Annotated in this window: 88 protein-coding genes and 1 pseudogene; 14 read left to right on the forward strand and 75 right to left on the reverse strand. The window is 63.9% G+C overall.

Annotation, left to right across the window (positions count from 1 at the left end; genetic code table 11):
* Positions 1-79 precede the first annotated feature (79 nt).
* Positions 80-226, reverse strand: a complete 147-nt coding sequence (locus tag FB600_RS33040) for a hypothetical protein (protein WP_186831695.1) — start codon at positions 224-226, stop codon at positions 80-82.
* Positions 227-267: 41 nt separating this feature from the next.
* Positions 268-768 carry a hypothetical protein gene (locus FB600_RS33045; protein WP_145758051.1) on the reverse strand — a complete coding sequence of 167 codons (501 nt, stop codon included), beginning with the start codon at positions 766-768 and terminating at the stop codon, positions 268-270.
* Positions 769-841: 73 nt separating this feature from the next.
* On the opposite strand from FB600_RS33045, the gene FB600_RS33050 reads away from it, so the two are divergent.
* The 3 genes and pseudogenes from FB600_RS33050 (at position 842) to FB600_RS33055 (ending at position 3,481) form a co-directional block, all read left to right on the forward strand.
* A protein-coding gene (locus tag FB600_RS33050) for a transposase (RefSeq protein WP_244102838.1) occupies positions 842-1,983 on the forward strand; the annotation gives its coding sequence in 2 pieces (ribosomal slippage) (positions 842-1,196 and positions 1,196-1,983; 1,143 coding nt in all).
* Positions 1,984-2,337: 354 nt separating this feature from the next.
* Positions 2,338-2,433 (forward strand): annotated as a pseudogene (locus FB600_RS37950) (phage integrase family protein); the annotation flags it as partial.
* Positions 2,434-2,671: 238 nt separating this feature from the next.
* Entirely contained in the window at positions 2,672-3,481 is an 810-nt protein-coding gene (locus tag FB600_RS33055; protein ID WP_244102837.1) for a site-specific integrase, read from the forward strand.
* A gap of 1,064 nt (positions 3,482-4,545) precedes the next feature.
* Here the strand turns inward: FB600_RS33055 and FB600_RS33060 are convergent.
* From FB600_RS33060 to FB600_RS33120, 13 genes are all read right to left on the reverse strand, one after another.
* Entirely contained in the window at positions 4,546-4,836 is a 291-nt protein-coding gene (locus FB600_RS33060) for an H-NS family nucleoid-associated regulatory protein (protein WP_145758049.1), read from the reverse strand.
* Between the two features lie 215 nt (positions 4,837-5,051).
* Positions 5,052-5,531: a MarR family transcriptional regulator gene (locus FB600_RS33065; RefSeq protein ID WP_145758048.1), complete on the reverse strand. Its 480-nt coding sequence runs from the start codon at positions 5,529-5,531 to the stop codon at positions 5,052-5,054.
* Positions 5,532-5,621: 90 nt separating this feature from the next.
* Complete coding sequence (locus FB600_RS33070; protein WP_145758047.1) at positions 5,622-7,457, reverse strand: site-specific integrase; 1,836 nt, start codon at positions 7,455-7,457, stop codon at positions 5,622-5,624.
* Positions 7,458-7,459: 2 nt separating this feature from the next.
* Positions 7,460-7,801 (reverse strand): hypothetical protein, encoded by a 342-nt coding sequence (locus tag FB600_RS33075; protein ID WP_145758046.1) that lies wholly within the window; start codon positions 7,799-7,801, stop codon positions 7,460-7,462.
* A 74-nt stretch (positions 7,802-7,875) separates the two neighbouring features.
* The gene (locus FB600_RS33080) at positions 7,876-8,802 is read right to left on the reverse strand and encodes an abortive infection family protein (protein WP_080757352.1); all 927 of its coding nucleotides are present in this window, start codon (positions 8,800-8,802) and stop codon (positions 7,876-7,878) included.
* 960 nt (positions 8,803-9,762) lie between these two features.
* A complete protein-coding gene (locus FB600_RS33085) occupies positions 9,763-10,296 on the reverse strand; it encodes an RES family NAD+ phosphorylase (RefSeq protein ID WP_105819138.1) in 534 nt (177 codons plus the stop codon).
* Positions 10,293-10,718, reverse strand: a complete 426-nt coding sequence (locus tag FB600_RS33090) for a DUF2384 domain-containing protein (RefSeq protein WP_105829743.1) — start codon at positions 10,716-10,718, stop codon at positions 10,293-10,295. Before FB600_RS33090 ends, FB600_RS33085 begins: the two co-directional genes overlap by 4 nt.
* Before the next feature lie 85 nt (positions 10,719-10,803).
* The gene (locus FB600_RS33095; protein ID WP_105829742.1) at positions 10,804-11,040 is read right to left on the reverse strand and encodes a hypothetical protein; all 237 of its coding nucleotides are present in this window, start codon (positions 11,038-11,040) and stop codon (positions 10,804-10,806) included.
* A gap of 1,092 nt (positions 11,041-12,132) precedes the next feature.
* The gene (locus FB600_RS33100) at positions 12,133-12,384 is read right to left on the reverse strand and encodes a hypothetical protein (RefSeq protein ID WP_105829741.1); all 252 of its coding nucleotides are present in this window, start codon (positions 12,382-12,384) and stop codon (positions 12,133-12,135) included.
* A gap of 19 nt (positions 12,385-12,403) precedes the next feature.
* Entirely contained in the window at positions 12,404-12,739 is a 336-nt protein-coding gene (locus FB600_RS33105; protein WP_315898367.1) for a type II toxin-antitoxin system RelE/ParE family toxin, read from the reverse strand.
* A complete protein-coding gene (locus FB600_RS33110) occupies positions 12,693-12,938 on the reverse strand; it encodes a type II toxin-antitoxin system ParD family antitoxin (protein ID WP_036030950.1) in 246 nt (81 codons plus the stop codon). Before FB600_RS33110 ends, FB600_RS33105 begins: the two co-directional genes overlap by 47 nt.
* 990 nt (positions 12,939-13,928) lie before the next feature.
* On the reverse strand, positions 13,929-14,360 hold the full coding sequence (locus tag FB600_RS33115; RefSeq protein WP_105829738.1) for a TA system VapC family ribonuclease toxin: 432 nt from the start codon (positions 14,358-14,360) through the stop codon (positions 13,929-13,931).
* Complete coding sequence (locus FB600_RS33120; RefSeq protein WP_080959587.1) at positions 14,360-14,590, reverse strand: CopG family transcriptional regulator; 231 nt, start codon at positions 14,588-14,590, stop codon at positions 14,360-14,362. Before FB600_RS33120 ends, FB600_RS33115 begins: the two co-directional genes overlap by 1 nt.
* Positions 14,591-15,823: 1,233 nt before the next feature.
* Here FB600_RS33120 and parA point away from each other — a divergent pair.
* The 3 genes from parA (at position 15,824) to FB600_RS33135 (ending at position 19,444) form a co-directional block, all read left to right on the forward strand.
* A complete protein-coding gene (gene parA / locus FB600_RS33125; RefSeq protein WP_036052663.1) occupies positions 15,824-16,510 on the forward strand; it encodes a ParA family partition ATPase in 687 nt (228 codons plus the stop codon).
* The gene (locus FB600_RS33130; RefSeq protein WP_164720694.1) at positions 16,510-17,574 is read left to right on the forward strand and encodes a ParB/RepB/Spo0J family partition protein; all 1,065 of its coding nucleotides are present in this window, start codon (positions 16,510-16,512) and stop codon (positions 17,572-17,574) included. The genes parA and FB600_RS33130 overlap by 1 nt, the downstream gene beginning before the upstream one ends.
* A 1,036-nt stretch (positions 17,575-18,610) precedes the next feature.
* Complete coding sequence (locus tag FB600_RS33135; RefSeq protein ID WP_013691736.1) at positions 18,611-19,444, forward strand: replication initiation protein; 834 nt, start codon at positions 18,611-18,613, stop codon at positions 19,442-19,444.
* A 1,024-nt stretch (positions 19,445-20,468) separates the two neighbouring features.
* Here FB600_RS33135 and FB600_RS33140 read toward each other — a convergent pair.
* The 14 genes from FB600_RS33140 to FB600_RS33205 all read right to left on the reverse strand — a co-directional run bounded on the left by FB600_RS33140 (position 20,469) and on the right by FB600_RS33205 (position 34,417).
* Positions 20,469-21,362 (reverse strand): Crp/Fnr family transcriptional regulator, encoded by an 894-nt coding sequence (locus tag FB600_RS33140; RefSeq protein ID WP_105829736.1) that lies wholly within the window; start codon positions 21,360-21,362, stop codon positions 20,469-20,471.
* A 409-nt stretch (positions 21,363-21,771) separates the two neighbouring features.
* Positions 21,772-23,115: a DUF1173 domain-containing protein gene (locus tag FB600_RS33145; protein ID WP_105829735.1), complete on the reverse strand. Its 1,344-nt coding sequence runs from the start codon at positions 23,113-23,115 to the stop codon at positions 21,772-21,774.
* A 14-nt stretch (positions 23,116-23,129) separates the two neighbouring features.
* Positions 23,130-23,342: a hypothetical protein gene (locus FB600_RS33150; RefSeq protein ID WP_126243005.1), complete on the reverse strand. Its 213-nt coding sequence runs from the start codon at positions 23,340-23,342 to the stop codon at positions 23,130-23,132.
* Between the two features lie 35 nt (positions 23,343-23,377).
* Positions 23,378-24,046, reverse strand: a complete 669-nt coding sequence (locus tag FB600_RS33155) for a hypothetical protein (RefSeq protein WP_105829733.1) — start codon at positions 24,044-24,046, stop codon at positions 23,378-23,380.
* A gap of 14 nt (positions 24,047-24,060) precedes the next feature.
* The gene (locus tag FB600_RS33160) at positions 24,061-28,836 is read right to left on the reverse strand and encodes a beta strand repeat-containing protein (RefSeq protein WP_105829732.1); all 4,776 of its coding nucleotides are present in this window, start codon (positions 28,834-28,836) and stop codon (positions 24,061-24,063) included.
* Positions 28,837-28,878: 42 nt separating this feature from the next.
* Entirely contained in the window at positions 28,879-29,235 is a 357-nt protein-coding gene (locus FB600_RS33165) for a hypothetical protein (protein ID WP_063771315.1), read from the reverse strand.
* Positions 29,232-29,705 carry a protein-disulfide reductase DsbD N-terminal domain-containing protein gene (locus FB600_RS33170; RefSeq protein WP_105829731.1) on the reverse strand — a complete coding sequence of 158 codons (474 nt, stop codon included), beginning with the start codon at positions 29,703-29,705 and terminating at the stop codon, positions 29,232-29,234. Before FB600_RS33170 ends, FB600_RS33165 begins: the two co-directional genes overlap by 4 nt.
* Positions 29,702-30,124: a hypothetical protein gene (locus tag FB600_RS33175; RefSeq protein ID WP_105819125.1), complete on the reverse strand. Its 423-nt coding sequence runs from the start codon at positions 30,122-30,124 to the stop codon at positions 29,702-29,704. Before FB600_RS33175 ends, FB600_RS33170 begins: the two co-directional genes overlap by 4 nt.
* A 64-nt stretch (positions 30,125-30,188) precedes the next feature.
* A complete protein-coding gene (locus FB600_RS33180) occupies positions 30,189-30,497 on the reverse strand; it encodes a hypothetical protein (RefSeq protein ID WP_105819124.1) in 309 nt (102 codons plus the stop codon).
* A 110-nt stretch (positions 30,498-30,607) separates the two neighbouring features.
* Positions 30,608-31,006: an outer membrane protein assembly factor BamE gene (gene bamE, locus FB600_RS33185; RefSeq protein WP_052142817.1), complete on the reverse strand. Its 399-nt coding sequence runs from the start codon at positions 31,004-31,006 to the stop codon at positions 30,608-30,610.
* A gap of 53 nt (positions 31,007-31,059) precedes the next feature.
* Entirely contained in the window at positions 31,060-31,476 is a 417-nt protein-coding gene (locus FB600_RS33190; RefSeq protein ID WP_105819123.1) for a hypothetical protein, read from the reverse strand.
* An 8-nt stretch (positions 31,477-31,484) separates the two neighbouring features.
* Positions 31,485-33,482 (reverse strand): zeta toxin family protein, encoded by a 1,998-nt coding sequence (locus tag FB600_RS33195; protein WP_105819122.1) that lies wholly within the window; start codon positions 33,480-33,482, stop codon positions 31,485-31,487.
* A 14-nt stretch (positions 33,483-33,496) separates the two neighbouring features.
* Positions 33,497-33,745, reverse strand: coding sequence for a hypothetical protein (locus tag FB600_RS33200; protein ID WP_105819121.1), 249 nt, complete (start codon positions 33,743-33,745; stop codon positions 33,497-33,499).
* 45 nt (positions 33,746-33,790) lie between these two features.
* Entirely contained in the window at positions 33,791-34,417 is a 627-nt protein-coding gene (locus FB600_RS33205; RefSeq protein ID WP_105829729.1) for a phospholipase D family protein, read from the reverse strand.
* Positions 34,418-34,683: 266 nt separating this feature from the next.
* Here FB600_RS33205 and FB600_RS33210 point away from each other — a divergent pair, with 266 nt between their 5' ends.
* Entirely contained in the window at positions 34,684-35,073 is a 390-nt protein-coding gene (locus FB600_RS33210; protein WP_105829728.1) for a hypothetical protein, read from the forward strand.
* A 40-nt stretch (positions 35,074-35,113) separates the two neighbouring features.
* Here FB600_RS33210 and FB600_RS33215 read toward each other — a convergent pair whose 3' ends face one another.
* From FB600_RS33215 to FB600_RS33360, 29 genes are all read right to left on the reverse strand, one after another.
* Positions 35,114-39,031, reverse strand: a complete 3,918-nt coding sequence (locus FB600_RS33215) for a conjugal transfer protein TraG N-terminal domain-containing protein (RefSeq protein WP_226285239.1) — start codon at positions 39,029-39,031, stop codon at positions 35,114-35,116.
* 2 nt (positions 39,032-39,033) lie between these two features.
* Positions 39,034-40,479, reverse strand: a complete 1,446-nt coding sequence (locus tag FB600_RS33220) for a conjugal transfer protein TraH (RefSeq protein WP_105829726.1) — start codon at positions 40,477-40,479, stop codon at positions 39,034-39,036.
* Positions 40,479-41,288 carry a conjugal transfer protein TraF gene (locus FB600_RS33225; protein ID WP_105829725.1) on the reverse strand — a complete coding sequence of 270 codons (810 nt, stop codon included), beginning with the start codon at positions 41,286-41,288 and terminating at the stop codon, positions 40,479-40,481. Before FB600_RS33225 ends, FB600_RS33220 begins: the two co-directional genes overlap by 1 nt.
* Entirely contained in the window at positions 41,285-41,695 is a 411-nt protein-coding gene (locus FB600_RS33230; protein WP_105829724.1) for a hypothetical protein, read from the reverse strand. The genes FB600_RS33225 and FB600_RS33230 overlap by 4 nt, the downstream gene beginning before the upstream one ends.
* On the reverse strand, positions 41,692-42,999 hold the full coding sequence (locus FB600_RS33235; protein WP_226285240.1) for a conjugal transfer protein TraN: 1,308 nt from the start codon (positions 42,997-42,999) through the stop codon (positions 41,692-41,694). The genes FB600_RS33230 and FB600_RS33235 overlap by 4 nt, the downstream gene beginning before the upstream one ends.
* Positions 42,966-44,252 carry a hypothetical protein gene (locus FB600_RS33240; RefSeq protein ID WP_105829722.1) on the reverse strand — a complete coding sequence of 429 codons (1,287 nt, stop codon included), beginning with the start codon at positions 44,250-44,252 and terminating at the stop codon, positions 42,966-42,968. Before FB600_RS33240 ends, FB600_RS33235 begins: the two co-directional genes overlap by 34 nt.
* On the reverse strand, positions 44,252-45,040 hold the full coding sequence (trbC, locus tag FB600_RS33245; protein ID WP_105829721.1) for a type-F conjugative transfer system pilin assembly protein TrbC: 789 nt from the start codon (positions 45,038-45,040) through the stop codon (positions 44,252-44,254). Before trbC ends, FB600_RS33240 begins: the two co-directional genes overlap by 1 nt.
* Positions 45,037-46,068, reverse strand: coding sequence for a conjugal transfer pilus assembly protein TraU (traU, locus tag FB600_RS33250; protein ID WP_105829720.1), 1,032 nt, complete (start codon positions 46,066-46,068; stop codon positions 45,037-45,039). Before traU ends, trbC begins: the two co-directional genes overlap by 4 nt.
* The gene (locus FB600_RS33255; protein ID WP_124084063.1) at positions 46,065-46,424 is read right to left on the reverse strand and encodes a hypothetical protein; all 360 of its coding nucleotides are present in this window, start codon (positions 46,422-46,424) and stop codon (positions 46,065-46,067) included. Before FB600_RS33255 ends, traU begins: the two co-directional genes overlap by 4 nt.
* 20 nt (positions 46,425-46,444) lie before the next feature.
* Entirely contained in the window at positions 46,445-47,089 is a 645-nt protein-coding gene (traW, locus tag FB600_RS33260; RefSeq protein ID WP_036052618.1) for a type-F conjugative transfer system protein TraW, read from the reverse strand.
* Positions 47,076-47,585, reverse strand: a complete 510-nt coding sequence (locus FB600_RS33265; RefSeq protein ID WP_098183346.1) for a S26 family signal peptidase — start codon at positions 47,583-47,585, stop codon at positions 47,076-47,078. The genes traW and FB600_RS33265 overlap by 14 nt, the downstream gene beginning before the upstream one ends.
* Positions 47,582-47,950, reverse strand: coding sequence for a TrbI F-type domain-containing protein (locus tag FB600_RS33270; protein ID WP_105829718.1), 369 nt, complete (start codon positions 47,948-47,950; stop codon positions 47,582-47,584). Before FB600_RS33270 ends, FB600_RS33265 begins: the two co-directional genes overlap by 4 nt.
* Before the next feature lie 2 nt (positions 47,951-47,952).
* Positions 47,953-50,550, reverse strand: coding sequence for a type IV secretion system protein TraC (gene traC / locus FB600_RS33275; protein ID WP_105829798.1), 2,598 nt, complete (start codon positions 50,548-50,550; stop codon positions 47,953-47,955).
* Between the two features lie 14 nt (positions 50,551-50,564).
* Positions 50,565-51,242: a type IV conjugative transfer system lipoprotein TraV gene (gene traV / locus FB600_RS33280; RefSeq protein ID WP_105829717.1), complete on the reverse strand. Its 678-nt coding sequence runs from the start codon at positions 51,240-51,242 to the stop codon at positions 50,565-50,567.
* A 2-nt stretch (positions 51,243-51,244) separates the two neighbouring features.
* Complete coding sequence (locus tag FB600_RS33285) at positions 51,245-52,138, reverse strand: DsbC family protein (RefSeq protein WP_105829716.1); 894 nt, start codon at positions 52,136-52,138, stop codon at positions 51,245-51,247.
* Between the two features lie 178 nt (positions 52,139-52,316).
* Positions 52,317-53,330, reverse strand: coding sequence for a hypothetical protein (locus FB600_RS33290; RefSeq protein ID WP_105829715.1), 1,014 nt, complete (start codon positions 53,328-53,330; stop codon positions 52,317-52,319).
* Positions 53,323-54,648: a TrbI/VirB10 family protein gene (locus FB600_RS33295; RefSeq protein WP_105829797.1), complete on the reverse strand. Its 1,326-nt coding sequence runs from the start codon at positions 54,646-54,648 to the stop codon at positions 53,323-53,325. Before FB600_RS33295 ends, FB600_RS33290 begins: the two co-directional genes overlap by 8 nt.
* Positions 54,641-55,393, reverse strand: coding sequence for a type-F conjugative transfer system secretin TraK (locus tag FB600_RS33300; protein WP_105829714.1), 753 nt, complete (start codon positions 55,391-55,393; stop codon positions 54,641-54,643). Before FB600_RS33300 ends, FB600_RS33295 begins: the two co-directional genes overlap by 8 nt.
* Positions 55,390-56,001, reverse strand: a complete 612-nt coding sequence (locus FB600_RS33305; protein WP_105829713.1) for a type IV conjugative transfer system protein TraE — start codon at positions 55,999-56,001, stop codon at positions 55,390-55,392. The genes FB600_RS33300 and FB600_RS33305 overlap by 4 nt, the downstream gene beginning before the upstream one ends.
* A 4-nt stretch (positions 56,002-56,005) precedes the next feature.
* A complete protein-coding gene (gene traL, locus FB600_RS33310) occupies positions 56,006-56,293 on the reverse strand; it encodes a type IV conjugative transfer system protein TraL (RefSeq protein WP_105829712.1) in 288 nt (95 codons plus the stop codon).
* A gap of 12 nt (positions 56,294-56,305) precedes the next feature.
* Positions 56,306-56,704, reverse strand: a complete 399-nt coding sequence (locus FB600_RS33315) for a hypothetical protein (RefSeq protein WP_105829711.1) — start codon at positions 56,702-56,704, stop codon at positions 56,306-56,308.
* Positions 56,705-57,285: 581 nt separating this feature from the next.
* A complete protein-coding gene (locus FB600_RS33325; protein WP_244104350.1) occupies positions 57,286-57,810 on the reverse strand; it encodes a lytic transglycosylase domain-containing protein in 525 nt (174 codons plus the stop codon).
* A gap of 423 nt (positions 57,811-58,233) precedes the next feature.
* Positions 58,234-58,524 (reverse strand): hypothetical protein, encoded by a 291-nt coding sequence (locus tag FB600_RS33330; protein WP_145758045.1) that lies wholly within the window; start codon positions 58,522-58,524, stop codon positions 58,234-58,236.
* Between the two features lie 487 nt (positions 58,525-59,011).
* Entirely contained in the window at positions 59,012-59,467 is a 456-nt protein-coding gene (locus FB600_RS33335; protein WP_105829708.1) for a hypothetical protein, read from the reverse strand.
* Positions 59,468-59,541: 74 nt separating this feature from the next.
* Positions 59,542-60,420 (reverse strand): LysR substrate-binding domain-containing protein, encoded by an 879-nt coding sequence (locus FB600_RS33340; RefSeq protein WP_105829707.1) that lies wholly within the window; start codon positions 60,418-60,420, stop codon positions 59,542-59,544.
* A 47-nt stretch (positions 60,421-60,467) separates the two neighbouring features.
* On the reverse strand, positions 60,468-61,595 hold the full coding sequence (locus tag FB600_RS33345; protein WP_105829706.1) for a M20 family metallopeptidase: 1,128 nt from the start codon (positions 61,593-61,595) through the stop codon (positions 60,468-60,470).
* Between the two features lie 3 nt (positions 61,596-61,598).
* Positions 61,599-62,369, reverse strand: coding sequence for an aspartate/glutamate racemase family protein (locus tag FB600_RS33350; protein ID WP_105829705.1), 771 nt, complete (start codon positions 62,367-62,369; stop codon positions 61,599-61,601).
* Positions 62,370-62,422: 53 nt separating this feature from the next.
* Positions 62,423-63,940, reverse strand: coding sequence for an amino acid ABC transporter permease/ATP-binding protein (locus FB600_RS33355; protein ID WP_105829704.1), 1,518 nt, complete (start codon positions 63,938-63,940; stop codon positions 62,423-62,425).
* A gap of 106 nt (positions 63,941-64,046) precedes the next feature.
* Positions 64,047-64,844 carry a transporter substrate-binding domain-containing protein gene (locus tag FB600_RS33360; RefSeq protein WP_105829703.1) on the reverse strand — a complete coding sequence of 266 codons (798 nt, stop codon included), beginning with the start codon at positions 64,842-64,844 and terminating at the stop codon, positions 64,047-64,049.
* A gap of 591 nt (positions 64,845-65,435) precedes the next feature.
* Here FB600_RS33360 and FB600_RS33365 point away from each other — a divergent pair.
* The 5 genes from FB600_RS33365 (at position 65,436) to FB600_RS33390 (ending at position 72,456) form a co-directional block, all read left to right on the forward strand.
* Positions 65,436-67,943, forward strand: a complete 2,508-nt coding sequence (locus tag FB600_RS33365) for a type VI secretion system Vgr family protein (RefSeq protein WP_105829702.1) — start codon at positions 65,436-65,438, stop codon at positions 67,941-67,943.
* A 52-nt stretch (positions 67,944-67,995) separates the two neighbouring features.
* Positions 67,996-70,854 carry a glycosyl hydrolase 108 family protein gene (locus tag FB600_RS33370; RefSeq protein ID WP_105829701.1) on the forward strand — a complete coding sequence of 953 codons (2,859 nt, stop codon included), beginning with the start codon at positions 67,996-67,998 and terminating at the stop codon, positions 70,852-70,854.
* Complete coding sequence (locus FB600_RS33375) at positions 70,851-71,513, forward strand: hypothetical protein (RefSeq protein ID WP_105829700.1); 663 nt, start codon at positions 70,851-70,853, stop codon at positions 71,511-71,513. Before FB600_RS33370 ends, FB600_RS33375 begins: the two co-directional genes overlap by 4 nt.
* 12 nt (positions 71,514-71,525) lie before the next feature.
* Positions 71,526-71,777 carry a PAAR domain-containing protein gene (locus FB600_RS33380; protein WP_103691615.1) on the forward strand — a complete coding sequence of 84 codons (252 nt, stop codon included), beginning with the start codon at positions 71,526-71,528 and terminating at the stop codon, positions 71,775-71,777.
* Positions 71,778-72,072: 295 nt separating this feature from the next.
* Positions 72,073-72,456, forward strand: a complete 384-nt coding sequence (locus FB600_RS33390) for a DUF2750 domain-containing protein (RefSeq protein WP_105829699.1) — start codon at positions 72,073-72,075, stop codon at positions 72,454-72,456.
* Positions 72,457-72,507: 51 nt separating this feature from the next.
* Here the strand turns inward: FB600_RS33390 and mobF are convergent, their stop codons facing one another.
* Genes mobF through FB600_RS33405 form a run of 3 tightly spaced genes read right to left on the reverse strand, consistent with a single transcriptional unit; the run spans position 72,508 to position 77,983 of the window.
* Complete coding sequence (mobF, locus tag FB600_RS33395) at positions 72,508-75,402, reverse strand: MobF family relaxase (RefSeq protein WP_105829698.1); 2,895 nt, start codon at positions 75,400-75,402, stop codon at positions 72,508-72,510.
* Between the two features lie 6 nt (positions 75,403-75,408).
* Positions 75,409-77,574 (reverse strand): type IV secretion system DNA-binding domain-containing protein, encoded by a 2,166-nt coding sequence (locus tag FB600_RS33400; protein WP_105829697.1) that lies wholly within the window; start codon positions 77,572-77,574, stop codon positions 75,409-75,411.
* Entirely contained in the window at positions 77,567-77,983 is a 417-nt protein-coding gene (locus tag FB600_RS33405; protein ID WP_105829696.1) for a hypothetical protein, read from the reverse strand. The genes FB600_RS33400 and FB600_RS33405 overlap by 8 nt, the downstream gene beginning before the upstream one ends.
* 1,239 nt (positions 77,984-79,222) lie before the next feature.
* Here FB600_RS33405 and FB600_RS33410 point away from each other — a divergent pair.
* Positions 79,223-80,038: a hypothetical protein gene (locus FB600_RS33410; protein ID WP_145758044.1), complete on the forward strand. Its 816-nt coding sequence runs from the start codon at positions 79,223-79,225 to the stop codon at positions 80,036-80,038.
* Positions 80,039-80,182: 144 nt separating this feature from the next.
* Complete coding sequence (locus FB600_RS33415; protein ID WP_105829694.1) at positions 80,183-80,485, forward strand: hypothetical protein; 303 nt, start codon at positions 80,183-80,185, stop codon at positions 80,483-80,485.
* A 155-nt stretch (positions 80,486-80,640) separates the two neighbouring features.
* Here the strand turns inward: FB600_RS33415 and FB600_RS33420 are convergent, their stop codons facing one another.
* The 14 genes from FB600_RS33420 to FB600_RS33475 form a co-directional block, all read right to left on the reverse strand.
* Complete coding sequence (locus FB600_RS33420; protein ID WP_098183375.1) at positions 80,641-80,856, reverse strand: DUF3717 domain-containing protein; 216 nt, start codon at positions 80,854-80,856, stop codon at positions 80,641-80,643.
* 41 nt (positions 80,857-80,897) lie between these two features.
* Entirely contained in the window at positions 80,898-81,392 is a 495-nt protein-coding gene (locus tag FB600_RS33425) for a hypothetical protein (RefSeq protein WP_145758043.1), read from the reverse strand.
* Between the two features lie 31 nt (positions 81,393-81,423).
* Entirely contained in the window at positions 81,424-81,810 is a 387-nt protein-coding gene (locus tag FB600_RS33430) for a hypothetical protein (protein WP_105829692.1), read from the reverse strand.
* A 42-nt stretch (positions 81,811-81,852) separates the two neighbouring features.
* Positions 81,853-82,131, reverse strand: a complete 279-nt coding sequence (locus FB600_RS33435) for a hypothetical protein (protein ID WP_105829691.1) — start codon at positions 82,129-82,131, stop codon at positions 81,853-81,855.
* A gap of 58 nt (positions 82,132-82,189) precedes the next feature.
* Positions 82,190-82,462: a hypothetical protein gene (locus tag FB600_RS33440; protein WP_105829690.1), complete on the reverse strand. Its 273-nt coding sequence runs from the start codon at positions 82,460-82,462 to the stop codon at positions 82,190-82,192.
* A gap of 14 nt (positions 82,463-82,476) precedes the next feature.
* Complete coding sequence (locus FB600_RS33445; protein ID WP_226285242.1) at positions 82,477-82,767, reverse strand: hypothetical protein; 291 nt, start codon at positions 82,765-82,767, stop codon at positions 82,477-82,479.
* Between the two features lie 717 nt (positions 82,768-83,484).
* Complete coding sequence (locus FB600_RS33450; RefSeq protein ID WP_105829688.1) at positions 83,485-85,647, reverse strand: ParB/RepB/Spo0J family partition protein; 2,163 nt, start codon at positions 85,645-85,647, stop codon at positions 83,485-83,487.
* A 541-nt stretch (positions 85,648-86,188) separates the two neighbouring features.
* Positions 86,189-86,383 carry a DUF6900 domain-containing protein gene (locus tag FB600_RS33455; protein WP_105829687.1) on the reverse strand — a complete coding sequence of 65 codons (195 nt, stop codon included), beginning with the start codon at positions 86,381-86,383 and terminating at the stop codon, positions 86,189-86,191.
* 2 nt (positions 86,384-86,385) lie between these two features.
* Positions 86,386-86,553, reverse strand: a complete 168-nt coding sequence (locus FB600_RS37405) for a hypothetical protein (RefSeq protein WP_155301561.1) — start codon at positions 86,551-86,553, stop codon at positions 86,386-86,388.
* Between the two features lie 106 nt (positions 86,554-86,659).
* Positions 86,660-86,824: a DUF6900 domain-containing protein gene (locus tag FB600_RS37410; protein WP_181162973.1), complete on the reverse strand. Its 165-nt coding sequence runs from the start codon at positions 86,822-86,824 to the stop codon at positions 86,660-86,662.
* 54 nt (positions 86,825-86,878) lie between these two features.
* Entirely contained in the window at positions 86,879-87,385 is a 507-nt protein-coding gene (locus FB600_RS33460) for a hypothetical protein (protein ID WP_105829686.1), read from the reverse strand.
* Between the two features lie 24 nt (positions 87,386-87,409).
* Positions 87,410-88,066 (reverse strand): DNA methyltransferase, encoded by a 657-nt coding sequence (locus FB600_RS33465; protein ID WP_105829685.1) that lies wholly within the window; start codon positions 88,064-88,066, stop codon positions 87,410-87,412.
* Positions 88,067-88,692: 626 nt separating this feature from the next.
* Entirely contained in the window at positions 88,693-88,995 is a 303-nt protein-coding gene (locus FB600_RS33470; protein WP_105829684.1) for a hypothetical protein, read from the reverse strand.
* Positions 88,996-89,111: 116 nt separating this feature from the next.
* Positions 89,112-89,768, reverse strand: coding sequence for an LPD29 domain-containing protein (locus FB600_RS33475; RefSeq protein WP_105829683.1), 657 nt, complete (start codon positions 89,766-89,768; stop codon positions 89,112-89,114).
* Positions 89,769-90,073 lie beyond the last annotated feature (305 nt).

The raw sequence follows: 90,073 nt of genomic DNA on the forward strand, positions 1-90,073 counted from the left end.
GTAGCTGTCGGCGCCTCGCATGCGGTCTTCGCGTCTCGGGATCAGGGTGGCTATATCGTGACGAATCGGTCGAGGTATTTCAACGGCCTGCTAGGATTGCGCCGGCCGGCATGAATTCTAGGAACACGGCCGCCCCTTGCTGGCCCTCGATCGGCGACATATCCGTAAGCTCGACATAGGCGATGCCTGCTCCATAGCCGAGACCGGCACCGAGCACGACGCCCATCGCCGCAAACGCGAGGATAGCGAGTATGGACCGCAGGCTCGTCATTGTGCCGGACTTGCCGCAGGGTAGCGCCTGTTTGTCAGGCAGGCGTTCAACCAGGCCGGCTCGTCATTCATCATCGAGATCATCGCCTCGGCATCCAGTTGAGGCAGGGACCGATCGTAGGTTACGGGGCTCTTCGCATCGGGATGGAGGTTCCAACCGGCCTTCGCGCCCGGAGGATCGTCGTCATCGTAGCAACTATCGTTGTCATTGCAGGTCGCGGCGAGCTTCGGCGTCCCGTCGACGATGTCCGCCTCGCTCCTGGACGCGTAAGTGCGGTACGTCGCCCAGTCGAGCCCCTGGCCGCAGATGCGATCCTTGCTCTGGAGAAACCGCGTCGCATAGCATTGATAGTTGAGGCTGCCGTCCGGGTTTTCTGACGGAACGAACTCGCACGACGTTTCGAAGCCTGAAAACGGGCCGCCCGTGAAGCGGGAGGCATACCGTCTCTGCTTCAATGCACTCCCGATCAGATAGGCCTGCCCGGAACCATCCTTCATGCTGCCCGTTGGACCGGCCCCCGCTAAAACCGGATACGGGGTAACGCTTAAATTATGAGGTAGTCTTCTGCCTATGTTTAAGCCCAACCACAACTTAGAACCGGTCGAAGTTCTGACCCAGCCGGAGCAACGCCGCAGGCGTTCTGTCGAGGAGAAGCTCGCGATAGTGCGCGAGACGTTCGAGCCCGGCGCGACGGTTTCCGGTGTTGCTCGTCGCCATCAGGTGAATGCAAACCAAGTCTTCGCCTGGCGCAAGCTCTATCAGGATGGAAGCCTGTCGGCCGTCAGTGCTGGCGAACAGGTGGTGCCGGCATCGGACCTTGCCGAAGCGATGAAGCAGATTCGCGAGCTTCAGCGGCTGTTGGGCAAAAAAACGATGGAAGTGGAAATTCTCCGCGAAGCCGTGGAGTACGGTCGAGCAAAAAAATTGATTGCGCGCTCACCATTGCTGCCGGGGGACGACCGTTGAAGACGGTCTGTGATGTCCTGGGTGTGTCGCGCGCGAATCTCGCGGTCAAGTCGAAGCGTCCTGCCGAGTGGGTCGACCGGCGCAAGACGCCAGTTCTGGATGACATGCCGCTCGTCACCGAACTGCGAGAGCTGGTTGCCGACCTGCCCACGTACGGCTACCGGCGCGCATGGGCGCTGCTGAGGCGAAGCCGGGACGCGCTGGGCCAACCTCGCGTCAATGCAAAGCGGGTGTACCGCGTCATGCGTCGCCACGGGCTGCTGCTCGAACGCCGAGCTCGTCACGTCCCCTCGACGCGTCGGCACGATGGCAAGGTCGCGGTGGACAGAAGCAACGTGAGCTGGGCTGCGACCACGGGCGGCTACACCGGCGACATGGTGCGCGACGTGATGCTTCAGGCGGTCGAAAACCGTTTCGCCGGTGCGTTGAAGGCTGACAGCGAAATCGAGTGGCTGAGCGACAACGGTTCCTGCTACATTGCCGACGAGACGCTAACGTTCTCGCGGGAAATCGGCCTGAAGCCGGTCACGACACCCGTCAGAAGTCCGCAGAGCAATGGGATGGCCGAGAGCTTCGTCAAAACGATGAAGCGTGATTACGTTTCGTGGATGCCCAAGCCCGACGCCCGAACGGCGCTGCAGAACCTGGCCATTGCGTTCGACCACTACAACGAGTCGCATCCGCACAGCGCCTTGAAATACCGCTCGCCGCGCGAGTTTCGCCAGCGAGCAAATTCTCCAACCTAAGCGTGACCGCGTGTCCGGTTATGCAGGGGCAAGTCCATACGCTCGCCCCCCCCCCCAGTGGACGGATATAACAATTCAGTCACAATTTATCCTTTCGTTTACCTAACATCAATCTTGCGGGGTCCCGCTTTTGAGCCTCGTGCCTACCGAAAGGTATTTGCTGGTGGCCCGAGCATCGGTCCACCAGCTTTTTTTCATATCCATTGCTTTGGTAGGTAAGCCGACCTGGGTGGCCAACGGTTCGAGCATGCACGACTGAGAAAGCAGTCGGTAGCGTTCGCCCAGGTGCTATTTCGACGTCGACTTCGAGCGCTAGCGTCGCGAAGAGGTGATGCAGTACATCTACAGATCCATATGCTCGGCGAGCTCATCGCGTTCTGCAACGCCCACGGCGGCAGCTGGTGGCGGGCCGTGCCGCGGATCGGCGCCGGCCGCGCGCGGCACCTGGTGGCCTGGCTGCGTCGGCACGCCCCGACGATCGGGCTGACGGCGGACGCCAACGTCGACGCGCGCGACCCGCTCGAGGCGCCCGCTGGCCAGCTGATCGAGGTCGGCCGCGCCGGCACGCTGGCGCCGCTCGAGCGCACGGCCCGTGCCGCACCCGCTCCCGGGCGCGGCCGGCACCCCGGCGGCCACCAGCCGCGCGGCGCTGTTTCCGTACATCGCGGCGCCCCACGACCTGGTCGCCGTGCGCGCCTACCTGTACCAGTACCGCTACCAGCCCAAGACCCTGCGCGCCTATACCAAGGAGCTCGAGCGCTTCTTGCCCTCGGCCGGGACGGTGCGACGCGTGCCGCTCAGCGGCGTGCTGGTGGATGACTGCGAGGCCTACAAGGACTTTCTGCAGACGCCGGCGGCCGACTTCGTCGGCGCCCGGGCGCCGCGCCACTCGCCGCGCTGGCGCCCGTTCGCCAACGGCCAACTGAGCGGCGCTACGCCGTGCGCGCGCTGCGCGCCGCGTTCGCCTGGCTGGTGCAGGTGCGCTATCTCGCCGGCAACCCGTGGACGGCCGTCACGAATCCGCTCGTGGACACGCGGGAGCGCGGCCTGCAGGTCGAACGCACTCTGGCGTCGAATTCGGGGTCACGCCACGCGCCAGGCGCACCAGATGCACGACGGCGCCACTGGCCTCGCCGCGGCGCAATGGCGGGTCGCGCTCGCGGCGATGTTGCTGATGGCCGAATCCGGGCTGCGCCGCGAGGAGCTGGCCGGCGCCGAGCGCGCGGCGCTGAGAATCTCGCCCCATGCCCTACCCGGCCAGCCCGTCTGGCAGACGACGATCGTGGGCAAGCGGCGCGAGGAACGCACCGTGCCGGCCCGCATGGCCCTGGCCGAGCTCTCGCCCCACACGTTTCGGCACACGTTCGGCATGCAAGCCGTGGCCAGTGAGGTCCCGCTCGATGTGGTGCAGAAGGTCCTCGGCCACGCCTCGCTGCAAACCACCTCGATCTACGTCCAGGCCGAGCAGCAGCCGATCATGCAGGAGGCGGGTCGGTAATTCGCGCGGAACGACGAGCTTATGGCTGACAAGCAAGACTGACTGGCGACAGAGCCATCCACTCGGGCAATGCGCTTTATCGGCACCATCGGCCATAAAAAAAGGGCCACCCGCGGTGGCCCACCAACGTCTCAGATTACCTGCTTACCTGCCACCTGTCAGACGGAGGCAATTCCGAGTGTAGTCCAGGGCCCCGCTCCCCTATGTCAAAGATTGCAAAGCGAACAACCGACGCAGTTCGCGCCATCACGTTCAGGCAAAAAAATCCGGACCGGGGACCGGGATTGAAAACTGGGGATGCGGACATCAACAGTGGTACCAGCGCACCGCAGCTGATGATCGTTGCCGAGAAACGGTGTCCGTGAAATGAGCAGCGGGTCTTTGTCATCTGACCATTATAGCCGCATGCATCACCAAGTTGACATTGCCGTACTTGATCGCCATGCCGACTGCACGCTGAACTATCTCGACGAGGAGCAACACGGCGCCCCATCTTTTTAGTCGCATTGTCAGAGGGGCGTATTATCGAATCGCTTCGATACCCGCTCGAATGATTTAACAGTAAATTCACACGCCGCGCCAATCGGGATTCATCATGCCGCTCGTTTCCGCCCTTACCTACGACGCACTAACGTGCCAAACCGAAAGTGTCATCTGTCAGTACATGCAACGGGCGAAGGCGGCCCCCTGCACATCACGGCAACAGATCTGCGAGGATATCGCCCTCGGCGCCTTCGTCTTATGGTCCCACCTCGCCTGCGAAGCGGCACTAGCCAGCCCCTGTTTGACCGCGCTCCGCGACTACGAGGCCGATATGACCCGGCTCGAAGCGCTGACTAGGACATCGCGTCGTTTCCCGATGACCGCGTCACCCTCGGAGTAAAGTTGATTGGAGCACGGGCCGCCGGCGGCTACCGACGGATAGCCGGATCGCGAGATATGCCAACGCTGCACATTCACGAGCCCATGTGCCCCGGCATCAAGTTGGGCGATCGGATTGCAGAGGTTAGCGTCGAGCGACCACGCGGTTGGTTTCCATCTATGGCCCCCAACCGGCAGATCGCCTACTCCTTGATCAGGAAGCGATCCCGATCTTTTGCGTTCTTGATCCACTCCGGCGGCCGACCGCGGCCAGACCATGTTGCGCCGGTCTTCGGATCAAGATACTTGGGACGAAATGGAATTTTTGCCGACGCTCCACGCTGTCGGCCGAAGATATCCCGTTCGGTCATCCCATATTCAGCCACCTTCGCACGCACCTCGTCGAGTGCGGCCTGGAATTCCTTCAGGCGCGCCGCTTCCGCTTGTTCAGCGAGGGCGTCCATTTGTGCCTTCAGCTCGTGGTACGTCGCCATCCTTTGCTCTCCTGACTGTCCAACCTACCGGCGCCCTTCTTCATCTCGGTAGGGCCACCGTTGGGTCATGCCTCGCCCAAATGGACTAGGACACCAGGCAATCATTTCAAGTTTCATCCGACGATCCGCGCATGATATTTTTCGCTCTCCTAGCGCATGCCACTGCTGGACAGTTGACTTAGATCGTCGTGACTTCGGGAGCCTCGCAACGGCATTTAAGGTAGATCGGACCTATCACGAGCGACTTCTTGCATATTGCCAAGCGCCACGTAAAGATCCCTTAATTTTTCAAGTCCGATTTGGCTCTCGATTGCCTGATACTGACACTCGATATGAGGTTGTACTCTGGCTATCAAGCTTTGGCTACGCACCGTCAGCTGAATTTTTGCGCCTCGCACACCCCAGTCCGACCGCTTTCGCGTGATCAAGCCATCTCGCTCAAGCCGCTCGAGTATGCGCGTCAGGCTGGGCTGCAAAATATAGCATCGCTTCGCGATTTTCACCGCCTCGAGCCCCTGTCCCGCCTCGCTTTCCAGCAACCACAGAATGCGCCACTGCTGCTCAGTGAGCGTGTGCTCATTAAGGATGGACCGAATGGGAGCAAGCAGTGCCTCACGCACCTCTTGAAGACGAATGATCAAGGCGTGAATATCGTTCATGCGGGCAATGTTCCATCGCTCGGTCTTCTCCGTCAAGCGACAACTCGACGATCTCGCCAACAGCGACAGTGGCTGCTCTATAACGATTATCGCCCCCCAGTCTCAACGTAATCAGACACCGCTTGACTATTTCAAGTCTCGTGCGGCGAGCCGCGCATGATACTTCGCGCTCTCCTGACGCATGCGCTGCTGTTCGGCGTTGACGTAAATCGTGGTGGTCTGCAGCGAGCCGTGGCCCAGCACCTGCTGAAGCACCTCGATCGCCATGCCGGCTGCGGCCGACTGCGTCCCGAACGTGTGCCGAAACGCGTGCGGCGAGGTGCCCGCCAGCTGCCGGCGCGCCGACTCCTCGAGATCCGGCAATTGCTCGAGCAAACGCCCGAGGGCCCGCGTCACCACCCGCCGTGCCGCGCGCGGCGTGTAGCCGGCGATGCGGGTCACCTGGCCGGTATCGGTCACCCCATATTTCTCCCGGCCGGCGGGGGTGGGCGGCACCACGGTCGGCGCCACGAGCGGCAGGCCGTCGGCCGCAGCGCCAGGCGCGTCCAGATCCAGGCCACGATCCTGCCAGTGCTCACGCAGGGCTTCCACAGTGTCCTCGGTCAGCGGCACGATGCGCTCCTTGTTGCCCTTGCCGACCAAGCGCAGCATCCAGGTCGCGGGAATCTCGTCCTCGGCCGGCCACCACTGCAGCCCGCCCCGCTCCGCCGTCACAGCCTCCTCGATCCGCAGGCCCGCGTCACCCATCAGCAGCACCAGGGCCCGGGCCACACGCCAGTCCGGCCCCTGCGGGCCGAATCCTTCGGCGCGATCGGCGAGCTCCGCACGCACGCGCGTCCACACGTCGATCGGCAGCGCCCGCTGCACTTGCAGTTTGGTTGCCCGCTTGACGGGCTTCGGGTCGGCCACGGCGACCCACGGGTTGCCGGCCAGGTAGCGCACCTTCACCAGCCAGTCGAACGCCGCGCGCAGCGTGCGTATGGCGTAGCGCTGGCTATCGAGCGACAACGGCGTCAGGGCGAATGGACGCCAGCGGCCCGAGGCACGCGAGGCCGGCGGCCCGCGAAACGCCTCCGACGGGTTCGCCAGGAACGCCTTGTAGGCCTCGCAGTCGTCGACCAGGATCGAGGACATCGGCCGGCCGCGCTCCAACACGCACCACAGCACAAAGCGCTCGAGCTCTCGCCAGTACGCGCGCTGGGTCGCGGCCTGGCCGTCATAGCGGTGCAGGTAGGCGAACACGGCGTCCAGGTCGTGGGCCGCCGAGATGTAGGGAAACGCCGGCGCGCGGTTCAGGCCCCGGGCGCCGGCCAGGTCGTGCGGTACCACCAGGCGGTGGATCGGCACCAGCTGATCCCGACGCAGCGCGACGCGCGTCTCGGGCGCGGCCAGCAGCGGATCCACGCCGTCGACGTCGGCGTCCACGGTCTGGCCGATCGTCTCGGCGTGCCGACGGAGCCAGTCCACGACCGTCCGGGCCCGGCCGACGCCGATGCGCGGCACCGAGCGCCACCACGCTCCGCCGCGGCGGTTGCAGTACGCAACGAGCTCGCCCACCGTGCGCACCTCCACCTCGGCCAGGCGCTGCGCGACCAGAGGCCGGAACCAGCGCGCGACGGTGTGATGCGCCGCCGGCGCGGCCTTGGCCCAGCTGCCGGCCGCCAGCTCGATCATCTGCAGCGACACGGGGCTCAAGCGCGGCTCGCCGTACTTGCGAATCGACGCCTGCAGGTGCTCGACCAGGACGGAGGACCCCTCGCGCAGCGCGATCGACACCAGGTCGTCGCGCATGGTGCGCAACAGGCGCTCGACGTCCAGGACCTCGTGCTCCTCCGGATCGAAGTAGAGCCGCGCGATGGTCGCGACCGGCAGCCCTTTCACGCGCGCGCGCAGCGCCGTGAATTCGGTGCGCGAGTAGGTTCGGGGCGGCGGCAGCTCGAGCTGCTGCGGGCGGTTGGCCATGGTCAGGTCTTGGTTGCTGCGCGACGGGTTAGTAGCGGGAATAGCTTGAGCCAGTCCGCATCGGACACAGCATCGATTTCCAAGATCGCGGCGTCCCGGGCGTCATCGATCGTGAACGCGGCCACCCGGGGAATGCGCCGCCCCGTCTCCACCTCGGACACGGCGTAGTCGGCGACCACTTTCAAACCGGCCCGATTCGAGGGGTGAACGGCGAAGGTCCGGCCGCGGTGCTCGAACGGCACGCCGATCACCTCACACCGCAGCCCGTTCTCGAGCACGATCTCGAACACAATACCGTCGACCCGACGGGCGAGTGTGGCGGCGACAGCAGAAGAACTTTTCATAGGTCGTTTCCTGTGGGGAGCCGGATATATCGCCGGCCGACAACGAGGTGCCCGAGCTCGATGGTCGGCATCGGTTAGCCCGCCGGCGCCGGACTCGAATCGTCCACTGCCAAGGGGCTGGCCTGGTGGCGATCCAGCAAAAACGTCGCGGCCGCCACGGTCGCCTGCTTCACGAACACGGCGTAGCCTGGATCAAGCGGCGGCAAGTGACTCGTCGCGCCGTGGGCGGTACCGAAGTGGGTGCGCAGCGCGCCGATGCCCTGGGTGATTGACTGAATCCCGCCAAGCAGCTTTTTCACATCCTCTTCGGCCTCCTTCTCTGCCGGCCAGGTCAGTGTCTCCAGGCAAGCCTTCACGAGCGGCGACATCGATTTGTCTTTTGGCAGTGCCACGCCGCGCTCGCGCAGGATCTTGGCGCACACCGCCTCGAGGAACCGGCTGCAGCGCGTGAGCGCGTCAGCCGAATCGGCCCGTGTTGCGTCCACGGCGTCTTGCCATAGACGGTGCAGGTTCTCGTCTCCGGCGGTCGTAAGGCTGTCTGCCATCTCGGCGTCGATCACACCGGACTCATCCGCAAGGAGCGCGCGAACCGAGGCCAGCGCCCCGTCGAGCCGGCCCTCGATGTCGTCCAAGCCGTGCCCCCCTATCCGGCGGATGAGCGACGTCACCACGTCCTTGGCGGTGAGTCGCTCAAGCCAATGTGGAGGGCAGTTTTCCAACAGCCAGATGCCGTCGATCCAGGCGCTGAAATCGGTTTCGCTGGCATCGCTCGCGACCACCATCAGACGGTCGTCAGTGAAGCGCAGGCAGAGGTTCAAAGGTGGATCGTCGCTCCCGGGCAGCGGTTCCACGCGGACAAACGCGCTCTGACCACTGACCGATAGATGCCCGAATTCGGTTCGCATTGCATCAACCAGCTCGCGCAAACCCGTTTGGACTTCTTCGTGCTTGGACTGGACGCGTTTGAGTTGTGCAGCTCGGGCTTTGATCAGGTCTCTCATCTCGCTCTGTGCCGGTGCTCGGCAATGTGGTGGTGTTAGTCCTGTATCCCTGGTGCCTGCCACGCCTGGCCGCGGCGTTCGGCATCCACCCTACCAGTCCGCCCCATTGATCGCGGTCCACTCGCCGCAGCAGCCGACATCGCGCTTGTGCGGCACGCTGGCGAGCGCGAGCTGCAGGCGGCTCGGCTGACCGGCGTCGAGCGCGGCGCGTGCACGACGTGCGGCGCCCGGGCGAGCCGCGCGAACCCGATCCCGACCGGGTCGAAGGGGGCGCGCAGGGTGTCGGCCGCGCGCAATTGGATGCCGGTGTACATGGTGGTCCTCGCTGCCCTTTTCGGGACGGTGGTGGGTCGGGGTCGACGCACGGCGCCGGCGCCAGACTGCCCTGCTCGATCGGCTGGCGGGCCGCCGGACGCCGCGGGGCCCGTCGACCCCAGTTCGTCAAAAATACGGGTTAACCCTATATTCGGTGAGGCGTAATCCGACCCTAGGGCATTCTAGACCATTAAATACAAGTCCGCTAATGGTGCTTAGCGGACTTGATGACGCGCCAGAAAAACCCGGCCAAGGCCGGGCTCGCTAGGCGATCAAGCGGCAGGCTCATCGCTCGTCAACGAACTCCACGGGCGGCCACTGCCCCGCTCGCGGCGCGCCAGCTGCCGCCAACGCCATGGCGGCGGGATTCCACCGCCGTTCAAACGCGATCCCCGAACGGACGTCCGCCAACACCACCCACAGGCCCAAGCCTTGTGGACTCGGGCGGAGGGCAACCCTGAACAAGATCGCTGCTTTGCTCAGGCCCAGCGGATCCCTGCTGTGCGTGAGACGAACCTGTACGGCGAGCTCCGGCTGGGCGGCCTCGAGGGCCGCTACCTCGGCCCGGACCCGCGCGAATTCCATCGCGGCATCGTATGACATAGTGTTTCCCCTGAATAGGTAGATCGCGGGTCGCCGCCGCCGTCAGGCGGTCGGCTCGCCCCAGGAAGCTTGGTTGCGTGGCAGGGCACCGGCCGGGTCGTTCACGTCCAGGCGATCGCCCTCCCCCAACTGGTCCACGAACAGCACCAGGTTCGTGCCGCCCGCAGCCTGCGTCGAGCGAAACAGGATGCCCTTGGCGCCGGCGGCGATCGCCTCGTCGCCCAGCACCCAGCTGGGCGGCTCGATCCGCGCGTTGAACCAGTCGCGGCGCCAGTCGCAGAAGAAGGATTCCCACAAAGGCGGCCAGAGATCCGCGCGAAAGCCGCTGGTGAAATCGACCACGGGCGTCGCCGTGACTCGATAGCTCACCAGCGTGCCAGGCGGTAGCAGGGGCGACAGCTGCTGGTACTCGGCCACCGCCGTGGCCACCTCGAGCGCCAGATACAGCGCGGGCGTGCCGATCCGGTTCGCCCGGCCGCCGGCCCGGGCGGCACCCACGCCACTGGTGGGCGCCACGGCCCACTTGGGCACGTGCAAGCGATAGGCGGTAATGTCCTGCAGCGGCGTGAGGATCATCCGGCGGCGCCCGCCTCGAGCGACGCCACATAGCGCACCACGTCATCGGCGCGGCCGGCCGAGACCAGGGTTTCGGCCGTCTGGTAGTCAAACACGGCCAGCGGCTCGTTGCGATACCAGAACAGCGCGCGCTGGACGTCGCCCGACAGATCCGTCGCGGCGCGGATCACGCGGATCGCCTCGCGCAGGAACTGCTGGACGCTGGCCGACTGCGGCGCGCGGGCGACGGTGTTGCGGTGGACGTGAGCCTGGTCGGCGAGCGTCTGCAGGTCGATGTTGAGGGCCGCCACGTAGCGACGGGCCGACAGCACTGGCGCAGCCATGTCCGGCTCGCGCAACGCACTCAGGAATGCATCAAAGCTTGCCGGGGCCGGGCCGTCGGCTGGCGCGGCGGGTGCTCGGGTGGCTGCGAGGGTGCTCATGATGTCGCGCTCCTTTTATGCACAAATCATGAACAGTTATAGCACAGAAAACGCCCCAACGTACCACACCTGGTAAGGATAGTTATCACCTGTGCGATTTCGTCTCCCTGCCCTGCTCCCTTCGCCGCCGACGCCGCCTGGTTGTCCCTGCCCCACCGGCCCGGCCAAGAGATCGGCCCGCCAGCTGCACCGCCGCGAACGCCACAAACAGGCCGCCGCTCGAGGCAACCAGGACGATCGCCAGCAGCGCGCCGGCGGGATGGGTACCGGCAGTTAGGATGAGGTGGTCCAGCGCGTGGATCACGAGCAGGAGGTCGTGCATGGGGGCCTGTCTATGGCGCCGACGGGGCGGCAACAGGCATAGTGTTCCCCGGCGAGCGCCGGGAATCCTCCTGCGGGTTCTTCGTGGCGGTGCTCGAGCGAGCGCTGCGGCACCCCATCTCCGCTGCCGACCGACCACGCCGACGAAGAAAAAACCCGGCCAAGGCCGGACGTCGTGTCCCCTGCTGGACGGCATGACCGCGCGACGACGCCTGCCACCGAGGTCCGGAAGGGACCGCGCGGCGAGCCCGCCTTCCTCGCCGGCCCCAAAAAAGGGCCACGCAAGGTGGCCCACCGAAGCATCGTCTCAACATGCGATCGCCCGCCATGAGGGCGATCCGCCCCCGCAGGATAAAGAGAATCGCCTGACACGGTCAGCACGGGACAAATACCGCTGGATGGGGTCAGCCCGTCCCCTCGTCGTCTACCTACGCCGTCTCCCTGCCACGCCGATACGCGCTGGCGACGTCATCTTGGGGCAGTCGATTCGGCCGCACGTCGGGCGCCGTCTTCCGCCGATCATGGACCGTGGTGTCGTCGTCCGCCAGGCCAATCTGACCGCCCAAAATGCGACGCACACCGCCCTTTCCCAGCGGCAGTCTGTCATTCACGAGACTGCAAAAAAATGGGCCACCGAAGTGGCCCAACAACATCTCAGCTTGCCTGCCTGTCCGTCAGAGAGAGGCAGCTTCCAGTGTAGACCCGGCCCCCGCTCCGCGATGTCAACAATTGCAAAGTGATCGACCGGCGACAGTCTCTATCGCGGACAAAAAAATCCCGGACGGGTACCGGGATTGAACTTCACGCGACGAGAGAGGTGGCGCGTGGAGACCCGAGTCGATTGTACATAGCCGCCTCTCCAAATCCTACGAGGCATTGTCAAAGATGGGTAACTGCGCCGCGTACTGCTCTGCCCTGCGCGCGCAACCGGGGCCTGACGGCCCGCGCGACAAGAAAAAAGCGGGCCACCACAAGGGGACCCGCTAAGGTGCTACCGTCAGTCGGAATAACGGCAGCACGCCCCACTAAAACCGTCCCTCGCGCGACGTCGCCTGAACCCGCACGCGGGCGCCCGGTATCAGTCTCCGATGGGCTAGTGGCGCGCGCCATATCCACCAAACACCCGCGCCAAGCTGCTTTGCAGGGCCACTACCGTGGGCGCCTCACCGCCCGCCATCTTCAACTGGAACCACGCCGTCGCGTGCTCGAGCGCGGCACGCTGGTGTCGCTCGGGCACGCCTGCTCCGGACAGATACTCGGCAGCGAACCTCGCCACGGCGGCGGCATCAACGAGGGCCGTCGGATGGCCCTCCGTCGGCTGAGAGATACGGTGGGTGTCGTTCATGGCAAAACTCCTTAGGCAACTACAGGGGCGGGTCAACATCCATTCCGTGGTTCAAGACGCGAATCACATCCAGCGTGGTTGCGGATTCGCGGTAAAAGACCTCGTGCGAGCCCACCCGAAGACGGCAAACCGCATCACGTGCGTCGCCTGGTCGTCCAGGCGAGGCACCGCGCGCCAACTGCTCAAGCGCCGTCACAAGCTCGCTCACGTCGCGTTCGCAGTACGCTCGTGCCCCGGACTCGAGCGCGTGGACCCAGATATTCTCTAGGTCAGCCTCGGCCAGGGGCGTGAGCCGCACCACCCGGGCCCTAACTCCCATGCTTGGCGCGCAGGCGGGCGAGGAAGGCCTGACCATCGAACGCCGTCGGCGCCCCGGAATCCTCCCCGGCGCGGAGTGCTTCCTGCAGCGCACGCAATTCCGTTTCTTGGGTCTCGAGCAGGCGCAATCCGGCCCGCACCACGTCACTGACCGAGCCGTAGCGGCCAGATGCCACCTGACTGTCCACGAACTGAGTCAAATGGTCTCCCAACGAGATCGACGTATTGCGCGGCATCATGCGGCTCCTATCCAGTTAGGTTAGATTTTATACCAACAATTGGTATTATTTGTGTCGAGCCATGCCGCGCGTGAGAAGCATAGTTATCACCTGTGCGATTTCGCGTCCCTGCCCTGCTCCCTTCGCCGCCGACGCCGCCTGGTTGTCCCTGCCCCACCGGCCCGGCCAAGAGATCGGCCCGCCAGCTGCGCCGCCGCGAACGCCACAAACAGGCCGCCGCTCGAGGCAACCAGGACGATCGCCAGCAGCGCGCCGGCGGGATGGGTACCGGCAGTTAGGATGAGGTGGTCCAGCGCGTGGATCATGAGCAGGAGGTCGTGCATGGGGGCCTGTCTATGGCGCCGACTGGGCGGCAACTGGCATAGTGTTCTCCGGCGAGCGCCGGGAATCCTCTTGTGGGTTCTTCGTGGCGGAGCTCATGCGCACCCTGTTCGGCCACGCCGTGTCGTCCAACGACCTACGCCGCCACTTCGCCACGCCCGGCCGGCGCGCGAACGCCCTGGCCGCCTGGCTCGCCCCCCCAGCTCGAGACGCTGCAGCGGGCGGCCGAGACGTTGCGCCTCGAGCTCGACGCGGCCTGGCGGGTCTTCACGCAGACCGCGGCCGATGCCGCCGGTCAGATCCGGCGTGCCGATCGACGGCCCGTTGGATCACAGCCGCACGAGAGCTGAGGCTGGCCATCGCCGATGGCGGCAGGTTCTGATATCTGAACCATCCATTCTGATATCGGAACGCCCGCGGCAATGATGGTCGGCGCGTCCGCAGGTCAGCCCACGCAGGCACAGGGCACACCTCTGTAATTCGCATTGGCACCGTCCCAGTCTATTTGCCTGCACCCAGACCGTCAGACGGGGCTTCCGGCACCTAGTCCGGCGGAGACGTGGGGGTAGCGCAAAGGCCACCGGTTCGAGGTGATCCACCACCCATCCTCCGATCGAACCAAACATCGTTGACCGGATAGCTATCTGGTAGCGAGCAACTAAACTCTTACGCGATTACCTCGAGGTGGCGCACACCGCCCTGCACGGCGTCGGCAACCAAGCGACGATCGAAGGTCGCGAGGGTACCGCCATGCCTACGTGCGAGGGCAAGAAGATAGGTGTCGGTGACCTGGTCTGTCGCGAGTAGGCGGCTTGCGTCGACGAACTCAGGATCCAGAAGGCTCAGATCGTCGGACCAGAACTGATGACCGGGATGCGCACGCAATTGCGCTACGAGCGGGGCCACTGCCGCCGGAGTCTCCAGCGTATTTGGATAGCGAGGGTTGCCGATGATGCGCAGTACACCGTTTTCTGTCATTGGACAGGTCGCCCAGGCCGTGTGCCCTACCCGTCCAAACCAACCATGTGCGGCGTCATGATGCACGTGGCCGGTATCAAGCAGCGCAATTAGTACGTTGACGTCCAACAGGTAGGCCATCAGGGCGCCTCGTCGCGCAACTGATTAACCAGTTCGAGAGTGACCGGGCGCGCGCTTCGCGCGTTCGGCAACACTGGCAAACCGTTGCGCACCGCTGGGGCAGCTGCGGCTGGCTGCAGACTGGCACGAGCGAGCGCAGACAGTACCCTTCCGATCGAGACATGTTCGCGCTCTGCGCGCGCGCGGACGACGGCGAGCACATCGTCGTCAATATCAAGGGTGGTTCGCATCAGATGCCTCCTTTGTCATCACGCATCAAACATCAATAGTATAACAGCACCGCATCAAACATCAATCATCACTGCCTCTCGGCCACGAGCGGATAATGGCGGCATTGTTCCGGCGCCGTGATCCCTCTTGTGGGTCCTTCGCGGCAGTGGCTGCTCTTCGTGTGGACGACGCTTTAACGCCTAGCCGAACCGCCGCGCTGCCGCGTTGCTCGCGCCCGGGGTGAGACACCGCGGCGGTCGAATGAAGTCGGGTGGCTCGCGTTCAATGCGGGCCGGCGCTGTCCGGGGAGCACTGTTTGACGCTCCGGACGAATGTCCGTGCACTGAGGGCTCCTGAGATTCTAAAAGAGGTATGTTGGACGTGAGATTCTGCGATCTGACTCGCCCTATCTAGGTCTACGAAGTTCCGCGACGACGGTGATCAGCGCGCTCGTAAGTAAATCCAGGGAGGTTCGCCCAATCCAACGCACGTCCCGTCGCCGAGCTCGCATCTAGACAGTCGGTGCAGGCAGGCCCGCGAGGTCGCCAACGGCCAGGATCGCCAGAAAGCAGCCGTCCTAAATGGCCTGGGCCGCGATCCACCGATCGTCGTAGTGTCGGGCCGGCAGACGTGCGGCTTTCCTGGCCGCTGCAGGCACGGCGAACGCGGCGAACTTGCATCGGATGATGTCGAGTCGGCCGGCGTCCAATCAGGCTCAGGTGCGCCGCGCGGCGGGAGCGCTCCGCCGGTTCGAGCCAGCGTGCACGTCGAACGGTCGGTCCGGGCACCCGGATCGCTTGACCGCCTCCCTGCAATGGGGACCCTGACCGCAGAGAAGCGGCCACCTCAGCCTTCGTTAAATGTTCTATTACAAGCAGTGCCAGTGGCCCGCCGGCGCCGAGGTCGACGTTGATACGTATCAACGCCGGCGTCTATGCAGCGGCTGCGGGTCGTTTTCTCCGGTGAGGCGTCACTTGTTGATACGTATCAACGCGGGCTGCACTCACGACGTCAATTCGAAGTTCGGCACCGAGCCATCCCGTGTTGATACGTATCAACCATGGCCGATTAGCCGTCGGCCCTTCGTCTGAGCATCTGCACCGTGTTGATACGTACCAACAGCAATGGCCTGGTAAGCCAACGTCGCCGCGAGTTGGTTCATCGTAGGCATTGAACCGTAAATTTTTCAGAAAATACTTCTAACTTTTTATTCCATAAAGTATAGTTACAAAAATTCCTAAAGGAGCCCGAAGATGAGTGCGTTGGTCGTTGCAATCGCAAATCAGAAGGGAGGCGTCGGAAAGTCGACGATTACGGTTAACCTTGCGAGCGATCTAGCGGAGCGTGGATACCGAGTTCTCGGGGTAGATGCCGATCCCCAAAATACTCTCTTGCAGTGGAGCGCCGCATCAGGTGACGAAGACGAAGGATTGAAATTCCCGGTCGCCAACCTCGCGGCAGCCGGCAAGATGATTCATCGGGAGATCAAGAAATACATGAGCGATTACGATTTCATCGTGGTCGACTGCCCGCCGTCTGTTGAAGACCCTAGGCCTGCGGTTGTGCTGATGATTGCCGACCTCGTGGTTATGCCCACGTCCTCGTCTCCTACGGACTTCTGGTCGAGCCGGGGGTTCATCCAGCTTATTGAGCAAGTGCAGGTAACGAACGACTCTTTGAAGGCCGTATGGTTGCTGAACAAGGCGAAGCCGAAGCGACTACTGACGCGTGCTCTATCCAAGGCGATCGCGGATACAGGAATTCCTGTCCTGGAAACAAGCTTGAGCGACAGGGAATCCTTCAAGCAAGCCGCAGCTTATGGCGTTTCCGTCGCGGCTCTCAGCGACAAAGGCGCCCGTGCAGCACGCGACGAAATTAAAAAAATTACTGACGAAATTCTTGAAGTTTTGGGCGCTGCAAGCGTCAAGGAGTCCGCATAATGAAATCGCGCCGCAGCCTTGATGCAGGCTTCACCGTCGAAGTACCCGCCAAGAAAACAGCCATCGACCGTTTCGCTGCGGTAGACGCCATGGTGGGCATTGATCGCGAAAAGAGGGAGATCGGAAACGGGGATCCTCAGGCGACGTCGCCTGAAATTGCCGCTGTACCCGTGGCCAGCTCACATCAGTACCGGAAGTGGTGCATCGAGAATAATTATGAGCCGGGGAGGGCGATCCCGTTGCCATTGGCGAAGGTAAAGTCGAGCCCCTTTAATCCTCGTCACTTCTACCGAGCCAGTTCCATCACAGCTTTGGCCCTTAACATCTCCACCCAAGGTCAACAGCAGCCCGTTCATGTGACTCCGGACTACGTCTCCGGGGATGGCTATTTCATAGTCGACGGAGGGCGCCGGACGAGGGCTCTTAGAGAATCCAAGGAAACGACGGTCCGAGCCATCGTCGTCGACGTCCCACAAGGCATCGAAAGCTACAAGCTCGGGTACGACCTAAACACACAGCACGAAACCCAAACTGTCTTCGATGATGCCGTTGTTTGGCGGCGACTATTAGACGAAGGTCACTTCCCCAGTCAGACCGCGCTCGGCGAGCAGCTTGGCGTCGACAAATCGGTTGTTACCGCGACTCTGTCTGTGGCCGAGTTACCCGAATCTCTGATCGAGGCAATGCTTGAGCATCCGAAAGTTTTCGCGATGAACATGGCGTACGCGGTGGTCAAATACTTCCGCAGCGCGGGAGAGAAGGACACTCGTATTCTCATCAGGAAGATCATCGACGAAGGATTAAGCGTCCGGAAAGTAACCGACCTGGTGAAGAAGGCAACCGAAGCCAAGGTCTCAGACGGCAACCGCCAACGATATTCAGAACGCGTCGACGTAAAAATGCACGGAAACATTAAAGTGGGCGACCTGCGTGCATACGGCGAAGACAAACTGCGGCTCGATCTTCATGGCTTGCCTCGCGAACTTCGGGACCGTATCCAGGCCCATCTTGTAGAGCTCCTCGAGCGAGAGATGCGAGAGGCCGAGGGGAAAGCAGGCAGCTAGTTTCGTTAGAAGCGCGGCAACGCGGCTACTGTCTCTCGAGGCCCGCCGCACCCCAATATGCGCGCACCTAAAAGTGACTTTTCCCGACCTAGAGGTAAGCGCGCTCTTCCGGTGACGTTTCCCGACCCACAAACGCCCAACCATGCGAAAGGTGACGGACCTCGACCTGAAGGTGACGTTTACCGACCCGAAGTGTCTACTCACATCTGCGATAACGTTCTTCCGGTGAGACCGAACGCACCGACGACGAAGATTCGACAGAGTCGCCGCTGTGAGGTCGGAATCCGTCACTTTTAGCCAGAAGCCGTGCCGGCCAGGCCCGCCTGCGCCCGTCGTGACGAACGATCCTTATCGCAGCTAGGAGCACTGGCATGCCAGAGTAAGGTCGGAAAACGTCACCTTAGACGCCAACGGAAAGACAGACCAACTATGCTTTGGAAACGCCCGGGTCGGTAAACGTCACCTTTAATCGCTCGTGCTGAGTCGGAAGACATTACGTAGGAAAGTGGCGGCGGGTCGGTAAACGTCACTTTTGAATACCCGCCCGGGTCGGAAAGCGTCACCCTTCGTCGGCTCGGCGACCCTCCAGTCGCAGTCTCCACCGCGCCTGCCTTGCCGTTGCTTTACCTTGAGCAGCTTGCGGGTCGGTAAACGTCACACTTGAGCCGTGTTCTGGAAGAAAGGCCGCTAGATGGCAACGCAACGGTATCCGACAGCGGGTTCGGGGTCTGTTGTTGACTCGCTACGTTTTCTGAAGGGGCTTTTGTAAAACAGTTTGTAGATCCTTTAGTAAACCCTTTTGTAGGCGACCTCGCCATTCGCCAGAAGCCTTGTCCCGTATGGCTCTGTGGGCAATGCTATTTCCTGAAAAGTGACGTATACCGGGCCTGCGGTGACACGTTCCGACCCCAGGTGGACATATACCGGGCCGGGCGTGACGTTAACCGACCGTTATCCACATCGGTGACTTGCTATAGCGACGCGTCACCGTATAATTGTGACGCGTCGCGCCTGACGTCACATTTTGGAGCGTTCAATGGCAAAAAAGCAGCCGGCCGATCCGGCGGTATCGATAGTCGATCTCGAGCCGATTATGATGGCCGAGTTGGACGAGCCTGCTCTCGACGGGGATGGAAAGGTTAAGGGTACCGTAGCGATGAGCCGTGCGCTGGTAAATTCCCAGCAAGGCCTGACGTTGAATGAGAAGCGTGTGATGATGGCGGCGCTTCGTTCGGTCGACAGCAAGAAATCGCCGTACTTGCACGGACAACGAAACGGTTACGTCTGCGTTCGTGTGCGAGTTGACGAGTTCGCAGCGCTTGCTGCCCTCGCGCCTCGGTCTGGAGAGAAGCAAGCAACAGCCGCGTATGAGGGATTGCGAGACGGTTGCAACAGCTTGCAGAAGCGAACGCTGACCTATATGGACGGGCCGCGGAAAGTGACGCTGAACTGGGTTTGGAAGGCGGTCTACCACGAGGGAGAGGGTTGGGCGGAAATCTCGTTTTCACCGGACTTGACACCGCATATCTTCATGCTGCAGCGCCGGTTCGTTTCGTACCAACTGGAATTTGCGCGTGGACTGCAATCGATCTACTCCTGGCGCTTGCTTGAACTCCTGATGCGCGAGCGTGATCGTGGGCGATTGTTGATCACCCTTGATGATTTTCGGAAGACACTCGAAATACCCGATACCTATCGCTTCGCGGACATCAAACGGCGAGTCATCGATATGGCGCTGTCGGAACTGAACAAAAAAGCTGACCTTGTTATCGAGTGTCGTGCAGTCAAGGTCGGGCGCGCAGTGAATTCTCTGGATTTCACCTTCGTTCAAAATCCCCAACGTTCGCTCGAGCTCGACGTCGCCGCGTGACCGGACGGTTGCCCAACAAATGTGACGGATTCCGACCCATGGCATGGCCGGACCATGTTTTGTGGTCGCTCGGCTGAACTGGCTCGTTCTTCCAACCGTGTGCTGCGCGCTGCGCATCTTCTGTCGAATGGTAGGGGCCGCATTGACTCGCCGCGTAGATAGGGACGCTGCCTGCTGATATCCGTTGGTCGCGATCTGAGCGCGTTGGCGTCGCGGCGTCAGAGCGCTTGCCATGCGAACACCGCCTCTTCCACACGTTCGAATTCTCGATAGCGCCATTCCTCGACCTGTACTTGGGCGCTCGCTTAGACCAGCGGGATCCCTGCTGCGCCGAGGCGGACTCGACGTCGCCCACGTTCGGACTTGCCGTTGATGGGCATGCCGGCATGCCGGCGTGCCGCGACGGCGTCGATATGCCGACGGGGCCCTTGCCGCGTCTCGGCTGGAGGAGGGTACAGGCCTTTTCTTGGTGGCTTGGGAGTATGGTGCGACCGGAGGGGCGTGAGATAGTGGGTGAGCGCTATGACCGTTAGTTGCATAATTACCCTTCTTTGCAAAACTTGACTGCGCTGACCTCGAGAGTCGTGTTCGGGCAAAGGGCGCGCACACGCGCGCGTTGAGGCCGATGCCGGGGTATCCGGCATCGGATGATTTACGCGCACTTAGCGGTGCGGCGGGCATAGCCCGCCGTGGCGCTTAGTGCCTGCCGCAGGGGAACGCGTGCGCCTCGATGGTGTGCACGTAGGCGGGCAAGCCCGCCCCTCTGAGGCGGAGCCTCAGCTCGATATGGGGCGGATAGAGATAGGTTCTGATTAAGTCCCGACAGCTAACCGCCACCCGTACCGACAGTTAAATGCACTTATCCACATGCGCTGACGGCCGAAGGCTCGCCGCGCGCTGGCGAGTGCGACGCGACGTGTGGAAAACGGAGGGAAGGTTCGGGCCCAGGCGTCGGCCTGGCGAGGTCGACGCGAATGCGGTTCTCGCTGGCGCGATGGGAAGGGCAACAGGGGACGCTGCGAGGTTAGGCGGGTGGGGCGACTTGGTTTCGTGCGATCCGGAAGCACCGGTCCCGGTCCCAATCGGGATGTGCGGCTTTGAGCTCGCCGGCGCGGATCATCACCGCGCGCTCGAGCTCGGCCCGACGATCGCTTTCAGAGAGTCGGCCACGCGCCGCGGCTTTCGCCTGCGCGGCCGCCAGTGTGTCGGTCAGCTGGGTGAGCAGCTGGCCAGCGCCGGCGCCTACCTTGCGCTCGCGCTTTCGTGCGGCGTCTCGCCGGCGTTGCGCACGCAGATGGGCACGCGTGCGCTCGTGGCGCAGCCACTTCCCGAGGCCGAATTGTTCGAAGAGCGCCGGCGTCACATACCGAATGGCAGCCAGGCCGCGATATCGAGGTCCATCTTCGCCGACCTGGAGCTCGCATTGCGGGCGACTCTTCACGAGCCGGGCCGTGACCAGGTCCCGCAGTGCCCGTTCTGCGCGGCGGACTGAAAGGCCCGCCTGTTCGGCCAGGTAGGGCAACGTGAAATCCACCCAGCCGCCCTGCGCCGGCACCGCGATACGCAGGGTGGAGACGTCGCAGAACTTGATCAGCGCGCGCACCAGTTGCACGCACGCGACGCGGCGCTCGCTGCGCTGCTGTCGCCGGCTGCCGTTGGCGGCGTTGAGAGACGGGAGCCAGGCCTGCGGCGTGTCGAGATAACGGCCGAGGCGCTGTTTCAGCTCGCGCAGAAGGCGCGGGCTGTTGGTGGGCGCCGGGCAGGGGATATCGGCCGGCCAGACGCGGTCGGGAAGCGGCACGCGCGAAATCGGCGCGCGCGCGTCCGCCGTCAGGCAATGAGCACCGGCAGCGGGTTGATGCGGATTCAACGGTGGAGCGGCTGTCAGCGGCAGCGCACCGGGAACCGGTTGCGTCATCGGCTTGCTCAGTTCGTCGCCGACGTGCTCCGTGTCCAGGTTGCTCGATTGGTAGCCTTGGATAGGACACGGCTTCGCATCCCGGCTGCTGCCTCGTTCACGCTCGCGCTCGCGGTTTGGCCCATCTGATTTTCTGTTTTCACTTGGCGTGTCGTTCTTCGTTTCGTTGTCACATGGATGTCGCTTGACAGCACCAACTTCCGGACTAGAATCGCCCTTGGTCTGATGTGGCGGCACCCCCTTACACCGTCGCTAACATCGCTTACGCCCCGACTTCAACTCGGGGCGTTTTTTTTGGTTTTCCTTTCAAATTTCCCTTCTTTCGTCTGACACAACATCGCGGAAGTCCTGCCTGCAGTCCAGCTGACAAATCGAACTTGCCCGCTCGGTGTCGGCGCACTAGATGCGGTCACAACCATGTGGTCGGCCAGGTGTTCTCGGTGTCCGCCGACATGTCGACAGAAGGCGGCGGCTCGTCCTCGAGAGGGGGTTCTTCTGGCATGGGCGGCATCGCCGGCGTGGCGGTCGGCCGCGCACGAACGCCTCCCTGGCGGGCCGCCTCATATGCCGTCAAGGGAAGGGCGGGCATGGTTTCGGATCCGGGTCGCCAGGTCCACGCGTCGAGCGCCGATTCGGAGATAAGGAGGTCCAGCTCAGCCTGGTAGCTCGAGGAGGCCTCCGGCGGCACGACATAGAGCGCGGTGCCACGCTCCGCGTCGGTCAGCAGCGCGGTGGCGATGGGGTGTTTTGCCGTCTGGTTGTAGCGCAGGCATTTCTGGTACCGGCGCTTGGCGAGCGTCTTGAGCAGCGCGTGATCGGAGAGCGTCTCGAACGGGATCCACGAGTCAGTCACCAGCATCATCGAGACTTCCTGCACGGTTGCGATGCCGGTGGCCGACACGCTCGCGGTGGCGATCACCATGAGGTGGATGCCTTCCGTCGCCGCCCAGATTTCGAGCTCGGCTGCGAAGACCTTCTCGATACGTTTCTTGGTCTTCTCGTCGATCATCAGGCCGAAGTCGGGCAGGTGCTTGATGACCAGCTTGAAGCCGAAGCGCGCGGTGGCGATCTCTTTGAGTTCGCCGATTACCAGCACGAAGTGCGGCTTGCCGGATTCGGAGACGGAGATCCGCGCGAGGCGCTCGGTGCGACGCTGGGCGATCAGGTCCTTCTGATCGCCCACGAACATCTCGGGGATGTACAGCAGATCCTCGAGGTTCATCTTCTTCGCGTTCTTGCCGGCAGCGGCCAGCAGCAGATACTTGCGCACCACGGACCAGTTTCGTTTGCCCGCCATGTTGGGCGACCAGCGATTCAGCTGCGCTTGCTCCCAGAGGTAGTGCAGCAGCCCGCGCAGGGTCAGCTTCTTGCCATCGGCCTTGATGCTGTCGGGCTCATTACCCGAAGGCTCCGGCATCTCGCGCGCCGGGCCCTTGGCCAGGGCGAAACCAAATTTGAGCGTGACCTGGCCCGACTCCGGATCCTCCACGATCGCCGAGCCGTCGACGTCCCCGAAGCCGCTGAGGCCCGGCGGCGTCTCGAACGAGTCGCAGCCCAGTTTGTGCTGGGTGCCGGTGCCCGGCATGCGCTTGACCTGGTAGCGACCTTCGAAGCGCGCGATGTACATCGGAACGGGTGGGACCGAGCACAGGCAAAGTGGACGCGCCTTGGCCTCGTGCGCGGCCGGCAGCTTGGCGAGGAAGCTATTGCTGTCGCCGTCGTACTCCTGGCCGTCCAATTCAAAGCGTTGCATGGTGGCGCCCCAAGTTAAGCGCTGGCCAGGAGTTTGCCCGTCCCGCGCGACGATGCGTTAGCGTTGCGCCTTGCGGGCTCGTGAACGTCGAGGCCACGCGCGCGGGCCTCGATCAGCAGCTGTACGAGCTCCTCGGCTTCGTCCGCGGAGATGTCGCCGGCGATCGCCGCCGACACGATGCTGCGTGGGGTCACAGGCTTGCCACTGCGGAAAATCTGATCGGTCATGAGATGGATCCTCGTGTTCGGATGGAGGAGGGCGATCAATCGCTGCCCGGCGGCGTATCGCCGAAGATCGTGCCGCTAGCGATGGCGGTCAGCAGCTCGCGGGCGTAGTCGATCGACGGGATGGATTCCCCGAAGTACGCGTCGACGCCATACGGGTTGGTGCACCACAGGCCTTCGCCCTCGATGTAGTCGAAGGTGTGGCCGTCGGCTTCGGCCGATTCACCGGCCGCCAGCAGTTTCACGAAGGCTTCGGGAGTCGGCAGATCCAGCGCGGCCCAATCGCCGGCGGCGATCGCGGCCTTCACCTTCGAGCGCCGCTCGTCGGCCGCGCGCTCTTGCGCCAGTTCGGCATCCACGGACACCAAGGCGTCAGCTAACTCCGCTGCATCGCTGGCTTGCTCGACCTCGGTCAACAGGACCTCGCTCTCGAAGGCGTCTTGCAGCATCGGGACGTCGGCGAACAGCCGGGGGCATTGCAGATCGTGAGCGCCGACCAGGACGAGGTCTCGCCCGAGATCCCGGGCACCGAAGCGCGCGCGTCGCAGGAGCTCGTTGCGCACGTCGGATCCCTCATCCGTGGCGCAAATCGCCGTTGCGTAGTCAACGCGGGCCTGCAGGGCGCGCGAGAAGGCGACCGGCACATCGAGGCGGCGCTGGCCGATGGCCGCGGCGATATCCCGTTGGGTCTGTTTTTTCGATTTCATGGTTTTCCCCTTGGTTACCAAACGAAGCCAGCGCCGACACCGGCGGCCACCGTGCCGCGCGAGTCGGTTGAGCCGTTGGCCTTCAGAATCCACCGGCCGGCGTAGGTCGAGATCCCAAGCGCCATCGCGGACTGGCCGCCGTAGGTGCCGCCACCGATCGCGACCATGCTTCGCCCCGGCGCCGGCGCCTGAGGCAAGCTGGCGATCGCGACGGCCGCGGCGATGCCGCCATTGGCGTCGCGCCGATCGTGGTCGAGCCGGTTGCTCAGGTTCGTGACCGAGTCGTTCAGCTGCTGGACGTTGACGGCATCGGTCGGCGCCGTGCCGGCGGACACGTTGGCCAGGACACGCGTCGTTCCGGCCGTCGCGTTGCCGATCGACACCGAGTCGTCGCGGTCGGCCACCGAGCCGGCACCCAGCGCCACGGCATTCGCGCCGGTCGCGCTTGCGTTGCTGCCGACGGCAACCGAGTCCGTGCCGGACGTGGCGGCGCCGGTGCCCAGCGCAGTACTGCGATCGCCGCTGGCGGCCGCATTGCTGCCGACGGCAGTCGCGTCGGCGCCGGTTGCGATCGAGCCGCCGCCGGTGCTGTTGAAGGCGGCGTATTTCAGGCTGCCTTGCCCGGGTTCCGGGATCGTCTGGCTGAAGCTCGAGGGCAGGATGGCGCCGAGGCGCGAGGAGAGGGCGTTGATCGCGGTGGTGTTGGCCGTGACGGCCGCGTTGGTGGCGAAGAGCTGGGCGCCGTTCACCGCGTCCGAGCTGGCCGCTGTCAGCGCGCCGACCGCTAGGTTGTGGATCGTCACCGCCGAGCCGGCACCGAGACCACCCAGGGTCACGCTGAGCTTGGTGGGGTCGTCATAGGACAGCGTGCTGCCGGCGATCGTGTTGACCGTGCCGATGACCTGGTCCAGCTGGCCAACATTGACCGCGTCGGTGGCGTTGACGCCGGCGGCCACCCCGGATATCCGCCGCGCGCCGGCGGTGCCGCTGACATCGAGCGTGGTGCCGCCCGTGGTGGCGCCGACCGTGATCCCGCTGGCGTTTTGCTGAACGAGGCCGACCGTGCCGGCCGCGAGCTGGCCCGCCAGCGAGGAAACGGTCTGGTTCGTGGCAAAGAGCTGGCGCCCGGAGACGGCATCAGTACTGCTGGCCGAAAGGGTCGCGTCGGCCACATTCGTGAGCGTGACCGGCGTGCCGGCACCCGGCGCGCCGAGCGTGATGCGCGTGCGGGACGCATCGTCGTAGGACACCGCGCCGGCGCCGACGGCCCCCACTGCGGCCGCCACGCTCTGCAGCTGCTGGAGGTTGACGCCGTCGGTGGCGTCCGTCCCGGCTGCGACGCCCTTCAGCTGGCGGGCGCCCGCCGTGCCGGCGAAGTTCACGGCCGAGCCGGCCATGCCGGCACCGACCTGGATAACGCCGGTGCCGAGGCCATCCGCTTGCTGCACCAGGCCGACCGTGCCGGCGGCCAGCTCGGACTGCAGCGCTGCCAGGCTCGTGCCATTGCCGGACAACCCGGTGGACAGCGACGATACCGCCAGTCCCGTGGCGGTCGACAGGGTCGAGACGGCCGCCGCGGTGACGCCGATCGCCTGGTTGGTGGCGTAGAGCTGGCGGCCGGCCACAGCGTCCGTACTGGTGGCCGACAGCGACGCATCCGCGACGTTGTTGAGCACGACCGGCGCGCCGGCGCCCGGTGCGCCGAGCGTGACGCGCGAATGGGACGCGTCGTCGTAGGCCACGGCGCCGGTGCCGACGGTGCCCACGGCAGCCGTGACGCTCTGCAGCTGCTGCAGATTGACGGCATCGGTGGCATCGGTGCCGGCGGCCACGCCCTTCACCTGGCGGGGGCCGCCGCTGCCGCGCAGATCCACGGCGGAACCGCCGGTGCCCGCACCGATCGTGATCAGGCCGGTGCTGGCATCCTGTTGCACGATCCCGACCGTACCGGCCGCCAGACTCGATTGCAGAGCCGCCAGCGTCGTCCCGCTGGTGGCCAGCCCCGTGGACAGCGACGTGACGGCCTGCGCGGTGCCGGTCGAGAGATTGGCGACCGCCGCCGAGGCTGCGGCCTGGCCGGTCGACAGGGAGGTGAGCGCAGCAGCGCTGCCGGTGGACAGGCTGCCGAGCGCCATCGTGGTGCTGGCCAGCCCGTTGGTGAGCGAAGCGACCGACTGGTCGGTGGACGTCGACAACGACGCGATCGCGCTGCCGACTGCCGTGGTGGCTTGCTCGGCCGCGTACAGCTGCCGGCCGGCCACGGCGTCCGTGCTGGTGGCCGACACGGCGGCATCGGCCACGTTGGTGAGCGTCACCGGCGTGCCGGCGCCGATCAGCCCGAGCGTCACCCGCGTGTGGGAGGCGTCATCGTAGGCAACGGCGCTCGAGCCGACCGCGCCGGTCTGCGCCGCCACGCTCTGCAGCTGCTGGAGGTTGACGGCGTCGGTGGCGTCGCTGCCGGCGGCCACGCCCTTCACCTGACGCGCGCCGGCGGTGCCGGCGACGTTGAGGACCGTGCCTGCGGTATCCGCACCGATCGTGATCGCACCTGCGCTGGCGCCGCTGGCTTGCTGCACCAGGCCGATCGTGCCGGCGTTCAAGCCGGCCCGAAGCGCCGATATCGTCGTGCCGTCGCTGGCCAGGCCCGTCGACAGCGACGTGATCGACTGTGCCGTGCCGGTGGACAAGCTGGCCAGCGCCGTGTTGGCGCCGGAGAGACCGGTCGACAGCGAGGACTCGGATTGAGCCGCCGAGGTGGACAGCGACGTGAGCCCGTTTGCCATGCCAGTCGACAAGCTCGATATGCCAGCGGCGTTCGCCGTCACGCCCGTCGACAGCGACGTGACGATCTGCTCGGTGCTCGTGGACAGCGTGGCAACCGCCTGCGCGGAGCTCGTCGAGAGCGACGAGAGATTTGCCGCCGTGCTGGTCGACAAGCTGGCCAGAGCGGTGTCGGTGCCGGCGAGACCGGTAGAGAGGGAGGCCGCCGATTGGGCCGCCGAGGTAGACAGCGAAATGAATCCATCTGCCATGCCCGACGACAAGCTGGCGATGCCCGCCGTGTTGCCGGCCACGCCGGTCGACAACGATGCAACGGCGCTCCCGGTGCTGGTGGAGAGCCCGGCGATCGCGCTGGCCGTGCCGGTGGAAAGGCTGTTGAGCGCTGCATGGGTGCTGTCCAGGCCTGTCGACAGCGAGGCGATCGATTGCGTCGCCGCCGTCGACAGGCTGACGAGGCCGGTGGACAGGCTGGTGATGCCCGACGCATTGCCGGCCACGCCCGTTGACAGTGATCCGATCGATAGATCTGTGGCGGTCGATAGCGAGGTGAAGCCGTTCGCCACGCCAGTCGACAAGCTCGCAACGCTGGCGCCGTTGGCAGCAATGCCGGTCGACAGCGACGTGACCGATTGCGCGGTGCTCGTGGACAGGCTTGTCGCCGCCTGGGCGCTCGACGTCGACAGAGATGACAACCCCGCCGCAACACTGGCCGACAGGCTCCCGATCGCCGACGTGCTGCCCACCAACCCCGTCGACAGCGACGAAACCGATTGCTCGGTGCTGGTGGACAGGTTCGCGACCGCCTGAGCATTCGACGTCGACAGCGAGGCGAAGCTGGAAGCCGTACCGGTCGAGAGGCTCGCGATGGCCGAGGTGCTGCCGGCCAGGCCCGTGGAGAGCGACGCCATGCCACTGCCCACGCCAGTCGAGAGGCTCGCGATACTCGAGACATTCCCCGCCACGCCAGACGAGAGCGATGCGAGCGAGCTGCCAGTGCTGGAAGACAGGCTGGAAAGCGCGGTGCCCGTGTCGGCCAGGCCGGTCGACAGCGAAGCCAGCGATTGTGCCGAGGTGGTGGAGAGCGAGGCGAGACCGGTGGACAGGCTGGTGATGCCGGTCGCGTTGTCCGCCACGCCGGTCGCGAGCGACGTCTGGGACTGGCTGCTCGAGGTCGACAGACTGCCCAGCACCTGTCCGACCTGGTAGAGCTCGGAGCCGTTGACCGCGTCCGTACTCGTTGCGGTCACCGAGCCAGCCGCGACGTTGGTGATCTGGCGGGGGGAGCGGGACTGCCCGAAGCTGACCACGCCGTTCGACGTGGTGCCGGCGACGGCATAGTCTTGGCCAGCGATATTGATGCTGCTGAGCGGATGCGCGGACCCTGTCACGGAGCCCGCGCCAATGGCCACGTCGCGAGGATTCGTCGCGATCGAGGACGTGCCGATCGCCAGGCCTTGCTGAGCCAGCGCGGCCGACGAGGATCCGAGGGCCACCGCATTGGTGCCCGTTGCGGTGGCCTTGAACCCCAGCGCCACTGCGCCACCCTGCGTCGTGCCGGGCGAATTCGCGAGCGCATTCAACCCGATGGCGAGGTTCGCTTGGCTGGTGCTGCCACTCGAATCGATGCCAGCCGTCGTGCCGTTACCGATCGCGATGTTGCTCTGGTCGGCGGCCGTCACGCTGTAGCCGATCGCCGTGGCATACGAGCCCGCCACTGCCGTGTTCCCGATGGCCACTGCGTTCAGTTGCGCGATGGACGACGTCCCGAGCGCCATCGAGTCATCGCCCGCGGCTGTCGAGCTGTAGCCGATGGTCACCGCGCGCAGGCCGAGCGACGAGACTGCCGTGCCTTCGGCAATCGAATAATCGCCCGACGCGACGGCGCCATTGCCGTTTTGGATCGCACCGGCACCTTGCGATTGCGCAGGCGCCTGTCCGGATACCGATGCGAGCGCGGCGGCGATCGCGATCGATATCCCGGTGCGTTTGGGTCTTTTCCTCACTTTCATTACAATCCCCGCTTAACATCGAGATCCCGGATTACGGGACGTTTACGCCTGCGCTTGCGCAGGACCTGGAGCCCTCTGTTCCTGTCTTCCGCCAAGATTCCGGGAACAGAGGGGTGTCTTTTCAGGTGCTTCAGCGTCGGCCTGGCCGAGCCGGCTGCGGCGCATATCGAGCACCGCGCTCTCGTAGGCCGCGCGCAGCATCGGGATATCCGCGATCAAATTCGGGCACTCATAGCTGTCCTGTGCGGCATGCGCTCGCCCGAGCGCAATCGCGTGCTGCCTGGCGGCCGCGAGATGGGTGAACCACGCAGGCGAGCCGATGTCGGTCGTGCAAACGGCATAGGCGTACTGCACCCGGGCCTCGAGCGCTCGCGCGAAGGGCGACAGAACCGGGCTCATCGGCTGGCCTCCGACTGGCCAAACAGCGCCGCTGCAATCACCGGAAAGGTCCGTTGCATGGGCGGGTAGCAGATCTGGTTGACTGCGCAGCCTTGGTAGCTCACGGTCAGGCCGAACATGTCATGAGCGTTCACCGGCACGCGCAGCGTGACCGCGTGCTCAAAGACTTCCACCGGCCGGCCTGCGGCGGGGTCCGGCACGACCTTCCCAGCGCGGTGCTGGATGGCACCGAGCCGCGCCTGGCCGTCGTCGCTCGTGACGCGGAAGCGATCGCCATACAGCCGGTAGCCGTCGGCGATCGCGAAGTGCAAGACAACGACGCCCGGCTCTTCGGTCATCCGAACGCGGAACGCCTGATCCGGCGAGAGAAACGCCTGCGCCTGGGTGGCGGCCGCACCCATGCAGCTCAGGACACAAGCAAGCGCGCTCGCTGCGAAAAGCCGGCGCAGGGATCGACGGGTGGCGCTCATCGCGCACCTCGCATCAATTTCGATTCGATCCACATCACCCCACGCAGGACTGGCAGCGCGGCAAAACCCCACAGATAGATCGTGCTGCCGCCGAGCATCGTGTCGGCCGACATATCGAAGATGACGTCCGGCAGCGCCTCAAACGTTGATCCAGGGTGGATCTCGCTGAACGTCAAGGCCAACCCGAGCGCGCCGAGCAGGCAGAGGCAAAGACCGAAGTCGCGCAGATAGCGCTGAGCGCGGCGCAAGGCGCTCCACGAACCGCGCTGGGTGCAGCGCAGACGAAGCGCCGGCGCGAAGAATGTGGCGGCGACAAGCAATCCAGCCACCACGGGCTCGATACCGTCGAGGAAGCTTTGTTGGTCGACAGCGGTGACCGGAACGCCTGCCGAGGTGCCGAGTGCCAGCACCGCGAGCATGGCGATCACGTGGCGACGTTGCACCGGCCGTCGATGGGGGCGGACGCGCATAGGGGACGTTCCGTTAGTCGCGGTTTGCATGGGGGGAGGGCGCCTGCGGACCGGACGCGTGGAAGATCACATCGGGATGGCCGATCACGTAACGCAAAGCGTCTTGGCTGCCGGCTGCTGCAGCTTTCAACATGAGGTCGACACCAACGGCCGCTGGCGCGCCGTGTGCGGGCAAGACAGCGCCGGATGCGTTATCGCGCTCCGCAGGCTGCCGGCGCGCGACGGCCGGATCCGGATTGACGAGGATCAGCGTGTCCTTGGGCCACACGATCGGGGCCGCGGCCTGCCGTCGCGCCATCGACGATGCTTGTTGTCGACTCATCCTAATTGCCTCAGTTGTGAACTGTTTCTGTCAAAAAAGGCCAGCCGGGCCACCCGGCTGGCGTCAAAGGGAAGTGCGAATGGAGACGCACACTTCCGAGCGAAACTGGCTTACTGGCCGATGCCTCCCTTGGCCACGTCGGTGGTCTCGGCGAAGGTGTATTTCTTGACGACGCCGCTGTCATCGAACAGCACCGTCAGGGTTTTCTTGCGCACGTCTGCGCCGTGCGCGAAGGCGCCGACGATCGGCACGAAGTTGATGGCGTGCGGCGTGGCGTGGGCGAGTTCATACGTCCAGATCTCGAAACCGGAATCGGTGAAGGTCGTCTTGTTCGGCGAGCCGAATGCGTCCTGGACGTCCTGCTTCGTGCTCTTGCCTTGCGTGATCTGGCTCTGCACGCTCGTCTGCGTCGCCGATTCGAGATGCTCGTTGCCCGTGGTGGCGCAGCCCGTCAGCAGCGCGGCGGCGGACAGGGTGGCGATCAGCAGTGCGTGTTGGGTCAGCTTCATGGTCTACCTCGTGTTGTAGTGAAAAGGGGAAAACAAGGTGTCGTGTCGTCGGGCTAATACAGGCGACCGCCGCGCTCGGCCTCGCAGACTGCGCGGTACCAGTCGTCCATGTGATGCCTCACCTGCAGTTCGACGTAGCTGATGTAGGGCCGGCACCAGACATAAAGGAGCGAGACAACCGTGCCGGTGAGGGCGTACATCGCGAGCCAGTCGCGCGGCACAAAGGCGATCGGCCGATCCAGGTCGAACCCGCCGGCGACCAATTGCGCCCACAGAAAGAGTGACGGCGCCCACGCCAGCCAGCAGAGTGCGACCCACTGAGCGACGTAGCGGACGGCCCAGCTCGCCTCGATGCGCAGCAGCCTTGGGCTCGTCCACATCTGCAGCCGCACCTGTCGGCGCTCATCGAGATAGAGGCGCGTGAAGTGCGGTACGGCGCGAACGCGCCTTGCTCGCGTGAAGGGGTACATGGGCTCTCCTATCGCTCGAGCGAGTGCTGGTGATCCTGGACGCGCTCCGCCTGCTCCAGGTGCTGCTCGTGGTCCTTGACCTGGTGCAGGGCGCTGTCCGGGGAGTAGTGGATCGCCACCTGCTCGCCCACCTCGATGTCGCGCGACAGTCGCTCACGCGGATAGACGATCCCGACCGTCTGGCCGATCTTCACGAGCGAGTGGTGGGACGAGTTGGCTAGGACCTCGCCGCGGTAGTGGCGCTCCAGTTCCTGCGCATCACGCAGGATCAGGTTGTGCCGATCGCCGGCCAGACCGATCGCGCGGCGCGACACGTCATCCGGCACGTCGCCCTCGGGAAGCTGGCCGCGGTGGATCTGCTCCGACAGGTTCGCGCGCTGGATCTCGGAGCTCGGCACCGTAGCGAGTTCGGTTTGCGTCTCGAGGTGGTGGTAGGCCGCATCCAGTTCGGGGAAGAGGGCGAGCGCCTGGTCACGGCCGAGCGTGTCGAAGGCCCTGCCGCGTTCGGCGTCACGCGCGTGGTCCACGGTCCGCCGGCGCGGGTCGCGGGCGGTATCGACACCGCCATCCGGCTCCGGCGCTTTCTCGGCCTTGGCTGGCGCGGCCTGGCGGCTCAGCTCCTGGCCGCGCGCCTCACGCATCGGCTCGATACCACCGGGATCGAGGACCACCACGCGACCGTTGATCACGCCCAGGTTGTCGGCGCCCTTGTCACCCCAGTGATAGCCCTGGCGCTCGAGGGCCGCTGCCATGCGGTCCGCGTCGGCGGGCGTGATACCACGCGTCTCCGCGCGTGGCATGACCTCATAGCGCAGGCTACCCGCCTCACCGCTGGCCACCGGCTGCAGCACCTCGGGGATCTTCGGCCGCTGCACCAGCTCGCCCGTGCCGAGCCGAACCACGTGTTTGTCGTCGGCGGCCAGCACCACCGACGAGGCGCCGGCGTCCAGCGGCGTGAGGTGGGTCAAACCGAGCGCACGAAGCCGCGCCTCGAGGGCGGCGAAATGGGGCGAGTTCGCAATGTCCTGAGCGACGGGATCCGGATAATGGCCGCCGAGGTTGGGTACGTTGCGGGTCATCGAGCGCAGGACCTCGCGCAGGCTCCGATCGGAAGACGGCTCGATTGCGGCCCGCGCCCGGCTGGGCGCTGTCTGTGCAATCGACTGGCGCGCCACGACCGCGTACTCTCGACGCAGGGCAACGTCGGCAATATCGGGCGAGGGTGCGCCTCGCGCGGTGCGCAGCGCGAGGATGTCGCCGAGCATCGCGGCGTGGTCAGCGATCTCCTCATGGGTCATCGGCCGACCGCGCTCGCGCGTGATCGCGTCGGCGGCCGCCGGCGGCTCGCGCCAGTCGCCCTGGTGCAGCTCGTTGCGGTAGATCTCGCGATGGTGCCGATCCACGATCCGGATCCGGTTCACCGCCTTCTCGCGCTCGAGCAGGGCGACCGTCTCGACCATCCCGGCATAGGCCTGATCGTGCTGCTGAGGATTGACCACCCGTCCGACGCCCGTGGTGGCGATCTCGCGCTCCGTGCGCATCTGGGCGCGCGCCAGCGACACGTCGCCCGGCATGGCCACGCCGCGTACCTCCAGCGTGTAGCCGCGCTCGTTGAGCCGCCGCGCGAGGTTGCGCAGGCTCTCCGGGTTGCGCATCGTGCCGTCGATCACGAGATTCCGACGCGCTTCGGACGCGGCATCGGTCAGCCGCCCCGACCAGCGGCCGGCCTCGACGTGGGTCAGGTCTGCGGCATGTTGAGGGTTCTGGCGAAGCAGCTGGCTGTACTGGGGGAGGTTCTCGCGCATGCGGTCGGCGTCGACCAGCACGGCGCCGCCGCGCGCGCCGAGCTCCGCCATCGCCTGCCGCGCGAGCGCGGTCTTGCCGGCGCCAGGCTGGCCGCCCAGGAGAATGGCGGTCGGCGCCGCCTGCTCGCGACTGCCCTCCAGCGCCTCGCGCTCCACGCGGGCGTAGGCACGTTGCATCACCAGATCCGGGATCGTGTCCATGTCGCGCTCCGGAATCAGGCGAGATCCGCGTTCAGCTGGCGGGCACGAGGGCCATAAAGCGCCAAGGCCGTGGCGATCGCCGGTGCGTCATCCGGCTGGAGCGCATCCCGCGCGGCGACCAGTGCCTTGCGCTCGGCTTCGGCCGTGGTCGCGCGCGCGACATCCGGCTCACGCTTCATCTCTTCCTGGGCGATCACCGCGACCTGGTGGGCAATCAGCTGTCCGATCGTTTGGCTGGCGACTTCGTAATCAACGTGAGGCATGGTGTTCTCCTTGAGCAAAGTGGGGGGATGAGCGGCGCATGCCGATCAACTCGCCGTATACGGCTTCGATTCGTTCCAGAGCCGCGTCCACGCGGCGCGCACGGCCGCCGCGACGATCGGGTGATGCCAGATGACGAGGACGTTCTCGGCGTTGTGATAGGCGCCGGCCTGCGTGTAGTTCATGGAGCCGGTCTGCGTGGTGTCGCTGTCGGCGACGATGAACTTGTCGTGCATGAGGGGTACGGCCAGGTCGATCCGGACCGGGATGCCCGCTGCGGCGAGCTCACCGAGCTTGGAGCCACGCCCATCGAGCTGGGACCGGTCGAGAACCACGCGCACCTGGACGCCGGCGCGGGCCCGATCGATCAGGTGGGTGACGATTCGACGGTTGGTGAGCTCGTAGGCCGCGACGTCGAGCTCCGACTGCGCGCTGTCGATGACGCGAAGCACGAGTGCCTCGGCCTGGCCGTCGGGCGAGGTGGCGAATTGCACGGACGCGCGGTCGCTCGAGGCAGACGCCTCGGAATGGCTGACACCGTCGGAGGTCCGCTTGAGGGAACCGGTCAGGTTGCCGACGGACGTCGACAAGCCGCCTAGATCGGGCAACGCGCCGTTGTGCAACAAGTAGTAGCCGCCGCCGGCGAGAGCTGCGACAACGAGAAAGCCCTTCATGCTGGCCTCCCGCCGTGCAGGTGCTGACCGGCGCTGGCGAAGGGCGCGGAACAGGCGTCGTACCCGTGGGCGGAGGCGCAGGCGCAAAGCAGCAGGGCGGGAATCGTGAGCGCTGCGAAACGCACTCGGCTCACCGCAGAAAATCTGCGAATACGCGGCATGAGCGAATTAATGCCACGCGTCATTGTGTTATGGCGGATTCGCTTGCCACTACGCCAAATGAGGCGTAACGTCAACATTAATTGCGTACGGGGACGCTTACCATCATGGACTATGTATTCAGCATTGCCTTCGCTGGCTTTTTCGCCTTGATTTACTCGGTTTTTACGTCGTTCATTGCATCGAGGAGTGGACGACCTATTTACCGGAAAATTATGTGGGGCTACTTGGCCGTGATGTTCGTCGCGGCTTCTGTCATTCTCTTCGACCAATTGCCACCGGAGTGGCTGATTTTCGGTGCAATCTTGACGAGCCCAATCGGGGTATTGGTTGAGTTTGGTATTGCTCTCATGCTTCGACACGTCACCTTGGCGAACGGGCATAGCACTGACGCTTGGAGTAACCCGAGCTTGCGCCGAGATGCACGAACCGACTACTTCACCGGCTGGTTCTGGCGTGACAATCAAAATCGAATTAATCATCGCGATTGGTATTAATAAGCGTGTGTCGGGCTGTGGGGCCGGGAGGCCCCACGTTTCATTGGTCACGGTCGTCGTCAGGTGAACCATCGCTGCCCCGGCTACCGTTCTCACGTTGGCCTGTTTCCCCAGATGCTCGAGAAGCCCCGATCGACGCCGGGAGGGCGCTTGACGACGTCGCAGGTCCTCTGCTCGCACCGTCACCCGGAGGAGACATTGCTCGACCATCCGTTGGCTGGCGCGGCGTAGGGGGCCCGATAGGCGTGGAGCCGACCTCGCTGCTCATCTGCTCATCTGTCCTACGGCGCCCCGTTTCTTTCGGCGCCGAGTCAAATCGCTCCTCACTTGCCGGCAATGGAGTTCCGTTGCGCGATACAGATGGCTTAGGCACGCCGGGCGACTCAGCATCGCGAGTACCGCTCTGCGCGTTGGGCGTCGCTACCGCATCGGCCGGCAACCCAGGCACGCCGAGAGAGCGAGCATCGGTTGAGACATTCAGTCCTCCGGGTTTCCCGGGAAACCCCGTGGATCCTGTTATGTCGCCAATGGGCAGCGGATCAGCGGCCACAGATCCAGCAAAATTGATCGGTTTCACTGCCGGCGGCTGCTTCGGCTTCGGATCACCGAGCGACGGCAAAGGTCGATCAGGTTGAATGCCCTGCCCTTGTCCGGCCGATGAGGAGACCTTGCCGGCATCCAACGTCACAATCCGAAAGTTCGCTTCCGACAGGCGCGCGGGAACGGACGAGGCACCGGGTCCGAGGCCACCCTGCAAAGCGCCCTGCGTCGGTCCGACGTTGCCGTCGCCCGGATGCAAGAATCTCTCGATCGCAGCCGACGGAGCGTCGCCGCCGCCCGGCGGTACCGCTGTTAACGCAAGGTCATTGCGCCAAGCCTCAAACGGAGCACCAACACTCGAGGTCGAAGCCCGTGCAGCCCCTGGCGTCGGTGTCTGCAAAGACGACGGTGAAAGTGGTCGACCAGGCGCCTGCTCAGGCGACATGAGTGGTTTGTTTTCGGCGGACGGATCAACGTGGTCACGCACCTGCTTGATCGGCGCAGCAGCATCGGCAGACACACGTTGCTTCATCGCATCCACGCGTTGCCGTGCATCGGAGGCGACCTCGGGCAGCGGGGTGGAAACGTCGAGGGCGCTTGTGTCAGCAGGCCCTACTGCGCCAGCGAAGCCTTGGTAGGCTGCAGCCGTGTCACTCCTTACCGAAGTCCGATCGAGTCGATTCTGACGAGCGACGTCGGCCTGACCAACCGGAAGGGCAGTTCCGTCTCGAGCCGTTGTCGGCAGCGTGGAGTTTCGCGAAACGACGTCCCGCATGGAGGCATCTTCTGACACAAGGCGGGAAAGGTCGTCAGCAGACAGCGTCATCAACTGGCTATATCGCATGCCGTTGCGCGCGGCTACCCTCTGCAAGTTCTCGGGTGTCATGAGGTTCGTCGAGGTATCGACCCGTGAAACCACTTGAGTCGAACCACGCTGCCGCACCTCAGAGCTGCGGGACAAGTCGACGGAGGCGCGGCTACCTGTGGATACCTGATCCGTCAACGACGCCGAGCGGTCTCTACGAGTGTGCTGACCCGAATCCATGCCGGTCGAGTCGGCGTGAGTCTGCGAACCTTCCGCTGAAACTTGATCGTTTTCGCTGTATCCGCCCTGCGACAGGTATTGGTCAACAAACCTCTGAGCATTCGAGTTTCGCCACGACTTTGTATAGCCGCCCTCACCGGAAATATCGAAACCAATTCTTGCGCTCGACCTCCCTTTCCCAGTGCCGCCGCCGTTCGCGTAATCTGCGGCAGTCACCTTAGATCGGTACGCGTCGCGGATTGCCTGAATCTCTTGGGGCGACTTCCCAAGAGACTCGGCCTTACGCGCGAGTTTGTCTTCCTCAGTCTGGCTGAATAGCGGCGAGTTTGTGGCGGGATTGGCTGGCCCCGGCGGGCCATTGCTTCCTGGAGCCTGGCGTCCTCCGCCTGCGTTTTGGCCGGGCGTGCCAGCAGGCAGATCTTGTCCGAACGACTTTTCAAATACTCCGCCGAGCATGCCTGAAATTTTTCCGCCCGCGGTTGTCGTTCCCTCGACAGCGTGCCCGTCATCTGCGGCATATTGCTGATCAACCGAAGTGCGGCGCTCTCCTAAGCGGCTGGTCGACCCCCGCGTTCCGGTACTGGATTCGTCCGCCACGCGCTGCGTGGTGCCGCGCTCTTGGCTGTTGGACACGCTGGACGTGCCCGAGGCGATCTGCTCCCGTCCCGAAAAGGCTGAGCTGGTCTGGTTCGACGACACGCCCGTCGACGAATCGGTGCCGAGCGAGCGCTCGAACGCTTGTTGCGAGGTGGCCGACACGCCTAGGCTGTTCTGATAGTCGGTGCGTGCGATGAGCCCGTTCGAGAAATTCGTGAAGGCGGACCCGGTGCCGGTGTCCACGTTCATCGACCCCGTGCGAGACTGGACCGTGTTGTCGAATTTGTTCGCCGAGGTCACGTTGCGCGACGCGCTGTCGATCGACGACGAGTCCATATGCACGTTGCCGATCGACTCGTTACCCTGGGCCTGCTGGCCGCCTATCTGCTGCGCGGACCCGGTCACGGCTCCGGTAAGCATCGAGAACGCGCCGTTGAGGCCCGCGCTGGCGACGTTCAAGATCCCCCAAGCAAGGACCGGCACGATGATCACCATGTAGCCCAGCAGCGCCTGCTCATCGATCAGCGTCGAACCAAACTTCGCCGCCATCCCGAACGGCACGCCATTCTGCAGCGACATCGAATGCATCACGTGGCTCAGCCGAATCATCGACAGGCCGTTGATCATCGCGAACAGCACAGGCCAGAGCGACACCCAGCCGATGGTCTTCCCGTACATGGCCAGGATCCTCTTGGCCGCGTCCCCGCCACTGACCAGGCACATAATCAAAACGAGCGGGCACACGGCATAGATCACAGCCTCGGCGTAGTTCCGCACCGTCGGCAGGGTGTCCTTGGCCAGAATGGCGACGCTGGCCAAGGACCCGTTGGTGGCCACGGCCGCCTGCGCGGAGCTCATCAACGCGTTGACCTCGGCCACCCGCGCCGGATCGTTCAGCATCGCGGGCAGCTCGGCACCGGCCTGACGCCAGACGTTGTTGAACATGGCCTGGCGCAGGGCAGACGACGCGTTCTGCGAGGATTGCAGAATGAACCCGTAGGAATCGCCGATGGCGTTGACGAACGCCGCCTTGGCTGCGCCAGGGTCCGAGATCTCCGGGTACATCTCACTGCCGTAGACCTGCTCGGCGGACTGCTCGGCATCCTGCACCCGGATCAGCAGCAGCGTGCCCGTCGCGGAGCAGGTGTCGGTCGTCGGGTTCGCCGTCAGCGTGTTGGTCGTCACATACCGCGCCGGGCTGGTCGACGTGAACACCGTATTGAACGGATCGGTACCGTTCATGATGGTCTTCGGGTCGATCGCCCCATCCTGGATGTCGTAGACCGTGCATTCCTTGAAAAACTGCATCAAATCCGCATGCAGGCCCGGATCGGTGATCTCGGCCTGGTTCACCTTCTTCAGGACGGATATTCCGAAACCGACGTCCCCCTTCTTCAAGGTGAGAGAATCCGGGACGCTGAACACGGTTTCGTAGGTTTGCGTCAGCACGCGCGAGATGGGCGTAAAGCCCTGTGCGAGCGCGGCCAGGAACACCGGCACATGGTCGACCTCGCGCGTGGGCTGTACGTTATTGACGTCCGAGATAAAGACGTTCTCCACCGGTGCCAACAGGAGCTGCGTCATCAGCATGGCGCCGGCGAACCAGCGGAAGAGTTCAGTGCCCTTGCGGCCGATGGCGACGACGGTCCAGATCACCACGCCGCACAGCAGGGTGTACCTGATGAGCCCCGTCCAGGTGCCGCTACCCATGAACGACGCGACACCCTGCATCACGTAGTACAGGGAATCGACATTGCCGTAGGTGTCGATTTCCATGTTCATTGGGTGCCCCCCGACGTCAGGGTTTGGCCGAACGCGAGCGAGCTGCGCAGCGAGGCCGAGACGTTGGCATGCACGGCACGCTCGATCGACTGAAGCTGCTCGACCAGCGCCCATGCGTTCGACGTCTGGCTGAAGGCCTGCATCACGACGCTGCGTGCCTCGGCTTCGACCGTGTCGATGTTGCCGTTGAGCTTCGTCGCCTGGTCGAGCAGGGAGGTACTCGACTTCACCGTGCTGTAACGGGCGATCGCGCGGCGCAGATCCTCGGCCGAGCCGTGGATATAGGCCTCGGCATACTTGGCCGCGATCAGAGACTGGTAGGTGCTCAGCAGCTGGTCAGCCAGGGCCGAATTGTTCAACCGCGTGCCGATCGCGATCATCTTGTAGACCGGCAGGTCGGTCATGCTGAGGAACCGAAACGTGTCGTCCGGGTTAGGGATCGCCGAGCGCGACGCGATCGCGTTGGTGATCACCTGGAGCTTCTGCTGGACGAGCGTGCGGAAGGTGGTGTAGCCGATCTCCTGCACCGAGGCGTTCAGGCACTTCGACGTCTCGTCGCAGACGTACACCTGGATCGTGCCGCCCGTGTCGGACGACGGATCGTTGCCGACGAGCTCCTGCACCGACAGGCTGCCGATGCGTGGCAGGAATACTGGGTTGACTTCGCTGCCGCCGGAATCCGACGGGTCTGGGAAAATGACGGTGCCGACGAGCGACATGAGAAATTCCCGGTCGGAGTCGCTCAGGTCGGGCAGCTGCTGCAGCGCCTGCCAGGTCACGTTGCCGTAGGGCTGCTTGGCCGCCAGGTTCGCATTCGACGCGGTGGCCGTGTTGATCGTCTGCGCAGCCTGGGCGGCGCTGTTGCCCGTGTTCGTCCAGGCGTCGGTCATGTCCGAATACAGGTTCGTGAACGGCCCGAGCGTGTCGGCCAGGTTGGTCTGCTCCTTTTTCCAAGCAACGGGCGTCACGGCATTGACGATGCCCTCGGCGGCCTGGCACGAGTCGATGTTCATGCGATTGACATCGCGCGCGATCGTCTGCAGCGATTGCATGACGTTGTCGCAGGTCGGGCAGAGGTTCTGCAGCGCCAGCTTGAATGCATAGCCCAGCGCATTGGAGCCAATGTTGCGCAGCAGGGCGACGAACTGCTCCTTGTTGATGAAGCTGAAGCCGCCGGCGAATAGGTCGATGCCGCCGCAGCCAGCACCCCAATCCGGGGCGGTAACGCTGGCGAGCTGGTAGGTCTTGTGGGGCGTGCGCATGAACACGCTGCCGCCGCTGTACATGTCCATCGTCTCGCCCTGGAGCGCGCGCGGGCTCGAGACGTTGCCCATCGCGTTGATCGAGTCGAACACCTGCTGCATCGACATCGCCTGCGCGCAAGCGGGGGCGACGATCATGATGGCGGCGACGGCTGCGGCAATCCAGCGGGTCGGTTTCATTAGAAGAGCTCCCCGGGCTTCGAGGCCGTCAGGACGAAGATGCGATCGATGATGTCTTGGAGGGACAGCGTTCCGGAACCGATCATGGCGTGGTCGCCGGTCTCTTTCGACGCGATGAAGAGCGCCGGCACCTGCTGGACGCCCCAGGTCGCAGCCTGTCCCTGGTCCGGCGTTGGGCTCGGGAATCCCGGGATGCCGCGGCCGTCGAGCGAGACTGGCAGCACGTCGATGCCGTAGCGCTGGGCGAGCAGCTGGATCGTGGGCGCCATCGCATGGCAGTACGGGCAGTCCGAGCGGAAGAAGAAAATCAAGCCATGCTTCTCAGCAAGCCCGCGCAGCTGGGCATCCTGGTCCGAGTCTCGGACCTGGTCATAGGTATGCACCGCCACGTTGTTGGTCGGGCGCTTGAGGGAGTAATCGAGGCTCGGGTTCTGCCAACGCTGCCGCTGCCAAATGTCAGCGAAAGTTGCACTCTTCTGTTGGATGTACATCGAGAGCTTCATATAGGCGCGCAGGTGCTCCGGCGACGGATCCATGGTCGCGACGTCGAGCCGGTGCTTCAACATCTCGCGCATCTCGTCGGCCGACTTGATCTTGTCAAAGTCGTCGGTGTCTTCCAGCTTCGGCGCGCTCGCCGCTGCCGGCGCCGCCGGCTTCTCGTCGTCGCAATACCAGTTGAATTTCGCCTGGCCGTCGCATTGCCAGGCGGACGGATAATCGCCCCCAGCGGCATCCGCGGCCGACGACATGATGGTCCCGACCACGATCGTGCTTACGATTGCGAGGCGGGCATATTGCAGCCGTGTCATTGCTGTACCCTCCCGTCTCTCGAGGCCGGGCCGGCGACACCGGCGCGACTCTCGTTAAGGCCGATCGGCGGCACGCCATCTCGGCAGTAATTCATCTTCAGGTCCAGCCGGCCGCTGGTTTCCCCGGCATCGGTCTGCACCCCACGGATGTCAAACAGCACATCCAGCCGCTTGCAACCGGCGCGCGGCAGGTCGCCGATCGGGCGTGCGGTGACGTAAACCGGGCCATTGGCGTGCAGCTTCTCGGTCAGCGAATGGGCAACAGGGCCGCGCAGGGCACCAAACGAGGTGCCGTGATCGATCGCGTCGACCAGCACGGCGCTGAAGTCGTCATAGCTGCTGGCGCGGGCTGTGGGTGCGGCCGCCAGCAATGCCACGGCGGCGACGTGGAAGAGAAGCCGTTTCATTGGGATACCCCCTTGCCACTGCTGATCGCCTGCTGCACGCGCTGCAGGATCGCGTCCTGGTCGACCGCCTTGGACTGAATGGAATTAACGAACTCGGTGAAGTCGATCTTCGAGAAATCGATCTGCTGCAGCTGGTCAGCGGTGAACCCGCCGCAACCGGCGAACGGGATGCCGAGCTGGGCCTTGCCCTGCTGATTGACGATCTTCGCGATCAGGGAGTTGAAGCAGCAGTAGCTCTTCTTCTCCTCGACGCACACGCCGAGCACGCGCTTGGAGCAGCCTTGGTTGTATTGGACGCACAGGTTCTGACCGCGCTTGAGGCTCAGGACCTGCTCGTCCTGGCTACAGGCAAGCCACATTTGGATCAGCTGGGCGGCAATTTCGGCAGCGAAAATCGTCGGATTGAACTCGACGAATTGAAAGCCGTTGGACAGCGAAAACGAGAACTGAAAGCCATAGACGCCGAACGTCCCTGGCTTGTCGAGCACGCTCGTGGCCCACGAGCCCATCTGGCGAAGGCCGGAATTCACCAGCGTGCTGTCGACCGTCTGGTACAACTGGTCATAGACGTACTTCGACCCGAGGGCGATACCCTGCTTGGCCGCGCTGCCGGCAACCGAAAGCCCAGCGCTGACCGCCGCGCCGGAGATTGCGTTGTTGGTGTACGCTCCGCCGCCGCCATTGCTCGTGCAGCAGCTCTTGATCTCGACGCCGCCCAGCACCTTGATCGAGCAGCTGCTGTCGTAGCCCTTGAAGATGTTGACGTTGCCAGCGCCGTCCACGCCGTAGGCACCGGCCTCTCGGCCGGTCTCGAGTCCACTCACGACCTGGCCGAGCGCCCCATCCGGGCTGCTGCTCGAGGAGAAGCAGCCGGCGCCCGGCGCGCACATCGTGTTGGTGCATTGCGTGACCGTTGTGGTGTGCGCAGGCGTATCCAGACACTGGTAGGTGTATTGCATCGTGTCGCAGCTGCCCGGCGACGCATCGTTGTACGACACGCACTGCTGGTCGACCAGGCCGCACCCTTGCTGCTGCAGCGGCGTACAGTCGTTGACGGCCGACGCCGCCTGGCATTCATACGTATCCTGGTAGTTCCAGCAATCCTGGTAGACCGAGATCCCGTTGATCACGCGGGTCGCCGCCGGCTCGACGCAGGTGGATCCCGTCAGCTGGCAGGTCGGCACCGCCTCGGCCGCCGGCGCGGCGAGCAGGGCGACGGCCAGGCCGACGCCCTGGAGAGCGCGCGCGAGGTGAGAAAGGGCGCGAGCCATCATTGCGCCGCCCGCTGCTCGAAAGAGGTGCACTGGTCGATCCAGTTCGGCGTGCAGGTTGCCGTGCAGATCTGGTTCAGCGTCAGCTGGACGCGCGCGTCGCCGCCGCCGTCGAACCCGTAGCCCCCGATCGCCGCCTGGATCTCGACGGTGTTGACGCCCTCGTGCAGGTACTGGCGTATGTCGGTGTTCGGCGAGATGGTGGACGGGTTGCCCTCGTAGTGGGTGCCAAACCGGAAGAACGCCCGATATTCGGTGAGGCCGCCGTCGGCCGTGAACGCGGTTTTATCCGAGCAGACGCTCCGAATGCCGTTGCCCGTGGGGCCGCTGTTGAATACCGCGCCGGCGAGCGGCGCCGCCAGATTGCCAGCCGAGAGGCTGCCGGGGGTGCCGTCCGAATTCGGCGGCAACTGCGCCTGGCCACACTGCAGCACGCGGCCGCCGTCCGGGGCGTCCGAATAGACCGTCACGCCATTGACGTCGACGCTGCGCAAGGTGTTGCTCGCCGTGATCTGGCTGATGACGGCCGTGCCGATCTGCCCGAGGTTCTGGACGGTGAAGCTCATCGAGCTCGAGACGGTGAAGCCGGTATACCCCGTGTTGTCGTGATAGCCGGTGTCGGCGCCGAAATTCCACAATGCGGAGTTGGACGCGAGACGCGACGCAAATCCGCCGTTGAAGCTGCCCTCGACGACGCCGCCGGCGGCGCAGCCTTGGTACGGCTCGGTACAGACCGGATCGTTGATGCGGTTGCAGGTATAGGTCTGCGTGCCCACCGCCTGCTCGCAGGTCTCCTTCTTGTAGGTGGCCGGCACGGTCGACGTCACGTTATGGCAGTCCTGGGTGCTGGTGGTCGTGCCCGGGTTATTGATCGTCCCGGTGCTGCCGGTGACGATCGGGTCGCTCGCCGTGATAGGCAGACGGTTCGGCGGCTTCTTGGCCAGATAATTCACTGCGTCGCATTCCTGCTGCCAGTAGGCGCTGGGATTGGCCGGCTGCGTCGAGCAATCGGCTTCCTTGCCCGTCCCGGCCGGGCCGAGCGCGCCCTGGCCGCCGCCATACAGCGGCGTCAACTGGTCGTCCTGGTTCGTGTAGTTCGGCACGTTCGCGCCACCGCCGGAAATGCTGCCGTGGGCGGCGTTCATGCCGGTGGTCCCGAACGACTGGCCTTCGCCGAATGCGGATGTCGTGGACGGGCCGTCCGCCAGCGCGCGGACGCCGACCGCCGCAAGAGCTGTGGCGATCGCGAGCGGCGCGAAACGGCGCAGTGTCGACGTCGTAGGCATCACTCGACGTCCCCCAGGGCGCGCAGGTAGCGGCCTGCGATACCGGCGTAAGATGGGCTGTGATCGACGATCTGGCGCAGGGCGTAGGCAGGCGTCACGTCACCCGAGATCGAGACGTAAGAAGACGGCAGGGCGCACCCGCTGCTGTCGACCTGGTTGCTAGCGTCGCCGCCTTGGGTGACCACGAAGGCCGGCACGCGGGCGACGCGATACTGGGTGAACGCCTTGGGATTCACGACGATGCCGCCGGAGGCGATGCCAAGCCGCTGCATTTCAGCCGCGGTGGCCTTCAGGGAGTCGTCCTTGAAGCCTCGCATCACCACGGTGCCGCCGGCCTGGTTCATTGTCTTGACCAGGCGAACCAGCGAGGCGGCCGGCATGGAGAAGCTGGCGAACGCCACGAACGAGTCGGTCACACGGCGCTGCGTCCGGCTCTCATAGCGCTTGGCTACCGCAAGCGGATCCGCACTCGCCGCGCCTGGCGCCGGCGTGGGCAGATTGGGGAAGGCATTGCCGTCGTGCGCCGCCTTCGCGGCCGCCTGGCCCATCTGACGGTCGCGATCGCCCTGGATGCGCCGCATCTCCGCATCGATCGTACCGGAGGCCGGGAATGCCCCTCGGAAGCGGTCGGCGCCGCTCGCGGCAGCGTCGAAGGTCGCCTGGCGCGACGCGTTGATCTGCTGCTGCTCGCGCGCGAGCGCATCGCTCGAGACGGTCTGTCCGACGGCGGGAAAGGCGCCAAGCAGGATCAGGCCCGCCGCGGCCATGGAAAGGGAAAGCCGGTTCATTGGGGCAGATCTCCGAGATTGGCGCCCATGCAGCAGTTGCGCTTGCGGAAGATCTCGTAGGCGAAGTCCTCGCCGGTGTAGGGAATCATCTTCCCGGCACCCCACAGGGCGGAGCTGCGCCCGTAAGGCTGGCAGCACTGGCCATTGATCTTGTCGGTCTGGGCGACCGGATAGAGCATCGTGTACTTGTATTGGGTCTTGTCCATCACCGGCTGCAGGTAGTAGCCGCACATGGCATCGTCGCCCGTCGTGCCCCACATCAGGCCTTCTCGATGCAGCTTTGCTGTCATGCGCTCAACCAGCAGTGAGGACGCCTGGATGGCCGACACGTGGGCCTGGACGTGGCCATTGAACGGATAGATCGAGCCGTTGCAGCCGGCGCACCAGAACAACAGGTTGCTGCCGAAGCCAAGGCTCGAGAGGACGCAGTCGCCGGCGCACGCCGCTTGTGCGATCGGGCTGCCGAACAGATACGTCTCCGGCTCGAGGAGGGCGGTCAGGTCGTCGTCGCTCCAGGTCGGATCGACCTCGGTCATGTAGGCCACGTCGAAGCTGCCGGTCTCCATGCAGGGATCGTCGAGCAGGATCTCGGTGTAGTACATGACGGGGTCGGTGTACCAGTGAACCTGGTAGAAGCTCTGCTTGGTGTCGTCCTTCTGTTCCCGCACCTCACCCTCCGGCGCGCGGATGCCCGGATCCAGTGAGATCCCGCCGAGGGACACGAAACAGTAGGGCGAGCGCGTGACGTCCACGCGCCGGATCGGCTCCCAGAAGCTGAACTTGACGCCGAACGTGCCATTGCAGAAGCAGAGGAACCCGCCCGGGTTGGTGGTGTCGTCTTGGCCTTGGCTGAGGAACGTCACGCTGCCGATGGCCATCGGAAACGCGCATTCCCAACAGATGTCGGTGATTGGATTGGCGAAGCGGCCAACGCACTGGCCGGCGTCGGCCGGCGCCGAGAAGCTGACCAGGCCCATCAACACGGCAAGCGCAAGGGACCAGCGGCGGAGCATAGCGACCGGACTCATGATCGATCGTCGCCTTGGAACGCCTGCACCAACCTCGCGAGCATGAAACACGGCGCCGCCAGGCACGCAATCGACACAGTCATAACGATCGCAAGCGCACCCGCGTTCACAAGCGAGTTAGCCGCGCCGTCGAGGCCGACAGACTTGAGAAAGTAGTACAACGCAACGAAGGGCGCCACGATAAGTACCAGCCCCAGAACGAGACAACCCAGTGCAATGGTCATTGCCACTGCGTGGTCCGTGACGCGCTGCCTGAGCGTCGTCGGCTCATGTGCCAGCGCCTCATCGTCGACGCCCTCAGTGGCGCCCCCAAGTTGCACCTTCGCGGTCAAGTCAATGTGATCGAATTCGGTCATGCTTGTTTTCTCCCTGGGGGTCATCGCAGCTGCGCTGCCGGCTCTTCCTCGAGCAGCAGCTGGTTGCCTTGCTGGCTGATCACGGCGGGCACGCGGGTGATGCCAAATCGCTGCGTGAGCCGCCCCTGCTGATCGAAAAACACCTGGCGCTTCCACGACTTCGTCAGATCGAACCAGGAGCCGCCCGTGAGAATCGGTTTGACCGCAGTTCCGTCGCGGTCGGCCAGCGCTTGAACTGCTTTCACCTGCGCCGGATCGCGACCGTCGAAAAAGACCAGGCGCTCGTGCAGCGTCACGACGTCGAGCGGGTTGATCCGCGTACCGGCAGGGACGATCACGGCGCCTTCGTCGTTCGTGATGGGCTTGGCGTAGGTCACGGTCGGATCGATCAGCCGGCTCGCGTATTCGGTGACGGTGGACAGGCCGGGCACGGCTGGCAGGTCCTTGATGTCACGCAGAGCGCGCTGGCGCGCCCGCGCCTCGATCGCGGCGAGGCCGCCGTTGGCCTGCATCTCAAGCAGGCGGTGCTTGAGCATGGCGATCGCGTCGTGCTCAGCGATCGGATAGGTCGGCCCGACCACGCCCAGGTCCTCGGCGTGAGCCCCGGCCACTGCGACCACAAACGCGACCAGGCCGAACACAATGTGGCGCTTAGAAAATTTCATAGGCCTCCCCGACAATGGCGGATTGGGGCACGGTGCCGGCGATCGCATAGCGCGAATCGAGGCTGTTAGGGTTGGGCGTGGCTACGAAGTAGTGCCCAGGCGGTATCACGCCAGGAGCGGTCGGAAACAGCGGCAGGCCCGCCAACGAAAGGGGTTTGGCGTAGCCGATATAGGTCTGATTGACCCACACCTCTCGCCCGACGACACGAACGACATCGCCAGGGACGCCTGCGACGTGCTTGATGAACGTGAGGCCAGCTGGATAGGTGGCGCCGCCATGCCAACGGAACGCGATCGTGTCGCCGACGGTCGGCTGGAATGCGCGCTTACGGATGAAGTACAGCGTCCCCGGGAGGCTCGTCGACATGTTGAACGTCAGCCCATACCAAGGCGTGAGGCTCCAGGCGATCGCGGCCGCGAGCGACAACGCGAGCATCGACCGGACGAACCGGCGATAGCGCGCGAGCCGCGTGGCGTAGGCGACGAGGACGATCACTTCGCAATCCCCCGCGACACCTGGTCGGTCAGGTCCGGCGCCGCGCCGGCCAGCACGGCGGCCTTGTTCACCACCACGCAGCCGCACTCGGCACCGAGCTGATCCAGCGCGGCCGACAGGCGCTTGGCATAGTCACCGGCATGCTGGGTCGCCTTGTTCTTCGCGTCGTCGGTCATGTGGACCGGGTCGCCGTTGTTGAAGGTCTTCAGCAGGGCTTCTTGCTCGTCGCTGATGAGCTTCTGCACGTCGACGACGACAACAGGGGCAGTTTGGTGATGGCTTGTCCAGGCCAGGCCGAGGATGCCGCCGAGCACGAGCGAAGTGCCCACGGAAATGATGCCGGTCAATACGAGGTCGTGGCGCATGATCAGTTCCGTTTGGATTCAATGAAGGCGCGAATCGCGTCCTCGGTGGACATGCCGCCGGCGCGAAGTCGCTCCATGAACTCGAAGGCAGGCCCCTTGGTCGTCGCCATGGCCAGGGTGAATTCGTCGGGAATGTGGCGAAGCAGGTGCGTGCCGCCGTTCGGATCAACGAGAACGAACTCGCTGTATCGCCCGGGCACGGGCGCCAGCGACAAGAGCATGCGTTTGAGACCGGGAGACAGATTCATCACCTCGCCGCTCGAGATCTTGTTAATCGTGTCCTTGCTCTGCATGAGGTGATACTTCCAAGCGGAATTGCCGAATGCCGCCTGCGTTGCCTTGTTCATACCGGCGTCATCGATCCCCTGCGTCGCGAAGAAGAAGCTGCCCTCGTACTTGCGAGCGCGGCGATAGCCCTCTTCCATGAAGTCGGCCGTCTCCTGGTCGTCACCGACGATTTGCCACCCCTCGTCGGTCAAGAACAACTTCGGCCGAGAGCGGTCGAAGCGATACATCTCGTTGGTCACCTGATTGGTGAAGCCGAGCAAGATCACGGTACGCAGCTGGGGATCGCTATTGAGGTGCTCGAGTTCAAGTCCGACGACTTCGTTGTCGAGGCGCACGTTGGTCTTGCCATTCACGTACCGACCGTAGACGCCGCCCTCACAAAAAGGCTCAAGGCGAACTGCAAGCTCGTAGGCAACCCGCTCAGGTAGCTCGTTCTGATCCTTCAACGCCATGAGAGCCGCGCGGACGCGCGTGGGGCTACCTTCCTGCCCATAGTCATTCCAGACCTGACGAACAGCAATGTCTAGCAGTGCGCCCTCGAATGGCTCGATCGGCGCATTAGGCGACACCATCCGCGCGATAATCGGCCGGATGAATTTGACCTCGCTGTCGATCCCGTTCTCGGCATCCAGACCCGCCGTTGAGAATGCGTTGATGACGATCCCCGAACCCGGCTTGAAGTCGATGTACTGACCGCCAGCCATGTCGATCTGCTTCTCGTAGGAGTAGCCGACATCGCAAATTCGGATGATCCCGCCGACTGACCGGTAGGCGGAGATGATGTCGTTCATCAGAACCGATTTACCGGCGCCCGACGTCCCGTCGACAAAACCGTTGTAATTGGTCGAGCTGGCATAGGGATCGACTAAGGTAGGCGTACCCCGCCGGCCGAAGAACAACAGGCTGGCTCGCCCGTCGGTGCCACCCCATTCCCCGAGTACCGGTGCCATGTCCGTCGCATTGACGGTTGTCTTGGTCGTGATCAGGCGAAATTTCTTGAGGTCGTCGCGCAGGTCGCTCGTGAGCATCATCGGCATGGCCGCGAGGAACGTCGTGAGCTGCTGCGTCAACATCGGGAACAGTTTGCTGAAGCGCTCGGACCGCCAAATGCCCTCGGCCGCTGCGACGCATCGCCCCATCTGCTTCGGCGGGGCGAAGAGCGTCAACGTGTGATACATCTCGCACATCGAGCCGCCCATCTGCAGCTGCATGTTGACGGCCTTCCAATCACGGTTCTGTAGCGCGAGCTCCGGCTGCATCTGAGCGATCTTGGATCCCGCGTTCTGCGTCGCTCGGGCACCGCGGATTGCGGCGCGCGTCTCCATGGCGGTCTGATCCACAATCATCACGCCACAGGTAATCAGATAGGGACAGGGGTATTGATGGACATCGTTGAACAGCGAGCCGATGATGTTGTTCATCTCCCAGAGTTCTTTGTGCTCCGGATACTTCTGAACCCCAAAGCTACGCACGGCGACGCGCTCGTCATCTTCGCCTGGCTCCTCGGGCGGCACGCCGAACAGCAGTTGCTTCGCGCGAACCCGTGCGTGGTGACCGAAGGCCGTGAGCTGGTCACGGATGGGTCGATCGTCGCTATACGTCTGCTCGAGGATGTCGGCACCGTTGCCGAAGAACGACTCCGGATTCAGGATCGGCCAGAGAAAGCGGATGAGATCGTTTGGCTCGGCGGTTCGGCTCGCGAGACTCGCGGCGCGCAGGGTGGCGATCACCACCTCCCGTAAGTTCTGAAACTCCTCGCGCAGCTTCACGTCGTCGAACGATCCCTTGCGCACGATCGACAACATCAGCCGCTTTTCCGTGATCGTGTAGTTCTGGCCCGGGAACAGCGGCTTGCCGAGCTTCGAGCGGACGGACGTAATGCGGCGCTTGGCCTGCTCAAGGTAGAACAGCGGCACGCGTCCGGTATTGGCATGCTGTTCGCGCAGATCGACGTAAGCGTTCAGCGTCTCTTCGACGATGGGATCAGCCAGCAGCATCCACTGAACGCCACAGCCGGCCGGGACCGAGTCGTAAAGACCGAGCAGGTTCGCCGCCAACTGCGAGTCGGCGCCAGTCTGCGGTGCGACGGCGAGCACAAACCCCACCGAGTCCGTGTTGTAGTAGAGCCCGGTCGTCTCGTCGTACTGGTCGTAGGGCAGCAGCTGGTGGAGCCCAACCGTCTCGACGAGGCGCTGCTGTGCGGCCGTCGGCGCCGGCGGGCCAAGATCATCCTCCGTGCCCAGGATGGCCTCGGCGAGTGCCGTCCGGGCGAACTTCTTCGCGTCGTCCAACCAGGTTTGCAAGGTCGTCATGGCCGGCTCCGCAATCAACGATCGGCGATGCCGGGCATCATCGCAGCACGATCGACGGCGCCGCCCGGCGTGAGGATGCCTTGCATGACGCGATCGGCATTGGACGCCGCAGAGGGCAGGGAGTCCGCGCTGGCCCCCGTGTTGGACGCCTTGCCATCGCTGCCAGCCGGCGCAGCTACCGCGATCGGCGGCATCACGGGCCGGAAAGCGGCGCGGATGCGCTCTTGGTTGTGCGCGATCGACCAGTGGCCGGAATCCACGATCAGGTAGACGTATTCCTGGTCATGGAGGTCCGCATCCGCGTCTTGCCAGGGCGCGAACCAGATCCGCATCTCGCGGGAAGCCGTGCGCACCGGCGCGCCGCTGTCGAGCGCGCGCGGGAGAATGCCCATGGGAGCGGCGCCGGCCGCGGCCAGCGTGCCGCGCGGCGCGCCCGATGTGCTGTGCCCAGCGTCGACGTCCTTCGCGTAGCTGCCGAGCGTCACATTCGTGGTCGCGCCCGAGCCAGTATGGACGCGCTGCTCCGGCAGGTTGTGGGCCATCGCGTTGGCGTAGATGCCCGACATGCTGTTGCAGAGAACGCCTTCGGGCGCCTTGCAAGCGAACGAGGAACTGGCGTCGTATCCGCTGAAACTGCATGCGGTCAACGAGAGGAGGGCGGTGGACGCCACGAAAATGGTGCGACTCATCATGGTTACTTCGCTCCCAGCCATTGGTCGATCGCCTCGGCGCTGGCCGCGCCCGGCATCACGCGCCCGTCCTCGCTCACCAGCGCCGGGGTGCCGGCGATGCCGAGGCTCGCGGCGAGCGCCTCGTTCGCGTCGATCGGGTTCGCACACGAGACCAACTTCGGCTCGGTGCGACTCGGCGCTGGGACGCCGCTAGTTGCCGCTGGCGACGCGCCTTGGTCACGCATCCAGCGCGACAGAGCGAGCGGCATCCAGGCCCGCCAGGCGCCCAGGCGGTCCTCGGCGCACCAGATGGCAATCGCATGGGCGCGCGCGCGGGGGTGAATCGACTCCAGCGGGTACATGAACCGATAGATCGTCACGTCCTTGAGCTTGGCCAGGTCGGACTCCAACACGAGGCAGTAAGGGCAGTCCGGATCGTCGAAGATGGCGAGCTTGCGGCGCCCGTTGCCGTGCACCTCGACAAACGCGTCCTGCAGCCGGTCGGCCGGGAAGTGCACCTTTTGCAGGGCTTGTTCGAGCGGGACGGTCAGGTCTTGCTGGGTCACCATGTCAAACAGGTGACCGAAGAGGAAATAGCGGCCGGTCACGTCGGTGTACGCGACCTTGTTGCCCATCACGACCTCGTAGATGCCGGCCGACGGGGTGGCGGCCACCTCACGGAACTGGGTTGCCGGATAACGCGCATGCAGCGATGCCTTGAGGGCGGCGACGCCCGGATCCAGGTTCGGATCCGCAGGATCGACCGGCATGGCCCCGGTGGCGGCCGGCGCAACGGTGCGCGCGGCCGGCGTCGAGCTCGGCGCAACGGTCGCCGACGAACCGTGTTGAGACTCGGGCAAAGCGCACGCACTGGCGAGCAGCGCGACGAGCAGCCCGGAGAGGATCACCTTGATCATGAGCCGTCCTGGAAAGAAGAAGAGGCGGAGTCGCCTGCCGCTTGTCTGAAAGCGGAAATGAGGTCGCGGGTCAGCGCCGCCTTGCCTGCGCCGACCGCACCGCCCACGAAAACGTTGCCAAACTGGCGCCTATCGCCAGGAGCCGGCGTCGGTACAGAATCCGGATGGGATGCCTGACTCATGCCTTTACCCTTGCCCGCAGGTTCATCCCCTGGTCGGACGACTGCTCACGCCAAAGTCGGTGCGACCGCGCCAGGACCGACCGGCACGCGACCATGAGCGTCCCGTTGTCGTCCCGGTGCTCGACCTCATTGGCGTCAGCCCACGCACGCACGGTCTCTAGCTCGACACCAATCTGGAACGCGGCCCGCCCGGCGGTAAGCCATTCGGTGCTGGCGGCAGAACCAGACGGCCCACACACCGCTGCCTCGGGCGCCGGGCGGGCGGGCCGAGCAGCCCGGATCACGACCTCCACCTGCTCCCAGAGCAGTGGCTTACACCGGCGTGTCAGCTCGTTAGGAAAGCCGGAGACGCGGATGGTCGACGCCGGCATCTTGATCTCGAGCTGCCCGGCAATATGGCGATCGCTGGAGACCGTGGTGAGCTCACCGGAGGCGACAGCCTGGTCGACGGCTTCCGCCACCGGAGCGATCGCCACGTTTAGGTACCAATGCATCATCGCGAGAACGCCGACGTCGAGCGGATCGCCCTTGCCAGCATGCGCGTGCAGCGCAGTCGACAGCTCGCTGGCGGGAGCGCTCCACCATCCGGCTCGGCCGGCGGCTCGGGCCATCGCCATCTTCGTCTTCATCGCTCGATTGAATCCGTCCAGCGCTGCGTCATCAAACGCAGCCGCATCGATTTCTTTCCGCGCATCGGGCTGCGGTACGCTCGGACTGTCGCTGGTCACATCGAGCAGCTGGGCGGCATGCTCGAGGAACTGCATAAAGCCCGACTGGAATGCGGCATTGCCGCCGAATCGATCCTTTGCAGTGCGCGCAAAGCCCAGGATCTGCTGGGCAACCAGAGAGCTTGCGCCGAGCCAGCCGGCGAATGCCCTGCGCATTTCAACCTGTTGATAGTCGCCGTCTTCGCCACGCACAAACGAGGCCTCTCTGTCTGCTTCGTCTGCGCACCGCTGCATCGCGGCTTCAAAAGCTGCGACCATCCTGTTCTTCGCATCGTCATTCATCGGAGTAGGCTCCATCGGTTGCACGGCGATCGTTGGCGAGGCTGTCGTTGATGTCGCTGACATCGGAGAGGGCGCCGTTGTATTCGGCCCCCTTCGTGACCGCGAACTCGACCACGCGCCCCCCGTCTGTTTCAATGACCGGGAAAAGCTTCTCAGCTGCACGGATGTAGTACTGCTTGAGGGAGTCGGCGCCACCACTAATGCCGCCGCCGATCGCGGCACGGCCAATCTGACTCGGATTGATGATCGAGGTCGCGCCCAATGCCGTCGTATTCAGCGTGCTAGCCGACTGGTTGAAGGCCTGCCCGATCCCGGACGAGATGCCGGCAAACACCGACATAGCGAGAGCGGATCCAGCCTTGGAGACGAGCCGACCGCGCACACCTTCCTTGCCGTCCTCGCCGATGACGCTGCCCTTGATCGGCATTTCGATCGTTCGACCGTTGCGGAGAATGCAATCCAAGGTTTCGCCACGCATATGGCTGCGCTCGCTGGACACGTCTCCATACACCTGGGTCAAGATCCGGCACTCGATGATGTCGAGCTTGCGGCTGTTTGGGAGATTCGCGGCATCCAGCACCTGCAGGAACACCGGCAGGGGATCGTGCTGCGCTTCGCCACCCGTCGGCGCGTCAACACCATTCAGCATGAACACGCGCACGAACGACGTAGCAGGGATGAAGGTCACGCCCTTCTTTCCCTTGTTGTTGAGGCACTCCTGCTGCGCCGCCTTAGCTTGATCCACCGGCTGCGACGAGAAGCGGGGGTCGACGCAGCCGGTGTCGCCTGCGCTCGGCGTGTCGAAATTGATGATGTCCAGCCTCGGCGGCGGCGCCACCGTGGCGGCGGCTCCGGCTTTGCCGGTCTGGCCGAACGGCGGATTCAGGATCGCGCCTTGTTTCGCCGGCGCGCCGTTCAGTGGGATAGGCTTGTCGAGCAGGGCGCGGTCGGCAGACGCGGCCGATGACGCCACTGGCGCGCTCGCGGGCGCGTTCTTCATCGCGTCGATTCGCTTCGCAAGATCGGCCTGGCCGTCCTTCAGGGCCTTCAACTGCGACAGCGCGTCGGCGTTTCCACTCTTCGCGTCCGCGATATCCCGGGTCATGACGGCCAACTGCGCCTCCGAATGGGCGCGCCATGCGTTCTTGTCGTTCTGATCTCCCAGGCTGGTGAACGGAAGCTTGACGGTCGACTGGCGGGCCGTAGGGCCGCCCTGGGTGAAGAAGAATCCGACGGCGAGCAATACGATCAGCACGCCGAACGCCACCATCGTCACAGCGCGTTGGCGCTTCTTGGTCGCCTGGTTGACGTCATTCATGGTCGCCTCGCTCGCGGACGACATAGACGATGGTGCTGGCACCTGCTGGTAGGTTGGCGTTCTCGAGCGCGATGGCCAGGACGCCAGGCGCGTACAGTTCACGCTCGTCGATGGCCATGTCGGCGTGGGACGTGTTCGACAGGGTATAGGTCTCGCCGACGAAATCGCCGTCGCTGTATTGACGCACGAGCGTCAGCACTGCTTCCTTCCACAGCGGCACGACGGTGTCGACGGAGGTATAGGAGAGCTGCGGCGCGCCCTGGCCACCGGCCATCGCCAACATCAGCAGCTTGACGCGCCGCTGGAATGCCGATGCGCGCAGTGTTTGCGTGGCGTTCGCAGCCGGCGGCTCTATCCGAACATCCTCCGCCGGGCGCGGCCCCGGCACGAGGATCAGCCGATACGTGGTGCCGGCATCATCGGTCACGAACACGGTGATCGATTCGTTCAGCGCGGTCGGGTTCGCCGGGATGAGCCACAGCTTGCCGCCGTCCTTGGTCCACGAGACAGAACCCGGCACGGCGGGCACGATCTGGGAGAACTTGCGGCCGCCCGACATCGACAGGAGGTTGTATTCGGCGGCGGAAATGGAAACCTGCTGAGGTTGGCGATCGGCGCCTTTGACCACCTGGATCGCCTGTGCGCTGCCCGCGAACCAGAGCAGCGCGGCCGCCGCTGCAAGGCGCGGGAGCGGCGAACGGGCGACGCGCCCGGCCGACCAACGTCGTTCGAAGGGCAGTTTCATGATGCGGGGGACTCCGTGGGAATCAGCGGCTCGATGCCTTGCTTGCCGCGGGGTGCTTCTCGAATGTCGAGCAGCACCAGGCGGCCGAAGAGGGTGATACCGAAATAGACCTCGAAGGTCTTTTGCTCCGAGCTCGTGCGCTTGCCGGAGATGTACGTGGTCAGGGCGCCGGTGACCTTCACCGACTTGTTGCGGAAGTCGACCTCGCCAGCACCGATCGGCTCGAACACGTCGGTTACGCCGTCGTGCTTGATCTGCAGCGCGTCAGCATCCCATTCGGTCTTGAGGGCCGCACGGCGGTCGTCGTCCACCATGGAGAGGAGGATGCGCACGTTGTTGTCGACGGTGCTGGGCGTCACGTTCTTGGCGAGCGAGAGCACATAGGTCGCCTGATCTGCCAGATACTGATCGTTGGCATATCGCGCGCCGATGACGTACGTGCCTCGCACCGCTGGCGGCATGATCACGACGCGCTGCGTGACCACCAGCCACGCGCAGGTGAGCGCCAGGACGACGCTGGCGGTACCATTGCCCAGCAACAGCTTCTTCAGGAAACGGTTCTCGGCGCGCAGGGCATCGCGGGATTGGGCGGCGTTTGTCGGATTCATCGGGTCACCCGTTCAATTCGCGAATGTCCGAAGGGGGCAGCTTCTTCAGCCCAATCACCCCCAACACCCAGTACACGACGTGTGTGGCCATGCCGGGATGCTGGCCCGAGCTGAATTTCTGCCAGCCCGCAGCCAGCGCGACGCCCACGAGTAGGCCGAGGAGGGTATAGCCGAGCACCACGCCGACAATCGTGCCGCCCAACCCGATGCCCGCGACGTCCTTGCGGAAAAACAAAAACTTCTCCGGGTCGTCGAGCCGGCTTGGAATGTAGTGACTGAGATCATCCAACATCGCCGCCCCCGTTCAGATCGTCGCGGTGTAGCTGTTGTCGATGATGCCGACGATGACGCCCGCGAGGATCCCGATGCCGGATGGCATCACGAACGCCGCGTAGTCTTTTTTGAAGATGGCTTGCGCGGTGCCCCAGAGCAGGCCGCCGAGAACGACAGTCTTGCCAGGATGGCCCTTTGCCCAGCCTTCCATCGTGGTGTCGGCTTGCGCGAATTCCGCGCCATCGGTCCCGAAGGCATAACGAGCGACCGTCAACAATGCGAACATGATCAACACGCCGAAGACGGCGTGCAGGGTGTCTCGCACGTCCTTTTTCTGCAGCACTGCCTTGACGCGTTCCTCGAGCGCCAGGAGGTTGCTCGCGATGCGAATCTCCAGCATCTCGAGCGGAGTGGTTCCAACGGTATTCATCTGGTCCTCACGCGGTTAGTAGCTGGCCTATCCGGCCAGGAGTTGTGCCCGCGCCGTTACGGGCGGCACGGGCACGGTTCGGGGGAGAGTGGTTAAAACGAACACTTCAACGTCTACTTCGTAGTCCTTACTTCTTGTAATCCTCCTTGGGCGAGTGGCGAATTTGGTCAGCTTCGAGGGTTAGCGACGCGGCAAGGGCTTGCCCTTGATCGCGCCGTCACAAGCGCCCATGCACTGCACCGAACTGGTTGCAGGGCGGACATGACGCCCATGCCGAGCCCGCGCGCGATGCGAATGCCGCGGCTTGACAGTGGGCGCCGTCGACGCCAGGAGGGGATGGCTTTCGAAGCTTGGAGTAGCGGTAATGGGGAGACTGGGGGGAACGACCGCCGCCGGTGGCGCCGCGATGTGCTTGATCGTCGGTTCGGGGCAGGTGGTTTCGGTGCAAAAGACGTAGCGCCCAGAACCCGGGTTGCCGATTTCGGTGACGCCGTAGTCGGGCAGGCGCGTCGATGCGAAGGCGGATTGGGCGATGAGACCAGCGAGGATGGCGAGGGCGGTAAGCGGGAGGCGAAGACACATCATTTCTGCCCCCGACCATCGTGGAGCGCCGCGGCGGATTGAGCGCGGTAGCCAGCGTAGGCGTGCTGCACCAGCCGAACGTATCGCGCTTGAGCGGCCGTGTTGCGCGAGCCGGGGCCTGTGTTATAGCAGCCGACAGCGGCCCACGTGGGGCCCTTGGCGCGAATGCAGTTCGCGAGGACCCACGCGCTCAGGCGCAGATTGATGCAGGGATTGAGTAGGTCGCGCTGAGTCACGCCGTAGCTGACGAGCTCGGGGAGGTGAACATCGTTGATCTGTGCAGCGCCCCAGGCACGATGTCCGTCCGCCAGACGCGGGCCGACTGCGCCCGGCTGGCCGTGCGACTCCACCCAGGTGATGGCGCGCAGCAGATCGGGATCCAGCTGATAGAGAGCGGCCGCCTCGGTGAACACGTTGCCGGTACAAACGTCGGCACTGGCCGGCGAGGCGGCGATCGTCGTGATTGCGGCGACAGCCGCCAGGGCGATGTAGCGAAACAGGCCGAATAGCGCGGCCGGACGCATCGAATAAAAAAAGTAGCGTACCTGGTCGACCCGATACGCTACGAGTCCACCTGCGGTCGAGGCACTGAGAGAGTTGCTACGCAGGCGGGGCACGAGTGAGAGAGGCTCGCACCGGAAAAGCGTTGTATCGAATAAGAGGTTTGTTTCCGAACGGAAAGGAGAGATCGAGCGCGCAACGACCCGCGTGGCGCGGAAAGCCAATATTGAAGACCGGAAATATGTGCGTGCGCCCACTGCCTGTTGGCCCGAACGACGCGTTACTCTCCGTAACGCGCTCAGGTTAAACAGGGTCGCGCCTAATTCGTCAAGCCCAGAGGATTGACGTACAATGTCTGTAGCCACGAGTGGTCTCTCTCAGCTTTAGCCAGCTATGCTGCTTGTGGTCAGATCGATTTGGGTGCGTCAACACCCAAATCGATCGATTTACTTATGCTCTTGTCGTAGAACGATGTTGTCGATTTCTACGATAAACCCCTTCTTTGCACCACAATTTTCAAGTGCAAAGAGAATCGCATCCTCGAAGTGCCGCCATGTCTTCGGGGTCGAGCGCTTCGTTTCCACGTCGACCAACTTCCCTGACTCCATCAGCAAGCTCATCTGCCAGCTTTTCAACGGACCCAGGAAGATCTTCACATCATATGCTTCGTTTGCGTCGTTCCGGCGCAGCTCCGCCACCGTGATACCCATAGCTGTTTTGGCCTTTCTTTTGGTCAAAACAGCCTTTCTCCAACGATGCGCAGATCCTCGCAAGCTCATTTTCCCAATTTTCGATTTCCGGGAAACGGGATTTCGAATTTTGATCGTACCTATACGCCGTCAGACTGTCAACAATTGTCGCTCTGCACCGGTGGTTCGGCCTCTCGTTGCACTTTCGTCACCAACACCCTGATACGTTTCGATTTCGGTAACTTTTGCCGACACACATCCGCTGATGGAGTGGTCGGAAGCTCAAACCATCCAACTCTCCGCAGAGTGTCCACGATGTTACGGCCGAGTTTAGAAATGTAAAAGTCGCCTTTTCCAACACCGATGTGAGTTTTTCTAACACCTGGCATGAACGATTGGTTTTCAAATCAAGACAGACTGGCTTATCGCAAAAAAATTGAGTTAGAAATACTTACGCACACCTAGCCTTTCCCTTCGCTCTACGCGAGGGCAGGCTTCACTGATCCTTGCAGGTAAAAAATACTGTCTCTGCCGATTAGATTTTGGACAGTTCTGAAACGCGATCTCGATACATGAGGACCTGACTCAACGAGGTCGCGGCCACCATCGCACAGGACGCGGCGAACGATCGGCTGGCTTCGTGGTCTACTATCGCAATCATGCTTTTGAAGTATTCGGTCCGGAGAGCCGATTCAACTGCAATCTGGCGCGCTGCGAAAGAATAAGTCGTCACCAAATCGAGTGCGTGTTGTACCCGCGATGAATCGCCCCCCTCGTCGCGCGCAGCTGGCAATCTCGTTTTCAGAACAGCGACGCATCTCTCTGTTTGAGATGTGGCCTCCTCTATTTGTTCGACGATAGTCTGCAGGTGGATGGAAAGCCCTACGTAATCAGGCCGAGGTGTCGACAACCAGCTCAGGATGAGTTCCTCCCGAAACAACAGATTGCCATCGACGTACCGCAATTGCGGAGTTATCGGTATCTCTTTCATGCCAATAATGTTCCTTCTGAATCTTCACTTTCTAATGGATCGATGTCTCAATTTTTTGCATGCGACACATCCACTTACTCTTCAGGATTCCTTATTGAACAAATCGTAACAAACCACTCGCCAAATGCCCTGGTTGATGTACTACTGTCTCTACCCCAAATTGCGTAGTATCCCTGATCGTCTCGATTGTAAATTTCCGAGAGAACCACTAGGTCTCCGCTCGCGATCTCCCTTCGAAACACATCAACTGGACAAAGGGCAACGCCATGTCCGGCCGTCATCGCTGACGCGAGGAAATTGAAATCCTGGTATACAGGTCCGTGCGACAATCCCTCGGGACGATAACCCGCGCACTCGAACCAGTCCTCCCACGCAGAGACAACCTCATCATGAAGCAGCACTGCTCCATTGAGCCGGTCGTCACAGCGGCTGTTTTTAAGATACGACGGGCTAGCTACTGGCTTGTTGACGCGTGAAAACACGAGGGAGAACTCGTATTCATCGGTCGGCTTAGCCTGGTGAGTGATCAACACATCGTGTCGCTCCGAGTCGAACTGATCGAACGCGCTAGCGTAGGAAATTTCAATCGAGACGTCGGGATATAGGGCTGCAAACGATGGCAGAGCGGGAATGAGCCAGCGGGTCGCTATTGATGGGATACAGGCGACAGATACAGTATTTCGATTCTGATTGGCATTGATGGCCATCGATGAAGCCGATATGGACAGCAGGGCCGGCCGTACAGCCTTGAGAAATTGTTCGCCTGCGGGCGTGAGGCGGGCTCCACGGCCGCTACGCTCGAATAAGCGCCGGCCGAACCAGCCTTCCAACTTTTTTATCTGCCCGCTTATTGCGACATGAGTAACGTGCAATTCTTCTCCCGCGCGGGAAAGGCTTTGCAGGCGAGCCGTAGCTTCGAAAGCGCGCAAGGCGTTGAGTGGTGGAAGGATCATCGTAAATTGCTCGATAGAGTATCAGGGTAGCCAATGTCTGCAGAAGATCAACCGATGTAAGCACGCGCGATGCGCTCGAAGATGCGCACCGACGTTTCGAGCTTGGATATGTCGACATACTCGTCAACTGCGCCGCTTACGCCGACTTCGCCCGGGCCAATGATGACCATCGGCAAGTCGAGAGGGGGCGCGATAACGGCGCCGTCCGAGTAATAGCCGACACCGGCCGGACCCGGTTCGCTCACGCCTTCGGCACGGCAGGCCTCGACGCATTGCGCCACGAAAGGGTGTTCGTCAGGTGTATCGACAGGCAGCTTGAGATCGAGCGCTTCGATCACGATGTGGGGACCGGCGATCGCGCGAAACGCTTCGATCACCGATTCCGGCGATTGTCCCGGCACCAGCCGCACGTCGATGTCGGCCGAAGCCTGGGCCGGGATCAGCGGCGTCGACAGGCCGCCGCGAATCGTGCCGACGTTGATGGTGGGCACACCGACATGTCGATGCGCGGGCGCCGCGAGGCGCAGGTCGTGGGCCTGGTCTAGATAGCGGGCGAGGCGAACGATGGCATTACCTCGATCGCCGCCGCGGTGCTCCGAGAATGCGTTGTGCCCGTATTCGCCGTGCGCGGTGGCGCGGATCCACAGCGCGCCTTTCTCGGTGACAAAGGCACGATTGCCAGTCGGCTCCGAAATCAGCAGCGCGCCGACGCCGGCAAAGTGGCCATCGGCAAGCAGTCGCCGCGCGCCGAGGCAATCCGAATTCTCGGCGGCGGAGAAGGTCAGCAGGAGATCCCCTTGGAGCCGCGCCGCATCACGCTGCAATTCGAGCGCGGCGATGGTCATCGCAGCCATGCCGCCCTTCATGTCGGTCGCGCCACGGCCATGGAGGCGGCCATCCCGAATCTCGCCAGCGAAGGGATCGAAGCGCCATTGTCCGGGGTCCACGCCGATCGTGTCGAAGTGCGCGGAGAAGGCGAGCGCAGGCCGTCGGCCGGCGCCGCGAATCCGCGCGACCAGGTTGGTGCGTCCCGGCGCCACTTCGTAGACATGCGGTTCGATGCCGCCGGCGCGCAGCACCTCGACAATCACGCGTGCCGCGCGTGCTTCGTTGCCGGGCGGATCGCTCGTATCCTGTGCGATCAGCGCGCGGGTCAGTTCGATAACGGGATTCATGCGTCAGTCCACATCGCACAGCAAGCGCCCGTAACCGCGAATCGGCACCTCGCGGCCGGCAAGCCGGAGCGCGTGCCAAAAGGCGGCCTGGTTGCTGACGACGACTGGCAGGCCGGTTTGCGCCTCGATCTCCTCGATTACGTTCAAGGCGCGAGTGCCGGTGCAGGAAATGAAGATGGCGTTGGCGCCGGCGAGTTGCGAGGCCTGAGCGGCCTCGACGAAGAAGTGCTCCGGGATCGAGCCGATCGCGTGATCGGTGTCGTGGTCGGCAATCCGTATCGAGCTCAGCTCGATGTCGGCCTCGGCGAGGAAACGCACGACATTACGCGTCATCTGCGCCGTGTAAGGCGTGATCAACGCGACGCGCCGCGCCTTGAGCGCGCGCAGGGCGGCCACCGTGGCCGTCGCCGGATTGGTGACGGCCACGCCCGGACGGCCGAGCCGGATGCGCTGCTCGACCTGCCGCGGCCCGATCAGCGTCGATGCCGAGGTGCATCCGAACACGATGGCGTCCAGCCGCGAATCCGGAATCAGCAGCCGAGCCGCGGCTTCCAGCCGGTCGGCCAGCGCCAGGAAGGTCCGGTCGCTGTTCGGCGTTTCCAGGTGGATGCGCGTCGAGAATACGCCGATGCCGTCGTCGGGCACCAGGCGGTGGAAGTCGCGTTCGATGACAGGGTCGGTGGACAGCACGATCAGGCCGATGCGGGCAACGGCGCCATAGGGCTCCCCGAGCGGGGTGCCGGGGGCGTGGATCACGGGTTCGATGGCATGCATGGAGAAGCCTGTTGCTCGGCGAGCCGCTGCCCGTCATGGGCGACGCAGCCTGCCTAGTGAGTGGATTCCTGCAGGAACGAGGACACGCGCGCGTTCACGTTCTGGTACAGGGCTTTCGGCGATTCGTCGGCGACCACCCGGCCGTCCTCCATGAACACGATCCGGTCCGAGATCCTGCGCGCGAAGCGCATCTCGTGCGTAATGATCAGCATCGTCATGCCGCTCTCGGCCAGGTCCTCGATGGTCCGCAGCACCTCGTTGACCAGTTCGGGATCGAGCGCCGAGGTCGGTTCGTCGAACAGCATCACGCGCGGCGTCATTGCCAGCGCCCGCGCGATTGCAACGCGTTGCTGCTGGCCGCCGGAAAGCTGGTGCGGATGCTTGCCGGCATGAGCCTGCATCCCGACCCGGCGCAGCGCGGCCATGCCCTGCGCGATCGCCATGGCGCCGCGCGCGTGGCGGTGATAGCGCAGCGCCAGCGTCACGTTCTGCAGCACGCTCAGGTGCGGGAACAGGTTGAAGCTCTGGAACAGCATGCCGATCTCGGAAATGCGCCGGCGGAAGTCCGGTGCCAGGCGGTGCCGGCCCTGGTCCACGCCGATCCATTCCCGACCGTCCAGGCGGATCGTCCCCGCGTCGATATCCTGCAGCGCGTTGATGGTGCGAGCCAGAGTGGTCTTGCCGGAGCCCGACGGGCCGATGATCGATACCACTTCGCCCTGCCTGATCCGCAGCGAGACGTCGTGCAGTACCTGCCGCTCGCCGAACCGCTTCGAGACGCCATCGATCGAGACCAGCACCGGCGTTTCGGGCGTGATCGCCCGGCGCGGCGGCATGTCGGGCCTGGCCAGGCGCGGCGGCTCGGGTTCTCCCCTCGACGTATCCTGCCGGGGCCGGCGCGTGACATCGAGCCGGCGCTCCAGCGCGGCGCTCAGGCCGTTGAACACCGTGACGATCGCCACATAGAAGGCGGCAACCACCAGCAGCGTGTCGAGCACCTTGAAATTCTGCGTATAGAGGCGCTGGCCGACCAGCAGCAGCTCGCTGAGCGAAATCACCGAAACCAAGGAAGTCAGCTTGACGATGGTGATGAATTCGTTCGCCAGGCTCGGCAGCGCGATGCGAAACGCCTGCGGCAGCACGATCAGCCGCAAGCGGCCCACGAAACCGATGCCGAGTGCACGGCCGGCTTCATGCTGTCCGTTGGGCACGCCGAGCAGGCCGCCGCGATGGATTTCCGCGATATAGGCCGACTCGTTGGCCACCAGCGCGATCAGGCCAGCATGGAATGGATCCGATAGGAAGCCGGAGGTGGCCGGCAGCAATTGCGGAAGGTTGTAGACGAAGATCAGCAGGACCAGCAGGGGCAGGCTGCGGAAGAACCAGACATAGGTGCTCGCGGCCACGCGCAGCGGCGCGAGCCGCGACTGCTTGCCGAGTGCCAGGGCCAGCCCCAGCATCAGGCTGATGCACCAGGTCAGGACCGAGAGGGTCACGACGGTGCCGGCGGCCTGCCAGAAATCGAGATTGCCGAACAGGCCCAGCACATAGTGCCAGTCGATATCGGTCATGGGGGGCTCCTGGCTCGCGTGTTCGCCAGGCTCGAGGCCTCGCGCAATCGATCGGTGTGGCGAACCAGGCGAGATCCTACTGCGCTCGGTCCGCCGCGGATCGGCCTTACTGCTCGCCGATAGCAGCCTTGAATTGCGCCTCGGTCGGCACGCCGAAGCTGTAACGCTGCACGAGCTTGTCATAGACGCCGTTGGCCTTGATCTTTGCCAGCGCCGTCTCGAGCGCGGCCTTGATTTCCGGATGCTGCTTCGAGATACCCAGCCCGAGCACCACCGGGTAGAGAATCTGCTTGGTGCTGATCCTCAGGCGGCCATGTGTCTTGTCGACCGCGATCTTGAGCACGGCCACGTCGTCCGCCTGCGCCTCGACGTTGCCGGAGACGACGGCCTGCGAGGCTTCCGCCGAGGTCGGGAATTCATGGATGTCGACGCTCTTGCCCTGGGCCGTGCAGACGTCCTTGATGGTCGAGATGTAGGCCGCGCCCTTGATAATGCCGATTCGCCTGCCGCACAGCGCGTCCGCCGATTCCGGGCTGAACTTGCTGTTGGCCAGCACCATGAAGCCGAGACCGGCAGTCGCGTAGGGAATGAAGTCGATCTGCTTCGCGCGCACCGGCGTGACGAACATGCCCGAGGCGATGACGTCGAATTTGTTGGCCTGCATGCCAAGAATCAGGCTTTCGAAACGCGTGTCGATGAACTGGACTTTGAAGTTGCCCGCTGCGGCGAGAGCATTCATCAGGTCAGGGTCAATCCCGGCGGCCTGCTTCGCGTCGTTGAAGTAGCTGTAGGGCGGCGATGTGATATCGCTACCGATGCGCAGCGTCTTGTCGGCGAGGCTCTGCGCGTGAGCCGCAGAAATGGTCAGAATGCAAATGGCAAGGGCTTTAAGCGCGGCTCTCACAGATGTCCTCTTTCACTATAGGGATAAATTGCAAGACGTGGAGACGAGCGAGCACGGGTACGATGGTTATCGTTTTCCGCTCCGACCTCACTCCAGCGGGCTCGAAATGATCGCCGATTGAAAAAAGACAAACAAGATAGAAAAACTCGATGTGATTTAGAATAACTTATTCTAAATATTTATCACCATCAAAACATAATCCAACCTCTCGAATGAGGTGATGTCGATGTAAGCGTACCTTACAGCCATGGAAGAAAGTATTACATTTCTAATTTGCTGATCTGGCGCCGCACAGATCATCCAAGCCGGCGGCTAGAAAGCCTAAAAGTTTGGCACGGAACCGTCACTGCGCTTGATGGGTTAGGCATCTTGCCCTAGCAGAGCCTCGCATCCAGTAACACAAACTACCTTTTTAGCTTTTTTGATATGATCGCTTGTCGAGTTGAGTAGCTGGGCTATTGCTTAGAGAGGAGCAACAGCCGCAAGGGCTTACACACTCAGCAGCGCCTCCTGGGCGCGACCATCAAAAATATCTGACCGGCTTTTCTCCGAGATTGCTCGTCGCCGGTCCAACAGACTCGGAGTTCCCTCATGGCTATTGAGGCCTTGGAACAGTTGCTTGGCGCCCGTTTCACCCAGTACGAGCGGCTCGTCAAACTCGACACGCCGATCGGCAATGACGCGCTCGTACCGCTGTACGTAAAGATCAGCGCGCGGCTCGGCCGAAATTTCGAGGTGGTTGTCGACGCCTTGTCGACGAGCGGGGACTCGATTCAATTCAAGACGCTGCTGATGCAGCCGGTCACGCTCTGGATTCAGCAGACTGACGGAAACTATCTGCCCATCCATGGGTACGTGCAGCGCGCTCGTCGTCTCGGTAGCGATGGCTCGGTTTCCTATTTCCAGATCCACTTCTCGTCTTGGCTGAGCTTCCTGAAGCTGAGCAGCGATCGACGCGACTGGCAAGAAGCGAGCGGCTCACAGATCCTGAGCGACGTGTTCGGCAAGCATCCCCAGGCGAATGGACAGTACAAGCTCGAGCTGCGCGCCGCGATGCGCTCGTACTCGCACCGCGTCCAGTGGGAAACCGACTGGAATTTCGTCCATCGCAGCATGGAGGAGGTCGGCGTATTCCCGCGATTCGATTTCGCGAAGGATGGGAAGTCGCACCAAGTCGTCATCATGGACGATCTGTATTTCGGCCCGTCGCTTCCCGGCGGCGATATGAAATTCAGCCACTCGAGCATGAACGAAGAGTTCGACGGCCTGACGCAGCTCGGGGAGCAGCAGGACGTACAGAGCGAGTCCCTCACGCTCGGCGCTGCCGATTACAAACGACCGAATACTGATCAGCGGGTCAGCACGCCGGCGGCTGATCTGGACGAGTTGCCCGGGCAGGGAGAGGACTATCTCTACACGGGCTCGCAAGCCTGGTCGGATAGTGGCATGGGCGAGCAACAGGCGCGCATCCGCACGGAAGAATGGGCGTCCCGCGCGAAACGCTACTTCGCCGTCGGCAGCCCGCGCTATGCCCTGCCGGGCTACTGGTTCAAGCTGACCGGTCACCCCATTCTGGACAAGCTTCCGCAGGAAGATCGCGAGTTGTCCATCATCGCCAGTGACTGGCTGATTCAGAACAATATCCCCGGCATCGACGCGTTGGCGCGGTTTCCCCGCAGCCTGCGCACCGAGGTCGAACAGGCACGCGCAGCCGGTGCTGGCGCCGCCGTCACGCACGGCGACGGTGGTGTCGGCTTTATCCAGGTCGAAATCGAGGCACAGCGCCGCCGCACACCTTTCCGTAGCCCTTTTGAGCACCCAAAGCCGGAGATGCATCTCCAGACGGCCATCGTCGTGACAGACAGCGACGAGGAGATTCTGACGGACGAGGGAAATCGGGTCCGGGTTCGGTCGACGAACAGTCGGAACGACCCGAAGATGAAATCGACGAATTGGATTCGCGCTGCCATGCCGGATGCGGGCGCGAAGCGCGGCGGCTACTTCCCGCTGCGCAAGGACGACCAGGTGCTACTGGGATTCGTGAATGGCGACTGCGACCGGCCGGTCATCATCTCGCGGTTACATGGTGGATCGACGATGCCGGTGTGGAACACGCATGGCCTGCTGTCGGGCTTCCGATCCCGGGAGTACGGCGGCGACGGTTTTAACCAGCTCGTCATGGACGATGCAACGGGCCAAAACCGCGTTCACCTCTACACGACGAGCTACAACTCCCATCTTCACCTCGGTTATCTTGTCGACCATTCGGACAACACACGCGGCGCGTTCCTCGGTAACGGCTTCGATTTGAAGTCCAATGCGTATGGCGCCGTGCGGGCGGAGCAGGGGCTCTATGTATCGACGCAGCCGGCGAGCGACCAACCACTGAACGTGACGGCCGCGACGGAACCGCTTGCCCGTGTGGAAGCCGTGTTCGAGACAGCCTCGAGCGCCAGCGAGACCAATCACGCCGAGAGCCTGCAAGCCGGGCAGAAAGCGCTGAAGTCGTTTACGGACGGGACGCAGAAGACCATTGCGGGGACAGCGAGTGGCGGCCGAACGGCCGGCGGCGGCACCGGGAACGCCAACGGCTTTTCGAGGCCGATCATGCTGCTGTCGAGCCCCGAGGGCATTGCGACGTCCACGCAGCAGTCAGTGCATCTCACGGCGACGCAACAGGTCAATGCGGCGGCCGGCGAGAACATCAATCTGGCGGCGGGAAAATCCCTGCTCGCCAGCGTGCTCGATAAGGTCAGCGTGTTCGCGCAAAATCTCGGTATCAAGATCTTTGCGGCGAAGGGACCGGTCGATATCCAGGCGCAGGGCGGCCCGCTGTCGGTCGTGGGCCTGGAGGACGTGAAGATCGAGAGCGCAAACGGTCGGTTGGTGCTGACCGCCGCGAACGAGGTATGGATTGGTGCCGGCGGCTCGTACATCAGCATCAAGGGCGGCGTCATCGAGAATGTGACGACGGGCCAGATCCTGGAAAAATGCGCCACGTGGGACAAGCCTGGCGGGGCGAGCGGGACGATCCGCGACAAGCTGCAGGCCACGCCGATTGTCGGCGACGGTGGGCGCGGTACGCCGTTCTCGGGCTGAACGTATTGCGCCGCGCCTCACAATAAGAAATGAACGAGAGATTCCGATCACCATGAGCCAACACCATTCATCCGGGCCCCATACGCCGCCTGCAAAGCCGGCGACATCGCCGTCCACACCGAGCGCGCCCGCGCCCGAACCGTACAAGCCGCTCGCCTGGGCCTTTCCCTTCACGCCCGCCGACAAGAGTGACGGGGGCGACCCGATGACCTATATGAAGGCATTGGCCGCTGCCGAGGACGGCTTCTATCCCCTCGGCGCGAATGGCATGTGGCACGGCGGCATCCATTTCGACGAGAACACTGCCAAGCACCTCAAACAAGACGAGGGAATTCGCGCGATCGCCGACGGCGAGGTAGTGGCCTACAGGCTGGACAGCAAATACCCGGAGCAGGACTACCAGGATCGCCGCCATGCCCTGTATTCCACGGGCTTCGTGTTGGTGCGGCACAAGCTGCAGCTCCCTCCGCCACCCCCGCCGAAATCCGACGCAAGCAAACAGGCCGGTGGCCAGCCGGCCGCGGCGCCTGCCTCTGCCGCGCCAGCGGCCGCCAGTAAGGCGTCTGCCGCTTCGGCTCCCGCGGCTTCGGCGCCCGCTGCTGCGCCGGCTTCCAGCCAGCCCCGGCCAGGCGAAACGCTGACTTTCTTCAGCCTCTACATGCACCTGATGGACTGGAACACCTATCAGTCTGCAGCAGCACAGGCCAAAGTTGCGCAAGTCGACGCTGCAAAGTTGAATATGGCGCCCATGCCCTACTGGGAGGGAGAGCGGTTCTATCGCGTAGGCGACAAGGCGAACGACTCCCAAGACGTTCCCAAGCCGAAAACCCCCGCCTCACCGCCGCGCGACTTGATCGGCGAATTCATCCAGAGCGACTTCAAAACGGTCCCTGAACCCGATACCCCCGCCGACGACACGGCGAACCTGCCGCCACCGGTCAAAGGTATCCGGATTCGCGAATCGCCAAACGGCAAGATCATCGGGATTTTGCCGAAAGGATCCGAATTGACGGTATCGGAAACCGACGAGGCCGCCAAAGCGAAGCCCGGCTGGGCGAAGATCAAGACCATCAAGTCGGGCACGCCGGCGGCGGCCGTGGTGGGCGGCACCCCTTCTCCACATGCGCCATATGGCTACGTCTATGCCAAGGAGTTGGACGCGGTCGTGAACCCGCAGCCGCTGGATTCGGTCGTCGTGTTGAAGCAGCCGTATCCCGTCAAGGCAGGCGAGGTCATCGGCCAACTGGGCCACTACCTGCGCTACACCGAGGCCAAGCTGCTGCCGGCGAAACCAACCCGGCCTCTTCTTCACCTGGAGGTATTCGCCGGGCCCGAACTTGAGGCGTTCATTCAGAAAAGTCGAGCCCGTGCGAAGGAGTTACCGGCCGCGAAGACATTCTTGGAGATCTCTCCGGGGGCGCGCCTAGTCACCGAGCTGGCCGAGCCGGATCAGAAGCTGCAGCCGGGCGTGAAGCTTGTCCCCCTCGACGCCAATGCCAAAGGCAAATGGGTCAAGGTGCAGCCGAAGACGGCCGCGCCGGTTCATGGCGGTCGCCACGCGAAACCCACGTACACGGATTCGGGTGCCCCGGTATGGGTCGACGGATCGCTGGCCAACACGACAACGTCCGCGATCGTTTCGGGATGGAAGGATTTCCCGCTGAGCTTCTCCAACGCGAAAAGCCCCGGTGCCGACTTCCGCGATGTGTTCCGCCGCGTAGACTTGGATAAGGCTGGCGCGGACAGCACGGTGAAGGACGACAAGGGCCGCGCGTGGTTCCTCGTGACGATCGGCGCGAAGGACGGCAGCGCGCGGCAGGGATGGGTCTGTGAACAGGATCATCCGCTCGTGCGGATGTGCGGGCCGTGGGACTGGCCGGGCTTCGAATTGATCGACAACAGCAGCATCATGCCGATCGATATGCTCAAGCGTTACATCCATGTCACCGAGCAGTACCTGGCCGACGAAAGCAAGACCGAGTTCGAGGCCAGCGCGGCGACCGTCAATGCCGGCCCGCTGATCACGAACCTCGAGAAGGCGATCGACACGGACCACGATGGGAAAATCACTGCGCTCGAGCTCAAGCACGCTCAGGAAACGCCGTGGATGGCCGAGGCGATATCGCATCTGGTGGTACGGTGCGAAAGCGAATGGGGCGGCGGTCTGGGCAAATGGGAGGCGCTGTCGCCGCTCATGAAGAAGTTGCTCTGGCTGTGGAAGACGGAGATTGAACGGATCGGCAAGCTGCAGTGGTGGGAGCAGGTGGCGAGCGTAGAGGGTTTCCCAAAGCAACCGAGCCCCTGGCATTTCCATCCAGTTGGTATAGTAGGTAACTTCGCCCAAAAAAGCGAAGAGGGTTGTGGCGATTGCGCCGCTCGTTTCAAGAAGATATCTAAAATTATTCTGAATCACGAGGGCGGAATCGTGGATCACAAAAACGACAAAGGCGGACTCACAAATAGAGGGATAGCTTGGCCGACGTGGCAGAAATATGCCAAGGAAGACCTCGGGGTTGAGCCGACCATCGAAAATCTAAAAGCGCTTACCGAGAGTCAAGCGGAAGTAATTTATTTGAAGAGATTTTGGGAACCCAAAGGATTTTGCCAATTCCATGACGACCGCATTGCTCTTATGACGTACGACTGGACGATTACATCTGGCGGCGCCGTAGCGCAAATTCAGAAAATGCTTAATTCAAAATACGGAGCCGGTGTAGGTGAAGATGGCGGCCTTGGCCCCAACACAATCAAAGCAATAAACGCGGTTCAAGATCAGGATCAGTTGCTCCAAGATATCGCGGAAATTCGCCGAAAATACTACAAGATGCTGGTCGACAATGACTCTAGCCAAGTCGTTTTTTTGAAGGGTTGGCTTGCTCGTGTTGACGATTGCCTTCAGGTGAAACTATGAATAGATTGATACGCATTTTTATTGGATTGTGCCTTCTTATTGGATCGGAGGCAGCGATTGCGCAAGCGCCTCAAAATGAGGCGAGTCCACTTATTGGCGAATGGCGGTATGTGTCTACGCAACACGAAGGCACGAAGCCTTACTCCACCTTTGTCATCAAATTACACAAATCTTCTGGCAATCAGATTGTAGGAAATTATTGCTTTATTACCGAGGAAGGGCGAAGAATTGATTGCGACCCCGAAGGGAGCAACAATTTGAATGGAACGGTATCGCCCGACGGTTTGCGTGCCACGATCAACTTCTTCTCGTTCTTTGGCGCAAAAAATGGAACCTCGGATATTTCGATAAATAAGGGAGAGTTGCACTGGAAGGTTACAAAAAATCCAGACGGTGATTTTTTTTACGGCCCTTTCGATGTTTACCTGACCAGGGATAGCAAAGCGTCCGGACTTAAGCAGGTGACCGCAAGTCGAGCGTATCTATACGCAGAGCCAGCCAGCAAAGACAAATCAAAATCCTACATAATAAAAGGGGACACTGTTGAATTATTAAAAATTTCTGACGATCTCAAGTTCTGGATGGTTAGATATACCGCGAAAGACGGGAAGAGTATAGAGCGCTGGATTGAGTGCGGGACAGTTAACGCATGTCCATAGCACGGAGCAAAGATGATCAATTTGATTCGGGTCGGCGACGACACCGACCATGGCGGCAAGGTGGAAACCGGGTCGCAAACGATGCAATTCGACGGCCGGTACGTTGCCCGCAAGGGAGACCGCGTTTCCTGTCCGCAGCACCCGGACGTGTCGCCCAATGTGATCGAGGAGGGCGACACGTCTTTCACGGATGCGGGCGTGCCAATCGCGCGGCATGGGCATCACGCGACATGCGGGTGCCGTCTATTGTCCAGCCTCGTCTAGTCGCACGCTCCCTGGGTCGGCGCGGCCCCCGCCCGGTGGCACTGTCAATCCGGTTCGATCTGCATCTGCTGGACGACCCGCTGGCGGCGCTCGCGCTGAGGTTGGCTGTTCGTCTGCTTGCGACGGGGAATCGCTCGTCGGTCCGGTTGCCAGGTAATTCGCGTAATTCCCGCGTGCCGGGAAAGGAGCTCGCGCATGGACGTGGCACTGAAGCGAAGGGCTGATATTGCTATAGACATTCTGAGTTGCAAGATGCTGATCTTCATAAGACACAGCACCAGATAGGAGGGTACTGATGGCCGCTCACCCTAAGAAGATTGAAAACGTGCTCGCGCTTGGTCCCGAGGCCAGACGTGACTACTTCGTTCGAAGGGTTGCAGACTCCGAGGTTGTCTGGGGTCTGCGCGACTCGGGATGGGCTACCGGTCAGGTCGCGGGCCACACAGTCGTTCCCTTCTGGCCAGAAGCCGAATTTGCTCTGCTGTGCGCGAAGGACGAATGGGATGGTTTCAAGCCAGAGCCCATTCCTTTGGGCGACTTCATATCTCGGTGGCTCACCGGCATGGCGCAGGATGCCCGCCTCTGCGTCATCTTTCCGACGCCTGACGGGAAGGGCGTCAACATGGACCCGGGTTCGCTCCGGCAAATGATAGACGACGAACTGAAACAGTACGAATGAGCGCCTTCGCCGGCAGAAGCGGATGTCATGTCGGGCGGCGAGGAAGCTGATTTACTCGGGCTCGATCTGCATTTGCTGGATGGCCTGCTGGCGACGCTGGCGCTGAGGTTGGCTGTTCGTCTGCTCGGATAGCTCGTGCTCGCGCAGCGTCTCCACTGCGCTGGTCTTGTCCTGATGCCGGGTCACGGCCGCGCGGGCCTTGGTGTCGTCGGTGGTGAATACCTGCAGGTCATCGACGGAGCGCGTGAGTCCAACGTAGAAGCTGCGATCGCCGAAGATCCGCCGTACAGTCATGGCGATATCGGATTGACGGCGTTCGTCCTCCGCATCCCGCTCGAGCTTGTGTGCAGGGATGTGAAGCATGGCTTGCTCGCGCGTCGCGCCCTGGCCGGCGTGGACGGTTGCGGCGTAGGCGTGATCCCAATGACGTTGCGCGTCGAAATCCCACGGGATCTCCTTGCCGTCCGCCAACCGAACGATGGCCTGGTTCTTCTCGAGGGAGACCACCGTCGCCTCGTGTCCGTTCTTCACGAGCTCGTCGCCTCGCGTAAAGCGGATGACATCGCGCGCGGCGAGCCGGCGCGTTTCCGTTTGATACACCTCGACCTTGTTGTACTTCTTGGGCTCCCACTCCATGAGCGATCCGTCGGCCTTGCGCAAGACGACGATCCCTTCGTCGGCCCGTGTCTCCACGACCGACATGTATTCGCCGCGCGCGGCGAGGATCTTCTGGTAATCGCGGCCGAAACGCACCACCATGGCCGGCTCGTAATACTGCGCCTCCTTCTGCATCGCCCGCGTCATGTCGCCGTATGAGGTCAGGATGGTCTCGGTCGATTCTTCCGAGCCGATCTCGCCCCGGTCGCGCAGCCGGTCCCGGATGGCGTCGTTGATCTTGACCCGGTCATCATTGAACGGCGTGATGATGATCGTCTGATCGCGCTTGTCTCCTCGCTCGACATACTCCCGCGCGATGATGTCGATCAGGTCGGACGGATTCTCCTCCACGGTCACCCGGCCGGCCCGCTGGAGGTACTCGAATGCCCGGTCATTGCGCGACAGGTTCAGGTCGGTGAGAGACTCACCCGGCGCCAGGTCGGCCGTACCTACCGTGATCGCCACCGCCTGCTGCAGCTCGGGATTTTTCTGGCGCTGGATCTGCGTCATCTGGGCGGTCGCCACACCTTCGTCCTGGAGCAGCTCGAACGGCTTGCCGGCCTCGATGGCCTGGAGCTGCAGCCGGTCGCCGAGGACAATGACCTTCGCATCCGCTCGCTCGGCCATCTTCAAGAGCCGTGCCATTTGCCGCTGCGCGAGGAACGAGGATTCGTCAACGAGCCAGAGCTCGGGCTCGCGCTTGAGGTCCGGGACGTACTCGCGCAGCAGCTTGAGATCGTCTTGCCGGCGTTGCTCGTGGATCTCGAACATGGTGACCGTGTCGGCCTTGACCCCGGAATCGTTCTCGAGCTGCTTGGCGGCCTGGCCGGTGGCCGCCATGCCGCGAACGAGATACCCACGCTCGTGCGCGATCTGGACGGTGCCCTTGACCATGGTGGTTTTGCCAACGCCGGCGAGACCCTGGACAGCAACAATGCGATCTTCGCTGGTCAGGGCATGCTCAATCGCGCCCCGCTGGCCACTTGTGTAGTCGAAGGTCGGATCGTTGCGCTCCAATCGAGCCGCCTCCACGGCCTGGTCGATCCGAGCCTTGACCAACTCGGCCGGCGCGATCGCCGGGGTGGTTCCCCGTTGCGCCAGGGCGGTCTCGATCGTCCACTGCTCGGTGTTGAGCATCTTCTGGGTCGTGATGTTGCCATCGGGAAGCTTCACGATCTTTCCCTGCTCGACCAGCTTGTCGTAGGCGCCGAGGATCTGCTTTGGACCGGTACGGCCAACGGCGTGCTCGAGCGCCGTCTGGACCACGTCGTGCTTGTTCAACACGATCTCGCGCTCGCCGAGGTGCGCGGCCGCAAAGCGCAAGGCGTCCACGCCGGACAGTTGCACCACGCGCGCGTCAGTCCCGGCTTCGCGTGCCTCCCGCGCCTTCGCCTCGATGCCGCCGTAGTCCAGCCCGACCGATTGGGCGCGATCGCGCCACTTTTCGGACAGGGTCGCATGGTCGACGTCGACCTTGCGCTCGCGGGTCGCCAGCACGGCCCGCTCCTTCTCGGCCGGTGTCGCGGCAGCGGGATCGATCCCATTGGCTCGCAACCAGCGATCGCGCGCGGCCGAGCGCTGGCTGAAGTGCTCGATCTGCTCCCGGGTGACGCCGACCAGCTCGAAATTCCCATTCGCGTCCGGTGCCGTGATGGCGTAGCCGCGCTTCTGCAGGCCACGGGCGAGCGAGGAGGTGTAGATCGCGCCGATCACCTTCTGCTGCACATAGAGCTCGTCGTTGGTGAGGGATCGCCACTCGCCATCGGCGCGCTGGGTGGCATTCATGACCAGGGCATGCGTATGGGTATCCGGGTCAAGGTCACGGCTCGTGTTGTGGCGGAAGAGGGCGACAACCAGGTTGCCGGTCGGCTCGGCCAAGGTCTCGCCGTCGACGGTTTTGCGAGCTTGGGCGGCAAACTCCTCGACGTACTCCAGGGCATCCTTGACGGCTTCCTCGTGGGCCAACCGAACCTCGCGATCCTCGAACACCTCGGCCGCAATGCTGACGCTCTTGGGTGCGGAAAACGTCAAATCGATCCCGGGCCGGTGCATGACCTCGGGCTCGCCGTTTTCGTCCAGCACCACCCGCCCGAGCTGCTGGCCGTTCACCTGGCCGGATAGCAGCTTGAAGAACGCGTCACGTTCCACCTGGCCGTTCAAACCGAGGGCGGCCGCCCCCTTGCCGAACCAGCCAGAATGCTCGAGCCCCTCTTTGGTCGTGTAGTAATTGTCCTTGGAGAAATAGTGGAGGGCGCCCCCGACACTGCTGACGTTGTGCATGCTCATCATGGCGGGTTACCTCAACAGGTCATCGAAGCCAAGCGACCCAGACCGACCGCGGTCGGATTGGCTATCCAGACGCGAGGCCTCGCCCTGCACCTCACCGGTATCCCCGTCGACCACCACCCCCGACGGGAGAACGATGAGGTTCGAGCTATCCGAGCCCGATCGAACCACGGAGGGTGAGCTCGTGGCCGCATCACCTGGCGTCGGTGAAGGCGTCGGCGCCGAGCTTGCCGTTGCAGGCTTGGGCGTGCCCTGGGCCGCGGACGAGGCTGGTGCTTGAACCGGCGCGGTGGGCGGGGTCGGCGCCGTCGGCTCGGACTGCGTGGCGGCCGCGGCCGGGGGCGTTGACGCCTGCTGCGCGGATGCGGTGGCCGGCGCCGTCAACGCAGACGCCGGCGCCACACCCGTCCCGGGGGCCGCGGCTGCGCCGTCGCCAGGAGGAAGCCACAAGGCGAACGATTTGCGAGGAATGTATGGCGACGCGACTTTCGCATGCGGCACGTACCCATACTTGACCCGGGCGATCGGGTAAGGACCCGGCGTCACCACATAACCCTGCATGTCAGGCAGGCGCAAGATTTCGGAAGACAGCACCAGGTCACGGAGGTTGCGTCGGGCGAAAACGCTCATGCCGTCGCGGCGCTCGTCGATGCCGAGATTGACGCTTTCCTCCTTTTCGTCAAGATCGGCTTGACCGATCGCGTTGGCCAGCGCCTTTGCGGCGTCGCCGTCGGTGACGCGCAACAGGAGCTTGGTCTGACATCCGGAGATGATGGTCCTGGCCAGATGTTCGCCGTAAATCTGGAAGAGCTGCGAGAAGTCCTGGAGGCCGATGACGAAGCAGCCGCCAAATTTTCGAATATTCGTAGCAGCGAGCTTCATGATCTCGAGCTTCTGCAGCGTCGGCAGTTCATCATAGAAGTACCACATACGCTCGCTATGGCTAGGCTCAAGCGTGAGAAGCGATCGAATGGCGATATCGCACCATAGACTGATCAGCGGCAAGATCGCGAGTTTTTGCTCCTCATTACAGGAGATAAATAGCCAGGAATCGTTTTTCGGATCCTCGTCCTGGATCCACTGGCGAATGGAAAACGGCTCACCTTCGTCATGCAAATAGCGGAAGCTGTCGAGCTGATTCTGCACGGTCATCTTCAGGCTCATACCCGTGCGCTCAGTGACGGGATCCACGTACGTTCCAGCGGCCTGCTTGATCAGGACGGCATGCAATTCTTCCAGGTTGCTGTGGGCAATGGTCTTATAGAGTGCTGCGTTAGTGCGCTTGCCGTCCTCACCCAACGCGCGGATGGTGTCCTTGACAATCATGCGACCCGCGATCGCAAAGAAGGGGTCCGGGACGTTGGGCGGGATGGGGATGAGCCCCTCCGCGATGCCGTCGTTGTGATAGTCCTCTTGGATCTCGCGCCAGACGTTCCAATTGGGACTGCGCGCGTCGAACGGGTTGAGGATGATGTCCTTGCCTTCACGGAAGTAGGTCGCCGTGAACTCTCCCGAGGTGTCATAGACGATGGCGCGCCTCCCCTGAGCCCGAACCTGGTCCATCATCGCGAAAAACTGCTGAGACTTGCCCGTGCCCTGGGCGCCCGCGATGAGGGTATTGAGGTTCTCGGCTTTTTTTCGCATCGGCACGCCGGCGATGAGATAGCGGCTCGCGTCGCCCTGCTCTCGCAATTCCTTGGTCAGCTCTTCGGCCTTGACGAGCCGCGCGCCGCGAATCTGCTTGTCGGTGAGCCGGCCGCGCCCGTACTCCATCCAGAAGATGACAGCGAAGATAAAAACGCCGACGGCGGTGAGCACGGCATAGAGCGCAGCGTTTCGGGCGTAGATGAAAAACTCGTCGGCGGCCTCCTCGGTAAAGGACAGCGCTGCGTCCGGCGAGAGATTGGTGACGTCGTCACCAAAATGGAACGAGACATCCGGATTCGCCATGGGCACGACCGTGAGAAATTCGGCCTCGACGTGCTTGATGGCGAGATAGCGAGTCTGGGCGGACGTGATCAGGTAGAGGTAGGCGCCGCCGACGAGCACGCCCACGACGATAGCGGAAATGAGCACGGCGACGATGGCGCTGGTCAAGAGCTTGGCCTGCTGCCACCACAGGATCGTGCCGCGCGAAAAAGTCGCGAGGCTGCTCGGCGCGCGTGGGTCAGACATGGGCGGCCCCCAGCAATTTCTTGGTTTCTGCCTCGGCGGCCTCCTGTGCCGCGTAATACGTTTGCTTATTTTGGTTGGAGGCAATGGCCTTGAGCACCTCTTGGCTGAAGAAGGTCGCTCGCACGATCTCGGCCGGAAGCATGAGCCCGGAACCGTTCGGCGCGCCACTGCCGTGGCTGCCGTTGATTTTTGCGGGATCCGGGAACAGGGCGAGCAGCGCCGTGAGGCGCTTTTCGAGTTGTTCGACGTTGTCCTGGATGATGCCGCGCATCAGAAGTTGGCGGCAATGCTCCGCAAGCGGCACGCCGGCCTCTTGCGCTTTTCTACGGTAAAAGTCTTCAGTTGGCTTGTCGAGTCGGATGGTCACTCGACCGGACTTTCCCTTGTTGGAACCTGCGAGGCGCGGCATATGAATCTGCTCATGTGCGTTGCTCCATTTTTCACTTCTTTCGCCCGATGCTTGACGGCAATATCCGTCAGCTATTCATATAGTTAGCAAATCTTACTATAGGCCGGACCGGTTCGGGTGTCTGCCATCAAAATTCTTGCTTGATTCATTTTGGCTGCCAACAAAAGCCTTGTCGGCTAAGGCTTCCGTCGAGCTTTGCGATTTTTGGGTGTCTGCCAATTCGCTCGCGCGTTGCTGTTCCAGGTGGGAAATCGCTCGTCATTTTCGGGCATTTCCCGTTCTCGTGTTCATTTTGGCTGCCACGTTCAAGCCTTATGCCACAACGCATCAGAGGGATTGATACATAGTTGGGTGGCAGCGCGCGATAGCATGGGTGTCTGCCAGTGTAGAGCCTTGCGCAGCAAGGCTCTACACACCCGCAACGCAGTTGCGTGGTGTGTGACCGTCTGGCCGGGGGGTGGGGCTTGCCCCACGGGTCGCCCCCCTGGACGGACGGTATCTGGATGGTGCAGACCGGCCACGTCCGGACGGAACCGTTTTTTCAGCAGGCGTAGCGATCATCATCGCAGCCAGCCGAAGTGAGATTTCGTCGCAGTTGAGGCGTTTGCCTGGTTGAAGCACAGAGGTGTTTTGCCAGCATCGCACAGTCGGAAGCACAGGGAGAAAAAGCAGCAAATGAAGGCACACGTCGATCCGTCCTCTGTGCGGCAAATGGGAAGCGAGGTGGTAGAACGCAGGCAGTGCATGTCAGGCTGAAAATTCGGAGCGCGGGCGGTGGTTATGCCACGCAGGTTTTCCACATATCCACGGGTCCGGACCGACGCTGCGATGGATCTACATCGCAAGAGCGTCGGCCGCGCGCCGTTTTCCACAACGGTGTTGGTTGTGGAAAACGGATGAAGCGCGGGGACCGGTGGATATGTGGGAAACCTGCCCCGGTGCGCGGATTTGATAGACGGCGCGACGGTGCGAGGGCGCAGCAAGGATCGAGAACGCTGTGGGAGGCGTGGCGGTGCCGAAGTCGGGGGCCGCGACGGTGGCGGCCGCCATCGGTGCTCGTGCGCAGCGCGAGCGGCGCACCTGGCCGGGTGTTCCGCGATGGGCCGGGGCGCGCCCGAAGTAGCGGGCCGGCCCATCGCGGCGACTGCGCGGGAAAATCGGTGGTGGTGTTCGAGCGCCAGCGGTGGCCAAGGCGGGCGCCGCGACGGTGGCGGTGGCCGACGTCGAGCCGCGCAATGCGTGCATTGCGCCCTGGCTGGGCGTTCCGCGCGGGGCGACGGTCGCGACGGTTCGCGGGCGGCGGCCCGCGCGGCGACGGCGTGGAAAAACCGGCGGCGGCATTCGGGCGTTGGCGGTGACCGGCCGGCGGCCGCGACGGTGGCGGCCGCCGTGCTCGAGCTGCGCAATGCGCGCATTGCGCTCTGGACGGATGTTCCGCGCGGGGCGACGGTCGCGACGGCTGGAGGGCGGCGGCCCGCGCGGCGACGGCTTGGGAAAACCGGCGGCAGTGTTCGGGCGCTGGCGGTGACCCGGTCGGTGGCCGCGACGGTGGCGGCGGGCGACCTCGAGCCGCGCAATGCATGCATTGCGCGCTGGACGGGTGGTCCGCGCGGGGCGGCGGCCGCGACGGCTCGCGGGCGGCGGCCCGCGCGGCGACGGCATGGGAAGACCGGCGGCGGTGTTTGGGCGCCGCCGGTGGCCAGCCCGGGCGCCGCGACGGTGGCGGCGGCCGACGTCGAGCTGCGCAATGCATGCATTGCGCTCTGGCTGTGCGGTCCGCGCGGGGCGTCGGTCGCGACGGCTGGAGGGCGACGGCCCGCGCGGCGACGGCGTGGGAAAACCGGCGGCGGTGTTCGGGCGCTGGCGGTGACCCGGTCGGCGGCCGCGACGGCGGCGGTCGCCGTGCTCGAGCGGCGCAATGCGCGCATTGCGCCCTGGCTGGGCGTTCCGCGCGGGGCGGCGGTCGCGGCAGTTCGCGGGCGGCAGTTCGCGGGCGGCGGCTCGCGCGGCGAGGGCGCGGGAAAACCGGTGGCGGCCTTCGGGCGCTGGCGATAGCGACGGGCCGTGCGGCGACGGCGGCGCAAGGCCAGCGGTCGAGACAGTGGCGAGCGCACCGCCCGAGTCGTGCCTCACGCTGCGCAGGCGAATTCCGCTACACTGCGCGGCAAGGGGGAGGGGCAAGATGGAGTGACAGACGCCATGACGGCAGATGCAGGAAAGACGGCGCGTGCGCCGAAGTCGTTGGACGAGGAAATCGAGAGAGCGGCGGCGAGGCTGAAGCGGCTTCAGGAGCAGAAACGCACGAAGGAGCGCCAGGAGGTGGAGCGCAACGAGCGCGCGATCGTCGAGCTACTGAAGGCGGAAAAGCTCAACGTGGTGCCGGCCGAAAAATGGAAAGCGGGCTTGGCCGGGATTCGTCGCGCGCTGGGCGTTGCGGCGTCCGTGCCGGACAATCCGCAGGCGCCGGCGGCACCGGCCGGCGGGCCAGCAGCCGAGGCGTAGAGAGGCCAGATGGTTCTGGCGTAGGGGCAATCTGGTGTCACGGGCCTTTGCGTGACACGGGATTGCCCCGATTCGTTCGCGCAGGGCGCGAACTGGACAATTCCCGCGCGCTCGACAATCCGGCGGGCCGCCGATTCGGCCGCCCGCCATCCGGTTCAGGCAGACCGCCCGTCAAGCGCGGCGCGTTGTTCGTCCGTCAGGGCCGCCAGGGCGATCTGGGCCTGTCGATTCATGATCATCCATGCATAGGGCTCGGCCAGGATCCGCGCCTCGCGGCACAGTCTCGCGTCGCCATCGGTGCTCGGACGACGTGCGCGCCACGCGTTGATCGCGGTCTCGACCTGCTCGATAGTGATTGCACTTGCTTCCATCTGCGTCGCTCCTCGGTGTGCGCCAATTGTCGGCGTGTCGGTTAGGCTTGGACCAAATACCAATCGCGCAGCATCGCCTCTGCGTCGGCGATCGCCTCGGCCGGCGTCGCCCACGCGTGCTGCGAACGCATCGAGGGCTCGCCATGCCAATATGTCACGTAGAGCGAGGAAAAATAGCCCGCTTCGGTCCGCACGACACTCAAATGCACCTCGGAATAGCCTCGGTTGGTCGGACGCCACTCTGACCAGACCTGAAGGCCCGCGCCAACGAAATCGAATCCGTCCTGCCACTGGCTCGCCAGTTCCGGCTCATCCGCCAGTTGGAACGACATCGGATTGTGCTCCAGCCGCGCGAGCCGGCCGCTTCTGAATGCCTGCATGCGCGCATCTCGGCGCATGCAAAGAGCGCGGTCATCATCGCCCGCGACAAGCGCGAGGCGGGATTCCGCCAACTGGACGCGTGCATCGAGCGCGACGTCGTAGCTGCTCCGACAAATTTCCGTTGTTTCCATCATGCCTCCGGTTTCGCCCGGCATCGCCGGGTGTCGTTCATTTTCGGGATGGGGATTACCAGTCGGTCGTTTCGTTCATCCAGACCGCCCATGCGATGCCGAGCGCGGCGGCGATCGCCGCCGCCGGGTGATCGAGACCGAACGGCAACGCGACAAACAACAGCGCGGGCGTGAACGCGGCGAGGGCGGCGGTCGCTTTCTTCAGGCCGACGAGAGCAGGCTGCTTGTGCCGATTCGGCGCGATGCATTCCACGGCCAGGAGGGCCGCCGCGATGCCGGCGAAGAATGCGGCCGCGAAGTCGGGCCTGTCGAGGCGTGCCCAAACGTAGAAAGCGAGCGTCGCGAAAATCCCGGCGATGAGGGGAAAACGAACAAGCACGGTTTTGACGGCGCGCTGCGCGTGCCGGCGTGCGAACGTGCGGCGATTCGTGGCGGTGGTCATGGCGTAGTCTCGAAAGTGGTGATGGGCGGTGAGCGACAGCACTCAGTCGTGGAGTGGGCAAGGGTCGCCCGTGCCGTCGTTGCAGCAGTCGCAACACGCGATCTCGTCATCGATCTCAGCGGCTTTCGCGCCGAGCATCCAGGCTTCACGGAGCATGGGTTCGTCTGCAAACATGACAGGCAGCGTTTCGCCGGCCTGTTCGTCGTGCCAGCCTTGCGCCTGGGCATCCATGAGGACGAAAAACAGGTCCTCCCTCGTGAGGTCGGTGATCAGCGCCAGCTTGGCCATGACGAACGCGACACGGATATCGAGACCTCGCATTTCATCTTCTCCTAGTGGTGTTCGAACATGCGCCGGGTCGCGGCCCGGCGCGGATGGGTTACAGGTGCCCGAGGCCGATCGCTTCGCGGAACGCGCGTTTCGCCTTGGCCTCGCCATACACCTCACCTTGGCGATAGGCTCGTTCGTAAATCCCGATCGCTTGGTTAATCTGGTCGACAGTGGTATCGCGCGGCAGCATGAAAGCGAGGTCGTGATCGTCGTCGTCGTGCCATACCGCGACCATGGGAATAGCCGAGCCGTTCAGGCTCAGCGTGGCGCAAAACCCGGCTGTAACGCCCGCGATTTCGATGTCATCTGCGTGGTTCGACATTGCGTGTTCTCCTGTTAGAGCCAGACCGGTGCCCATGCGCCGGACGGTTGACGAAAGAGGGTGATGCGCTTGGAGGCGCCGTCGATGACGGCCTCCAAGCGAACGGCGCGGGCGTCGTCGTCCGGACGCGCCCAGCGATGCAGCACGCGAATCGGCGCGTCGGCCGCGCAGCCAAGCCAATGCGCGGCCGTCGCGCGCAGCCGATTAGCCGGTTGACGGATGCCTGCCAGGCGGTGAGCCTCGGGGGGTGCGGGGGGAACGCCCGCGTGTGTGTGGGTGATTCGGTCGGGGGTGGTTGCGCTCACGGTTTCGTCCTTTTGTGTCGGGTTGTGGATCTGCCATTGGGAGCCGCCTCGACGCGGGTTTAGCGCGCGCCGGCACGGGCGCAAGGGCGCGCCCGCAGGCCGCATGCGGAGCGCAGGCGAAGCCGAGCACCGAACGGGCGAGGACGTGGGCGAAGCGCAGCGCAGCCTTTACCCTTGCGCCCGTGCCGGCGTGCGCTATGCGTCGAAAAGGGGCGGCTCCCGATGGCAGATCCACGCGCTTAACCCGGCGCAAAAGGATGGAGCGCAACCACACGCTTTCCCCGGCCGAAGCACCCACACCGCGCGGGGCGCATCTGCCCCGCGCGCCCTCGGCCGGCATAGCCGGCCGCTAGACCAGCAGTTCGCCCGCGCGCAGCGGGCGCGTACCCCACGAGCAAGCGAAGCGCGCAGCGCCGGGACGGCGCGGAGGCGTCAGGGATAGAAGCCCGCCAGGGGCGAGACTCGCGCAGCGAGGCTCGACGCGAAGCGCGAGAGCCCGGCCCGGAGCGAAGCGCAGGGAGACGTCCAGGCCTGCGAGGCAGAGGACACACCACGGCGCGAGACCACGCCATGCCACGGCTGGAGCGGTGAGCGTTTGCAGGAGAACAACGGGGAGAAAGGGGAGGACATACGGGAGCCGATGGACCGCAAGGCCCGCAAGGGCGAGCCGGGAGGATTCCGCCGGCGGGCCGAGCGCCGCCGGCGGAGGTGGACGGATCAGTCGCGCGGGGGCATGCCTTCGCCTTCGGCCACGATGGCGTCGTCGTAAGCCGTGTCCTGGTCCGCGTGCGGCTGCTCGTCGGTCACCTCGGAGCGGTCCTGGTCCTGGTCCTGGTCGCCGTCGTCATCCCGGTCGGGCGACGCGCCAGCGAGTCGCCAGAGGGTCTTCGGACGCGTTTCCGCAAGTGAGAAATGCTCGGGAAGCCAGCGGGTGGCGCTCACGAGGCGTTCGGCTTCGGCGGCGGCTTCCGCCTTCTTCAGCTTCAGCAGGCGCATGCCTTCGGCCGGGGAGACGGCGGCGGTCACCACCTCGGCGATGCGCGCCTTCGGCACATGGTCGAAGTAGCTGGCGCGGGTCGCCTTCCAGTCGTCGGCGAGATCCAGGTTCAGGGCCGAAGTCAGCGCATTGACGCAGTGCGCGTCCTCGTCGCCGGTGATGCTATCGACGCTGGCGCCAACGTATTGCGCGAGGATCAGCAGCAGCCGCTCGTCGGTCTGATCAACGCACCACGCGAGCAACGCGTCGGTATCGTGCGGCAGGAGGCCGGCCCATGCGGCGCGCTGCTCGTTGGCGAGGCGATAGGTCAAGTCGTCGGCCAGTTCGGGCGCATTGCGCTCGATCTCGCCCGTATGGTTGTGCAACTGAATATCGATGGCACTACCGCCAGAACCGGGGCCGTAATCCGTGATGAGGAAGCGGTGGACGAGCGCCGCGAGCGCGACGTGCGGATTGCGGGCCAGCGCCATGCCGGCGGAGGCGGTGCGCCGAGCGTTGAGGCGCAGGGTGAGGGCGCGGGAATGCCGCCCCTTGGCGTCGGGTGCGTCCGGCGAGGCCGGCGCGCCGGAACCCGTGTGCGGACGTTGCGGCGCGCTGCCGTCGTCCGTACCGTCGCCATCGGTCGATTCACCCTCGCCGCGCGGCGCGGGGTCACCTCGGCGGGTCCAGCCGCGCAGGATTTCGAGCGTGCCGTCGTGATCGATGGTGACGATCGCGCCAGCGCCGGCCATTTGAAGCGGGGTGTACACAGCGAGCGAATCTTCGATCGCGGCATGGCGGACGCCCAGGGCCGTCGCTTCTTGCTCCAAGCGCTCATACGTCTCGTCGTCGGTGTCGTCGGCCTGCTGCTCCACCTCGATCGCGTCAAGGCGCGCCTGGATCGCCTCCATTTCCTGGCGCTGCTCGGCCGACGGCTCGACTACGGTCGGCACGACACGCAGAAACGAGGCTTGCGCGGTGTAGTCGAGCACGGGAATCACCTCGACCCAATCCCAGCCGTCCGCCTGGACCTTCGCGGCGATCGCCGCAAGCTGCTCGGCGGCGACGCGCTCCATCAGGGCTTGATCGGTGTACCAAGCGGCGCCCTCGTGCGAGAACAGGTCGCGGCGCACGAACCCGCCGGCCGCCTCGTAGGCGTCCATGCCGACGAACCGCGCGACGCGATTACTGCGGAAGTCCCGTTCGCCCGCGACAAGCTTGCGGCGGAGCGTCTGTGCGTCACGGTCGTAAGGTTTCGCTTCGAACCAGACGCGTTCCTGTTGGTCGTGACTATCGGAAAGCGTCAACGCCATCATCTGGTCGAGTCGAATCTTGTCCTCGCGAAACAGGTCCACCAGCTTGGGCGAGACACGCGCAAGCTTGAGGCGTTGGAGCACAAGCATTTCGCGAGTGCCGTAGATCTGCGCGATTTCGGCGATGGTACGGCCGGCGTCGACCTGCGCACGATAGGCATCGAACTGGTCAGCGGGATGCATCGGCTCGCGCATCTCGTTTTCGGTGGCGCTGAACAACACGGCATCCTCGGCGGTGATGACAAGGCAGCGGACGGGGTAGTCGGCCGGAAGGTCGCCGCGCTCGGCCAGCAAGGCAAGCGCGCGGCGGCGGCGCTCGCCGGCGGCAACGCCAAAGGTCTGCGCGCGCTTCGCGCCGACTTTCATCGGATGCACGACGAGGTTTTGCAATAAGCCGCCCGTGTGCCAAATGTTGTCGGCCAGCGCCTCGATGCCCGTGGGCTGCTTGCGACGGACGTTGAAAGGCGACGCCACGATGCGCTTGAGCGGGATGAGACGGAAGTCGTCTGCCTGTTGGTGGGCCTCGGGGGGTGCGGGGGGAACGCCCGCGTCGTGGGCGAGTGCCGGGATTTCGGTGATCACTGCGTTCATGGATCCTCCTTGCTGTGGTGGAAAAATCGCTGCCTTACGGAGCCGCCTCGACGCATGAGAGCGCCAGCGGGAAGGCAACGCAGGGGCGCGAACCAGGCCGCATGCGGCGCGCAGGCGAAGCCGAGCACCGAACGGGCGCAGGGCGCGGCGTAGCGAACCCTTGCGCTGCCGGCACGCAGCGCTATGCGTCGGGATGAGGCGGTCCGAAGGCTGCGCCACCACGGCGCGGAGGATGGAAGGTAGGGAGGCGGGTCCGAAGCCCGGTGCTCGCCGGCTCGGGCCGGTGACGGCCCGAGCCCCCTCCGCGCGGCAGGCCGCGCGGCTGGCGGGGGCGGCCAGCGCCGGGGCGGGCCGCGCGAGCGGCCAGTCCCCAGGAGCGAACGGACTGGGACACCGGCCGCCGGCGAGCGGCTTGCGTGACAGGCGAGGCCTGGCGCGCAAGGTGCGGCCAGGCGGCACGGCTGGATAATCAGTTGGGCGGCGAACGACCGCGAGCCGCGGGGACCAGGCGCCGGCACTGGTCAGCGTCGGCGCCCGCACTTCAGCTCAGCAAGACACCAGGGCGGCGGGCGTGTTCGACGCCGGCGTCGAATGCGGCAATCAATGCGTCCCGGAGACACCAGACGGCGCAATCGTGGAAGTCCAGGGAATCCGCGCGCCGCGTCTCCAGCGTATCGATTCCGAGCTTCTCGAACGCGATGCGTTCGAGCAGCGCCTCGAATTCGTCTTTCGTCATGGTCAATTCCTCCGAACGTCTTGGCCGAGGTCGAACGCCTCGCGCAGTGCGTGAAGCAGTTCGCCGATCGTCAACCTCAGTTCGTCATCGTCATTCGTACCGGATAGTCGGCTGGCGAAATGCGCGTCGACGACCGCGCACAGTAGATGCTTGATGTAAAAGCGGTTCATGGGTGTCCCGGGTGTGGGAGGCCGGCCGGGTCAACGGCCGGCCTCCGCGTGATTGGGGATATAGAGGGCCCGCACTGCCGCGCCAGCGGCCGCGGGCATAGTTGGGTTACTTCACGGACCGGCCACAGTCGAACGCTTCGCGTAATGCGTATCGCAGTGATGCCACCTCGACCTCAATGTCCGCGTCCGCGTTCCAGACCGCTTCGATTTCCTCGCCGAACGCGCGTTGTGCGATCGTTTTCAACAGCGCCTCGATCTGATACTCGAGCATGGTTGCCCTCCAAGTTCGTGGGGCCGGCCGCGGCAGGCGGCCGGCCGCGTTCAATCAGGAAAGCTGCACGGCGCCGTTGTTTGCGGCGAGGCTGAAGGCGAAAAACCAGTTGCGGTAGAGCTCCGCGAACAGGTGATCGTGCTCCGCATCGACGGCACCGATGAATAGTTGGAAGTCGTCGGCCAGCTTGGCGCTGGTCTTCGGTCCGATCGTTCCGGACGTGATCGAGAAATCGATCAGCTCTTTGAACGGGCCCCCGCTCATGGCAATCGCGCCGTTCGTGTGGTTGACTCGGCTCGCGCCGATCGAGATTGCAGGGTATTCGGCAATCTCGGCCAGGCGCTCCCGGAAAATATCGTGCATGACGTAGGTACCTGAGCTGAATTCGAATGCGTTGTGATATCGGTAGATGCGGTCCAGATTCAAGCCATCGGCGCGATGCGGGTATCGTGGCGCGGCCGCGAACCGGACACTGCACATGTCGAGCGGGTCGCCTTGCTGGTCGACGCGTGGGTCGTCGAGCTGGACGAGCCCAGCGTAGGCCGAAACGATGAGGTGCATGGTGGTCTTCCTCGGACTGGGGAGTTAGGCGGCCGCCGCGAGCGCGGCGCCGGCGACGGGTGCCGACAGGCGGGTTTTCGCCGCGGCGAAATAGGTCTCGTCAAGCTCGATGCCGATATAGCGCCGGCCGAGCTCGCGGGCGGCCACGCACGTCGAGCCGGACCCGGCGAACGGATCGAGGATCGTGTCGCCCGGCTTGCTAAACGAGCTGATGAGGGTTCGCAGGGCCGAAACGGGCTTCTCTGTGGGGTGATGCTTGTTGCCGCTGTATTCGAACCGCTGAACGTCGCCGATGGGGTGTTCCGGGGCCGCGGGGCGGCCCTTCGCCAGCACGTAGGCGGATTCGTGCTGGTACTTCACCAGGCCGGCTTTCGATGCGTAGGTCTTGGTAAAGACGATGTGGCCGCAGACACGAAAGCCGGCCGACTTCCACGCGTGAAAGAACCGGTCCACTTTGTTCCAGCCGTAGAAGCTGACGCAGACCGTGTTACGCTTGAGCACGCGGTAAATTTCGACGAATGCGGGGTCGAGCCATTCGTCATTGCTGTCGTTGGCGATCGAGCGGCCGGAGCGGTCCCGAAAGTTGACCAGGTAGGGCGGATCCGTCAGGCAGAGGTCCACGGATTCGCGGGCGAGTTGGGGCAGGGCGACAAGGCAGTCGCCGTTGTACAAAAGGCTCACAGTTGGCTCCTGAAGTTGAGGGCAGGGCAGCCGGAGCGCTTCCGTTTGCGCACCGTGCTACCTGGAGCCAGCGCTCGCTCGCCCGAGGACGGCGGGCAAGCGACCGTGGAATACCGGAGTGCGCGTAGCGCGCGAGGATATGCCGCGAAAGCGCTTGAAGAGGCCGGAGCCGTGCGACGCTCGTCGCGCACGGCGTCCGGGCTCGGTCCCCCGGACACGGGCGGGCGATCGTGGGATCCAGGTTGAGAGGTCTGAGGCCTGTCTCGTCAGGGCGACGAGGTCGCGGGACGCGCGCGCGACGTGGCCAGTGTTGCGTCCGGACATGAGCGCCGACGAGTCGGGCGCGTGTCGCCGGCGGCGACGCCGGCGGCGACGCCGCCCGATCGGACGGCGCGATCGCGATTAGATGCGCGCTCGGCACGAGCGCGCCCGGCGCCGGCATGGCCGGCCGCCGCGCGCCTGCTGCAACAGGAGGGAGATGCGAGCGGGCCAGACGGCCAGCGGGCCGGCACCAGGTCGGACGTCACCTCGAGGACGAGCTTGGCATGGATGTGGAGCGCGGGCCGCGCCGAGCGCACGTTGATACAGGGAGGCCCGGCCCGCTGCTCAGGGGAAGCACCTGGTTCTCATCCAGCGGCATCGCCATCCTGTCGTAGGATCTGAAAATCCTCGCCGCACATCTCGTTTGCCCAGGCAACACAGTCCTCGATGCTCATCTCTGCGGTGACATACGTAAACAGGCCCGGGTCCGCGTCGGGTGCCTCGGCGATCGCGCGCGCGAGCTCGACAAAGTCTCGAAGCCGCTCGCCTTCGAATATGCGCCGAGCCTTCGCCTCGTTGTCGCCATCGGTATCGGTTGCCATGATCCAGTGCTTCACCTCACCACCGACCACCGCGCGACACTTGATGATGTCGATTCTTGTCAGCATGGCTGTCCACTCCAGTTAAATTCCGTTGATCCAGGTACCGCACGCCCACCGCGCCGCGCCAGCATCAGCGGGCGGGCGCTAGCGTCAGGGCCGGCCGGCCCTGGGTCTCGGGCACTTCAATGCACATCACGGCGCACGAACAGACCCGCTGCCGTCGGCGAACGCGGGAAGCCGACGACGTCAGTCGAGTTGGCCAGGAGCGTGTCAACGTCGCACTGCAGGCACGCCCCGATCCGTTCGGCGCCCATCCGGTGGATGCCTTCCAGCTCGACGCCCCGCAGCGCGCCAGCGCGATATGCCTCGACCGTCAGCAACGTCCGATAGTCGGGCGACAGGCGGTCGCGATACCGCGCCTCGAGGAGGGTGATCGCGGCCTCGATCGCCTCATCGCTGTAACCGCGAGTGATCGAGATCCGGTCGGCCGCCAGCTGGACGGTCTGGCTCCCCTTCGGCGTGAGCACGAAGTGTTCGATCGAACCGTGCCGGCCGCTCGCTGCGGCGCGGCGCGTCTGCAGCGGATGGACGAAGCGGGCGACCTGGTCGGCTCGGGGGCCGTCGGTCCAGGCGACGTCGAGCAGCGTCGCGCCGTTGGCGGTTTGGATGGACACGGCGAAGGCCGTTGCGGGAAAGGCCTCGCGCAGGATCTTCTGCACCAGCTGCGCGGTGTCGATCAACGTCATGACGGTCACCAGCGCGAGGTTCGTTTGAACGGCTGTCGCGGCGGGTTCTTTCTCGGTGCGGCGGGTCGATGCGGATGCGGTGCGGGTCAACATGGGATCTCCGGGAGGTGAGAGAAGGCGAGCGGGGCGCCGGCCGGGCCGGCGCTTGTTGCTTACTTCTTGTGTCCCTGCATGGCGTCCGCGAGGATCCAGAGCGCGCGGTTGAGTCGGATGTCCTGATCGATGCCGTTGATCGGACGAGTCCTCACGTGGCGACCGTTCTTCGACCGTCCGCGCAGGCCGCCTCGTACCAGCGACTCCTGCACTTATGTGGACAACATGCTTATGTGGAGCAGCCTCCGTAGTCGAGCCGCGATGAGCGGCCTGAGCGGTTGCCACTCCACATAAATGTCACAACC

It is taken from the genome of Burkholderia sp. SJZ089, from assembly GCF_007828315.1.
Classification (GTDB): domain Bacteria; phylum Pseudomonadota; class Gammaproteobacteria; order Burkholderiales; family Burkholderiaceae; genus Burkholderia; species Burkholderia gladioli.

Coding starts and splice junctions, on each gene's coding strand:
- FB600_RS33040 (WP_186831695.1), bottom strand. CDS start 226: ATGGGCGTCGTGCTCGGTGCCGGTCTCGGCTATGGAGCAGGCATCGCC.
- FB600_RS33045 (WP_145758051.1), bottom strand. CDS start 768: ATGAAGGATGGTTCCGGGCAGGCCTATCTGATCGGGAGTGCATTGAAG.
- FB600_RS33060 (WP_145758049.1), bottom strand. CDS start 4,836: ATGGCGACGTACCACGAGCTGAAGGCACAAATGGACGCCCTCGCTGAA.
- FB600_RS33070 (WP_145758047.1), bottom strand. CDS start 7,457: ATGGCCAACCGCCCGCAGCAGCTCGAGCTGCCGCCGCCCCGAACCTAC.
- FB600_RS33075 (WP_145758046.1), bottom strand. CDS start 7,801: ATGAAAAGTTCTTCTGCTGTCGCCGCCACACTCGCCCGTCGGGTCGAC.
- FB600_RS33080 (WP_080757352.1), bottom strand. CDS start 8,802: ATGAGAGACCTGATCAAAGCCCGAGCTGCACAACTCAAACGCGTCCAG.
- FB600_RS33085 (WP_105819138.1), bottom strand. CDS start 10,296: ATGATCCTCACGCCGCTGCAGGACATTACCGCCTATCGCTTGCACGTG.
- FB600_RS33090 (WP_105829743.1), bottom strand. CDS start 10,718: ATGAGCACCCTCGCAGCCACCCGAGCACCCGCCGCGCCAGCCGACGGC.
- FB600_RS33095 (WP_105829742.1), bottom strand. CDS start 11,040: ATGCACGACCTCCTGCTCGTGATCCACGCGCTGGACCACCTCATCCTA.
- FB600_RS33100 (WP_105829741.1), bottom strand. CDS start 12,384: ATGAACGACACCCACCGTATCTCTCAGCCGACGGAGGGCCATCCGACG.
- FB600_RS33105 (WP_315898367.1), bottom strand. CDS start 12,739: ATGGTCAGGCCTTCCTCGCCCGCCTGCGCGCCAAGCATGGGAGTTAGG.
- FB600_RS33110 (WP_036030950.1), bottom strand. CDS start 12,938: ATGCCGCGCAATACGTCGATCTCGTTGGGAGACCATTTGACTCAGTTC.
- FB600_RS33115 (WP_105829738.1), bottom strand. CDS start 14,360: ATGGCCTACCTGTTGGACGTCAACGTACTAATTGCGCTGCTTGATACC.
- FB600_RS33120 (WP_080959587.1), bottom strand. CDS start 14,590: ATGCGAACCACCCTTGATATTGACGACGATGTGCTCGCCGTCGTCCGC.
- parA (WP_036052663.1), top strand. CDS start 15,824: ATGAGTGCGTTGGTCGTTGCAATCGCAAATCAGAAGGGAGGCGTCGGA.
- FB600_RS33130 (WP_164720694.1), top strand. CDS start 16,510: ATGAAATCGCGCCGCAGCCTTGATGCAGGCTTCACCGTCGAAGTACCC.
- FB600_RS33135 (WP_013691736.1), top strand. CDS start 18,611: ATGGCAAAAAAGCAGCCGGCCGATCCGGCGGTATCGATAGTCGATCTC.
- FB600_RS33140 (WP_105829736.1), bottom strand. CDS start 21,362: ATGACGCAACCGGTTCCCGGTGCGCTGCCGCTGACAGCCGCTCCACCG.
- FB600_RS33145 (WP_105829735.1), bottom strand. CDS start 23,115: ATGCAACGCTTTGAATTGGACGGCCAGGAGTACGACGGCGACAGCAAT.
- FB600_RS33150 (WP_126243005.1), bottom strand. CDS start 23,342: ATGACCGATCAGATTTTCCGCAGTGGCAAGCCTGTGACCCCACGCAGC.
- FB600_RS33155 (WP_105829733.1), bottom strand. CDS start 24,046: ATGAAATCGAAAAAACAGACCCAACGGGATATCGCCGCGGCCATCGGC.
- FB600_RS33160 (WP_105829732.1), bottom strand. CDS start 28,836: ATGAAAGTGAGGAAAAGACCCAAACGCACCGGGATATCGATCGCGATC.
- FB600_RS33165 (WP_063771315.1), bottom strand. CDS start 29,235: ATGAGCCCGGTTCTGTCGCCCTTCGCGCGAGCGCTCGAGGCCCGGGTG.
- FB600_RS33170 (WP_105829731.1), bottom strand. CDS start 29,705: ATGAGCGCCACCCGTCGATCCCTGCGCCGGCTTTTCGCAGCGAGCGCG.
- FB600_RS33175 (WP_105819125.1), bottom strand. CDS start 30,124: ATGCTCGCGGTGCTGGCACTCGGCACCTCGGCAGGCGTTCCGGTCACC.
- FB600_RS33180 (WP_105819124.1), bottom strand. CDS start 30,497: ATGAGTCGACAACAAGCATCGTCGATGGCGCGACGGCAGGCCGCGGCC.
- bamE (WP_052142817.1), bottom strand. CDS start 31,006: ATGAAGCTGACCCAACACGCACTGCTGATCGCCACCCTGTCCGCCGCC.
- FB600_RS33190 (WP_105819123.1), bottom strand. CDS start 31,476: ATGTACCCCTTCACGCGAGCAAGGCGCGTTCGCGCCGTACCGCACTTC.
- FB600_RS33195 (WP_105819122.1), bottom strand. CDS start 33,482: ATGGACACGATCCCGGATCTGGTGATGCAACGTGCCTACGCCCGCGTG.
- FB600_RS33200 (WP_105819121.1), bottom strand. CDS start 33,745: ATGCCTCACGTTGATTACGAAGTCGCCAGCCAAACGATCGGACAGCTG.
- FB600_RS33205 (WP_105829729.1), bottom strand. CDS start 34,417: ATGAAGGGCTTTCTCGTTGTCGCAGCTCTCGCCGGCGGCGGCTACTAC.
- FB600_RS33210 (WP_105829728.1), top strand. CDS start 34,684: ATGGACTATGTATTCAGCATTGCCTTCGCTGGCTTTTTCGCCTTGATT.
- FB600_RS33215 (WP_226285239.1), bottom strand. CDS start 39,031: ATGGAAATCGACACCTACGGCAATGTCGATTCCCTGTACTACGTGATG.
- FB600_RS33220 (WP_105829726.1), bottom strand. CDS start 40,479: ATGAAACCGACCCGCTGGATTGCCGCAGCCGTCGCCGCCATCATGATC.
- FB600_RS33225 (WP_105829725.1), bottom strand. CDS start 41,288: ATGACACGGCTGCAATATGCCCGCCTCGCAATCGTAAGCACGATCGTG.
- FB600_RS33230 (WP_105829724.1), bottom strand. CDS start 41,695: ATGAAACGGCTTCTCTTCCACGTCGCCGCCGTGGCATTGCTGGCGGCC.
- FB600_RS33240 (WP_105829722.1), bottom strand. CDS start 44,252: ATGCCTACGACGTCGACACTGCGCCGTTTCGCGCCGCTCGCGATCGCC.
- trbC (WP_105829721.1), bottom strand. CDS start 45,040: ATGAACCGGCTTTCCCTTTCCATGGCCGCGGCGGGCCTGATCCTGCTT.
- traU (WP_105829720.1), bottom strand. CDS start 46,068: ATGAGTCCGGTCGCTATGCTCCGCCGCTGGTCCCTTGCGCTTGCCGTG.
- FB600_RS33255 (WP_124084063.1), bottom strand. CDS start 46,424: ATGACCGAATTCGATCACATTGACTTGACCGCGAAGGTGCAACTTGGG.
- traW (WP_036052618.1), bottom strand. CDS start 47,089: ATGAAATTTTCTAAGCGCCACATTGTGTTCGGCCTGGTCGCGTTTGTG.
- FB600_RS33270 (WP_105829718.1), bottom strand. CDS start 47,950: ATGCGCCACGACCTCGTATTGACCGGCATCATTTCCGTGGGCACTTCG.
- traC (WP_105829798.1), bottom strand. CDS start 50,550: ATGACGACCTTGCAAACCTGGTTGGACGACGCGAAGAAGTTCGCCCGG.
- traV (WP_105829717.1), bottom strand. CDS start 51,242: ATGATGAGTCGCACCATTTTCGTGGCGTCCACCGCCCTCCTCTCGTTG.
- FB600_RS33285 (WP_105829716.1), bottom strand. CDS start 52,138: ATGATCAAGGTGATCCTCTCCGGGCTGCTCGTCGCGCTGCTCGCCAGT.
- FB600_RS33290 (WP_105829715.1), bottom strand. CDS start 53,330: ATGAATGACGATGCGAAGAACAGGATGGTCGCAGCTTTTGAAGCCGCG.
- FB600_RS33295 (WP_105829797.1), bottom strand. CDS start 54,648: ATGAATGACGTCAACCAGGCGACCAAGAAGCGCCAACGCGCTGTGACG.
- FB600_RS33300 (WP_105829714.1), bottom strand. CDS start 55,393: ATGAAACTGCCCTTCGAACGACGTTGGTCGGCCGGGCGCGTCGCCCGT.
- FB600_RS33305 (WP_105829713.1), bottom strand. CDS start 56,001: ATGAATCCGACAAACGCCGCCCAATCCCGCGATGCCCTGCGCGCCGAG.
- traL (WP_105829712.1), bottom strand. CDS start 56,293: ATGTTGGATGATCTCAGTCACTACATTCCAAGCCGGCTCGACGACCCG.
- FB600_RS33315 (WP_105829711.1), bottom strand. CDS start 56,704: ATGAATACCGTTGGAACCACTCCGCTCGAGATGCTGGAGATTCGCATC.
- FB600_RS33325 (WP_244104350.1), bottom strand. CDS start 57,810: ATGCGTCCGGCCGCGCTATTCGGCCTGTTTCGCTACATCGCCCTGGCG.
- FB600_RS33335 (WP_105829708.1), bottom strand. CDS start 59,467: ATGAAAGAGATACCGATAACTCCGCAATTGCGGTACGTCGATGGCAAT.
- FB600_RS33340 (WP_105829707.1), bottom strand. CDS start 60,420: ATGATCCTTCCACCACTCAACGCCTTGCGCGCTTTCGAAGCTACGGCT.
- FB600_RS33345 (WP_105829706.1), bottom strand. CDS start 61,595: ATGAATCCCGTTATCGAACTGACCCGCGCGCTGATCGCACAGGATACG.
- FB600_RS33350 (WP_105829705.1), bottom strand. CDS start 62,369: ATGCATGCCATCGAACCCGTGATCCACGCCCCCGGCACCCCGCTCGGG.
- FB600_RS33355 (WP_105829704.1), bottom strand. CDS start 63,940: ATGACCGATATCGACTGGCACTATGTGCTGGGCCTGTTCGGCAATCTC.
- FB600_RS33365 (WP_105829702.1), top strand. CDS start 65,436: ATGGCTATTGAGGCCTTGGAACAGTTGCTTGGCGCCCGTTTCACCCAG.
- FB600_RS33370 (WP_105829701.1), top strand. CDS start 67,996: ATGAGCCAACACCATTCATCCGGGCCCCATACGCCGCCTGCAAAGCCG.
- FB600_RS33375 (WP_105829700.1), top strand. CDS start 70,851: ATGAATAGATTGATACGCATTTTTATTGGATTGTGCCTTCTTATTGGA.
- FB600_RS33380 (WP_103691615.1), top strand. CDS start 71,526: ATGATCAATTTGATTCGGGTCGGCGACGACACCGACCATGGCGGCAAG.
- FB600_RS33390 (WP_105829699.1), top strand. CDS start 72,073: ATGGCCGCTCACCCTAAGAAGATTGAAAACGTGCTCGCGCTTGGTCCC.
- mobF (WP_105829698.1), bottom strand. CDS start 75,402: ATGATGAGCATGCACAACGTCAGCAGTGTCGGGGGCGCCCTCCACTAT.
- FB600_RS33400 (WP_105829697.1), bottom strand. CDS start 77,574: ATGTCTGACCCACGCGCGCCGAGCAGCCTCGCGACTTTTTCGCGCGGC.
- FB600_RS33405 (WP_105829696.1), bottom strand. CDS start 77,983: ATGCCGCGCCTCGCAGGTTCCAACAAGGGAAAGTCCGGTCGAGTGACC.
- FB600_RS33415 (WP_105829694.1), top strand. CDS start 80,183: ATGACGGCAGATGCAGGAAAGACGGCGCGTGCGCCGAAGTCGTTGGAC.
- FB600_RS33420 (WP_098183375.1), bottom strand. CDS start 80,856: ATGGAAGCAAGTGCAATCACTATCGAGCAGGTCGAGACCGCGATCAAC.
- FB600_RS33425 (WP_145758043.1), bottom strand. CDS start 81,392: ATGCCGGGCGAAACCGGAGGCATGATGGAAACAACGGAAATTTGTCGG.
- FB600_RS33430 (WP_105829692.1), bottom strand. CDS start 81,810: ATGACCACCGCCACGAATCGCCGCACGTTCGCACGCCGGCACGCGCAG.
- FB600_RS33435 (WP_105829691.1), bottom strand. CDS start 82,131: ATGCGAGGTCTCGATATCCGTGTCGCGTTCGTCATGGCCAAGCTGGCG.
- FB600_RS33440 (WP_105829690.1), bottom strand. CDS start 82,462: ATGTCGAACCACGCAGATGACATCGAAATCGCGGGCGTTACAGCCGGG.
- FB600_RS33450 (WP_105829688.1), bottom strand. CDS start 85,647: ATGAACGCAGTGATCACCGAAATCCCGGCACTCGCCCACGACGCGGGC.
- FB600_RS33455 (WP_105829687.1), bottom strand. CDS start 86,383: ATGACGAAAGACGAATTCGAGGCGCTGCTCGAACGCATCGCGTTCGAG.
- FB600_RS37405 (WP_155301561.1), bottom strand. CDS start 86,553: ATGAACCGCTTTTACATCAAGCATCTACTGTGCGCGGTCGTCGACGCG.
- FB600_RS37410 (WP_181162973.1), bottom strand. CDS start 86,824: ATGCTCGAGTATCAGATCGAGGCGCTGTTGAAAACGATCGCACAACGC.
- FB600_RS33460 (WP_105829686.1), bottom strand. CDS start 87,385: ATGCACCTCATCGTTTCGGCCTACGCTGGGCTCGTCCAGCTCGACGAC.
- FB600_RS33470 (WP_105829684.1), bottom strand. CDS start 88,995: ATGCTGACAAGAATCGACATCATCAAGTGTCGCGCGGTGGTCGGTGGT.
- FB600_RS33475 (WP_105829683.1), bottom strand. CDS start 89,768: ATGTTGACCCGCACCGCATCCGCATCGACCCGCCGCACCGAGAAAGAA.